The sequence below is a fragment of the Diplocloster modestus genome (assembly GCF_019042245.1).
Taxonomy (GTDB): Bacteria; Bacillota; Clostridia; order Lachnospirales; family Lachnospiraceae; genus Diplocloster; species Diplocloster modestus.
This window is the reverse complement of the sequence record NZ_JAHQCX010000018.1, coordinates 1-115,343: the sequence shown is the minus strand read 5'-3', so window position 1 is coordinate 115,343 and position 115,343 is coordinate 1. Positions and strand designations below refer to the sequence as shown.

The following is a 115,343-nucleotide window of genomic DNA, read 5'->3' as shown; positions in this document are numbered from 1 at the left end:
CGATCAGTATCATCGGTATGCGCCCGCTCCTGGAATTAATGAATACGCCGGAAGATATCATTCAGGATGCCTATGATTATATCGTGGTTATCTGCGCCGGTACAGGAGCGGTTGTGCTATATAATCTGCTGGCCAGCATTATGCGTGCAGTGGGTGACAGTAAGACGCCCCTATACTTTCTCATTATTTCGGCGGTACTGAATATTTTTCTGGATCTGCTGTTTATTATTGTTTTTTACATGGGAGTTAAGGGAGCGGCTTACGCCACCATTTTGTCACAGGGAATCGCCGGTGTGCTTTGTCTCATCTATATGTTTAAAAAGTTTCCGAATCTTCGGATACATAGGGAACACTGGCGTCTGGAGAAGAACTGTGTGAAATATCAGATTTCCCTGGGCCTTCCGATGGCGCTGCAGTTTTCGATAACAGCCGTAGGCGCAATCATTCTGCAGAGCGCGCTAAATGTGTTCGGTTCAACCGTGGTAGCTGCCTATACTGCAGCCAATAAGATGGAACAGCTGGTAGTGCAGGCGCTCCCCTCACTCGGTGTGACCGTATCCACCTTCTGTGCCCAGAACCTGGGCGCGGGCCATATTCCCAGAATCAGGGAAGGGATAAAGAAAAGTGTGATGCTGTCCTTTGTGTTCGGTTTCTTCGCTATGGCGATTATGCTGTTGGCCGGTAATTGGCTGGTCCGCCTGTTCATAACGGATCCGACCGATGAAATCCTGCACTACGCCGGAATTTATCTGGTGGCAAATGGCGTATTTGAATGGCTGCTGGGACTGTTGTTTGTATATCGGAACGCACTGCAGGGGATGGGACGCGGCGTAGTTCCCCTGATCGCCGGCGGCTGTGAGCTTTTCGCCCGTGTAGTCGTGGCATTCGTGGGGAAAGGGATTGGCAGCTATATGGTGATCTGCCTGGCCAGCCCGTTTGCGTGGCTCTGTGCATCGGTACCTCTTATCATCGCCTATTATTCCTTAATAAAAGATTTTATGGGGCGCTGGAAGGAAAGGCAGTTGGAAAATGAGCAGGAACAGGTGCTGGCTGCTGCGGAAAATTAAACAGTCCGGTTGATCCGGAAAATGAATCAGTCCGGTTGATCTGTAGGATTAGAAGTGAAGAGAAAGGCCGCTGCAAAAAGGAGGGGGAAATATCCTTTTTGCAGCGGTCTGTTTTAGTTAAAATTTGTTTTTAATCAGAAATAATAATTATACGGAACAGTATCCCATTCATGCATGCCCTTCGGGCGGGTTTGCAGCATTCGCTGCTCGATAATGTATACTTTACAGCATCCCTTAATGCATGCCCTTCGGGCGGGTTCGCAGCATTCGCTGCTCAATAATGTATAGTTTAGTAAGTAAATAACTGAGTCCAGTAATTCGTACCGGAACCGTTCTGATAGTAACCAACACCGATGGAGGTGTAGTTTTTATTTAAAATATTCGCGCGGTGTCCATCGGAGTTCATCCATCCGGTTACCACTTCCTGTGGACTTCTCTGACCCCACGCAATATTTTCACCTGCGCCGCGGAAGCTGATTCCGGCTTCGCTCAGAACAGAGCTGAAGGAAGAACCATTGGGTCTGGTATGTGAGAAGGAAGTCTCGATTTCTCTGGCCCGGGTCTGCGCTGCGGAGGAGATATTCAGATCAAAGGTAAGCGGCGCCAGTCCCACCTTGGCTCTTTCTTCATTTACCAGATCTGCGACCTGTTTTGCATAGCTGTTTTCAGAAGGAGTCTCATCGGGGGATTCGGTACCGGGCTGATCGGTCTGCGGAGGAGTGATCTCGGGTTTATCCGTCTCAGGTTTATCTGTCTCGGGCTTGTCCGGATTGGGCATGTCAACACCGGGGAAATTGAAGTCCGGACAGTTATTCCAGTCAATCTGGATACCCATATCTTTTAATTGTTGTTTTAAATCTTCCAGGCTCGTTCCCGTAACCTGCTGGACGATGGGACAATCTTTTGTTCCGGGCTGGTTGCAGATTTTATTTAAATCAGCGGTGGGCATTCCACCGGTTGCAGAAGAGCCTGCGATTGTAGTTGCCAGAAGCATAGCTGCCATTTGATACATATGTAGTACCTCTCTTTCTTATAAATATTACATAATTGTTACATATTTGTTACAAAAAGATAATAACATAAAATAGAAAGGGAGCCAATGGTAGTTTCTGGGAGGTAAATCACGGCTTACAATTCTGACAGGGTTCGTATCCTTCATCCAGCGCTTCATCCCGACTGTTAAAATATAACCGGTTCTTTTCAGCAGGAAGGGAAGGACATGCGTCGGTGTGAAACTTTTTTGAATTTACATTACCAATATAGGAAGATTCGGGGAGATCATAAAGACCATTGGTATCATCGACGTGGTCCCTGTCGCTCTTGATACCCTGCTGGTCAAAGGTGATGTCGGTTCCGTTACTGGATGCGATGATGGTTCCCATGGTGTCGGTGCGGTATATGGTGGCGCCTACGTCCCGGAATCGGCTGAGAGCGGCTTCGTGCGGATGACCGTAGGAATTATCCCTGCCGCAGGAAATTACGGCGTTGGGGGGATTCACGGCTCTCAGGAACACATAGGAGTTGGAATATTCGCTGCCGTGATGGCCGGCCTGAAATACATCTGCTTGAAGGGACAGCCCACCCTCCACAAGATCTTTTTCCGGCGCCTGACCTGCGTCTCCGGTAAATAAGAAGCGGTTATCTGCGTGGGTTACTGTTAAGATCAGGGAATTGTCATTCGTATCTTCATAGTCGGTTCCTGTCTGCAGAAATTCCAGCCGGCAGTCTCCGAAGGTAAAGGTATCGTGCTGGGAGGGATGAATGGGGGTAAGCCCCTTTTGGTTTGCGGTGTTGACCAAATCCTTGTATACTTTTGAATCAGGGGTATCCGTATTCATATAGACGGTATCTGTAGGTATATTTTCCAGGATATCGGCTCCCGATCCAATGTGATCTTCATGGGGATGGGTAAATATTACGGCATCCAGAGAGTCAATGGAAAGGGATTCCAGGTATTGAAGGATGGTTTGGGCATCGTCTCTGTTGCCGGCGTCTATCATGACGGCGGCGTCCTGTGTGATAAGAAGAGTGCAGTCTGCCTGCCCTACGTCCAGATAGTGGACTTCCAATGTTCCGGAGGGGACCGTTGAGGCGGCGGATGAACCGGTTGGTGAGGCGGCGGTGCCGCTGCAGCCTGTCAGGAGCAGAAATGCGGTGAAAAGGGCGGATATACAGGAAAGGACCTGGGAGTGTTTCCGCCGGTTTTGATTTTGTAAATGGGTTTGATGATTCATGATATCCTCCTTGTGTGCGTTTTCTGCACATATAGGTAAGGTGAACATTTTGTTCAACCTTCGATGTCTCTTCGTTTTTGTAGTAGTTTTTTACGGTTTGGCAGTTGATGGTGGATCATTATTTTTCAGGAAGATCTGAATGTGGAAAACCTGATTTTTTGGTATGATTTCCATAACCCCGTCGTATTTGCTTACTCTTTCCTGAATAGTATTTAATCCATATCCGTGGTTGGAGGCGTTGGGTTTGGTAGTGCGATAGAGATTTCCTTTTGGCAGCAGCTTTCCGATGTAATGATTTCGGCAGGAGATTATGGTTATTTCTGCCGTCGCTTTGATTTCGAAGAGAATGAAGCGGTCGTCTGTGCTATCCTTTTTCAGGGCTTCCAGGGCATTGGTCAGAATATTACCGATGATAACGGAAATGTCGTCGTCTTCCATCGGAATGTAATTGACATATACTTCCGGCTCAAATTTGTAATTTAATAGTTTGCATTTGGCCTGGATGTCGGATAGGATCGCGGATACTACCGGAAGGCCTTCTATGTATATGATGTTTCGGTAACTGAGATGGCCGATGTTGGTCTGCAGATAGTCTCGGGCTTTCATGGTCTGACCTTGTGTAAGATAGGTGTCGATGACTTGGGCATGGTATCGCATGTCGTGGCGGAATTTCCGGATTTCTTCAGTGTTGCCGGCCAGGTTTCTGTAGTATTCGGACATACGCTCGGAGTTTAGGGCGTTTATTTCGGTTTCGTGCATTTTTAGTAGTTGGGCCTGGAGGCGGTTGAAGAGTAATAAAGTAATCATTATGACTAAGAAATTAGCGATAATAATTATTAATATTAAAGTTTCGAAAGATTCTTTTGAATAATCAGCCTTAGCATAGAAATCAAAAGTTGAAAGTAATACTGTAATATTTAAAAACATTAATATAAGAACGGTGAATATGTAATTTTTGTTGTTTAAACACCTATTTTTTAATCTTGATAATATCAAATTCAATACAACTATTACTACTATATAGTCTATAAACTTTTGTAAATATATGTATATAATGTTATTTGATAAAACTATATAGGACCATTTCATAAAAAATTCTAAAGAAAAATTTACAATAGACATAATAACATTGATTGCTAATATCGTTAATATTAGTAGTTTTATTTTATATAAAATACTACCTTTAAAATAATAAAATAGATAAATAGTGAAGATGAATACTGTCAAAATATCAACTAAATAAGATGCATTCAAGAAGATATTTATTATAACCAATAATACAATGGTTAAACCGAACAATATGTATGATTTGAGTTTCGTAAATTTAGGTAACATAAAAGTATCGGCTACAATAAACAAAAGCAGGAAGTCTAAAATAGCACTTAATATAAGAGTTAAATATTCAATCCAATACACATCATTTTCCCCTTTAATTTTTTAAATATTATAACATAGAAATTGTCAATATATATAAAAAGGTTATTTAAACCTTTAATAATTCGAATAAATACTTAATTTATAGAATTCCTTAAAAGTGCATGATATATTAGCAAAAAAGGAGGCGTAAAAGATGATAAACAAAAAGGATTTTAAAGAATTAGAAAACAAAAAGTTTACTGTTTTAAGTGAAAATGAAACTATTGAAATTTCAGGTGGTGGAGCATTCGATATTTTGATTGATATCATAAATCACTTCAGGAAATAATTCTAAATTTTAGTCCCAAAAGTAGAGTATATTTACTTTAGGGACTAAAAATTTATAAAGAATATATATAACTCCGACAATTATTACTCATTTATGAACAATAGTTTTTACCTAAAAAAGTAACGTTAAGAATTATAGAGACTGTTTATGTGAAATAAATTATTCATTTTAATTAAAATATATTTGGATTACTACTGAATATAACAAAGCCAACTTCTAAATTTTGCTCCCATGTCTCGAAAGTATCCGCTGCAAACAATACTTTCGGGACATTTTTTTGCAGAAAAACAAAGATATCCGAAAAAGGAGCAAAGTGGACGGCGAGAAGCCGGCATCCTGGGACAGGCACCTTGCGCCTTTTGTATCTGCCGTTAGGGTCATCTGACGCAAGGAGCCAGTCCCCTCCCTAATTTTCCGCTTGCACCGGGGGGTTCCCGTGTTATAATGATGCATAGAATTAGAAAATATTGGGGGAGCGGCAGGGATGGTATACAGAATAGCTGTTTGCGATGATTCTGAGATTCATAATATGGAAATTTTGAAGCTGATTAAGGAATTTTCACTGGGGAAGGATATTAAGACGCAGATCGATATTTTCCATGACGGTTTAGAATTTATCTCGGCGGCGATGCAGGTGAAGTATGACGTGGCTTTGCTGGATGTCGATATGCCCAGAATGAATGGAATCGGTGCGGCCAAGATTGTCCGGAAGAAGGATCCGAATCTGGTGATTATATTTGTTACAAATTACGAAGGTTTTACATACGATGCCTGTGAGGTAGAAGCGATCGGCTATATCCTGAAACCGGTGCAAAAGGATAAACTGTTCAGAATTATGGGGAGGGCTTATTCTATTGTGCACGATATCAGGACCAGCCATAAGGAGAATCTGATTACGATTACAACACAGTATGAAAACGTTCAAATAGATATGAATAAGATCGTCCGCCTTTCCAAATTCCGCAATACGATTCAGATCCTGATGGTATCCGGTAAGGAATATATCTGGTATCAGACGATGAAATACGCACAGCAGATTTTGGATGAGAGGTATTTTGTGGAGGTCTATAGAGGAATTATCGTGAATACCCGGTTTATTAAGAATATAGCGGACGAATGGATTGAGTTGGAGTTTAATAAACAAAGGGAGAATGTACCTGTTAGTAAAAGAAAATCAGCGGAAGTAAAGAAACTGTATTATAAGAGAAAGGCTTACATCTAAGATATCATGAACCTGTAAATATAATAGGAAATGATTTCAGAATTAAAATAGCCATAATACATATTGTAATAAGAAAGTCAGAATTTGTATAAAATGTACAAAATTTGAGGTTGTTGTTAAAAAAATAGCTTTTAGCCACTCTTTTTCGACATTATATCCCCGGTTAGTTAGCAGCGCTTGTCGAAACATGTAAAATGACACAAAAGGATAATGTAGAAGAGGTTTGGGGTATGAGATATAATTTTGTCAAACAACTGGACAGCACGGATTGTGCTGCCGCTTGTCTCGCCATGATATGCCTGTATTACAAAAAAGAAACCACAGTGACGAAGCTGCGGGATCTCATGGGTACGGATATCAAGGGAACGAACCTGATCGGTTTGAGTAAAGCGGCAAAGGAGCTGGGCTTCGCAAGCCAGGCGGTAAGAGTGGAAGAAGGGGGATTCTTCGTGCCGTTTACTCTGCCCTGTATTGCCCATGTGATGACGAAGGAAGGCATTTATCACTTTGTAGTCGTATTTAAAAAATCTAAAACGGAAGTAGTGATCGGGGACCCGGCAAAAGATCTGATGCGTATGCCGGTAGCTGAGTTTCTGGAGATGTTTACGGGGAACATGCTGCTGATCAAGCCGGCGGAAGGTTTCTCGGGCGGGAAGGAGAAGGGAAGCAGTCTGTGGTCTCGTTTCCTGAAGCTTTTACTGCCTCAGAAAAAATTATTTCTCTATTCTATATTGGCCTCTTTTGTAATTACTGTCTTAGGTATTATATCTTCACTATTTAATAAAATATTGCTGGATGAGATCCTTCCCTATGAACTGGATCAGTCCCTGGTGATCCTGGTTCTGATCTTTATCACGCTGCAGTTCACGCAGGTGGCTGTCAGTTTTATCAGGGAATGGATGATGATCTATCTGTCGCAGAAAATTGATATCCCATTGATTCTGGGATATTTTCAGCATGTCTATAAACTGCCGATGAAGTTCTTCGCGGCACGCCGGACCGGTGATATCATTACCAGGTTCAATGATGCCTTTACCATTAAAAATATGTTTACCAATGTGGCGCTGACGCTGATCATGGATATTTCGCTGGCAGTGATTACCGGTATCATCCTTTATTTTATGAACCCGGAACTGTTTTTCCTGATTGCGCTTCTTGTGTTGATTGAACTTATGCTGGTGGTCTTATTTAAGGAACCGTACCGCAGGATCAATGAGGAGCAGATGCAGCAGGTTTCCGTATTGAATTCCCAGATTATCGAGGGACTGCAGGCCGTCGAGACCATTAAGGGGAACGCTACGGAGGATCTGGAGCTTCAACAGGTGGAACGGGAATATATAAAGACACTTAGAATGAATAAGAAGGAAAATATGCTTTCCAATGTACAGGAGCATGTGTCTTTGCTGATTATTTCCGTTGGGAATCTCTTACTTATGTATTTCGGTGGAAAAATGGTAATTCAGGGAGGGCTGACGCTGGGATCTTTAATGGCATTTGGAACATTAGCGGTGTATTTTATGGATCCCATTAACCGGTTGGCTAAACTTCAGCTGCAGATTCAGGAAGCTTCGATTTCTATGCGGCGTGTGGCTGAAATTATGGACTGCGACAGGGAACAGGAAGACGGTTACTTTCAGGATTTGAAAACCGTGGAAGGGGATATTTGTGTGAATCATCTCACATTTCGGTATGGAAACCGAAAACCTGTGCTCAAGGATGTGTCCTTCCATATAGGAAAAGGTCAAAAGGTGGCTGTAGTTGGCAGCAGCGGAAGCGGTAAGTCCACCATTGCCAAGCTTCTGCTCAAATATTACGAGCCAGAGGAAGGAGATATCCGAATTGATGGAATGGATTTGCGTGAGATACGTGTCGAAACATTACGAAAGCTTGTGTCTTATGTACCCCAACAGTTATCCCTCTTCTCCAGGAGTGTATTTGATAATATTCGTGTGACGAAGATGGACGCGACCAGGGAAGAGGTGAAGGCCGCGGCAAAAAAGGCGGATGCAGATGGATTCATCAGCAAGCTGCCGTTACAGTATGATACTTATCTGGAAGAGGCCGGAAATGGTCTGAGCGGCGGGGAAAAACAGAGGCTTGCTCTGGCCAGGGCTTTTTTAAAGGACAGCAATTTTTATATTATGGATGAAGCTACCAGCAATCTGGATTTTGGCGCGGAAAGCCTGATCTTTGATATGATTTACAACAAGTTTAAAGAAAAATCCATGCTGATCATCGCACATCGGCTGGCTACGATTAAAGATTGTGACCAGATTCTGGTGATGGACGAAGGCAGTATCATAGAGCGGGGGACCCACGATGAACTGCTTGAGAGAAGAGGGCGGTATTACGAACTCTGGAATATGCAGCAGGGAATCTTTAAAGGAGCTGGTGCGGATGAGTAGACAAGTACGGACAATGAAGGATTTAACAGACAGCGCCATGTTATATCAGGCAAAATTCCCCCGGTTCGGATATATGCTGATTGTGGTGGTGATGGCTGCTCTGGCGGTTACGGGGATCTGGATGGCCGTATTCCCCCGGATGCTGGTAATCAACGGGGAAGGTATCGTCCAGGGGGCAAATAAGACATACATACTGGCCCAGGAATATGGGGAAATGGCAAATCTTCTGGTAAAAGAGGGGAGTTATGTAGACCGGGGAGATGCGTTGTTTTACCTGAAAGATAAAACGGAACCACAGCGGGCGCTGGAATCGGGTATTATCCATCTGAATAAGGATTATCAGACGGGGTCTCAGATTCTCAAAGGGGAAGAGCTGGGCAGCATTAATAATGAAAGAGACAGTTATGTGATCGTGAGCCGGATCGGGGCCAAGGACAGACCCAGGATTCAAAAAGGGGACGAGGTACAGATCATTGTGAAGGGGCTGTCTCAGAGCACTTACGGTTGTCTTTATGGAGCGGTCGAGTCCATAGACAGCGATGCTACGATCGACTACCAGACGGCCAGCGCTTTTTTTAGAATCCATATCATACCCGATCGCTACTATCTTCTAAGTAATGCGGGTGAAAAAGTAAACCTGATGAATGGGATGCTGGTGGAAACCAGAATAAAATATGCGCAGATGAGTTATCTGGATTATCTGAAAAGCCAGCTGGGAATTCTATTTTAAATTCGTAATCAAAGAAGGTGAATCGATTGGATCATGTCATTTACAGAGAACTGAAGGATCTGAATTACCTGGACAAATATCTGCTGAAGGCTCTGAATAACAGCGGTGACACCCTGATTATCCGGGGGAAGGAATATCAGGTACGGATTGACGGATCCGAAATCCTGAATCCCAACCATGAGGTGGACTTGAATTATCAGATTGTTGAAAATGAGAATGGATATCTGTTGGCTGTAAATGACGGCAGAGAACTGCCCGGACCAATCCATCTGCGTTTCAATAATGATCAGGAAATCCAATTGACGGATTATAATGGTTATATCTATTTGGAAGAAAAAGACCGGTATGAATTTATGAGAATGGTGGATCGGGAGAACGGAGAGATAACCATCGATGAAGGCGGAAGCTATCTGTTTTCGCAGCTGGACATGACAGAGAGTACGGTTCCCGATGTGGTGTTCGCGGGTTTGGGCGGAGCCGCGGCTGTTTTACTGCTGGTATACCTTCTGATTAAAAAGAGGTATTGGTTCTGGTAGAGTATGAAAGGGGACATGTCCAAATCGGTTTGGGACATGTCCAAACTGAAATGGACATGTCCCAAACCGATTTGGACATGTCCCCTTTTGGTCTTTTGGCGTTTTTAGTGGTTGACGGCCGCTTTCCTGACGGAGGAGTTACGGGTATGTGCGGTTTGCCTGCAGGCAGAAACCTTTATTTAATAAATAGGGGTTCAGGATTCCCTGGGTTTCATATAGCGGTAGAACTTCTTCTTTCAGAGTAATCCCCAACACATTTTTCATAAAAACTTTGCGCTTTTGAATACGGGTCCACATATCAGGATATGTCTCTTTCAGTATAAGCCGCAGGGATTCGTCGGCCAGCAGGATGCCGTCCTCGATATTGCTGGTGTAGTAGGGGATCTTCGGAGAGGGAATGATGTCCAGCTGTACAAACTGTCCGCTTTTAAATTCATGTTCGGAGCCTCTATAGATCGGGGAGTTTATCCATTCTTCCGATGACAGGCAGTGCCCTGGATTTAACACCCATCCATATATTTCTTTCGGAAAGAGTTCCTGAATCATTTCGTATATTTCTCTGCCCTTTATACCGAGGCCGATATTTTCATACCATGAAACCGCGGCGGCAAAATAGGGTTTTACGATTACTTCCATATAATCTTTGGCATTTTCCGGAAGATCTGCCGCGCTATTGGCTACATATCCGGCCCGGCAGGAGAGGGCGCCCCGCATACCCCAGCAGAATGTCATGGGATCTCCGGTTTTCAGGAGGTTGGAACTAGGGCTTACCAGGCCGGTTTTTGTGCGGGATCCTGCGGATACGTTCGTGTGACAGCTCAGTGGAAGACCGCTGGGATTCAAATAACTGCCAATTTCCAGCTCGGATCTGCCCGCAGCGATGGCTTCCATCGCATCCAGCATACCCGCGGATACTGTGGTAGACGCATATTCGAAAGCGGCTATCTGCTCCGGCTCGGCGAAGTTACGGATGCCTGTACCGGGTGCGATGAACATAGAGCTGCATCCCAGAATGGTACCGTTTGGACCCAGTACGGTCTGCAGTTGTGTCACCATGTAGTGGGGAAGATCATAATATTGTTCTGCGGCAAGCTGCTCCGGAAACAATTTCCACCCTATCACACCCACACGGTTACCGGATGCCAGCCCGCTGGCGCGAAAGCTGTCCGCCAGATCGCAGGCCTCGGACATGGGCTGTCCGGGCATGGACATTAGCTGGCATAGTATAGGGATTACTTTTATTTTCGCAATTTCCGTGAGGGGGAGGCACTCATTTCCCAGGATGGCATAGCAGGTACCGTCCCGGTGAATAACCGCGATTCCCTCTTCAAAACGTGGTTCAAACCCATACAGGTATTCAAAATTCTGGAAATGTTCCCGATCGGCGTAGATCAGCAGAGCATCCAGTCCTTTCGCATTCATGATAGGCAGCAGGGTATCCAGCCGCTTTTGATAGACGGACGCCGGTATTTCCGGCAGATCGGCCAGCCGGATCGAGTCCGGCATGGTGACCGGGCCGTAATGAATTTGATCCGGGGTGGTGATTTTCAGTTTCTGATTCATGATAATCTCCATTCCGCCGCCTTTGCCGGCAGCACAAATAGTATTGATACAGTTAGCTTGGGTATATCAATGAAGCGATGCGTCAGAAGTTGTCCTGCACCAGTCCAGAATAGTGAGCGCAATGGTTTTAGTGGCCTGAATCAGGTCTTCAACCGGACATTTTTCGTCGCTGCTGTGAGCGTCCCTGGGGTCCCCGGGACCGAAGTTTACGATGGGGATGCCGGCCTTCTCCACCCATCCCATGTCGGTGTGAAAATAGCAGCCTTCCAGTACGGGGGGAATCTTTAGTTCTTCCAGGCTGTTCTGCATGGTTTTGATAAACGGGTGCTGTGCGTCGGTTTCACCGCAGTCCGCATTAATCTGCCATTCCAGCACAGGAGGATGTTCCTTTAGCCACGGATCGGATTCACATACGCCGTGAATGAGATCCTCGATTTCTTTCATGACCAGGTGGCCGCCTCCGAATTCGTCCCGCTCCCGGGGAAGATAGGTGGCGTCGAAGTAGATCTCTGCTTTGTTGGCGTAGGTGGAGATGAATTCACCCATTACGACTTTTCCCACATAGATCTGGCAGGGCACCTTAAGTAACGGATGCGTTTTGGTGATCGTCCATTCTTCATTCAGATGATCAAAGTGATCCAGGAATATCCGTGCCTTTTTGATGGCGTCCACGGCGCCGCCGTCCCGCCAGTTCTGCCGGGGCAGTTCGATGTGGCCGCTGCGGCCCTCGACGGTTAATTTTCCCCAGATGACTCCGCGGCACAGGGGGGCGACCTTCAGTTCGGTGGCCTCGGTCATAATACAGGCGTCGGGCCGGTAGCCGCGCTCCACATATGCAAGTGTCCCGATTCCCGGGGTTTCTTCGGCCACGACAGTGGCCACCGATACATCACCGGCCAATGTGATTCCGGATCGGACGATGGCGTCTACAGCCATAGTCATGGCGGCGATACCGCCTTTCATGTCGACTGCGCCTCTTCCGTAGATATTTCCATTCTCCAGTTCACCGCTGAAGGGATCGTGTGTCCATTCGGTTCCCTTGGCAACGGTGTCGATATGCCCCATGAGGACCAGATTTTTGCCGTTTCCGGAACCCTTAACGGTAGCTACCATGTTGGGTCTGTCGGTCTCATCGAAGTCACTGGAATAGCCGGGATAGCCCTCATATTTTGCCAGGCCCTTGGTATCCGGTTCCCACATGTCGATATCGGCGCCGAGCTTTTCCATATGAGCTTTCATGACCTGCTGCACCCGGCCTTCCCTGGCCTCACCCGGGTTATCCTCAAAGTACGGATTAACGGATGGGGTTCGAATCAGCTCCTGTAAGAAACAAGTGATTTCCTCCTGGTGATCGTCGATCCATTGCATTACCTTTTGCTTATTGTCCATTGCTGTGTTCCTTTCTGATTTTTATGTTTTATGCTGATACTTTTTATCGCTGGGATACCTCTTCTGAACAGAAGCGGGAAAGCGATTCGATTTTTGCAGGAACCGGTTATGCTTCCCGTTCCTGCGCAGAACCGAAGGCGATCGCCAATATGATGATAATTCCCTGCACAATTTCCTGCTGGGCGACATTCAACCCCATAATCACCAGGCCGTTGGAGATCATGCCGATCAGAATGGATCCGACCAGAGTTCCGATGATAGAACCTTTTCCGCCGTTCATGATCGTGCCGCCCAGAACGACTCCGGCAATTACCTGAGTCTCCGCGCCCTCCCCAAAGGTACATCTGCCGGTATGCATCCGGCCTGCGTAGAGGCATCCCGCCAAACCGGCCATGGTCCCGCAGACCAGCATGACCTGGAATTTGATCTTTGCGGTGTTGATTCCGCTGTATTTTGCTGAGATCTCATTACCACCCACCGCCAATACCTGCCGGCCGTATTTCATATGGCGCAGCATGATGTGGCCCAGAATAACAGCGGTGATCATCCAGATCATCAAAATAGGGATCGGGCCGATATCGCCGGAACCAAAGATCTCATTGAACAGGTCGTTGGCGATCGGAACCGGAGAGGACTCCGTCGGAAGCAGCGCGATACCGTAGATAATACCGGACATGGCCAGTGTGGAGATAAAAGAGGGCATTTTTAACTTGGAGTATAAAAAGCCGTTGACCGCGCCAACCAAGGCTCCTGTCGCGATTCCCACCAGAAAGGCCAGAAAGACGTTGGCGCCCTGACGCATGGCAAGAGCGGTTAGCAGGCTGGACAGCCCTACGATGGAACCGATGCTCAAGTCAATGCCTCCGGTACAGATGACGAAGGTAAGGCCTACGCCCATAATGGCCAGGGCTGAGGTCTGACGGATAATGTTTAATGCGTTGCCGGGGGTAAAGAATCCTTTCCCCCTTAAAGTTATGGCAAAAAATAGGATGACTACGGCCAGTGCGACATAGATGGTGTATTCCCGGAGGAAGCGAATGACACTTGCCTTATTGATACCCTTGGATTGCATGCTGCAGCACCTCCTCACTTGTTATTTCTTTTCTCATCATTTCATTGATAACCAGGCCATCCTTGAAGATGAGGATGCGGTCGGCGATCGCCAGGAGTTCGTTCAGCTCACTGGATACGATCAGTATGGAATGTCCTTCGTCCGCCAGCTGGCGGATGATATGTATGATCTCTGTCTTGGCGCCGATATCCACACCGACGGTGGGTTCATCAAGCATCAGGATGCGGGACTGATTGGCCAGCCATTTGGAGATGACCACTTTTTGCTGGTTTCCGCCGGACAGAAGGCGGACTTTTTTATGGATGCCGTCTGTTTTGATGTTCAGAAGGGAGATTTGGTCTTTGACCCGGCGGTTTGCTTCTTTTTCACTTAGAAGAATACCTTTTTTTATACGATCCAGGATCGTAATGATGACGTTTTCTTTTACGCTGTGTTCCACGACCAGACCCTGGACTCGTCTTGACTCCGGAACCAGGGCGATTCCTTTGGCGATGGCGTCGGAGGGGGTCCGGATCACGCAGGGCTTTCCATCCACCAGAATCTCTCCGGCGTCCGGTTTCAGCAGACCAAAGATGGACAGTAGCGTCTCGGAGCGTCCGCTTCCCATCAATCCTGCGATACCCAGGATCTCGGACGGATGCAGCGCGAAGCTTATATCTTTGACCCGGTTTTTATATTTTAGATTTGCTACTTCCAGCACGGGCGGTTGGTCGATGGGATAGGTCCGGGGGATCCATTCGAATTTTTTATTCATATCGGAGCCGACAATATACTGGATCACTTGATTCATCTCTATATTTGTGCAGGCGTCATCCAGAACGATCTTCCCATCCCGGAGTACGGTGATCCGGTCACAGAGCTGATAGATCTCTTTGAGCCTGTGACTGATGAAGATAACGGATATGCCGGTCTTTACCAGACGCCGTATGATTCCGAATAAAATATCCGTTTCATGTTCGGTCAGGGCGGAGGTAGGCTCATCCATAACCAAAATCCGGACATTGGTGGAGAGGGCTTTGGCGATCTCCACGATTTGCCGGCAGCCTACGCTTAAGTCCTCTACCTTGGCTTTGGGGTTGATGTCGATTCCCAGAGTGTTCAGAATTTCCTGGGATTTTTGAATACAGAGTTCGTTATCCACAAGACCCAGTTTATTTCGTGGCTCTCTGGTGAGAAATATATTCTGGGCGACAGTCAGTGTGGATATCAGGCTGAATTCCTGGTATATCATAGCGATCCCGTGACTTCGGGCGTCCAGGACCCCATCAATGGCAATGGTTTCTCCGTCCAGACAGATTTCCCCGGAATCAGACCGGTAGACACCGTTCAGGATTTTCATCAGGGTGGATTTCCCTGCCCCGTTACCGCCCATGAGTGCGACGATTTCATTTTCGTATACTTCAAAGTTCACTTGCTCCAGTACCTGGATTCCGCTAAAGGATTTGCAGATATTTTTCATTTCCAGAACTGTGTGTTTCTTTGCAGCCATCCTGCTCACCTCTTTCATGGAAAATGGCCTGGTGTCCCCCGGCCATTTTCCGGATTGGCATTTATTGTCCTATGGCTTTTAGAATTTCTGCAGACGGTTCTTCGCCGTAACATTCTCTCCATGCATCCGCCACATTGTCGTGGGTAACCGCCAGGCCGGGAACGGCGACGAATTCCGGAGCCTGTTTTTCCAGTAATCCATAGCAGCCGAGGATACCGAGTGCTCTGGCCTGGGCCTTGATTCTCTGTGCGGCGATGCCGGTTACGATATCATTCTGTGCCAGAGCAAGCGCTACGTCTTCGCCCAGGTCGCAGCCGGTCACGACGAAATCATTGCGGCCGTTGGAGCGGGCGGCAGCGGCGATGACGATACAGGGTTCGTCGTACCATCCAAAGGAGCCTTTCAGGTTCGGATTCTTCAGCAGCATCGCATTGGTGGCGTCTTCACAGTCGGCTGCGGTCTCACAGGGAGTGGCCTCTGCAACCTTGATATTTGGATATTTGGACTCCATGGTATCCATGAAGCCGAGCTTTCTCTGCTCGACCGGATAGAGGTTCACGTTCCGGTAACACATGCCTACGTCACCTTCTTCTCCGATGGCCTGCGCCATCAGATCCGCGGTTATCACGCCGTTGCCGTAATTATCCGATGAGACACAGCTGACATAGTCCGTACCGGCTTTCATACCGTCACCGCTGGCATCCATGAATACAAGAGAGATACCGGCTTCGCTGACTTTCTGCCAGGCCTGTCTGGTGGCCACCGCATCCACCGGTTCTCCGATGATAATATCCGGTTTCATAGCCATAACAGTTTCAATATCGGAGAGCTGCTGTTCTGTGCTGAGCCCTGCATCGGTGACGGCGATTACCTTGATTCCGACTTCCTCAAGCATCTCGGTGATAAACTGGGTGTGCTTAGTGATATAGGTATCGCCACCCTGATGCCAGCAGATCGCGGCGGTGTAGTTACCCTCCTTAATTTTGGCAGCTTCTTCGGGGGTCAGCTGAAGGAGGGAAGCGGATTCAGGGGTTTCTCCGTTGGGGCCTTCCTTTGCGGCGACATCCGCGGGAAGATTATCGTCTACCCGGATGGTACCATCGGCGGTCTGGCCGTCCGCGGCAGCCGGAGCAGCCGCGGAATCGCTGGTGCTGGCGGGGGCGGCGGCAGTATCCTGCACGGCCTGCGGCGTATCTGTGGAAGCCGGAGGGGTGGAAGAGCCTTTGTTTTCAGAAGAACATCCTGTGAAACAGACCAGACCGAGGAGAACGGCTGTCATAATGATACTGGTTAATTTTTGTTTTATCATGTAATTACCTCCCATAATAGTCGGCGTAGCGACGTTTTGTTACCAAACAATTACAATTGTAAGTTTTTGCTTGATTCTGTTGTGCTTCTGGCTTGAAGTTTTGGTTTACATTTGATTAATCAAGCCTTAAACTTTAAAAACGATTCCTAGGGTTTTAACTGCGAAATGGGAATTCCTAAAAAAGAGTATAAAAATCAGTAACTATGAGCGTCCTCCTAGTTCTGTTGGCCTATCGCGGCCTGCGAAAGATACAATTGTCGTTAACTTTGTGGCTCCCTCCCTTTTCTTTCTCTGAAGAATTATTTCACGCGCTTTATTTCTCAGACATGCCTGTCTATGTAACGTAATTTATACTTTACAACATCTCTTGAAGGATACCCTGCCGGGCAGCTTCACTGCTTCACTGTAAACGGATGCTGTCCCGATTCATAAATTCCGTACTGATCTCGCTGTGCAAAGTAGTACCCACGACACCGATATTATTTACCAGCATATTTACCGCGACTCTTCCCATCTCCTGCTTGAACACCCGGATGGTGGACAGGCACGGCGAAGAGATGGCGCTGTAGGGAAGATCATCGAACCCGATCAGTGATACGTCCCTTGGTATGTGATAACCGCTTTCTTTCAAAGCCTTGATGACACCGTGAGCGATCATATCGTCTACAACAAAGTAGGCGCTGCAAAGCTTTGGTTTCGTTTCCAGATATTTCTTCATATCCAGATAAGCTTCCTCCATGGCGGGATGCAGCTCGACCGCCGGTAGTTTGGAGTTCAGGCCGGAATCTTTCAGTGCCTGGCGGTATCCCTGTTCCCGCCGGTAGAAATTGTAAATGGGCACTTTGCTGTTGATGAAGCCGATCTCCTGATGACCATTGCCGATCAGGTACCTGACTGCGTAATATACGGACTTTTCGTTTTCCGTGGAAACGGAGTGGAATGGCATAAAATCAAACCGGTTATCGATGACCACCAGCGGAGATGCTGCCTGACTGAATTTCCGGATGCTGTCATCACACATCTCCGTGGCGACCAGCAGAATACCGGATGATATATCCCGGGTGATTTCCCTTAATTCTGTTTCAAAGTTGGGCTTGCTTTCATCTAAAACATTCATTTCTAATTTCAGGCCATTTTCCCGGCAGCCGGTCTCGACGCCTTCAAATAACAATGAAAAAAACGGAGTGTCATCTAAAATATTCCCATGCTTTTTATATAAAACAAGCCTGATTTTTTTGAATTTCTTTGACTGAAAGTATCCGGAAGATCTGGCGATTTCCATAATTTTTGCGGCGGTTTCCTCGTTGACACCGGCCTTTCCGTTTAATACGTTTGACACCGTGGCTTGCGAGAAGCCAGAAATGTTACTGATTTCTTTTATACCGACTTTCATTTTCTCCACCTCTGATTTTATTATATTTTAATATAAAGTTTTTGTCAATAATAATGTAAAAATTTATATATAAATTTTTAGGAGTTTTTATCTAAAATTTTAATTAAAAACTTTAGATACATAAATGGAATAGTTTTCCATTCGGTTCATTTTATCAAATAATTCATTCATTTAAAAGGGATATTGAAGAATCCGCAGGAATGTATTGAAATAAATCGATACCTGATGGAGCAGCGATACTGCCGCCCTGCCCGAAGGGCATGCATCACGAGATGCCGGAAATGGTATACATTATTGAGCAGCGAATGCTGCGAACCCGCCCGAAGGGCATGTATTAAGGGATGCTGTAAAGTATAAATTTTTAACCGTGAAAAAGATGGCGGCAGCTAAAATTATAGAAATAGTGCCATTTTAGTGTTGTGGAAGAAACCGTATTTGTCTATAATGTAAACAAAAGAGCGGGCTGCAATCAAAAGAGCGGAATACATCCTAAGAATAAAAAGGAGGGCGGACATGAATAGCAGCATGAAAGATATGTCTGATACGGGGATCAATCCCACAGTACTGAGCCAGATTACACAATTGGCCCAAAAATATAATATTGGAAAGGTCATTTTGTTTGGCTCAAGAGCCAGAGGGGATTATAAAAGGGTGAGTGACATCGACCTGGCAGTTACCGGCGGTGATGTGATCGGCTTTACTCTGGCGGTGGATGAGGAGACGGATACCCTTCTGGAATATGATGTAGTGAATTTGGATAAAAGTGTCCAGGAAGAACTTACAGTGGAGATTCAGAAAGAGGGGAGATTGCTATATGAAAAAATACGATAATTTTTGCAGGGCATTGCAGAACTTAAGTGATGTCTTTCTATACGAGGAACCATATGATAATGTAGTTCTGACCGGGCTGGTGGCTTTGTATGAGATTTGTTTTGAACAGGCGTGGAAGGCTATGAAAGAGATACTGGAACGGTACGGATATGAGGAAAGTGCTACAGGTTCACCGCGACAGATCTTGAAAACTGCTTTTAAAGCGGGGCTGATCAAGGATGAACAGCTATGGCTGGGGGCTCTGATGAGCCGGAATAATGTAGCTCATGCTTATAATAAGTCAGTTGCGCTTGATATTTTGAAAGCGGTCAAAGCAGACTATTTTCATATGTTCGAAAACTTTCGGGAGGAAGTGAAAAAGAATTGGCAGGAGGATTTCCAAAACCTGTAACACATACAGCAACATAACAAATAAGGCATGCTTTGACAAAAAGACTCCGTATAGAGTATCATGTATAAAAAGATAAGATAGGCAGAAAAAGTGCTTTCAGGCCGCCAATCAACGATACGAGGTGCCAATGGGGAAAATATTTTATCTGATGGGAAAGAGCTCATCCGGAAAGGATACGATATACAAGGATCTGGTATCCGATGAAAAGTTACAGTTAAAAACAATTGTCCTGTACACAACCCGACCGATCCGCGAAGGCGAGACGGACGGAATAGAATATTATTTTTCCAGTGAGGAAGAGCTGGAGCATCTGCTGGCGGACGGGAAGATCATAGAGCTGCGGGCCTACAGTACGGTACACGGGGTCTGGAAATATTTTACGGTGAATGATGAACAGATCCAGCTGGCCGCGTATAATTATGCGGTAATCGGAACGCTGGTCTCCTATGAGAAAATGAGAGATTACTTTGGAGCAGGCCGGGTGATCCCGATTTATATAGAAGTGGAAGACGGCGTGCGCCTGCAGCGGGCCCTGGATCGGGAGCGCAGACAAAAGGAACCCAAATACGCGGAAATGTGCCGCCGTTTCCTGGCGGACAGTGAGGATTTCGCCGAAGATAAACTGGAAAAACTGGGAATCGGCTATCGTTTTGAGAACCAGGAACTTCCGGAGTGCATCAACCACATAAAAACTTTTATTTCAAAAGAGATTATGATATAATTAATTGCACTGGGCGCGGCCTGATCTGGATCGGGACCGCGTAATCTGAATAACCGGGAGCAATTCATTCAAAAAAGGAAAAAAGCTTATGGCAGGATTTCAGGATGTAGTTGGACATGAACAGATCATCGATCATCTCCAGCGTGCAATAGAACTAAATAAAATATCCCACGCCTATCTGTTCTGCGCGGAGGAGGGGGCGGGGAAGAAGCTGCTGGCCGGGATCTTTGCCCAGACACTGCAATGCGAGAAGGGTGGAATGAATCCGTGCATGGAATGCCATTCCTGCATCCAGGCCGCGGGAAAGAACCAGCCGGATATCATATGGGTTACCCACGAGAAGCCGAATTCCATCGGCGTGGAGGATATCCGTACCCAGGTAAACGGGGATATTCAGGTGAAACCTTACAGCAGCCCTTATAAAATATACATTATCGATGAGGCGGAGAAGATGACCGTACAGGCCCAGAACGCCTTATTGAAAACCATCGAGGAACCGCCGGGCTATGGGATTCTGATCCTGTTGGCGGAGAGCGCGGACAGGCTTTTGCCCACGATTCTGTCCAGATGCGTGACGCTGAATTTAAAACCGGTGGCGGATGAGAAGATCCGGAAGTATCTGATGGAACAATTGCAGGTGCCGGATTATAAAGCGGATCTGAGCCTTTCGTTCGCCCAGGGGAATGTGGGGCGTGCGGTAAAGCTGGCCACGTCGGAGAATTTTAATGAGATCAAGGATGCGGCACTGCATCTGCTGCAGCATATCCACGAGATGGAGCTGTACGAGATCATCAGCGCGTTAAAGCAGATCACGGATTACCGGATGGATATCAATGATTATCTGGATATTCTGATGGTATGGTACCGGGATGTGCTGCTGTTCAAGGCAACAAAAGATATGAATCCGCTGATTTTTAAGGAACATATCAACTATATACGGCAGCAGGCGGATAAGAGCTCTTATGAAGGAATCGAGACGATTCTGGAGCAGCTGGACAAGACGAAGGCCCGTCTGAAAGCCAATGTGAATTTTGAGCTGGCAATGGAATTATTGCTGCTGACGATAAAGGAGAACTGACATGAGAAATGTGATAGGCGTGAGATTTCGCAAGGCGGGCAAAGTATATTTCTTCGATCCGCTGAAGATGACCATCAAAATGGGAGATCACGTGATCGTAGAGACAGCCCGGGGTGTAGAATACGGGACAGTGGTTCTGGGGCCGAAGGAAGTGGAAGAGGAAAAAGTGGTGCAGCCGCTAAAACCTGTGATCCGGCTGGCGTCCGCCAAGGATGACGCCGCGGAGGAGCGTAACCGCAAAAAAGAAAAAGAAGCCTTCGGCATCTGCATGGAAAAAATCCGGAAGCATGGCCTGGAGATGAAACTGATCGACGTGGAATACACGTTTGATAACAATAAAGTGCTGTTTTACTTTACAGCGGATGGAAGGATCGACTTCCGGGAGCTGGTCAAGGATCTGGCCGGTGTGTTCAAGACCAGAATCGAACTGCGTCAGATCGGCGTGCGGGATGAGACCAAGATCCTGGGCGGTGTCGGTATCTGCGGAAGGGCGCTGTGCTGCAACAGCTACCTCTCAGAGTTCGTGCCGGTGTCCATCAAGATGGCCAAAGAACAGAACCTGTCGCTGAATCCCACGAAGATATCGGGCGTCTGCGGAAGGCTGATGTGCTGTCTGAAGAATGAAGAAGAGACCTACGAGGAGCTGAACAGCCGCCTGCCCAATCCCGGCGACCATGTCACTACCAATGACGGCCTGCGCGGTGAAGTGCAAAGCGTCAGTGTCCTGCGCCAGCAGGTGAAGGTGATCGTGGAGGTCAACGATGAAAAAGAAATCCGCGAGTACAAAGTAAACGAACTGAAAACGAAACCCAAGAGGAAAAAAGAGAAGATAAACATAGCAGATAAAGAACTAAAAGCCCTGGAAGCTTTGGAAAAAAAGGAAGGAAAGTCCAAACTGGATGATGATAATTGAGTTCGATGAAGATTGAATTAAAAGAGCAGGAACGTCTGGATGAACTCCACCGGAACGGTTACCGGATCATCCAGAATTCATCCCGCTTCTGTTTTGGCATGGACGCGGTACTGCTGTCGGGATATGCCACGGTGAAAGAGGGGGAGACCGCGCTGGATCTGGGAACTGGAAACGGGATTATCCCGATCCTTCTGGAGGCCAAGACAAAAGGAAAGCACTTTACCGGCCTGGAGATCCAGGAGGAAAGCGCGGATATGGCCAGGCGCAGCGTTGCCTTAAACGGGCTGGATGAGAAAATCAAGATTATTACCGGTGATATCAAAGAGGCAGGTGAGATGTTCGAGGCTGCTTCTTTTGATGTAATTACATCCAATCCACCCTACATGATCGGACAGCATGGACTGGTCAATCCGGATTCCCCCAAGGCCATAGCGAGACATGAACTGCTGTGTACACTGGAGGATATTATACGGGCCAGCGCCCGGTTACTGTGTACCGGCGGCCGGTTCTATCTGGTACACCGGCCGTTCCGTCTGGCTGAGATCATGACTATGCTGGTATCTTACCGGCTGGAGCCCAAGCGGATGCGTCTGGTTTACCCGTTTGTGGATAAGGAGCCGAATATGGTATTGATCGAAGCGCTGCGTGGAGGAAATTCAAGAATCCGGGTGGAAAAACCTCTGATCGTATATAAGGAGCCGGGGGTTTACACGGACGAGATCTATGATATCTACGGGTACTAGAATGAGAGGCAATATAATATTCTATGGAACAGGAAGGGGGAAACGTGATGGAGCAGACCACACGGGGCAAATTATATCTCTGCGCAACCCCGATCGGCAATCTGGAGGATATCACTTTCCGGGTGCTGCGGACCTTAAAAGAAGTGGATCTGATCGCCGCCGAGGACACGAGGAACAGCCGGAAGCTGCTGAACCATTTCGAGATTCATACCCCCATGACCAGCTATCATGAATACAATAAGATCGAGAAAGGCCGGCTTCTGATAGAAAAATTAAGTGCCGGCAGCCATATTGCCCTGATTACGGACGCGGGTACGCCAGGGATCTCCGATCCCGGGGAAGAACTGGTCCGGATGTGCTATGAGGCGGACATCGAAGTGACCTCCTTGCCCGGTCCTGCGGCCTGCGTCACAGCGCTCACCTTGTCGGGGCTTTCGACGAGACGGTTTGCGTTCGAAGCGTTCCTTCCGATGGATAAAAAAGAGCGGCAGCGGATTCTGGGTGAACTGACGGATGAGACCAGGACCGTGGTGCTGTATGAAGCCCCCCACCGCCTGGTACGCACGCTGAACGAACTGCTGGAGGCGCTGGGGGACCGGAATGTGACTGTGCTGCGGGAGCTGACAAAGAAGCATGAGACCGCTTTTCGGACCACTTTGGCCGGTGCCGCAGCTTACTATGAAAGCACGGAGCCAAAAGGGGAATGTGTGATCGTGGTGGAAGGAAGAAGCCCTCAGGAACTGGTGGAAGAAAGCCGCCGCCAGTGGGAGGAGATGCCGCTGGAAGAGCATATGGCACGCTACGAAAGCCAGGGAATGCCACGTAAGGAAGCGATGAAGCAGGTGGCAAAAGACCGCGGCGTTTCCAAGCGGGACATCTATCAGGCACTGCTGGAGGCAGAGCGCTAATGGAAGCAGGGCGTTATCGTAAGTAGAACACGAGGTATCCGACTTCAGGACTGAGGAGGTGTCCAGTAGGTTTCAGGAATGATGGAACGCCGTTCGTCGATGATAGCTCCGACTTGTTTTTCCGCAGACAAAGAGGCACTACAGGAATCGGACAACAATTAGGTTTTCCTGCGGGCCCCTTTCTTATAAGCCGGCTCATCCAGCAGCCCGAGCCGTTTGTCCACCATCAGCGCGTTGGTAAGCGAACCGGAGACATTCAGAAGGGTACGTGGCATATCGATAATCGGATCGATAGCCAGGATGGGGCTGATGGTGGAAAATGCTGAAGCCAGGCCCACACCGGAGAGGCTGACACTGGACGCCATAGACGCGGTGCCCGGGATCCCGGCGATGCCCAGGGAACCGATGGTGACCACGATCACCGCCATGACCAGCATGGAAAGGTCGATGGGAGTACCGGTGATATTACACACATAGACAATCAGGAGCGCGGGAAATAACCCCGCGCATCCCTGCATCCCGGCCGTGGTCCCGAATCCGGCGACAAAGTTAGCGGTGGCCTCGGACACCCCCAGATCTTTCGTCAATGTCTCCACAGTCAGCGGCAGACACCCCACACTGGAGCGTGAAGTAAACGCCAGCAGCAGAGGTGCCGCTGACTTTTTCATATAAGGAACCGGGTTCAGGCCGTGCAGCAGCAGCGCGGCCAGCTGGATAAAAAACTGGATGACAGTTCCCAGATACAGGGCAAAGATAAATTTACCGGCATCGAAGATCCCGGACAATCCACGCTGGGCGATGGTATTCGCCAACAGGGCCAGCACGGCGAAGGGCATATAATCCAGGATCAGCAGGGCCATATTGATCATCGTCCGGTGCAGTCCCCGGACTCCCTTATAGAGAGGCGCTGCTTCAGCCGGATGCTCCTTATTTACCCACCACAGGGCCAGTCCCAGGATCGAGGAGAAGATAACCAGTCCGATGATATTATTATTTACCATAGCGGATACGATATTATCCGGAATCAGGTTTTTCAGCGTGGAGGGAACATCGGTAATCTCAGAGACTGACACAGCGTCTGAGAATCCGCCGCCCGCAGCCCCGGAAGGGACAGAATCCCGTCCGAGGCCGAACAGCAGACCGAGAGCCAGACCTGTGACCGCGGATACAGCGGCCATAATCATGGTGACGGAGAGGGTCTTGCGGATCAGGTTCCCCATCTGATGTCCTTGTTCCAGCTGAATAATGACCTGTAGGATAGAAATGATCACCAAAGGCACCACAATTACCTTGATCAGGTTCATATAGCCGGTACCAAACAGCTGATACCAGGCGGTAGTCTCCCGTATAAACCGGATATCCGCCGGATTGTCGGGAAAGCCGGATGCAGCCTGGACCGCAAGTCCCAGAAGCAGCCCAAGCCCCGTTCCGACCAGGACGACCACCGAAAAATCCAGATGTTTCTTATGATAAAGGACATGGATCAGGTAGAAACCAGCGGCCAGTAAAACTAAAAACAGTATTGTTCTTATATCGCTAATAAGCAGAAACTGCTGCAAAAATGGAAGGTCCATGATGATCTCCTAAAGGTTAGAATGAATAACAGAAAATAAATAATGGCGGTAAATGGAAACAATATCAGTATTTCCTGTTCGGTAATTCTCATACCTTTTTGAAGATTCAATTAATTTATAACCATAGCTTAACTGCAGCCTTCCCTGCTGATTTTATGAAGCGCTGTAACGGATATGGCACCGGTAATATCTATATTTCGAACAGCAGCAGAATAAGTCAGGTTAAAGGAAAGCGCAGCATTGGATCCGGTAACCGGTATGGTGAAACTCCCGGAGGCTGAGGCGTTGCGGGATGCAGATCCGGTAGGTGCGAAAAATGAATATAACAGCTGGAGCGAGTTATTGATTTTGGGAGTGATCTGCATAAAACTGTCTGCTTCCGGAGTTGCCAAGAAGATGAAATCGACCAGATATAAATATCCCGATGCAAGCAGTATTTCCGTGTTGTCTAAGGAAATCTCATCACCTTCCTGAAACAGGACCCGCATTGGCAGGTCTGTGTTAGACGGTGGGTTGGACTGGACACCATATTGGGCATACGAATAGGATTCACGTCGTTTATTTGAACTGCAACGGCAGTCATTGAATAACATATTGGTTTATTCCTTTTTATTTACATTGTATGAATTCAGGTAAATAAGTGTTCCATGGTCGAAATAAACGGCAAATGCTACAGGCGTTTCAGATACTCCGTAGGTGTACAGCCCATTTTCTTTTTGAAGCATTTCAGAAAGTAAATATAATCGTTAAAACCGCTTTTGGCCGCTACCTCCCGGATCGGAAGATTTTCACTGCGCAGAAGGTGGGCGGCGTGGTTTAAGCGCACCTGCATCAGATAATCAGGGAAGCTTACGTTAAGCTCCTGCCGGAACAGCTTGCTCAGATAGACGCTGCTGATATGGATCCGGGAGGCCGCCCCGGACTGGGACAGCGGTTCCGCAAAATGTTCGTGGATATAGTTCAGCGCCTGCCGCATATAGAGGGATAACTCCGGTACCTCCCTTTTCTGCAATCGGTCAATCAGCCGGTCGAAGAGGGAGGCGATCCATTCCTGAACCGTGGACAGGGATTGGAAGTCATACAAATATTGGCCGGACAGCGTATCATCGTCATAGATTTCCTTAAAATTAACGGCCTGCTTCTTGCAGATCTGATTCAGCAGCCCCAGCAGATCTGTAAAAGCCATCTGCGTGACTGGCAGAGGAGGTTTTTGCCGGCGGATATCAGAGAAGATCTCATCTAGGAGATGATGGGCCTTGTGGGGTTCCCGTTGGAGAACGGCTTCTGTCAGCGCGTTTTCCCGGCTGATGCTCAGAAAATCGAAATCAGAGGAGGCGCTGGTTCCATTTTCCCGGGTGAAAATAGAGCCGGGTTCGTAATAGAATTTCTGACATAGATTTTCCTCCGCCTGACGATAGGAAGCAGGCAGATCCGCGGGCTGGATACTCAGGGCGCCCAGGCTGAAGCTTACCGACAGGTTCAGGAATTTTTTCATGCAGAAGGTAATGCGTCCGATCGTATTCTGAATGGTATCGTGGATGGCACGCTCACTGCGCGTCGAACCAAAGCTTAAGACCATCGCATATTTTTCATTGGAAATATGGCACATGGCGCCGTTTTTCTGATCGGTGAGTATTTCAGTAACGATATTCACGATAGAAAAGGTAATCAGGTTATTATTGGCCAGATCCCTGGTCTGATAGTCATCGATACACATTAACAAAGGCAGCATGCGAATGGGCTCCAGGGGGAGGGCCAGTACATTGAAATGTGCCCGGATTTCTGCCGGATCGGAATAAAAACCAGTCAGCAGGTGGATTAGAAAATCCTGGCGCAGGGCCACCAGATTATTATCCGTCAGCCGGGAATGAACCGGGCGGTCCTGAAGGCCGGCTGCCGCTTTTTCCAGGGCGGACAGAAGGCTTTGCGGTGTCAGGGCATGTTTTAGCAGATAATCCACCGCGCCGCCTTTCAGGGCGCCGCGGACATACTGGTAATCATCATAATTGCTGAGCGCGATAAATGGGACCTGGGGCATCAGCCTGTTTGCCTGTTCACAAAGCAAGAGCCCGTCCATTTCCGGCATCTTCATATCGGACAGAAGGATATCCGGACGGACCGTTGTCAGTTTATCCAGCGCTTCCTTTCCGTTGGAGGCCTCCGCGCACAGTACAAATTTCCGCTCTCCGGTTAAAGCGGGGATTTCTGCATTTAACATATATTTCAATGTGGTGCGCATCAGGACTTCATCGTCTACGATCATCACATTCATCGAAAATCACCTGCACTCTCTGCTGTGAATAGGGGGAACGACAGCTCCACTATGGTATACAAATCAGGCTTGCTGATTATGGTAAAAGACTGGCGGCTGCCGAACATCAGCTCCAGCCGGCTTCGGATATTGGCGATCCCGATGTGGGATGTGTCGCTGTCCGGTGCATGGGCCAGGGAGTTCTGTTCCTCCTGGGTCATCCCTTTTCCGTTATCTTTGATCCTTATGTATAGCTGGTCTTTATCCTGGAATATGCGGATCTGCAGATAACCCGGCCGGGTGACCGGTGCGATACCGTGGAGCAGGGCATTTTCCACCAGGGGCTGAAGCAGTAATTTGGGAATCAGGTAACCGTTCAGCGCACCGTCTACGGAAAAGTAACTGGTAAATTTTCCGTTGAACCGGTATTCCTGGATTTCCAGATAGTGCCTCAGGTAATCGGTCTCCTCCGCCACCGAGACATATTTTTGGGGGCTTAGATTCACATGGAGCATATCGGAGAGTGCCTGCGTTACGCTCTGGATATTTTGCGCCCCCTGGACAGCGGCCAGAAACTTTATGGTATTCAGGGTATTGTACAGAAAGTGAGGATTGATCTGAGCCTGAAGGGCTTTAATCTCCAGATTCCGTTTCTCATTTTCCCGGTTGCGGATGTCTTCGATCAGCTCCCGTATTCTTCGGATCATATAGGTGATCTGGCGGTAAAGCTGGCCCACCTCATCTTTGGTCTGTATCGTGATGTTAAGCTCCAGCTGACCGGAATCAATCTTGCTGACGGCGGTGGACAGACGGGTCAGCTTCCGGGTGATAATGGAGATGAACAGGGTGACGGTGAGAATGAAGATCACCGCACATACCAGCGCGATGCGAAAGACCACGGCGCGGGTGGTCATAAAGTCCTCCAGGATATTTTCATAAGGTACGAAGCCGATCACGGTCCAGTCGGTGATGGATGCGTTCTGTTCAATGACCAGACAGTCCCGTCCGCCCAGCTCCGTGGTAAAATAACCGTCCTCCCGATGAGGGGATGTGGTCAGAAGCTTCAGCTCCTGATCGGTCAGCACCCGCTGTTCTTCCTCCGGCGGGAAAATCACGCTTTCCGTATCCGGATCCAGGATCAGCATAGAATAGCCGTTCACATTCTGCACATTAAACATGTCCTCCAGAAGGGAACACTTGATGTCGGCGACCACGACTCCGATCACCTGCCCCTGATGCCGTATCTTTCTCGCGATGGAAAATACCAGATCGCCGGGATAACCGCCTGCGGGATCATAATAATGAGGCGGGACAAAGAGCAGATCCTGGTCGGATTGAACAAGCTTCTGAAACCAGGGCTGCGCGGTCAGGTCCCTTCCGTTCATGAAGATCCCATAGGACAGGGTATTCCCGCTCAGGTCGCTGACAGCCAGTCCGTTTAAATAAGATTTAAAATTACAAAGGCTGAAGATATAATCTTCTGCGTCACGCCGGTATTGAAGCAGCAGCTGATCATCTTCATTTTCATTCATCAGATAATTAAAGATCCGGGAGTTCAGCCCGAATCCCATATTGCTGGAGATCAGGGCGGTAACGCTGTTGATATCCTTTAAGGCGGTGCCGAAATTATTGTTGGACACCTGCATGATGGAATAAAGATCCCGGGAAGCGGTCTCGGAGGCCTGGCTGGTCATCCGCTGTGTCCAGACCCGGGTCACGATTCCGGCGAAAAGGAAAAACAGGCAGACGGTGACGCAGAGCAGCTTCCATGTGAGACTGTGGAAAAATAATAGAATCTGTTGTTTGACATCTGATTTCACTTTCATTTACTCCGCCCTCATGTGCTGTCGTAAAGCGCACTTTTATACTATAATAGAGTGAAGGGGGACATGTCCATTCCGGTTTGGACATGTCCCAAACCGGAATGGACATGTCCCCCTTCACTCATTATACATTAGTAAGAGTCAGGCGTGCAATGTCGGGACCGATACTTTATAAAATCGGACAGTCCAGTTTAAAAAATGACAATTCGGTTAACCGCCCGGGAACTTATAATAAGTGCAACGAAGCAATATCAACGTTAAATTTTTAAGGAGGATTTGAGAATGAAGTTAAAACGAGTGATGAGTCTGTTTATTGCAGCGGTGATGACCTGCTCCCTGTCGGCCTGCGGAGGCAGTGGGAATGAGGCGCCCCAGACGGCAAAGGAGGAAGCCGCAGCCGGTACACCGGCCGCAGCCCCGGCGCAGGATAAGGAGGAAAGCGGCGGAGAAGTAAAGACGCTGTCGATGCTGACCTTTACCGAGTGGTATACCGACGGATGGGCGGCCCTGGACAAATATATCAATGAAAATGCGGATGAACTGGGCTTTAAACTGGATATTCAGAAGATCGCAGGAGGTTCCCAGGGGGAAGAAGTGGTGAAAGCACGGTTTGCCACCGGTGACCTCCCGGACATCATACAGAGCTACGGTGCCAAATGGATCGATACACAGGTCAATGCGCTGGATAAAATGGTGGATATGGAATCTCTGCCCAGCGAGTCGGAGTATGACTCTGCGACCATGGAAGAGGGCGGATACCGCTATGACGGTAAACTGTATGGAATGCCCATCGGAACAACGAGCCTGCTGGGTGTGTTCTATAATAAGGATGTGTTTGAGGCGGCCGGCGTAACCGAGGTACCGAAAGACTGGCAGGGATTTCTGGATGCCTGTGAAAAGATCAAAGCAGCCGGGAAGATTCCCGTATATTATTCTGGAAAAGATGCGTGGACACTGCAATGCTTCAGTCATTTCGGATTTAATAAAGAAGTGTTGGACAGCGGATTAAGCTATACCGAATTCTGGAATGAAATGAATACCAACAAACAGCACTATGCGGATTGCGCGCAGTTTAAAGATGCCATCGAGAAATCTAAGGAAATGCTGGATAAAGGCTATGTACAGGAAACCTACCTGTCCGATACCTATGATATGGCGCAGACGGCACTGGCAAATGGGGACACGGCTATGTATATCAATCCTTCCAATGTGCTGGATGAGATCGCCAACAAATATCCCGACGCAATGGACCATATCGGCGGATTTGCCCTGCCCCTCTATGAGGACAGCCAGAATTACACCTGCCTGTCACTTCCGGGAGCCCTCGGTGTCACCACCAGCTGCAAGGATGTGGAGGCGGCTAAGAAGGCCATTGATTTCATCAGCTCCTCGAAAGCGCAGCAGATCTATGCTGACGGCGTTGCCGGTGTATATCTGAACAAAAATGTGACCTGTACGCTGACGCCTGCCCTGCAGGATCTGGTAGACTTGATGCAGAACGGCAAATCCATTGCGCTGTGGCAGGGGGCCGGTAATAATTATGGCTACGGTGATTTCGGAGCCATGGTACAAGATTATTATGTAGGCTCTAAGACGGTGGATGATCTGCTGAAAGCCATGGACGACGAAACCGCGAAAAATGCCATTGCGGCCGGTGACGCAAACTGGAATAAGTAGGGTGCGGATCAGATTATGAATACCCGGAACGGGATGAGTTAACAGAGAAGGTCCTTCTGACCGGCAGGAAAGAGGGACCTTCCGTGCTGAAACAGCCAATCCGCCGGGGCTGGAAAGGGGCTCTTGCTATTGAAACAAAAAAGTATCTATTCCTATTGGATGCTGTTACCGTGTCTGGCTATTTTCGGCATATTCTTTCTGCTGCCTGCTGTGATGGGCGTGGGATTTTCCTTTCTGAATATCCGCAACGTGGACTTCCAAGCCGCCACTTTTGCCGGTATTGGAAATTATAAAAATGTGCTGACCGACAGCGGTATGAACATCGCGATCAAAAATTCTTTTATCTTTGCATTTGTCACCACAATTCTGAAGGTGACACTGGGCCTTTTGCTGGCTGTACTTTTGAACAATAAACTGAAAACAACGAATTTTATGAGAACCGTATTTTTTTTACCGGCGGTCTTAAGCAGTGTGGCAGTCGGACTGATCTTTACCGCCATGATGCACCCGGCCAACGGCATCATCAATGTGGCGCTGCGGGCAATGGGACTGCCGATGCTGGCCCAAAACTGGCTGACGGACCCAAAGCTGGCGATATTTTCCGTAGCCTTTGTGGAAGTGTGGAAATGGACCGGATTTACCATGGTGATCCTGCTGGCAGGCCTGCAGTCCATCCCGGAACATTACTACGAGGCTGCCAGAATCGATGGGGCTACCGGCTGGCAGAAATTCCGGTATGTGACATTCCCGCTGATCATGCCTGCATTCACCAATGCGCTGGTAGTCAATCTGATCGGCGGGCTGAAGGCCTTCGACGTGGTGCAGACCGTGACGGGCGGAGGCCCGGGAACAGCCACGGAAGTGTTCGGCACGCTGGTATACAAATCATTCGGCAGCGGCCGTTATGGGGAGGGCTGTGCCGCCAGTATCATACTGTGCGTGGTGATCCTGCTGGTGGTCCTTCCCGTATACCGGTTCCTCACCGGTAAGGAGGTAGAGATGTAATGGCAAAGAAAGTATCCGGAATGTTGGCGGAGATCTTCGCATTGATCTGCAGCGTGTTTATGCTGGTGCCGTTTTATATGATCCTGATCAATTCCTTTAAGAGCAAGGAAGAGGCCGCGCTGGTGAATCTGTCCCTGCCGGATCAGTGGCATATCGTGGAAAATTATACGGAAATGTTCAGGGAGGGGGGGCTTGGACTCGCGTTTCGGAACAGTGTGCTGCTGACCGTTCCCAGCGTCCTGGTTATTATCCTTGTGAGCTCACTGGCAGCATTTGTACTGCAGCGCAGGGTGACGAAAGCGTCGAAAAGGCTGCTGATGCTGATACTGATGGGATTATTTATTCCGGGACAGATCATTCCTACCTATTTTATCTGTTATTATATTCATGTGCGGACGTTTCTGGCCGCGGGACTTGTGCTGATTGCATCCAATCTTTCCATGGGAGTTTTCCTGTATACCGGGTATTTTAAGAGTATACCAAGAGAGCTGGATGAGTCGGCGATGCTGGACGGGTGCAACGGGCTTCAGCTGTTTTTCCACATTATATTCCCGCTGCTCAAACCGATTACAGTCACGCTCTTTATTATTACTTTTATGGGGATATGGAATGATTTTGGCACGACCATTTATTTTCTGAACAGTTCCAGGAACTTTACCTTAACGCTGACGATCTATAATTTCTTCGGGGTACACAGTTCGGACTGGAACCTGGTATTCGCGAATGTCATCGCGGTATCCCTGCCGGTGATTATCGTATACTTTATGGCACAGAAACAGATTATGTCCGGGATGACTTCCGGAGCAGTAAAGGGGTAAGCAATGATGATAGCTGAGGAATTGACGCCGCCGGTTTCGGAAAGACTCCGAAAACCTGGCGAGCCGCTGGAATATATGAGACACGGGGCGGATCCCACCGGCGCCTATCCGGATAACCTGGCGCTGTCCGGGGAATGGCGAATGTACGCCGGGAAAATGGAGATTCCGGTCTGCTCGGTGCCGGTGACGCATGGGGGGCCGCACAGTTTCTGCCAGATCCTGCTGGAGCAGGGGACCGCAGCCCTGAATATAAAAGTATGCAGCCTAAGAGAGGTCTTTCGTGCCAGGATTCACACGCTGAATGGGGATTTCCCATTTCAGCTGCAGGGAAATGAGATACGGGGGACGGTTACCGGGCCCGGATATCTGACCGTGGAGATCAACGATAGGATCTATGCGCCGCTGACCATTATCATACGATCGCCGGTGGATTGTGAAAAGTATGGTATCGGAAAGCGGTGCGGCGATGGTGAATCTGCTGCAAAGGAGCAGCGCATACGGATTTATAAAGCGGGAATCCATGAAGTGGAGTCTGTGGAATTGAAGGACAATGAAACCCTGTATCTGGAACCCGGGGCTGTGCTGCGTGCTGTTCAGCCCGCGGAAGATGAAATGCCAAAGACCGAGAAGGACTGGGCCGGAATACCCAATTACGCCGACTTTATCCGCGCAGATAACAGATCGAATATAAAGATAATCGGTTACGGGATCATAGATTTGTCCGGCCTTAGCTGGCACGCCCGCAGGACGATCCGGCTCACGGGTTGTGAAAATGTGGTCCTGGACGGACCGGTCCTGATTGGCGCCGCACACTGGACCACAGCCCTGTTCCGATGCGAAAATGTCAAAGTGCGAAATCTGGTAATGCTCGGATACCGTCAGAACAGCGACGGCATCGACCTCGTGAATTGCCGGAACGTCCATGTGGACGGCTGTTATATAAGAACCGGGGACGATGCCATATGCATCAAATCCATGGAGGCCCCTCCGGTATGCGGCGGCGAGAAAATTCTGGTGGAGAACTGCACTGTCTGGGACGATAAAGTGCGGGGGATCGGAATCGCCGGGGAGTCCAAAAGCGACATCTGCGATGTGATCTTCCGGGACTGCCTGGTGCTGCACGGGCTGGCAGACTGGGCATATGAGATGGGCGCGTTGTGCATCACCCTGTGTGACAGCGGTACAGTGTCGGATATCCTCTTTGAAAACATCCGTATCCTGCAGGAAAGCGCCTGCGCGATCAATTGTATGCTGTACCGTGACCGGTGGTCGACGGACACCCGGGCGGGCCATATCCGTGACATCCGTTTCCGGAATATCCGGATACCGGAGAATACGCCCATCCGTATATGGGGATATGATGAAGGGCATGAGGTGGAAAATATCTATCTGGAACAGATCGATAACGGTGGGGAACCATTGTGGATCGACCAGAATCCCTATGTGAAGAATGTTATTGTATCTGGAAATGAGGCGTCAGGCAAAGAAGTTTGAGACAAAGCGGTATCAGATGAATAGGTACCGGACATATTGGAATTTTGTGGCGGAAAGGATAGAAGATATGCTGTCTATAAATGACATACAGATTCGGGATCCATTTGTCCTGACAGTCCCGGAGGAAGGATGCTATTACCTCTACGGAACAACGGACAAAGATCCCTGGGGCGTGCATGCACAGGGATTTCAGGCTTACAAAAGCTCTGATCTGAAAATATGGGAAGGCCCTTATCCGGTTTTCAGCCCGCCCGCAGACTTTTGGGCGGACCGGAATTTTTGGGCGCCGGAGGTCCACCGATACCGTGGAGCCTATTATATGCCGGCCAGTTTTAAATCGGCAGAGCACAGAAGGGCAGTGCATATTCTGTGGAGCCAGAGCCCCTTAGGGCCTTTTCTCCCGCTTTCCCGGGAACCCGTCACGCCCGCCGGGTGGGAGTGCCTGGACGGAACGCTGTATCTGGATGATACGGATTCTCCCTGGCTGATATTTTCTCATGAGTGGACTCAGATCCATGACGGGGCCATGTGCTGTATGAGACTGACGGAGGATCTGAAGTCGGGCTGTTCCCTGCCTGCTGTGATGTTCCGGGCCTCCCGGTCCGGGTGGAGTATGAATGACACAGGGGATGTAATACAAGGCGGGGGAGAGAATTATGTGACGGACGGGCCTTATATTATGCGCCAGAAAGACGGGGGGCTGCTGCTGCTGTGGTCCAGTTATTCCGTAACGGGTTATTCAATAGGGACGGCATATAGCAGCAGTGGTAAAATCACAGGGCCATGGCGCCATGCCCCTAAGCCGTTTTTTGCCGCGGACGGAGGCCATGGAATGGTATTCTACACGCTGGATGGCAGGATGATGCTGGCGGTCCATCAGCCAAACAAGACGCCCTTTGAACGAGCCCGTTTCATTCCGGTCCAGGTGTTGGAACAGGATCTCAAATTAGGATAGGTCAGATAGAGCCGGGAAGGATGCAGGGTTACCGTAAACCTTATTTCTGAAGTATTTACGGCGCATGGGGTGCGCCGTTGGAGGTAAAAATGAAAAATGTGAAAAAAACAGTGCTGGCTGCTGTTGTCTGCAGTATTTTAAGTCTGACGACTGCCGGTACAGCTTGGGGGAATGAGACTGCAGTATGTACACAGCAGGTTAATGGATCAAATACCGCAAATGGGCAGATGCTTAATATATTTGAAAAACCGGCTGCCATGCCGGAGAAATACAGTTCTGCTGATTTCCAGGTACAGGCGGGCAAGCAGAGCGTCCCGGTCTGCGTATCGGGGGACAACGCATGGGGGAATCCCGTATCCTACGGGACATTTGAGAGTTCCGGCCCTGTTGAAATACAGATAAACATTAATTTTTCATTTGCGGATTATGCGTTACTGCCGGGTTCACTGGGATTGAGCGGGCAGCGGGTGGGAAATAAAGTAACATTTACCGCACAGCCCGGAACGGATATCACTTTTTTGCCCGACGGAAACTATAACGGCAGAGTCCTGCATCTGTTTATCCGTGAACCGCTGACGGATATACCAGATATTCAGAGCAGCAGTGTGATTCACTACAGTCCGGGATATTATGATCTGTCCGGCCAGCCGCCGTTAATGCTTACATCCGGCCAGACACTCTATCTCGAAGGCGGTGCCGTATTGCGGGGGCGGGTTCTGGTTCAGAACGCGGACCACGTCACCATCTGCGGCCCCGGAATCCTGCTGAACGATTACGCAGCCCAGGACAGCTATGACGGGGTAGCGATTGCGCTGAAAAATTCAACTGACGTGACGGTCAGGGATATTACCGTCATCCGTGATATGAATTCCTGGATTTCCTTTATGTGGAAATGCAGGAACGTAACCGTAAAAAACTACAAAGCCATCAATGCCAGATATGCATCCTCCGACGGATTTAATGTGGCCAACTGCCAGGATGTGCTGTTTGACGGCAGCTTTATTCACTCCTGTGACGACAGCGTAGCGATCAAAGGGACAGGTAACAGCGGCTATAATCCTGCAGAAGATCCGTCCCTGGCTCTTCCTACCAGTAATATTACCTATCAGAATTCCCAACTGTGGAGTGACGCCAACAATGCGATCGGCATCGGAGCCGAAACCCAGGCCAGCTGTTTTGATCAAATTCGGTTTCAGAATATCGACATCCTCAGGAATTATGACGACCTGAATTATCCGGATCAGCTCACAGAGCGCTCGGCCATCAATATCTGCGCGCTGAATGCCACACAGATCCGGAATGTAACATTTGAGGATATCCGGGTGGAAAAGGCAAAAAGACTGATCAATATCACAATGGAGGACAGCTTCTGGTTCGGAAGCCTGGCGGGGAACTGGCAGTGGCCCGGTTCCATACAGAACATCACGTACCGCAATATTACATCCAATTCTGACGGTTCCAATCAGATCCGGATATCCGGCCGCGATTCAGAGCATCAGATATCGGATATCCGGTTTGAGAATATCAGGATCAACGATACGCAATTATCGGATTTTAATACAGATATTTTTTCCGTGAATTCCTTTGGGAAAAATATCCGCCTGATATCAGATCTGAATCCGGAGGGTATCACCGCAAACGGCCCTATTACAGCCCCTTCAAACCGCTATCAGGCGGCGGAGCAGCTATCCGGGATACAGGGAGAAAACGGCTGGTATTACCGGACCTGGCAGGCCGGTATCGGCACACAGGATATGGCCTGGAATCCGGATGGTTCCAATCATTGGCGGGGACCGAAACAATGGGATGCCATCTGGGTGGAACAGGATCAGCTGCTGCTGCATCCCGATGAGACACAGATCCTGCTGGACTGGAAGGCGCCCAGAAGCGGCACCATATCGGTCAGCGGAACGGTCAGGAAATATGCTTCGGAGGGGGGAGACGGCGTGAACGTCAGCATCTGGAAAAACAACCAGATGATCTGGCCTGTCAACGGGGTATGGCGGACGATCGCATATAACGATACGGTGGGCGCGGCCGCAGAGATTTCTACCAGCGTAGCCCAGGATGACGTGATATCGTTCCGGGTGGATAAACGAGATAACACCGCCTATGATTCAACATCCTGGACGCCGACGATTATCTACGAGTAACCGATATCCCGTATGCCCCGATCGGGTACGTCCGTACAGAACGGACACCTGGAAGGCTGCGCCCTGGTTTTCGGACAGTCTCATGGGGGGAACTCGGACGGAATAAGATAAAAAAACGGGGCTTTAAAAAAACCCCTCTCAGAACAAAAACATCCCGCCATAGCCACGGTAAATCCAGGTTTTAGCGGGATTGTTTTACTTAAAATATAACGAGTTTTTTATAGCCCCGTATTACAAATTCCAATTAATCCTGGCACCTGCCTCTTCCTGCGACAGAAGGGGAAGCCAGGAATCTGCGGATCCCTGCAATCAGGACCGCATGATCCTGAAGATGGGGCAAACCGGACACACAGATCGAGCCGATGACACTGCTATCCTGTATCCGAATCGGAAATCCGCCGCCGCAGGCGGCGTACTCTGCCGGATCCAACAGCCAGTCCTTTTGCAGATCTTCCTTTAACACGGCAAGTTCCGCGAAAGCCCGCAGTGTACTCATTTCTCTTACATCCACCAGATTGCTTTTCCTGCGAAGCCACATATCGTGATAGGCGCCGGTTCCATCCGGCAGATATTTAAAGACCGTCACATGGTTTATGCGGATCTCAATACCCAGGATACCCGGATATTCTTCGCTGGCTTTAAGCAGATCCAACCCCAGTTTCAGCGCGTCGTTATGAGAAAAAGAATGGAACTGCAGCTCTGTCTCTTCCCTCTTACACTGCTCCAATAATTGTTCCTCCATATGAACCTCCTCCTATTTTAAGCCTTTGTTCTCTATATCAGTATTTAAGTCTTTAGTCAGCTTTCGAACTATTTATAATCGCGGACAAATACTTCATAGGAAGTCCGGATACTTTCCCCTTCCTTTAAGCTCGGCGCAGTACCTGCCGCCACCGCGTTTTCCAGGCCGCCGGGAAGTGAATTCCACATTTCCAGAGCCAGGGTGTAGGCCCGGCCATAAAAAGGATAACCGGCCCCTCCGCCATACATCTGCCAGACCCAGATATACGGAAATACCTCCTTATCCCACTTCATGCCAAACCCCAGCTGCCGCCGGTGATTTAGGACCTCAAATGCCCCCTCTTTCAATTCAGACAGGCCAAACTCCCGGTATTCCCGGCTGTCCATGCTGTGTACTGCGCTCAGATCCACGTCCTTTTTGTCCCTGCCTGTCGCGGCGGGCCAGATTCCCCGCTGACCCGGGGCCAGACAGCAGGCCGGCCCCAGATCTGCCTGAACCGCCTGGAATGCCGGATACCCATCCACACAGATTTCACAGGAGTCATCCAGAAAACTGCCGCCCAGCGCAGGGTGCTGGCCCCACTGATACGAAATCTCCTGTCTGCCCTCGTTCACAACCTGTTCTTCAATATACAGAGTGCAATCATTTTCCCGCAGTTTGAGAGTTCTCGAAAGCCGGAAAGGGAACCGCATTGTCCGGACTTCCAAACGCACCGATATTTCAGCAGCTTCATCCCTTACCACCTCCATATCCCAGGCGAGCAGGGCTGCCTCCCCGTGCATACCCAGCGCCGCGCCGCACACACATCCGCCGGTACTGATCCCCGGGAACATAACCTGCCACCCGCCCTCATAAAAATCCATAAAATTTCCCGCCGGATTAGCGGTCGTAGGGATCGCGCCCTTCGCAAAGGGCAGCGGAGAACGGAACATAAAATCCACATCCTGCGGCTTGTATATGTATTCAAAGATATCCGCGCCCTTATCCAGCAAGATCCCCACACGGATCAGATTATTCTCCAGGCTGACACACCGCATCCCATCCGCCGAATACTCCCGTATCCGGCAGCCATAATTTCTCACTCCAAAAAATTTACTTCCCACCGCTATCCCATCCTTTCAGCCGTAACCTGACCGTCTCCAATGATGCCGCTTTGATTCAATCCAAATATACCGTACGTTCCTCCAGTGATGAGCGATAGATCGCGTCCACCACCTTCATGGTCTGACAGGCGTCCGCAAGGGTAGTCCGTGCGGGCCGCTTCTCTAAGATACACGCAGAGAATTCCTCCAGCTGCCGGGCATATATATTAACCTGCTCATACGGCAGTTTCCTTCCGCCATCTGTACCGCTGCGTACCTGGCTGCTGGCGTACCCTTTCTCCGAATCAGACACGGTGAGAAAAATATCCCCTTCCCCATCCTGCCCAATCGTATCATAAGCCAGAACACTCCCCTTCGTGCCATAGATCTCCAGCGGGCAATGGGCGGCTTCATCCGGGATATTAAAATTCGCATTGATAAAACAATCCGCCCCTTTGCGCATCCTCAAAACAGCGGAGACGCTGTCCTCCACCTCATAATCAAACGTCTTATGATCTACCATACCGCAGACCTTCTCCACCTCATCCCCCAGCAGATATCTCATCAGATCGATGCAATGAATCCCCATATCCGTCAAGGCTCCCCCGCCGGCAATGGCTTTCACCTGCCGCCAGTTCCCATCCATCTTCGGAAACCAGCAGGTCAGCTGGGCCCGGCAGGAAACAATATCCCCAAGCAGGCCATCCCGGACGATCTTTCGAATGCTCTCATGCCCGCCATGAAAGCGCATCACCATACCGACGCCTGTACAAAGCTCCTTTCCGCTGGCATAGCGCAAAAGTTCTTCCGCTTCCCCGGCATCCAAAGCTACCGGCTTCTCAATCAGCAGATGTTTTCCCGCGTCCAGAACCCGGCGGGCCTGTTCCAGATGAAACTTAACCGGCGACGCGATATACACCGCATCCACTTCCGGGTCCCCTAGCAGGGCCTCTTCCTCCTGGTAACAATTCTCTATTCCATACTCCTCCCGCAGCTGTGACAGTGTCACCCCATTCTTATCCATCACTGCTGCCACCCGGGCGTTTGAGATCAAATTCAGCGCCGGAATGGTCCTGCGCCTGGCAATCCCGCCCGCTCCGATAATCCCCCATCTGACTATTCCACTCATTTCTGTCTCCTTTCTGATAATAAAAGATGTGGCAGGAAGTGATCCTCCTGCCACATCTCAATCTTCCCGCCGGACCTTAAGCTAAAATCTCAGTTGCACTCCGCCACCAACGGCCCGGCCAGCTCATCCAGATAAAGCAGCGTCCCGGGAACCGTAGGGACATAAGACGAAGTGACATAGCGGTCAGGACCATACCGCAGCGTCATCCACAGAGACATTCCCTGCCACTGCATCCCTCTGGAAAGAGCTCCGTCCGCCCCGCCGATCATCCGGTCAGACTGAAGGAACAATCCCGGCCCCACCGTGTTGGCGGTACAGGACACCAGAGTGGTTCTGCTCTTAAAGCTGGTAATCGCGTTCTGCTCCACGGTAAGCGGATGCAGCCTGGCGCCTGTCCGGTAGCATTGCTGCCTCCACTCTTCATCGGAAGAGAATTCGTCCGCAAAATGGGGCTCCCAGAAAGCGATATGACACATTCTTCCGATTCCATATACGGTAATCAGACGGGCGCCCTGCTCCTTTAAGGCTTTGATCTTATCCGGATAAGTGGGAAGGTTCTCCCTGGTTGCAAAGTTACGCTGCGGGACGGGAACCGTCAGTTCGCCCAGCGGGTTGTAGAAAGCGTGTTCCATGGCATACTGGAAAGAAGCAGGATTTGTGCTTTCCAGGGTATTACCGTCCCCATCTGCCCATTCATCCATGTTAAAGCAATAGAGATGGTCACAGGATACGTTCCACTGTTTCAGAAAATAGACGACCCATTCATACATACCCATAGGCCCCACTGGAAGAATCATAGCCAGAATCTGCCCTTTGTCTTTGGCGGTTTTGATTTCCAGTGCGATCTCATGTCCCAGTTTTACATTAAACTCTTCAATTGTTTTACAGGAAGCGATCTGAAAGCCTTCATTCCAGAACGGCTGGCGCTCGCTGATTTCCTCGGGAGCGTGGCTTACGCAGGCGTCGATTTTGGCCATATCCCAGCCGCGGGGATAGAAATTTTCCAATAAGCTTCCCTTTACAGTAGAATTAAAGTCGATTTTCATAGTTATTCATCCTTCCTTATATGTAATCTATTTGCGAACATCTCTTACGGTAACAGATGCTTCGTAGTCATTCTCGGATAAACGGTGCATGGACGGTAACCCTCCGCATAAGGGACGCCGCACTGATATCCGCGGTATTTGGAACAGGTTCTCACCATATCGATAAAATCAATGTGATCATGTTCCAGCATCCATCGGATCTGGGAATCATGGCAGGAGAGGGCCTTTAACTTTGTCTCAATCTGATCCGTGATATCCACATAATGGGTGGGAGAAAAATCAACACCGCCAACGGTATCCATGTAATAGATTGGAATAAAATCAGTTATAGCCGCATATTTTACGGACTTGTGTGCCAGGGTGGCGATAAAGCTTCCATTAAAGGCCAGCCGGTTGGTTTCAATATGATCCTGCATGTAATCTGTGTCGTTATGGGTGATGATCACGTCCGGCTTCACATAACGAACCACATCAGCCATGGCATCCACCACGTCATTATCATATCGGGTGACCAGGACATCGCCTACATCCAGATTAAATACTTCTTTGGCGCCGATGATCCGCCCTGCCTCCTCAGCCTCCTTTGTTCTGATCTCTCGTAATGGTTCCGGTAAAATCTGAACATGTCCCATGTTCCCGTTAGCCACATGGCACATATACACATCCGCGCCCTGTTCCACATATTTGACCAGCGTGCCGGAACAGGCTATTTCCAGATCGTCCGGATGGCATCCCACTGCTAATACATTCATTCATGTCCCTTCCTTTCTGTTTTTTTCGGTCTTTCCTGATGAATATTTTAAAAATGTTTTATTTAATGCTTACTACGGCGTTTTTATAAGCTAATCATATATCAGCATCCGATATATGTCAACGAATTTTATAAAATAAATTTATTATTTAAAAGTAAAAAAATATTGATTTTATCAGTTATTTTGATAAATGATCTATAAAACAAGCGAAAATCTATGGTTTATATATAAAATTTTGTATATAAAATGTTATTGGAGCAAAAAACCATGTATTATAAAAATAATTTATTAAAATGATAATAGAAAGAACTACTTTTCCTGCTGTTTCAGTTTATCAAGCACCTGTTTTTGCGCATCACAGCATACCATAAAGCTCTCAAATACTTCCTCGATGGTTGGATTCGCCTCACACCCCTCCTCGATCATCCGGATCAGATGGTCAAACTGGGCACCGGTGGGTTTGCGGTCGCTTTGGAGGTTGATCATCTCATACTCCTTCTCCGGATATTTGTAATATTCGATCAAATCGCCTTCCTCCTGATGCGTCTGCCGGTCTTTCCGGTAGATGATCCGGATACTTCCCTCTGGGCCGACGAATTCTTTTAGATTATCCGAGGAAAAAGTATTGCTCCAACCGGCCTCATAGTACCCGACGGAACCGTCGTCCAGTTCCAGAGTCATAAAACCATAATTAAAGGAATCCTCCGGAACGCTTTCCTCTGTTCTGGAACCGGATGCCGTCACACGATGCACCCGGGCGCCCGTGAACCACTGCGTCACATCTACGTAGTGGACTCCGCAGTCCAGAAGAGGCGAAGTTTCTTTCAATATTGCCAGGTATTTTCCCCAGTCCATGGTGTGATGATTCTGCACCATCCGAAAGACGATGGGTCTGCCGATGGCGCCGGACCGGATCATGCCGGCCACCTTTTGGTAGGTGGCATTGTGCCGCAATATGTGGCCCACCAGGACCTTGCACTCAGGATGTTCCCTGACCAGCTGGACGAAGCGGCGGCCTTCTTCCGGATTCGGCGCGATAGGTTTCTCGCAGATCACATGCTTTTGATGAAGGATGCACTGCTGCACCAGCTCGAGGTGGGTGCTGGGATACGTAGCGATGATCACGATATCGACCTGGGCAGAAGAGATACAGTCCCGGCTGTCCGTGCAGAAATGGTTGGCTCTGTATCGTTTCTGGAAGCTGAGGGCCTTCGGCTCGTCCAGATCACACACATACTCAAGCCTCACATTTTCTTTATAATAAATTTGAGAAAGATGAGCCTCCCCCATATGCCCGCAGCCAATCAGCGCCACGCCATAGGTTTTTCTCATGGCCGTCTCATACCCCCCGCCAGTTCGATCTCCTGGAGCACAAGCCGGACGGAACGGACTGCCTCCTCCAGCGTGGCTGCGGTCAGAGGGGTATGGTTTTTAACACCCTGCGTAAAATACCGGAGCTCGTTATAGTAACCCCCCAGAGAAGAAATATTTCCACCGATATCATTTTCACTCTCAAACTCTTTGTCAAGCTCAGGGATGATCCGCCCGCCGGTCTTAGGATAGACGGCCAGGGAGGGAGTGGCGGAGGAATCGAATACAACGGTGGCCTCGTCGAATTTAACCCGGTATTCCATGGTAAATGGGAACGCATCCGGGTAATCCCAGCAGGCCTCCACAGTGACGGCAGCGTTTTCATATCCGTAAGTGGCGAAGATCTGCTGGATGACACCTTGCGAATCCCTGGCCGCACGGGCGGTTACTTCCAGGGGATCACCCAGCAGATACCGCACATAATCCACGTCATGCACATGCATATCCAGGGCTACGGTGCCGGAGCACTCGGGGCGGTGAAGCCAGTTCTCCCATGCCCATCCGGGAAGCGGGCTGATCCGTTTGAAGACACCGGATCGGAACGCTCCATAGGTCTGGTTTTCCATGGCCTCTTTCAGCCAGGCATACTCGCTCCACAGCCGGATACACTGTCCTACCATGACAGGGACGGCGGTTTCCTGCTGAGTGGCCAGCAGAAGATCCATCTCATCCGGGCGCAGACAAACCGGTTTTTCTATAAATACGGCCCGGCCCTTTTTCATGGCCGCAACGGCATATTTCGTATGAAGGTAGGTGGGCAGGCAGATATCGATCACATCCACATCCGCCTGTTCGATCAGGTCCATTCCCTCCCCATAGGTCTGCGCGGAAAATTTCTCAGCGGCAGCTTTGGCATACTCCGGCCGCAGGTCCGCCACCGCGGTAACTTTTACATCCTCTTCCATCAGGGCCTGATAGCAGGCAGTGTGCATCCCGCCCATATATCCGGCGCCGATTAATCCGATTTTCAGCATAAGAATTTACTCCTTTCCAAAGATGCGGTCCATAGAGGCCGCCGTGTTATAGAGAATCTGTTCGGGCCAGCAGGCGTAGGGCGGCAGTATTTCCGCGGTACAATAGCCTTCATATCCGATATCCCGGAAGGCCTGCATCACTTCCGGCCAGTCCACATCACCGGCCAGCAGATCCACGAACCCGTGCAGTCCTCCCGCCGCTCTTCTGTAATCTTTAAAATGAACCTTCTTGATGCGTTTGCCCAGAATCCGGATCCACTGCTCCGGATATCCGTTATATACCACATTTCCCACATCGAAGTAGGAGCCTATGTACGGGCAGTCCACTTGATCGATAAAGTCACGCATTTCCAACGGGGACACCAGGAACTTATTCCACACATTCTCGATACCGACCTGGATCTGTGCCTCCACCGCTGCGGGCGCCAGCCTCCGCAACGCCAGAAGCGCTCTTTCATAGGCAATGTCATAAGGCACCACGGCCCGGCCGGGTAAAAAATCAACACCTACGGCGCCCGGCACGATCAATACCGAATCCGCTTCCAGCGTTTTGGCAATCCGGATTTGCCGCAGGGCCAGTTCCACGGCCCGTTCCCTCTGGGTTTCCTCATCCGACGTGAAGGAATAATCCCAGTACAGACCGCTGGCGATGCTGTGAATCCGGATGCCTGTCTCCCGGGAATCTTTTAAAATCCGTTTCAATGCCGCGTCTGTGATATCCGGTGTCAATTCCCCCGTGCCATCCATAGCCAGCTCGATTCCGTCAAATCCTGCGTCTTTGGCCAGCTCCATACATTTCCTCAGAGGCTGGCCGGTAAATGACCAGATGCTGATTGCTTTTTTCAAAATAATCCACCTTCTTTTCTTTTTGTATTCCGTCTGAATACAGGTTTACATGATTGACTGTGTGAACACTATTTACATGATTGGCCGAAAAGTATATACTTTTGATAACTCTAATTATAAACGCTTTTTAAGAATTACACTTTACAATAAACGTCCGCAAATTTATATAATCGGAGCATCTTTTGAAAAAGTGAGGATAAATATGCAACAATACTATAAATTAAAATTAGAGACCGTTGTATTTATCACGGACATTGTCAATATATCGTATTACGTCCTGCCTAAAAATTATATATTCGAAGGGGAGAGCCATGATTTCTGGGAATTTGTCTATGTGGACAAGGGGGAACTCATTATTACGGCCGACAGACGGCGTTATCTGTTAAAAACGGGAGAGATGGCGTTTCATTGTCCGGGGGAATACCATGACCTGCAGACAATACGGAACTCCACGGCCAACATTATTGTCGTGTCCTTCTGCTGCGACAGTCCGTGTATGGAATATTTCCGCAATAAAATTCTTTTGCTGAATCAGTTCGAAAAGGAGTGCCTTCTCCGGGTCGTTACGGAATCGGAATCCGCTTATGAATTTTTTGAAAAGTCAGCGCCGGGGATCAATATGCAGAAAAATCCCAACGCGCCCTTTGGAAGCGATCAGCTTCTGAAAACCAGTCTGGAACAGCTCTTCATCCTGATATACCGCCGGCAGGATGGAATCGGCATCCGGGAAAGACGGATCGGCTCCAATGCCCTGCAGAACCACGCGATCATCGTGCAGCGGGTGCAGTCCTACATAAGAGACCACTATGCCGGGAAACTCACATTGGAAATCCTGGCGGCCCAGGTGAACATCAGCGTCTCCCAGCTGAAACGCACCTATAAGGATCAGACAGGCTCCTCTGTTATGGCCTACCTGACGAAGACCCGGATCAATGAGGCGAAACGGCTGATCCGGGAGAGTAATTACAATTTTACACAGATCGCGGAGTTAACAGGGTATGATAATATCTATTATTTCTCCAGGCGCTTCAAGGAAGAGACCCAGATGACCCCTACGGAATACGCGCTTTCCCTGCGGCGCTAAAAAGACAGCACTTAAAATCCGCCTTGCGCTGGCGGCATACAAAGAAGGAGAATGTTATGAATCAAATAGGAGTTATGCTGGAAGCCTTCCAAACCGATCCGTTCGCCGCCCTGTCCCTGGCGCGCGGCACCGGTGCCGATGCCGTCCAATTCTATGGCGGCACCGGCCCTCTGGACTGTGACCGCCTCATTCCATCCCGGCGCCGGGAGTTTGAAAAAGCCCTGCAAAAAACCGGCCTCGATATCAGTGCCGTCTGCGCTGACCTGGGCGGCCACGGCTTCGCCATCCCCCGGGATAACCCGGAGCGGATCGCCAAAACCGGTCGCATTATAAAATGGGCCGGTGAGCTGGGCTGCCGCACGATAACCACGCATCTGGGGGTGATCCCATCAGATCCCGCCGATCCAGTCCGCCGTGTCCTGGCGGATGCCTGCCGAAGAATGAACGAACTTTGCGAGTCCTATGGGGTCTGCCTGGCTATCGAAACGGGCCCGGAGACCATCTGTGTGCTGAACAGCTTTCTGACCGGGCTGGACTGTCCCTATATCGGAGTCAACTACGATCCGGCGAACTTGGTCATGGTGACTGGTGATGACCCCATAGAGGGCGTCCGTATTTTAAAAGACCGTATCGTACACACCCATGTCAAAGACGGGAAAATGTTAAAACAAACCGATCCGGCCGTCATCTACCGTTACTTTGCTGAGGGCGGCATCGGGGATATGCGTCTCAGTGATTATTTTCTCGAGACACCATTGGGAGAAGGCGGCGTCAACCTTCCCCGATGGCTCCAGGCCCTGCGCGATATCTCCTACAGCGGTTATCTGACGATCGAACGGGAAACCCTGAACAACTGCTTTGAAGAGATCCGGGGCTGCGTCCTGCTGGTTAAAGAACTGCTTAAATCAATAAATCAAAACGTTTAGAAAATGGAGGTGCGGTATGGCTACTTTAAAGGATGTGGCAAAGAGGGCAGGGGTATCGATTGCCACAGTTAGCTGCTGTCTGAGCGGTGCGAAGAATGTCCGGGTGGAAACGAAGCTTCGGGTGATGGAAGCGATTGAGGAATTGGGATATATTCCGAATTCAGCTGCAAGGAATTTGAAGCTGAGATCCTCTAAGGAAATCGGGGTTGTGCTGCCGGATATTAACGATGCATTTTATGCGGAGATATTAAAGGGTATTTCGTCCCAGAGCCAGCAGGAAGGCTATATTATTAACGTGGCGTTTTCTTACGGATCTAAGAAAAGTGAGTCGGAGAAGATCGAGGAATTTATTAATAAGAACGTGGCGGGTCTGCTGATTTTGTCGTGCCAGCCGGAAAACACTGTTTTTTTTAAGGGGCGTATAGAGAAATTAAATATTCCTACCGTGTTCATGGACCGGATGCCGGAGGGTATCCATGTGAATTTTGCGAGCTTTGATAACTATGGGACGGTATATTATTTTACCAGAAATTTACTGCAGAAGGATTACAAGGATATTGCGCTGATCACGGGAGCACATCATCTGTCCTCCCAGAAGGCGTGCCTGAGGGGATATATGGATGCGCTGAACGAAGCTGGACGACCATATCATAAAGAATGGGTGCGGGTCACCAATATGACGAAAGAGGATGCTTTTAAGGCGGCGATGCTGGTGTGCCAGAAGAAGATACCACATGCGATTATCAGCTCTTCCGTTACGATGACGAGAGGGATTTGGGAGGCACTGGATATCCAGGGAATTACTCCAGGAAAGGATATTCAGGTGTTGACGCTGGGGGAGGAGAGCTGGAGTAAATCAGACCGGCTTCCCGGGGTAACACATTCTTCCAGGACCGCATTTACGATGGGAACATCGGTGGCCGGTCTGCTGATTGGAAATATTGCGAAGCCATATACCTTGGAGAAACAGAACCTGTCTTTTACGGATGATATTGTGTTTACGAAACTGAACCTGCCGGCCAGGGCCAGAAGGAAGAAACCTGGGGGGATCTCATCTTCAGGCCGGCGGTCGTTGCGGATTCTGCATTACGAGATCCCGTCTACGAATTCGATTAAGCTGGTGTCACGCTGTTTTTCCAATCTATATGATGTGGATATTATCTATGACAGTATCGGGGATATTATGGATTTGTTTCAGAGGATCGTGGAGGACGGGCCGGATCTGGATCCCCAGTATGATATTTTTGTGTTCGATGTGCCTTGGAAGGATTACCTGGCGGATAATCATTATCTGGAGGATATCACGGAGGTGGTGGAAGGCCCGGACTTCAACCGGAACCATATTCTGAAGGAAAATATGGATAACTGTTATTATAAGAACCGGTGTGTGGCGATTCCGCTTAGCGGCGGGACACAGGGAATGTATTACCGGCAGGATCTGTTTGAGAAGGCTTCGAGTATGAAGGCTTTTAAGGATAAATATAAGATTCCATTGCGGGCGCCCAGAACATGGACGGAGTTTAACGGAATCGCGGAATTTTTCACCCGGTCCTGTAATCCGTATTCCCCTACGGAGTATGGAACCAGTGTCAGCGGAAAAACTGACGGGGAATTGGCTCCGGAACTGCTGATCCGGCTCTGGGCCGAGGGTGGGAAGATGTGGAACAGTAAAAACCGGGTGTGCATGGATACCCCTCAAAATGAGAAGGCGTTCCAGGTTATTTTGGAGACATTAAACTATGTACAGAGATCTCCGTTTGATACCTCTATCGAAGAGATCATCGAGGATTTTTGCAGCGGGAAAACAGCGATGCTGGTTACCTGTACGGAATATGCGGGAGAGATACGAAGCAGCATCGACACAAACGTGATTGGGAAGGTGGGCTATACCATGCTGCCTGGTAAGGCGCCGATGACCGTGGGATGGAATATGGGACTCAGCCGATATTCCCGGAACAAGGAGCTGGCCCATGAGTATTTTAGGTGGCTGTGCCAGAAAGATACCAGCTACTATATGACGATCCTGGGAGGACAATCGACGCTGGTGTATCCTTATCACAGTAATGAGATCCTGGAACTGTATCCCTGGATGCGTGTAGTACAGGACAGCTTCCGGTATTCACACTCCCGCAGCGGCCCCGTGAAAACCGTGACGTCCAGGGTTATGTGCAGCAGCAGTCCGGAGCGGATCCTGTGTAACGTGATGCGCAATATCCTGAACCAGGGTATGTCGGTGAAAGAGGCACTCAGGGTGGGGCAGATTGAGATGGAGGAGCTGTTCCGGGAGTATGGATATCCCATGTAAACTGTTTCTAAACGTTTAGAATTATCGTATCGAAAACCTATTGATCCAAATTGGCATTGCGGATAAAATGAGTGCAAGTTGATGTTGAACACAACGGTAATACAGATCATTGCAAAAGATAGGCCTATCATGCAAATATGGACTGTGGGGATTGGAATTGGAGGATAAGTGAAGTGAAAGAGAAGAGTGTACAGGTAACCGGCGAAAAGAGATCAGGAAAATGGAAAGCGGTATTCGCGCGCAGTGAGGTGACGGTGATTCTAGCGGTTATCGTCTTGGGAATCTGTTTTGCCGCCATGTCGGACGGGTTTTTTACGGCGTACAACCTATTTAACATTTCCCGTACCGCATCGATCTATGTCTTTATCGCGCTGGCTCAGGGAATCGTGTGTGTCGTCGGCGGAATGAATGTGTCTCTGGGCAGTATGGGCGGCCTGATCGTTGTCTTTATCGGGTATGCAATGCAGGAGATGGGAGTCGGAATCTTCCCGGCCATCCTGATCGGGCTGGCTACCGGAGTAGCGGCTGGTTTCCTGAATGGAGTTATCATAACGAAGCTTAAGCTGAACGCATTTGTAGTCACGCTGGCCACTTCCTTTATCTTTGCGGGCTTGGTGAGCGGAATATCCAGAGGATATTCTTATACGGATATCGCGGATAATTTTGACTTCGTCGGCCGCTCCGGACTATTTGGAATACCCATGCTGTTGATTATCGCCCTGATTACGATCGCGTTCCTGATCTATATGTTCCGTTATACGACGCTGGGCCGGCGGCTGCTGGCGACGGGCGGCAATCAGGAAGCGGCACGGATGTCGGGAATCAATTCGGATCGCATGATCGTGACGGCCAATGTGATGTCCGGAGTGTTCACCGCGGTCGCGGCGCTTCTGTGGGTATCAAAGGCTGGCTCAGCGCAGCCTTCCACCGGCAGTGACTGGATGATCATATCTTTTGCGGTAACCGCGATCGGCGGGACTGCGCTGGCCGGAGGTATCTTCAACGGCCTGGGGATGCTGTTTGCGGCCTTTCTGCTGGTAATGGTAAAGAACGGGCTGGTGGCAATCAATGCAAATGTATATTACGAGGAAACCTATCTGGGATTGATCCTGCTATTTGCTGTCTCTTTAGAGAGTATCAAAGCGATCATCAATGCCCGGAACCGGAAAAATCGTCTGAAAAAGCAACAACAGGAGAAATAGGAGGATAAGAATATGAAAAAGAAATTATTGGCACTTGGTCTGGTAACTGTTATGACGGCAGCCTGTCTGACCGGCTGTGGAAGCCCTGTTACATCCGCACCCTCCGGGGCGTCGGCGCAAGAGCAGAAACCAGCTGCCGATCCGGATAAGGCAGCGGATGCCGGTGGGAGCAGCGAGCCGGCCAAAGGGGATGCCTCCGGTTTGAAAATGGCATGGTACGGATTCAGCGGTTTCCCTTATATGGAAGAGGTGTATACGGGAGTGGAAGCCTTTGCCAAAGACAGTGGGATTGAAGTACTCAAATATATGGGCAGCGAGGTAGCCCAATCCACCCAGAATGAGGACGTGGAAGCGCTGGTGGCCCAGGGGATCAATGCGTTAAGCATCTATCCGGCGGATGCGTCGGGAGCTAACAGTCTATATGAAGAGATTACCGCCCATGGGGTCAATGTGGTGAATTTTGGCTGTGCGACCAACCTCCCCACCCCCGCTTCCTTTACGGTCGGTACCGATGTGAAGCAGGCGGCCATGGACGCGGCGGAAAACCTGATTAAAATGATGGGTGAAAAAGGAAATATCTTAAATGTTCTGGAAGTGTTGGAAGATCCCAACACCGCCCTCAGAAAAGAGGGAGTGGAAGAGGTGGCTGCCAAATATCCGGATGTTAAGATCGTGCAGGAAGTAGGAGGCATTAATTCGCAGGAAGAAGCGGTGCAGAAGATCGAGACCGCCCTATCCTCCAACGCGGGAAATATCGACGGCATTATCTGTACCGGAAATACCACTTCCGTGGGTATGGCGCTGACGCTGCCGGATTACTACCAGCAGATGGGCACGGACAAACATATCTACTGTATCGGCATTGATACGGATGAAACGGTGATCAAAGCCATCAACGACGGCATCGTGGATGCGACGGTAGCGCAGAATCCCTATGGGCACGGTTATATCTCCTGCGCGCTGCTGCAGAAGATGGCGGAGGGAAAGAGCGTCAGTGATTATACTTTTGTGGACACCGGCGTTGTATTGGTGACAAAAGATAATTCGGCCGATTTTTCCGCGGATCTGGATGCCAAGACGAAAGAAATCATGAGCGATCTGGATTCCTATTTTAACTAATTATGAAAATTGGTCCGTGGGAGGCGCGCTTTCCGCGGACCAGCAGAAAGGGTTGGAGGAATCGCTATGCTGGAATTAACAGGAATAGGAAAGAGTTTCCCCGGTGTAAGGGCGCTGGATCAGATCTCCCTGACCTTCCGGCCGGGAGTGGTCCATGCGCTGATGGGAGAGAACGGGGCGGGTAAATCCACCCTGATGAAGATCATTACCGGAATCTACCAGCCGGACGAAGGCCAGGTGTGCCTGAATGGGGCAGAAGTTCATTTTAAAAATTACAGGGATGCGGTAGATCACGAAATCAGCATGGTCAGCCAGGAGATCCAGGTGATCCCCGAGGCCACGGTCGCGGAAAATATCGTACTGGACCGGCTGGATAAGTTCGGCCGGTACGGAGTCGTGAACTGGAAGAAGGTAAATGAGACGGCGGCGCAGTACCTTAACATGGTGGGGCTTAACCTGGACCCGGCCCAGAAGATCGGCGGGCTTACCGCGGCACAGAAGCAGCTGATCCAGATCGCGAAAGCATTATCCTGCAACGCGCGCTATATTCTTCTGGATGAACCTACCTCTTCCCTGACCGGATATGAGGCACAGACGCTGCTGGATATCGTCCGGAAACTGAAGCAGGATCAGGTTGGGGTCATCTTTATATCCCACAAGATCGAGGAGGTACTTAAGTCCTGCGATAAAGTATCGGTGCTGCGGGACGGAAAGTTTGTCGGTACGAAAGACTGTGACAGCGTCAGCCGTTCTGATATCGTCCGGATGATGATCGGAAGGAATGAAGATATCGCCCATAAGGGATTTCTGGACGTGAGAGACGAAAAGGTACTGGAAGCGAAGGATGTTACGGTGTACGGGCAGTTCGACCATCTGAACATGTATCTGAAGAAAGGGGAGATTCTGGGATTAAGCGGCCTGGTGGGGTCGGGAAGGACAGAATTCGTCCGCCTGCTGATCGGCGTCGATAAGATGGACGAGGGAGAGGTCCGCGTCAATGGTAAAAAGGCGGAAATCCATTCGCTGCAGGATGCGCTGGACAAATACCGGATCGGTTACGTCACGGAGAACCGGAAGGAAGAGGGTCTGATCCTTTACAATACCGTGGGCTTTAATCTGACCATCGGGATCTGGAAGCGGCTGGCCAACCGGTTCCGCCGGATTAATACAAAAGAAGAACAGCGTACGATCTGTGACATGATCCGTAAGATGGAGGTAAAGACGCCCGATGAAAAGACAAAAGTCAGTTCCTTGTCAGGCGGAAACCAGCAGAAGATCAGTATTGGAAAATGGCTGGCGGCCCAGTGTGATATCCTGATCATAGATGAGCCCACCGTAGGTGTGGATATCGGGGCAAAAGAATATATTCACGATCTCATCTGGGATCTGGCGGATAAAGAACACAAATCCATTATCCTGATTTCCTCGGATATGCCGGAACTGATCAGTCTGTCCAGAAGGATTCTGGTGTTCAATGAACAGAAGATTGTGGGAGAAATAAATAATCTGAATGAAAGAGAATGGAGCTACGCCGATGTGAGTGAAAAGATTGGAGAATTCCTGGCGTGACAGCTTAAAACAGAGGAACAGATACCATGGATTGTAAAAAACTTTTGGAAAAAATTGAAGAGATGCCCGTGGTGGACACCCACGAACATTTTGACCGGTATTCGGATACGTTCGGTTATAATATGCCCCGCTTCTTGTATTTTAGTTGTTACGCGAATACCTTTTCCGGATATTTACCCAAAGAATGGATCGATATACTGGAAGATCCCGAGGAGGACGAATACAGGCAGTTCCAGGCATTGCTTGAGATCCGGGCCCCATTAAAATTCACTCAGTGCGGTTTCCTGATGGAGGAAATGGCGAGACGGGCCGGGATTCCGCTTGAAGAAGAAAATTTTAAAGCATTTCAAAGCTGGTATGCACATCGCAATGCGGAGTCGGTCGCGGCGATGAATCCACAGATACGGGCTTACATCTGTAATTCCATCGGACATCCGATGTTCGGGGGGCTGGCGGGTCTGAAGGGTTATATGAAGCCGGGAATGGAACCGGATCCGAAGATTTACCGTGTTTTAAATATTACAGATTTTCATTGTGTGACAGGTAAAGAACAGTTGAATCTGATCGGACGGCTGGCAGATATGGAGATCCTGTCCTTACAGGACTGGGAGCGGGCGGTGGAAAAAGTGATTCGTACTTTCGCCGGACTGGGCATTGTGGGATTTAAAGAATTGTATCTGTATTTCAGACCCTTTCAGCTGGAGCTTCCGAATGAGGCGAGAGCCGGACAGGATCTGGAGCGTATCTTAAGAGGGGAAAACCTCAGTGGGAAAGATACAGGTACCGGCCTGATGGACTACATGATGTTTAAAGTCTATGAAATCCTTTCTGAATACCGCATGCCGGTGGCTGTACATACAGGCTGCACCATAACCTCGGCGGAGAGCGCACTGCATTTTCAGGACTATATGAAGATTATGAACAGCGTGCCGGAGGTGAATTTTGATCTGCTTCATCTGAACTATCCGGTGCTGGAAAGCTACATGACGATTCTGAAAAGCTGCCCCAATGCGTACGGAAACTGCACCTGGATCACTTCCGTGGACCGGGAATACACGAAGCAATACATGAATAAGGTTCTGGATAATGTGCCGATCGGGCACACATCATTCTTCGGCGGGGACCGGCACTGCGCGGGAGAACCGGTTGGCGCGGTACTATGCCAGACCCGTCAGATCCTGGCGGAAGGTCTGTCGGAGATGATAGAGAAGCACTATATTAATGAGACAAACGCCCTGGAGATCGCGGAAATGTGGCTGTATGAGAACCCGAAACATTTGTATCGCCTCACGCTCTAAATATAAAGTAAAGGCTGAAAACCAACCATGTTTTCAGCCCGTTTTGTTTAGGCAGCGGGTATTTTACGTTTATTTTACGTATGTTTGATCTGTACTTGAAATTAATATGCTATTTCTATTGAGACTTGAAAATTCAGGAATAACCAGGAGAAAAGAAAGGGCATATTATGAAAAGAAGTATGAGGAGTACATGGATTCGCGCGCTCGGCATAATGGAAATGATCTTTTTCTTGTCATCACCAATGCAATATGCGCAGGTGGTAAACGCAGCGGAAACAGAAAATACCGTTTTTATCAATGAGATTGAATCAGACGACGCGAATGGTGGAAATGACTGGGTCGAGATCATCAATACGGGTGAAAAAGAGGTAAATATCAGCGGTTGGTTTATATCAGACGATAAGGAGCTGGAACGCCTGACAGATGGCAGCGCATGGCGTATAGCCGAGGGCACTGTGCTGGAAGCGGGGGCGCTTCTGATTCTGGAGGACGGCCTGAATTTTGATTTCGGTTTAGGCAAGAATGATAAAGTTGTACTGTATGATGCGGACAGCCAGGTTCTGGATTCCTATGAGTGGACCGGGCACGCGGCCGGGACCTGTTCCCGCGTTCCGGACGGCACAGGCGGATTCCTGGATCAGGATGCGACAAAAGGGGAGTTAAACATTACCGGCGGCAATGATCAGGAGCCAGATCCCCAGTACGGTAAGATGGTGATCAACGAGATCAATTCCGCGCCGGATGACTGGGTTGAATTTACAAATATCGGTACAGGCGCAATCGACATTTCGGGTTATGAAATCCGGGATAATTCGGATGATCACCGTTGGAGATTTCCGGACGGGACGAGCCTGAATCCGGGTGAATTACTGCTGGTGAATGCAAATACGGCCGGGCAGGTATATCAGGACCAGACAGATACATATGAGAATGGGGAATTTCAGGAGGCGATCGGGATAGGGTCCGGGGACTCTATCCGGCTGTATGACACGGATGGGGCACTTCTGGATGAATACGCATGGACGGAGCATGCAAGTTATGAGGGAGATCAGTCGGCAGCTTCTTTTGGGCGGTATCCGGATGGGGCAGGGTCCTTTGCCCTAATGCCGGAAACGCCGGGGGAGAGCAATGGCTTTTATACGCCGCTGATCGTGATCAATGAAGTGGAGTCAAACGGGGATGCCACAGACTGGGCAGAAATTTACAATGCAGGATCGACGCCTGTTGATTTGAGCGGCTGGTATCTGCTGGACAACGATCCGGTGGGACATGCGGCGGACGTGACCCCTGTGGCAGAAGGGACGGTTCTCAATCCGGGAGAGTTTTATGTATTCGATCAAATGGAACATTTTACGTTCGGCCTGGGAAAAGCGGACCAGGTGACGATTTATAACAAAGACCGTGTTATGATAGCGGAATTTGCCTGGGAGGATCACGCAAACGGAGTTTTCGCGCGTATCCCTGACGGAACCGGAGAATTTGTGGATTTTCCGGTGTCTACAAAAGGGGAGGCAAATATCATAAAAAATCCGGTAGTTTTGAATGAGGTACAGTCCAAGGACCCGCAAGGCGGGCCGGATTGGATAGAACTTGCCAACAATACGGGAACCGAGCTGGATATATCAGGAATCGTGATCAAGGATGACGATGATACGCACGAATATGCCATACCTGCAGGCACAAAGATTCCAGCCTATGGATTTATCGTATTTACGGAGCATGATTTTGGGTTTGGCCTTGGGAAAAATGATAAGGTGCGCCTGTATGAAAATGATCTGCTCATCGCAAGTACAACCTGGGTTGATCAGACGAACCCCACCTGGGGCTTATATCCGGATGTGTACGGCAAGGAGTATAGAAATACGAAAGAAGCAACACCGGGCGCAGCCAATATATTCGACGGGATTCCTGAAGTCATGGCATGGCCGGGCAGGGAAGAGGTGGCTGTCTTTGATACGGAACCAACTTTTTTGGAGGATTCTTCGGGATTAGATTTTTATAACGGCCAGTTATATGCGGTGGACAACGGGACAGGAAAATTCTGGATATTGGATGCAGCACAGGATGGAACATTCACTTTTGCCAAAGGCTTTGAGAACGGGAAACGGGTCCGTTTCCAGAAAGACGCAGATCATGCTTCTGCTGCCGGGCCGGACGCGGAAGGAATCAGCGTGGATGCGGAAGGATTTGTATATATTGCTTCAGAACGTGACAATTCCGCGAAAGGTGTGAACTACAATGTAATTCTGAAAGTGAATCCGAAGGAAGAAGGAACAGATGTAGTTGCGTTACAGGAGTGGGATTTGACAGCGTCCCTGCCCCAGGTGGCGGCTAATACCGGAATCGAAGCGGTAGAGTGGGTTTCTAAGGAAGACGTCGCAGGCAAGCTCTATGATCAGAACACGAATGCCGGATACGATGCAGATAACTATCCGGACGCTGCTGCAGACGGTGTATTCTTCGTAGCCTTAGAGGATAATGGCCATGTATATGCGTATGTGTTAAATGAGGATGGAAGTTTTGTGCAGATCGCGGATATCGACAGTAAGCTGGGCGGCGCGATGGCACTGGATTATGATACTTATGAAAAGGTATTGTGGGTGGCAGCGGATAATGGATTCGGCAACCGCGCGGCTGTAGTAACATTCACAGGTGAGGCGGACCCGGATGTCGTTCATGTAATGCCTGCCGGCGGTGTAGATGTAACAAGTAATAACGAGGGATTTGCAATTGCGGAAGCAAGATTTACCAGAGACGGCCAAAGACCGGTGTATCGGTTCCATGATGGGGTGAAGTCTGGAGCGTTAACCATCGGTTCTATCGCATGTGATTACAAGGACACGGAGGTACCGGTGGCATACCCGATTCTTGAGGGCGCGGATCAGACAATAGTTCAGAATGCGGGCGGGGCCGTATCCATTAGAGTAAACGCAGATATACACAAGTTTGTAAGCGTAGCCGTAGACGGCAATACGGTGGATGGTACAAATTATAAAGTTACCGAAGGCTCAACAATTGTTACATTCACATCAGGGTATTTGTCCGCCCTGTCCGTAGGGACCCATACGGTTGTAATTAATTTTATTGACGGGGCAGCGGCCACATCATTGACCTTATCAAAGGCTTCTGACGGCAGTAAGCCGGATGGCGATAATAATACCGGAACAACTCCCGATGCGGACGATAACACCGGCGCAGATAGCAATACGGATACGGACAAGAATACCGGCACAGACAGTAATACGAATAATGACAATCATACGGATACAAAGAACAATTCCACGGAAAAAGCGTCAGCGCCTGACACTGGAGATCATACGCCTATCGTATGGCTTTTCCTATTGGCAATAGGAGCGGGCAGTATAACATTAGCATTTTTGAGGTTTTCAGGAAAAAAGAGGAAGGAATAGGATAGCAGGATAGAAAAAACGGAATACCAGTTCCTTATGAGCCGCATGTAGGTGCCAAGGAATAAGATGTAATAAATACAGGACAGCCGGAGATTCCAATCTTCGGCTGTTCTTAAGTATAATATATTTCGTTGTGAGCAGAGGTTAGAGCATTACGGATTTGGTACGCTCATCCCTCTTCAATTTTCAAGCCTGCCAGTTGTGCCAATTTACGGATAGAATTTTTTGATACTTTCTTTCCTTTGTAGTCAACCAAATCTTCCGACTCACCTGTAAAAATATCGCAGGGTTCATAGCGCTGCAGGATAATTTTATCCTCCTGCACGAAGATTTGTAAAGCATCACGTTCCTGTAGATGCAGTGTTTTGCGCAGCTCCATAGGTAAGGTTATACGGCCTAGCTCATCCAGGCGACGGACAACACCAGTATCTTTCATAAACGCACCTCCCTATATTTAGTGTTAGATCCCTATATTTTTATTATAAATTTATTTGTTTTATATGGCAACCACATATTTGACATGTAATTTTCATATAGTGTAAAAAAATAGCAGCGGGAGTCTCTATGCTGAATTATTTATGGGGATTTATGATTGTGATCGGTGTCGTTTACGGCGCGATTAACGGCAAGATGCCGGAGGTTTCCAACGCGGCGCTGGATTCTGCCCAGGAGGCCGTCACGTTATGTATTACCATGGTAGGAATTATGTCGATGTGGGTGGGACTAATGGAGATCGCCAAAGATTCGGGCCTGATCCAGGCCGCGACGAAAAAAATCCAGCCGCTGATCGGATTTCTGTTTCCGGACGTTCCCAAAGACCATGAAGCCAGGGAGCATATTACTACGAATATTATAGCGAATTTCCTGGGACTGGGCTGGGCGGCCACGCCGGCCGGCCTTAAAGCCATGAAGTCTCTAAAGGAGTTAAACGGGGACAGCAAGGTGGCAAGCGTTGATATGTGTACCTTTTTGATTGTTAACATCTCATCCCTGCAATTGATCCCGGTAAATATCATCGCGTACCGGAGTCAGTATGGATCGGTGAATCCCACGTCCATTGTGGCGCCGGCCATTGTGGCTACCCTGATTTCTACCATCGTTGGGGTAGCCTTCGCTAAGATCATGGGGAGAAAAAAAGGGAAACCGGGCCATATCTGACGCGAAGAAGAACCAGGGATGGTACATAGCTGGAATGGGCATGTCAGGTTCCCGGGAAACTGACATGCCCATTTGATTGAAAATCAGATTCTTCTGGCCGCATGGAATCCTTCATGTACGGCCTGCATAATTTTTCTGGGTTTGTTAACATCCCCTACCGGTATAATTTCCACACCGTTACATTTGGCGCGCAGATCGTCCACCAGTGATTTTCTGGATTTCAAACCCAACGCACATACGACAGAATCGGCTTCATAAGACACTTCTTTTCCGCCGGTCTGGCAGACCACTTTGGCACCGGTCATCTCTACGATTCTATGGTTCATCTTCAACTGAACTCCCAGCTCGGCAAGCTTCGCGTCCAATACCCATTTCGTATATACCGCCAGTTCCGGTGCTGCGGCAGGCAGCAAATCGATCATCGTCACCTTTTTGCCCTCTTCGGCCAACACCATGGCCACTTCGCAGCCGACCAGCCCGGCGCCGCAGACGATCACGGAATTACCGGTACTTTCCTTCTGATCCAGGACTTTCAGCGGGTCCAGAATGGTGCTGTCCTGTGCTCCGGGGATCCCGGGCCTGAAAGTATCTGCGCCGTTGGCGGCGATCACTACGTCGTAGCCGCCTTCCAGGATCATTTCCGGTGTCACTTCCACATTCAACCGGATATCCGCACCACAGGACAGGACGGCCTGAGTCAGATACCTGGTATAATCCCGGTAATCGATCTTGAAGTCCGGAATAGAAACATAATAGAGCTGTCCGCCCAGTTCACGGTTCCTTTCGAACAGGGTTACCTTGTGGCCCCGTTCCACAGCGGTAAGGGCAGCCTGCATACCGGCAGGGCCGCCGCCGATAACCGCTACGTTTTTCTCGTTTATAGCGGGTATAACCTGCGTAAAACCTTCGAATTCTTTTCCGGCCTCGGCGTTTACCGCACAGGAAATTCCGCAGTTGCGCATGACTTCGCCCAGACATTCGTTGCAGCGCAGACAGCGCCGTATGGTATCGGCTTTTCCCTCTTTGATCTTATTGGCATAATCAGGATCAGCTATGGTCTGCCGTCCGAAAGCAATAAAATCCGCGCCACTGTTTTCCAGTATTTCCTCGCCCTTTTCAGGTGTGATGCTGCACACTGCAATGACCGGGACAGATACCTGCTTCTTCACTTCGGCGGCCAGATCTGCGAGACTGGCTCTGGGGGTATAGTTGGGCGGAACCCACATGGAGGTGGCAACACCGCGGCTTAAATTCAGGCCCTCCGGGGATTTTTTCCCAGCCATCACATCGTTATAGTTGTGAAGCCTGGAATCCCAGGTCCCGGCAGATACGTGAATGGCGTCGGCACCGGCTTCTTGTGCCATTCTGGCAAATGAACAGGCTTCCTGCAAGGAAATCCCGTTCGGCACATCCTCATCTGCCGACAGACGGTAGATCAATGGAAAGTCAGAACCGGTGTATTCTTTGATCTTATGTATGGTTTCCAGTGCAAAACGGGCGCGGTTTTCCAGGGATCCGCCATATTCATCAGTTCTATGATTGGTATAGGCCGACAGGAACTGTAACGGCATGTAACCATGTGCTCCGTGCAGTTCGACGGCGTCGAATCCGCAATCTTTGGCCCTTCCGGCTGCCTGGCCGTATTTTTCGATCAGTTCGTGGATTTCATCGATGGTCATCTCCTTGGGGTTCTCCCCGGGAAGCTGCATGGTCCCTACGCCGGAGGGAGTGAGGGGCCGCTGGCCGGTAACACCCTCACCGGCAAAGCAACCACCGTGAGCCAGCTGCAGACAGACCTTGGCCCCGCCGGAGTGTACAGCGTGAGGAATCCGGCTTAATCCGGGCATGAAGCTGTTCTTCGTGGCTTCAATTTCTCCGGGAATCACTCGGCCCGAGGGATCAGGACAGCATACCTCCGTGATAATTAAGCCCATGCCGCCATTGGCCCGTCTGGCATAGTAGTTGACGATGACGTCGGACACTGTTCCATCCGCAGCGGCCAGATTCGTACCCATACCAGGCATGACCATGCGGTTTTTCAACTCCATTGTGCCTATCTTACCGGGTTCTAACAGTTTGTTGTAGTTCATGAGAATCCTCCTTATAAATAGGTTTGATTTTTACTGATTTGATAATAGTTTAACAAACAACCGGGGGATTTTCATTGATGAGAGAGAAAAATAAACAGCCTCAAATTGTGCGTTTGAACAATTCGAGGTCGCTAAAGCTTCATATCATAGGATATTATGGATAATTGCAGATTCAGACGAACTTGGGAATCATCAAAATCCTCTTCAAGAAGCTCCCGTATCTTATTCAGACGGTAATTAATGGTGTTACGGTGGACATACAGAGAGTTAGCGGTTTCACCCACATTCTGATTGTGCCGGAAATAACAGCGGAGCGTATCGATATAAGAACTTTTTTCATGAAGGTCCGTTTCCAGGAGTATTTCGAATGATTGGCAGCGGTATAACTGGCGGTCATCCCTGTTATAAGCATGCTCCAGCAGCAGATTCGGCATATATCTTTCATAAGGATACAGGTGACGCGGGGTGATTCGGCGCAGATGGGGAAAAAGGCCGCATAAACGGCGGGCTTCCTGAAAGGCCAGGGCCAGAGCCGACAATCCTTCCACGGGATGGCTCAACGCGCACAACATTTGATGGGTTTCCATATAATGATCCATTGCATCACTTAAAAGGTTCTGATAAGCTTTCTGACTGCGGAAACTTAAGATGAAGTAACCGGTGGTTCCGTCAAAGGTGTAGATACACAGATCCGCGGTACGCAGGAAGAACTGGCGCAGATCATCCAGATAGCGGCCGATATAAATTCGGTTATCTTCGCCGCATACACCTGCCACGGCGTTCTGCTGCCGGAACTGTAAATGCATGGACTCAGCCCGGTTGTGTATCATAGCTTCCGACTGCATATTACCCAGAAGCAGATCTTTGGTAAATTCACTTTTCATCTGACCGACTGCGGCAGAGATGGTATTGCTCTCGCTGATTTTAACTGCGCACACCTCCGCTAACATCTGCAGAACGTACAGGTCCAGGGAGGTGATTTTTTTTTCTATTTCCAGAAGAGCAATATAGCCCTTCGTCTTTGAACCGATCTTAATACGGGCCACAACCCGCTTATTGCAGCCTCTGAATGCCTCATCATCAACGAATAGAGGAATGGAGGAGTTCTCCAAACGGTCCCAGAATGCATTGACATCTGTCTGGTTCACTAATTTCATGGGGCTGTAGCTGGTATTTACGATTTCATTCCAGATGGGATCGTCCACTTCCTGGTTTTGGGTGTAGGCTAAAAGCATAAAGGACTCGTCCGTGATCATCAGTGGATTCTGTAACAGTCGGCGCCCGAACTGCTCCAGTTCATGTAAAGAAGCGCCTCTGGAAACCATGGAAACCAGATCGATATATTCAGAACGAAGAAGCTCTTCCTGGCGGACGGATAGCCTGTGGAACTCCTGAAGCAGCAGGGTTTCCAGGATTTGTACCGTGTAAGAAGAATCCAGAAGCTGGATCTGGCAGCAGGTCCATTCTGGGTTATGGCTGCTGTCCAAAGAAGGGCAGGCCTCTGCCGGATAGATAATTACACCAGACTGTACCGGTAGAGAACCGGACAATGGGGATTCTCCGGGGGCGGCCAGGTATACATAATTTTCTCCCAGCGCCGGTGACAGGGGAGAGGCGGCGGACATTACCCCTGTAATGTCCGAAAATGAGGCTGGATCGCCGGTAATCAACCGATAAGGGATCTGTTTTTCTTCCATAAATAAAAAGATGTTCAGCATTCGTTAGCTCCCTGGGCCATAAGATAGAATTTTTTCTTTGTTTTTGTGTTATTCCTATTTTATCCGTTCCTGACGGATATTTCAATGTCCTTCTTATGTTTGTGCCGTAGGCAACCGTTAAAGCCCGCAGATTCCCGGAGCTGCCGCAACCAAAGGGAGGCCCGGTGCCAATTTCAGACTTCAATTCCGTGGGTATGTACCGATGTTTAAGCTCATATAATATATCAATGGAAACAAGGGACTTAATCAAATGAAATTTCTGGTCTTTATCTCTGATTTTATAATACCGCTTATGATATTTTACATAGTCGGGCATGGGATTTTGATGAAAAAAAACGTCTATGATGATTTCGTCAAAGGAGCAAAAGACGGATTCAAGACAGTGATACGGATCATGCCTACGCTGATCGGGCTGATGGTAGCGGTAGGTATTCTAAGGGCATCGGGGTTCCTGGATATGATTGCCGATGTTTTGGGGAGATTCACAAATGTAATCCATCTGCCGTCGCAGCTGGTGCCGTTAATTATTGTCCGGATGTTTTCCTCCTCTGCGGCTACTTCTCTGGTACTGGATATCTTCAAGCAGTACGGGCCGGATTCTGTCCTGGGGACGATCACTTCGATTATGATGAGCTGTACCGAGACGATCTTCTATACCATGAGTGTATACTTTATGACGGCTAAAGTGACCAAGACAAGATATACGCTGGCCGGAGCGCTGGTGGCGACCTTTGCCGGGGTGGCGGCGAGCCTTATACTGGCCGGGATGCTTTAGGAAGGGTTAAGTATGATTGGAATAATTGGAAAAGATAATAAGGAAAGTCTTTCGCCCTATATTGTTATCTGGTACAATTAAAAAAGCGGGGTTTACGAAGCAGCGTTGGCTGTTTTGGGCGGCGCGTGTAAGCTGCAGAATGGATTTTTGGACAAAGGAGTATGTATTATATGCGGATAGAGGAGATGTTTCAGCCGGGGAAGCCGGTGCTTTCTTTTGAGATCTTTCCGCCTAAGCGGAACCGGGAACTGGAAGAGATCGACGATACATTAAAAGTGTTATGTGAGCTGGAGCCGGATTTTATCAGCGTGACATTCGGGGCCGGCGGCAGCGGGATCAGCAGCCGGACGGTGGAACTGGCGAAGAAGATCCGTAAGGATTATCATGTGGAGCCGCTGGTTCATCTGACCTGCCTGAATTATACGAAGCGGGAGATCTGTGAGATTCTGGATGAGCTTAAGGAGGCGGGACTTGAGAATATTCTCGCGCTGCGGGGTGACCGGAACCCCGATGCAGAACCAAAACAGGATTTCCGGTATGCAAGCGATCTGGTAACATTTATCCGTGAATACGGCGGATTCCATATCAGCGGCGCCTGTTATCCGGAAGGGCATATGGAGGCGGAGAACCAGATCCAGGATATACGGAATTTAAAACATAAGGTCGACGAGGGAGTCAGTCATCTGGTTTCCCAATTGTTCTTCGACAATGAATTTTTCTATGGATTCCAGGAGAAGGCCCGGATCGCGGGGATCGATGTCCCCATCGAGGCCGGTATTATGCCGGTTATCAATAAAGCCCAGATCGAGCGGATGGTGTCCCTGTGCGGCGCGTCTCTGCCCCCGAAGTTCAGACGGATCATGAGCAAGTATGAAAACAGGAGGGATGCCCTCTTTGACGCGGGGATGGCCTATGCAGTGAGTCAGATCGTGGAGCTGTTATCTAATGATGTGGATGGGATACATATATTTACCATGAATAATCCGAAAGTGGCAAAGAGGATATGTTCAGAGATCAGGAATTTGATATAGTCGAAAGGGGACATGTCCATTTCGGTTTGGGACATGTCCTCTTTTTACTTTTTATGTCCTCTTATTAGTCTGCGCGAGTCAACTTCCGGGGACAGGCCCCTTCCGCCATTTGTTACCTGGTAAGCCTATTTTTCTGACGGAATGTGCCAGTCCCCTCTCTATTTTGGACATGTCCCCTTTTGTTGTCTTTACATCCATCCAAGAGCTTCCACCCCTAGATAGATCATTTCCTCGTCCGCGGCTTCCGGATGCAGCTGATTGCCGATCACACGCTTCAGTTCATGGTAAGGTATCATACAGGACTTGATTCCGGTGGTGGTCATAGGGCATACATCAAAATAATGATGTTTGACTATTTCAAAGTTTCCTTCATTTAACTTCTTCAGTTCTTCCAGAAGAGCGGTCCGTTTTTGGGGATCTTTTTCAATCAGCAGTTTCAGGTCCGCCAGCGCCATCCGGTAAATCACAGCGTTTCTGCGGTTTGCGCACAGCAGCTTCTGAATGTGGTTGACATTGGACCTGCGGGCGCCGCCCTTTTTAAGCTGATCCAGCAGATCTGACAGATCACGGATGATGTCTTCCGTAACCGCCATGGCTTCCCGGATTGCCGGCTCATCCTGGGATTCCACCTTGTGGGCGGCGAAGGGCAGGTACTGGGGGAAGATATTTAACTGACTCTCGTGTATGGTCAGCATATGCTGTAAAGCAAAGAGCACCCGGTCTGCGTATTCTCCGTACAGATGCTCGCAGCAGGCCCGGTAGAATGCGCCCTCCTCCATCTGTCCGCCCCAGGGGTAATTCGCGTGTACCATCAAATGCAGGAAGAAACCGTACCACTCGAACATAAATCCATTGGAACCTCCCACCATAAGCTCGGCGGCTTCCCTGTGCTGCCGCACGTCCTCCTCGATGTACTGCTGCAGCGGCTCGCTGTCACAGCGCAGACCGTTGCTGCGGAAGGTGCGGATCAGACGGCCGAAGCAGGCGGAGATGCCGTTGGATTCTGTGTCACGGCCTACGATGCGTTCCGGTCCGAAGGCGTCGATCCATTTCAGAAATTCGCTTTTGGGAACGTAGAGGCCCGGTGACCAGAAGAAGACTACGTCCTCAGGGATAGCCGCCTTGATCCGTGCCATATCCTCCCCGGACTTGATCAGCGGATTCTGGCGGAAAGCCCGGATTCCGATCACACAGTCCGGGTTCTCTTCCCTGACCAGCGCATAGATTTCCTGAAACAGTGAAAAGCTGGCCTGGAACATGGCCTCCGACGGCGTCTGGCCATTCTTCAGGAAGTTTTTTTTGCAATCGTCACAGTCGCAGAACCAGGACGCTTCTTCGCTTTCCTCAAAATCGATCCCGTCAAATCCAAGCTGCACTACTCTGCGGATGCAGTCCTTCATATAGTGGATGTTCTCCTCCCTGGAAAAGCACATCCGGTCAAAATCATTGATATAAGAGGAGCCTTCCGGCAGAACCATCCGTTTCTCCTTATGCACGCACGGATAACCGCCGGAGTAGCTGTTCAGGCCCATATAAGCGTATACCTTTACACCCAGGTCATGGGCATCCGCGATCAGCTTCGAGAGAAATTCATCCGCCAGGTTCGGATGGGTAAAGGTGGTGGACAGGAAAGCGTCCGCCTCCGCATTGTACAGCTGCACCTGTACATCCCGGAATTCGGACTCCGGATAACCAGGCATGTGAAAGGGCCAATAGCCATAGATGCATAAGTTAAATTGGTTGATTTTCAAGTCCGCGCAGACGTTCAGATACTCCAGCCACTCCTCATAGTCAAACAGCTGCATGTCAAATCCGATCCGCCCGTATCCGGAATACCAGGTCAGGCAGTTGGACAGGCTGCGTTTTTCTATGAGCGGCCAGTCTGTGATCTCGCACAGGCTCAGGGTATAGCCATCCGGTTTCTGAATCAATAGCTGTTTTAAAGTAGACAGGCCGTGTCCCAGTCCCTCTCTCGTGCCGCACTGCAGGTACGTCTTGTCCCGGCCTACCAGCAGCCGGTAGCCCTGCAGCCGAAACAGCCGCTCCGGCGCTTCTACGGGTATGGAGGCGAAGGACGTAATCTGGATTTCATAGCCATTTCCAACGGAAAGGCCGGGAAGATCCCAAAGCTTGCGTTTTAAAAGTCCTTCTGTGTTATATTCCCTGTAGCCGGTCAGACATATGCTTTGAAAAACCTTGGATGTACCATCCAGGTTTTGTATTTGTTTTGGTTCTGGTATCAGCATAGCATCCCTCCTGTTTTTATTTCTCTGCCTTTTTATGAGAAGGTTGGCTTAAGGGACGGCATCCGCCGTCCCCGTCAAACCATTTGGGGCTGTTTCCCGGTTAATTATAGTAATCTTTCAGCGCTTCTACCTGTGCGGCCTTCTCGCTCATATAATCCGCTACGTTGTCTCTCGTCACCAGCACCACGTCCGGATTGTAGGTGTCGGATTCGAAGGTTTCCCCCCGGTACAAGGCCAGACCTGCCGTGACCGCCTGTACGCCCATAGCGATGGGATCCTGCACCACAGTACTCTGCAGTGTGGAATTGGGATCTTTGAGGGCCTCATAGATCGCGTCGGAATCGTCTACGCCGAAGAGTGCCACATCCTGCCTTTTAGCCGTGACGATGGCGGAATTGGCTCCCTCCACCTGGGTCTGGTTTGAGGCGAAGATTACATCCAGGGTATCTTTCCCGTATACCTGCAGGATATCATCGGTCAGCGTCATCATGTTCACCGCGCTGAAATCCGTGGGGAACTGCTCGTCAACAATCTCAATGCCGGGATACTCTGCTAGGACTTCCTTGAAGCCCTCGGCACGGTCTATCATGCTGGTCGTCGTCTTGGAGGACAGGATCGCGATGGTTCCCTTGGCCTCCCCGTATTTTTCCGTCAGGTATGCCACCGCATTTTCCCCGGAGGTTCTGCCGATCTGTTTATTGTCGGAGGCGATCCAATAGTCCACCCCTTCTTTGGTTCGGATGTCACAGCTGACAATGATGATCCCCTTATCCTTTAGTTCCTGGAAGGTTTTTACCATACTGGTATCGTCTGTTTCCTCCGTAATCAGGATCTTACAGCCCATGGCGATCAGATCCTCCACCTGTTCCACCATAACGGAAGCGTCCCCGCCGTGATAAAGTTCATGGAATTCACAGCCTGCCTCATCTGCCGTCTTATGCGCGGCAGCTCCCATATCCATAAAATAAGAAATAGTGGAATAATTGGCAAAGCCAATGATCGGGTTGTCGTCAGCTGCAGCCGCAGCCGGCGCTGGTGTCGCCTCCGGTTCTTCCGGTTCGCCAGACGCCTGCGCAGGTTCTGCCCCGGCAGGTTCCGCCTGCGGCGTCTTTTCCTTTGAGCCGCAGCCGGCCAGCGTGGTGAGCACCAGGATCAGCGCCAACAGGGAACATAAGGTTTTCTTCTTCATAATACAGATTCCTCCTTTCATGGTTGCGAGCATGCTCTCATTTCTGTGAACATTAGCTTCTGTTTCCGCGAGCATAGGCTCATACTTTTTTCTTTGTATAGATCAGAGCTGCGACGATCAGCGCCACCGCTTTGACTACTAACTGCCAGAATGAACTGACTCCGTTCAGATTCAGGGCGTTGCCAAGTACGGTTATGAACATGGCTCCGATCACCGCTCCCAGGATACTCCCCTGCCCTCCATAGAGATTGATTCCGCCCAGGATAACCGAAGCGATGGCGTCCATCTCCAGCCCTTCGCCCATGGCCGGGTCTCCCATATTCATCCGCGCCGCGTAGATCACCCCCGCAAGGGCGGCAAACATACTGCAGAGGGCGTAGGCCGTTATCTTGGTTTTCAGCACACCGATGCCGGCCAGACGGGCAACCTCCTCGTTTCCGCCGATGGCATACAGATATTTCCCCAGAACCGTCTTGTTCATCAGTAAAACTATAATGATAACGAGAACGATCATGAGAATGGCAGGAATGGGGATGGGACCCAGATACCCCCGCCCAATGTCTGTAAAGCTGTCGGGAAGTCCGATGATCTGTGCCCCGTCGTTGTACAGATAGGCGGCTCCTCTGGCCGCATTCATGGTAGCCAGGGTCACGATCATGGCGGAGATATTAAACTTCGCGATGATAATCCCGTTCAGCAGCCCGAATACGATTCCGAAAAGGACGGCCAGCAGCACCGCGGCAAAGGTGGGCAGGTTCCAAAAGGAAACTCCCCCGGCCGCCACCATGCCGGACAGGGCCACCAGAGCGCCCACGGACAAATCGATTCCCGCGGTAATGATCACGATGCCTTCTCCCAGAGCCAGAATAATGACAGGACTGACCTGACGAAGAACATTCAGGGCATTCTGGGTCGTCAGAAACTGTTTGCTCATCGCGGACGCTGCGGCGATCAGCAGGACCAGCAGATATAAAACACCGAATTTCAATAAATGATTGCTTATGGAAAAATGCCTTTTCATTCCGGTTCCATTCCTCATACTCTCACACTCCTAACGTAGCCAGTTTCATAACCGCTTCCTCCGAGACGGTTTCTCCCGCCTGCCTTACGATTTCCCCGGTAATGCTGCCATTTCGCATGACCAGAATCCGATCCGCCAGGGAAAAGAGCTCCGGCATCTCGGAGGATATGGCCAGGACCGCCATGCCTTCATCCCGCAGTTCCCGGATCAACCGATGGATCTCCGACTTCGATCCCACATCAATGCCCCGGGTGGGCTCATCCAGAATCAGCAGCTGCGGCCCCAGAGCGAGCCACTTTGCCAACACTACCTTTTGCTGATTTCCGCCCGATAGTGTCTCGGCCCATGCATTTTCACCTGAAGTCTTGATCGCCAGATGCTCCATATACCGCGCTACCGTCTCGTTCAGCCGTTTTCCGTTTATGACTCCCAGTTTGCTTACCTGCCCGTATATAGGCATTCCGATATTGTTTTTCACCGACATGGACAGACAGACCCCCTCATGCCTCCGGTCCTCCGTTACCCAGGCGACTCCCTCTAAGATCATGCGTTTGGGCGTCAGCTTTCCCATCCGCTTTCCGCCCACCAGTACCGTTCCCTGCTGCATGGCGCGCAGGCCGTGAAGAGTACGGATCATCTCTGTGCGTCCGGAGCCTATGAGTCCAAAGATACCTACGATCTCTCCGGCATAGATCTTCAGATTCAGGCCTTTGAGCTCAACCTCACCGTACTGCCTGCTGCAAAGGTCCCGGACTTCCAGTACCAGCCTCCTGTCGCCCTCAAACTGCGGACTGCTGTATTCGTCATGAATATCGCGGCCGACCATGAACTGAACCATATGTTCAATGGTCACGTCCTCTGTCAGCTCCCGGCGGACCAGCTGGCCGTCCCGAAGAACCGCAATGCTGTCGCAAAGCTCCTTGATCTCATCCAGTTTATGGGAAATGAAAATAATCCCGGCTCCCTGTTCCCGCAGCATGGGAAGAATCCGTTTGAGACAGATCATCTCTCGTTCCGTGAGGGATGAGGTGGGCTCATCCAGTATCAGCACTTCGATGGTTCCCGCCAGGCTTTTGCAGATCTCCACCAGCTGCTTTTGCGCGGAGGAGAGCTCCGCCACTTTTTGGTTCACGTCAATGTCAATCTCAAACTGCTTGAGAATCTTCCGGGCTTCTTCCCGGCACTCCTGCTTTCGGATAATCCCCGGCCCTTTCCGCAGCTCCTTTCCGAGAAAAATATTTTCCGCTACCGTCATTTCCGGTAAAAGAGACAGCTCCTGATGTACGATCTGGACGCCATACTGGGATGCCTGGGCCGGCGTCAGATGGGAATAGGCTCTTCCGTTTAAAAGGATAGTACCGGTATCGGGTTTAAGCGCTCCGGACATAATGTTCATCAGAGTGGATTTCCCGGCGCCGTTTTCACCGATCAGGCCCAGAATCTCCCCTTTTTTCAACGTCAGACTCACCTGCTGGAGCGCTGCGGTCCCGCCGAAGCGTTTGCTGATATCCTGCAGCTCGACCACGATCTGTCCTCTGTTTGTTTGATCCACCTTCACACCACCTTCCCTTTTTCGTTTACTTAGGTGTTATTTAAATTTTATCGGTTTCCACCCATGCAAACAACTGCGCCAATTCTCAATTATGTGTGAAAATTCAAAGACTTTCTGACATTTACTTTTGTTTGTCTGAAATTGTCGAAAAATTACGCTATTTTTCTGATATCAGGACCGTTTGCTAAAAAATTGACACACTTTTGCATCTATGTTACGATGCATTTAGAAAGGGAGGAATGAGGGGGAGTTACTGTGAACGAGATACTTCGTCTGGACCACGTCCAGTTCAGCGACACTTATGGCAATCTGCTAAGTAATTTCAATTTCAGCGTACAGGAGGGCGAGATTCACGGCATCATCGGTGATTACGGCGTCACTCATTCCACACTGTGCAGTCTGTGTACTGGAACTCTGCAGCCGGAGCGGGGACAGATCTACTACTGTGATCAGCCCGTGGGTCGGCTGTCCTTTGCGGAATCCAGGCAAAAAGGGCTGTATGCCATCGCCAGCGGAAAGAATCTGCAGGGAAATATGAACGTGCTGGAGAACATCTATCTCATCGCCCGCCGGCAGTTTGGATGGCAGTTCCGGCGCCGGCAGATTGCCAGGCAGGCGCTGCAGTACCTGGAATTTTTTGATATCCCCATACCTCTGCAGGAGTGTGCGGACAATCTCACGGATTTGCAAAGCTGCATGGTTTCCATGACAGGCGCCATCATCGCCGGGGCTAAGCTGTTCATTCTGGATGAGATTACCTCATCCTTAAATGAACAGGACGCCATTGCTTTCCAGAAGGTCTTATCCTGCCTGAAATACAAGGGCCTTTCCGTCGTCTGTATGGTGCACCGCATCGAAGAGCTGGTACGCTACACGGACAGGGCTACGCTGGTCAAGAATGGGACCACGGTCCGATGTATGGAGAAAAATGATTATTCCTATGACAAGATGCTTGCCATGCTTTTGATCTGACAGGAGGTGCTTACGATGTATAAGATACTGATTGCAGACGATGAATTCTGGGTAACAGCCCTGGTACGCAACAGCATCGACTGGACCGGTATGAACCTGGAGCTGGCGGGAGAGGCGGAAGACGGCGGCGAGGCCTATGAGAAGATTCTGCGCCTGCGGCCGGATATCGTCATCACCGACATCCGGATGCCGGGACTTAGCGGAATCGAGCTGATGGAGAAGGTCCGGCTGACCGATCTGAAGGTGGAGTTCATTATCTTGAGCGGATATGACAGTTTTGCCTATGCCCAGGCCGCTATGAAGTACAATGCTGTCAGCTTCGTACTGAAGCCTCTTGAGGAAGAAGAACTCCGCCAGGCGCTGCAAAGCGCAGTGGAGCGGATCAGCAGCCAGCAGATCATCCGGCAGACGGCGTCACAGGCACAAAGCCGGCAGGAAGAGATGCGCATGGAATTTCTTCTCAGGACGGTCCGATCCGGGGACGAGGAAAATTATGCTCTCTCGCTGGAGGGAATCAATCAAAAATATGACTGCCATTTCCGGGACGGCCACTTTTTCGTCATGATTACCCATATGGAGCGGATCCCAAAACCAGTTCTTCTGCAGCAGATCACTGACGCTTCCCTCCGCCTGCTGAGGGACTGCGCTTATGACAGCTATGCCTTGCAGGACGGCCGCCGCCTGATTCTGATGATCAATACTGCGTTCACGCCTTCGGAGGACTATACCCGTCTGGCAAAGGAGCTCTTCCGGTGCCAGGGTAGTCTGTGCAGACCTGCCGGCATCCAGCTCACGGCTGCCCTGGGACCTGTCTCCAATAGCTGGCCCCTGCTTCACCAATCTTATGAGGTGGCTTTTTGTCTTTTGCGCAATCGTTTGAATGACGGGTGGGGCCGCCTGTATATCTGGAGCAAACCGAAATCCGGCCATGACAACCCGCACAACCGTCTTTCTGTCCGCAGGGAGCTGCAGCTTACGACACTTATGGAAACCTTTGAAACTGAGGAACTGGAACAGAATCTGAACGATATCACAGACCAGATGCTGCAGATCTCCGGGAAGAGCAGTGATCTTTTTTCCATGCTGGAACAAATCAGCAAGCTGTACTGCCACACGGCAGCCCAGATGTGTATTGGCTCCCAGATCGGACTGCTGACGGCCCGGGAATATCTGGAGCGTATGGAGGAGTGTGACACGATCCAGCAGATGAAACGCTCGATGCGGGAATTGTTTGTTCTTCCTCTTCGCGCTTATTACCAGGAGCATGCCCGTGATGAGACGAATATTTCAGCTCAGATGAAGCGGTATGTGTCCCGGCATTATCAGGAAAATATTCGTCTGATAGACGTGGCGAACCAGCTCTACCGGACTCCCTCCTATATTGGTTACATATTCAAGCGGGACACGGGTACCAGTTTTTCAGAGTACGTGGCCGCATATCGGATCAACATGGCCAAGACCTACCTGACGGATACCCAGCAGACCATTGCGGGTGTGGCTGAGGCTGTGGGCTTTGGCGATATGCGCCATTTCAGTAAGACCTTCCAGAAGCTGGTGGGCATGACTCCCTCGGCCTACCGTAAGAAATCCGGCAGGTGATTCTATGAAAAAGAAAACCAGAACACAGACCTATTCCGGACAAAGACCTGTTCGTCTTCATATCAACAGTGTACTGCTGCTGGCCCTCATGCTTTTTCTGGTGGGGGGAAGTGCGGCTGTTGTGCTGTACGCTGTATTCCGGCCGGATTCCCTGCCCGTACTGCCCCTGAAGCTGCTTGCGGTATTGTTCTGCGGCCTCTGCTTACTGGTGCTGGGGTTTTATATTTTTGCCGTCTATCTGCCCACACGCCGCCTAAATGCGGCCCTCCATCAGATCACGGACGGGGATTTTGATCATCTCCTATCGGAAGAGGGGATCACGGAGCTAAGCGGCATGGCGGGTGAATTTAATTCCGTTCTCTTATCCGTCCGGCAGATCATCAACAACGAGTACAACAGTAAACTTCTGAAGAAGAGGGCGGAACTCAATGCGCTGCAGAGCCAGATCAACCCGCATTTTCTCTATAATACCATTGACTCCATCCGCGGACAGGCTCTCGTGGACGGCTCCAAACCCATTGCCGACATTGCGAAGGCCCTGGCCTCCATCTTCCGCTACTGTATAGACGCGCCTGATAATCTGGTTACGGTGCAGGAAGAGCTGCAGCATGTGGTCAACTATTTTTCTATCCAGCAGTTCCGGTTCCACAACCGGTTCCGCTTGGCTACGGATTTTGAAGAGCAGAATTCAGATCTGCGCTCCTGCTATCTCCCCAGGCTTACCCTGCAGCCTCTGGTGGAGAATGCCATCGCTCACGGGCTGGAGCCGAAAACCGGTCCTGGAATGGTACGGATAAAACTCCGCGCCTCCCGAAGCCGCCTGATCATTACGGTAGAAGACGATGGAATAGGGATAGAAGCTGCCCAGCTGGAACGGATTAACAACGCATTGCTCGTCTCGGATAAAAAATTGCTGGATGGCTCTCCAAAGAAAACGTCAGGAAACCGGTGTGCCCTCCTGAATGTGAATGAGCGTATCCGTATCACATTCGGAGAAGCATATGGCGTCCGGCTGTACAGCACTTACGGTGTGGGAACCCAATGCGAAATCGTACTTCCGATGATCAGTGTAAACCCGGAATACAATTCATAAAATGGACATGTCCCAAACCGGAATGAACATGTCCCAAACTGAAATGGACATGTCCCAAACCGATCTGGACATGTCCCAAATTACGATGTATAATGTGGATAAGTTCCGGGAAGGGAGACCGCGCTGTGGATACGTACCAGACACTGAACGATGTCCTTGTGAATCTGTTTCGAGATATTATGGATCTGGAGCAGAAAGCGATCATAACGGATGAGTTCAAAAATATCAGTAATAATGACATGCACATTATCGATGCCATCGGAGAAGATGGCTGTAAAAGCATGTCCACAGTGGCCAAATCACTGTCCGTCACGGTGGGCACGCTGACCATCGCGATCAACAGCCTTGTGAAGAAGGGATATGTGAGCCGGGAGCGCAGCGAAGAGGACCGCAGGGTCGTGCTGCTCTCACTTTCTGAAAAAGGAAAGAGGGCCTTCCTCCACCATAAGAAATTCCATGATGCCATGATACTAAGGGTATTGGAAGGCCTCAATGAACAAGAGACGGAAGTGCTGGTAAAGGCGCTTCAAAATTTAAGAGGGTTTTTTTACGGACTCTAGCCAGGGGATCATATATTTCTCCACGATATCAAACGGCGCGGGTCCGCATTTTAATAGAAATTCATGAAAATCTTTCAGCTTAAACTGATCTCCCAGGTAATCCTGGGCCTGTTTCCTAAGATCCATAAATTCCAGACATCCCACATAATACTTTAAATAGTTACCGGGAGCCTCCACGATGGCGTGATAAATCTCGCTTACCACATCAGGGTTTGAGATGCCGTAGTCATTCAGATAGGCCGCGGCGTCATCGGGCGTCCAGCCGTCATAGTGAATGCCGATATCCAGATGGGCATAGAGATTCAGGGTAACCGACTGATTCGACTGCAGCAGCTTCGCCAGCGCCCGGTCGATGTCCGCGAACCCATAGGAAATCATTTCCACATAAGTAGCCCAGCCTTCCACATATCCCGGGAAATTCAGCAGGCTGCGGACACAGTCCGGCGAGGTGGAATTCGAATAAACCGTCTGATATAAATGCCCCGGATAACCCTCATGGGCCAAAGTTGTATACAGATCCAGTTTATCCGGTTTGCTGCCCTGATTGATATAGATCACATTAGAGCTCATATCATCAATGGCCGGTGTCAGGTAAAATGCCGGGCTTAAGTGTTTCTCCAGAGAGGGATGCACATATTTCACCGTACAGGATACCGACGGCGGCGTCGGGAAAAACGGTGTCATTTTATTCTGAAGATCCACAAGGATTTCATTGGGGTCCGTCTGAATCCCGTCATAGCTGTCCAGCTGATCCAGAATATCCGGATGCTGTCCGATTACGGCCGCCATGGATTGAAAATCGGCTTTCATCTGTTCATCCAGCATTTCCTGAATCTGCGGAATCGTCCGGGCCGAGCCGGTATCCGACCGGACGATATATTCATAGTATTTCTTGCCGTTTTTAAAATGGCAGAGTCCGTATTCGTTTTTACATTTTTTCTCCAGCGTTTCCAGCCCCCCGATAATTGCCTGATAAGCGGGGATGACATCCTGTTCTACGATTGCAGCGTTCTGCTCTATGTAAGACTGCTTCATGGCATTGTCCAGATCCGGAACAGTCTCCAGTTTTTCCGGGAATATGGTCAGTAAGAAATTACCATCTTCCCCGGAAATATATTCCCTGCACTGGGAAATCACATCCTCCGCAGCATAAGAGGGCATAAAAAGTCCCGCCTTGGCCTTTTCTTTTTCGAAATCCATCAGGCTGGCGTAATATTCATCCAGCTGGGACAGCAGCATCAGATAATTATCCACATCCTGCCTGCTTCGGAACTCATACTCCGCAAACAATACAGGGAGCTGGGCCTGAGTGCCTATCGTAGGGCTTAAAGGCTCCCCATACAGATATAGATCCGCGCAGGAAAGTTCCGTGGTAAAGTAGCTGTCCAGTATATCGTACGTTAACTGATCCTCCAAAGACAGATCCTCATATGGAAAACTATGCAGAACAGCCTGATAATTCTCCATACTCATGACGGCGGCCTGCATAGATTCCTTACTGAAATCACCAAGTGTTATTTTCGGGTCCGTAATCCCATACGCAGCCGGATCGGCCAGTGTATAGTGCAGATTCAGCGTATTACTGGAAATCTCATTTACAAACACATCATGCGTATATTCCTGAAAAGACGTATAATTATTTTTAAGGGTATTTTTTGGAGAGGTAGAATTGCAGCCGCCAGCGGGAAGCAGAAGGGCTGCAGTAAGTAGGAGGGCCAGAACCCGTGTAAGATATTTTTTCATACTGTCTGCCGTTCACATATGATTTCATAATATTCTATGAGGGAAATATGAAAGTATGCCGGTTACTGGGTGGTTTGCTATGGACCGGGGAGAACCTTGGAGGATTGACTCCTTGACAACCTGGTAGCGGTGTGCTAGGCTGAACTATATTAAACATGTACGAAAACGCAGAGAGGAAGAGAGTAAGCCTGTGCGCCTGAATTACAGAGAATTCCCATGAGCTGAGAGGGATGTTCGGGACCTGGTTGAAGATGGCTTCTGAGCAGCGCACCGAGCAGGTTAATCTGTGAGGCTGCGACAGGTCCGCCTGTTATAGCGGGAAGTATGGGAATGGGTACATTTTTATACTCACAGAGGCCTGGTTTCGTGAGAAGCAGGTGAACGGAAGTGGTAACACGGGCAGACGGCCTGTCTTCTTGAAAGAGAAGGCAGGCTTTTTTATTTCAAAGGATAGTGCTCCTATGAAATAAAAAACGCTTCTATGCCGCGTTTTCTAAGTATGAAAGCAAAAACGATAGGAGGAAGTACATTGGGTAATTCAAGAGAAAAATATTATATTACCACAGCAATCACGTACACATCAGGGAAGCCGCATATCGGCAATACGTACGAGATAATCCTGGCGGACAGTATCGCCCGCTTCAAAAGACAGCAGGGCTACGACGTATTTTTCCAGACAGGGACCGATGAGCACGGTCAGAAAATAGAGCTAAAAGCTGAGGAGGCTGGCATAACGCCGAAGGAATTTGTGGACGGCGTGGCAGGGGAAATCCGACGGATCTGGGACCTGATGAATACCTCCTATGATAAATTTATCCGTACCACGGATGCGGAACATGAAAAACAGGTGCAGAAGATTTTTAAAAAATTATATGATCAGGGAGACATCTATAAGGGTCATTATGAGGGACTTTACTGCACTCCCTGCGAGGCATTTTTCACCGAGTCCCAATTGGTAGACGGCAAATGCCCCGACTGCGGCAGGCCTGTGCAGCCGGCCAAAGAAGAGGCCTATTTCTTCCGTATGAGCAAATACGCCGACCGGCTGATCCAGCACATTAATGAGCATCCCGAATTCATCCAGCCGGTATCCAGAAAAAATGAAATGATGAACAACTTCCTGCTGCCCGGACTGCAGGACCTGTGCGTATCGAGGACCTCCTTCCAATGGGGGATCCCCGTGGATTTCGATCCGAAGCATGTGATCTATGTATGGCTGGATGCGCTGACCAACTATATCACCGGAATCGGCTATGACTGCGACGGCAGCTGTACCGGGCAGTTCAAAAAAGACTGGCCTGCAGACCTGCATCTGATCGGCAAAGACATTATCCGTTTCCATACCATCTACTGGCCTATATTCCTGATGGCGTTGGACCTGCCGCTGCCGAAGCAGATATTCGGTCATCCCTGGCTGCTGCAAGGCGACGGCAAAATGAGTAAATCCAAAGGAAATGTCCTGTACGCGGACGACCTGTCGGATTTCTTCGGTGTGGACGCAGTCCGCTACTTCGTCCTCCACGAGATGCCCTTTGAAAATGACGGTGTAATCTCCTGGGAACTGATGGTAGAGCGCCTGAATTCCGATCTGGCCAACACGCTGGGCAACCTGGTCAACCGGACGATCTCCATGTCCAACAAATATTTCGAAGGAATCGTAAACAATGCCGGAGCTTCCGAGCCGGTAGATGATGAATTAAAATCCGTCATTTTGGAAGCCCCCAAGAAAGTGGCTGATAAGATGGACGGTCTGCGTGTGGCTGACGCGATCAGTGAGATCTTCGCTATATTCAAACGCTGCAATAAATACATCGATGAAACCGAGCCCTGGATACTGGCAAAGGATGAGGCCAAAAAAGACCGGCTTGCCACCGTGCTGTACAATCTGGTGGAAGGCATCTGTATCGGAGCAGCCCTGTTAGAACCCTTCATGCCCGCCACTTCCGGCAAGATCCTGTCCCAGCTGAATGCGCCGGTCAGAAACTTCGACGTCCTGGACACATTTGGAACCTACCCTTCCGGAACCAAAGTCATCGAAAAACCTGAGATTCTCTTCGCCCGCCTGGACTTAAAAGAGGTAATGGAAAAAGTAGAAGCCATGCAGGAGGCAAACGCGGCCCCTCAGGAAGAAAAGCCAGAAGAACCCGGTATCGACATTGAGCCGAAAGAGGAGATCACCTATGACGATTTTATGAAAATGCAGTTCCAGGTAGGCGAGATCATAGCCTGCGAGGAGGTGCCCAAGTCCAAAAAATTATTATGTTCCCAGGTACGCATCGGGGGCCAGGTAAAACAGATCGTATCCGGAATCAAAGCCCACTATAAACCAGAAGAAATGGTAGGCAAAAAGGTAATGGTCCTCGTAAACCTTAAACCGGCCAAGCTGGCGGGAGTACTCTCAGAAGGAATGCTCCTGTGTGCAAAAGACGCGGACGGAAATCTGGCTCTGGTAACCCCCGAAAAACCTATGCCCTCCGGAGCAGAGATCTGCTGATAATCGGTTCTCCAAAAGCAGAAAGGAAAGTATTCATGATACAACCAAAATTTGAACGTATATTAGAGGAGCTGAAGATGACTCTGAGTGAAGTCAGCGAAGAGCAGGTGGCCCGGATGGTAGAGTACATTGTGAAGGCGCCCCATATCTATTTCGCTGGTGTCGGACGTTCCGGCAATCTGATCCGTACCTTTGCCATGAGAATGATGCATGCAGGGCTGAATGCCTACGTGGTAGGCGATACCGCAACGCCGGGGGCCCAGACGGGAGATCTTCTGATCGTCGGAAGCGGTTCCGGTGAGACGGAGAGTCTGAAGGCCTATGTGGCCAAAGCGAAACGGCTGGGGCTTAGTGTAATTACGATTACCAGCTTCGCGGACTCCAGTCTGGCCCAGGCGGCGGACCATGTGCTTCAGATACCCGCACCCACACCGAAGTCAGATAAGGCCAGCAGATTTACATCATTCCAACCCATGGCCAACCTGTATGAGCAGTCATTTTTGATTTGTCTGGACGCCATCAGCATGGAGGTGATGGAAGCACTGGGCCTTGATTCGGACACCATGTTTAAGCGGCATGCCAATCTGGAGTGACATATGGAGATGACGAAGATATTTGAGAGCCACGCCCATTATGATGACGAGGCGTTTGACGAAGACCGGGAGGAACTGCTGGGGAAAATGCAGCAGCAGGGAATCGAATACATTATCAATATAGGAGCGAATATAGATTCTTCCAAAAAGACGGTGGAATTGACGGAAAAATACCCGTTTCTGTACGGCGCAGTCGGGGTTCATCCCAGTGATACTGCGGAATTGGACGAACAGAAGATCGGCTGGCTGAAATTGCAGTGCGAAAGACCGAAAATCGTAGCGGTAGGAGAGATCGGCCTGGACTACTACTGGGATGAGCCTGAGCGCCCAGTGCAGCGGAAGTGGTTCTGCCGCCAGCTGGATCTGGCCCGGGAGGTGAAGCTTCCGGTGGTCATTCACAGCAGGGATGCAGCAAAGGACACGCTGACGATCATGAAGGAAATGCATGCGGAAGAGATCGGCGGAGTGGTTCACTGCTTCTCCTACTCCAAAGAGATGGCGGAAGAATACCTGAAGTTAGGATTCTATATCGGGGTTGGCGGAGTGGTTACGTTTAACAACGCTAAAAAATTAAAAGAGGCTGTGGAATTCCTGCCTATGGACAAGATCCTGCTGGAGACTGACAGCCCGTACCTTACCCCGGTGCCAAACCGGGGGAAGAGGAATTCCTCCCTGAATCTGCCGTACATAGCCCGGCAGATCGCAGAGCTGAAAGGAATCTCTTACGAACAGGTCGTAGAGATCACAAACCGGAATGCCCGAAAATTATTCTTCCGGAATTAAAAGTACCAAAGGGGACATGTCCAAATCAGTTTGGGACATGTCCAGACTGAAATGGACATGTCCCAAACCGATTTGGACATGTCCCCTTTGGCCTTTGGTATAGAAGTGAAGGAGGCTTTATGGCCACATTAGGAAATCCCAGGAATACCATTGAAATTCTGAATAAATATAAGTTTGTGTTCCAAAAGAAGTTCGGTCAGAACTTTCTGATCGATACCCATGTACTGGAGAAGATCATCCGGGCTGCGGATATCACGAAGGAGGACTTCGTGCTGGAGATCGGTCCGGGTATCGGAACCATGACCCAGTACCTGGCGGAGAATGCCCGGGAGGTTATGGCTGTGGAGATCGACCGGAATCTGATTCCGATTCTCGAGGACACGCTCGCCGGTTATGATAATGTGACAGTGGTAAATGAAGACGTCCTGAAGCTGGATCTGCCGGAGGTGGTCCAAAAGGAGAATGCGGGGAAGCCCATCAAGGTGGTGGCGAATCTGCCCTATTACATTACGACCCCGATTATCATGGGTATTTTCGAGAGCCACGTTCCGCTGTACAGCCTGACGATTATGGTGCAAAAAGAGGTGGCGGATCGAATGCAGGCAGGGCCGGGATCAAAGGACTACGGTGCCCTGTCGCTGGCCGTACAGTATTATGCGAAGCCCTATATCGCGGCCAATGTTCCTCCGAACTGCTTTATGCCCAGACCTAATGTGGGTTCCGCGGTAATCCGGCTGACGAAGCATGAGAAGTCTCCGGTGGAAGCGACGGATGAGAAGCTTTTGTTCCGCATGATCCGGGCTTCGTTTAACCAGAGGAGGAAAACCCTGGCAAATGGGCTGAAAAATTCACAGGAGCTTAGTTACTCTAAGGAACAGATCGAATCGGCAATCGAAAAAGCGGGCTTCCCGCCCGCGGTACGGGGAGAAGCCCTGACGCTGCAGCAATTTGCGCAGTTATCAAATATTCTGGCAGAAATGACTATCGATTAAAATCGATGGTCATTTTACCGTTTTCAAAGGTAAGAAACCGATGGTTCATGGATGCCTGGTGCAGCCGGCCGGCGGGCAGTATCGTACGGGTCCGGTGAACCGACAGCATCAGCCCTACGATACACAAGTTTAAAACCATCCATCGTCCGCCATAGGAGAAAAATGGCAGCGCAAGCGGGGCCATATGGAAAATGCCCAGATTGACGGTTAAATACAGCAGGATTTCAAAGGTTAAAGTACAGCTGCATGCCATCGACACCAGATAGCCCAATGCATTCGTCTGGCGTGCGCTCAGACGGAACAGATAGATCAGGAAAGCGGCCAGCAAGGCGATCAGAACAACCGCAGGTACCCACCCAAAGTGGATGATCACATAGGAAAGCAAATAGTCGGTACTGATTTCCGGGAGGTTTTTCGTTATTTCGCTGTTGCGCAGACCGCCGATCATGCTAGCCTGGCCGATCAGGCCACGGAGCTTCATAATCATGTAACCCTCATTGTCAGCGTATGCCGATGGGTGCAGCAATACTTGAAGACGTCTGAAACGATAGCCTCCGTTGTTATACAACAGCAGAATCAGTGGCGGGATCACACTGATACCCCAGGTACACAGGAGGGCCCAGCCACGCTTTACGCGAAACCAGTTTTTACAGATGGCGATGCTCATCAGAATCAGGCAGCCGCCGAGGACCAGCATAAAAGCAGAGGCACTTGGTATGAGGAGGAAGAGGATGCCTGGAAGCAGTAAAAACAGTAAATTCTTCAGCAGTCCTCCATAGCCGCTGCCCCGTGTACTGTATACAAGCCCTGCGAACAGAGGTATGAACAGCAGCATATAAGGCAAGAGTGTGATAGAACGTCCGTTATACTTAGGCGCAAAATCCGAATAGATAAATAAGCCTATCCAATAAACGGTCCAGATAATATAGGGGTGCTTGGACAGCAGAGTAAAATCCAGGCGGCAGATCAGTGTCATGGCCGCTATTCCGATCAATATTCCGATGAAATGACGGGAAAGGGGTGAAAACTGTGAACCGGTACCATCCGAGCGGATGATGAACTGGATCAGGAAACCGACCAGGCAGAGCGCGACCACGCCAAAATATAAAAACCAGTCCATACGCGGGCGGTGAATACGGTCTAATTTTACTCCGATGTCTACCGGATCTCCCATCTCTTTGATGGCGGTATCCGTGGCTTCCGGATCGGAAATGCCGGCTTCCAGCAGAAAACTGCGCTCTTCCTCCAGATGAACCCGGATTTCTTCGGTAACATAGGAACGGATCTTGCGGCAGCGGATCTGATCCTGGACCGTGGCTACATACGCATCGATTTTATGAAAGGATTCCATAGCTGACACCTCCCAGGATCTGATTGACCGCCGAAGTATAAAGTTTCCACTCCGCTTTCTTGTCTGAAAGATAGCGGAGTCCTTTCTTAGTAATAGTATAATATTTTCGTTTTTTGGGAGCCTGAGTGTTTTCATAGGAGGACAACAGACATTTGTCTTCCAGGGAATGTAACAATGGATAAAGAGTTCCAGCCTTGAAATCAAAGGTATGGTCCGAGCGCCTGCGCAGTTCCTCAATCATTTCATAGCCATACATGTCTTTTTCTTCCAGCAGTTTCAGAATCAGCATACCGGTACTACCGGCCAGCAGGGATTTGTCGATGTTCATCAGAGGCACCTCCATTTTAAGCGTTATAGATGAATTATGTATCGATGATCTACATAAAATATATATCGATGATCTATATATGTCAAGCAATTTTATTCCATAAATCCAAAATTTTGCATTTGATGGTTACTATTCACAGCCAATGTCAGTTAGTTAAGCTCATAGGGTATTCAATCTATGAGCTTAACTAACTGACATTGGCCGTGAATAGTAACATTTTATGTGCTGCAAAAAGGAATTAATTGTCATGAATTTCCGCATTCCTGAATAGAATAGTTATAGAAACTAAGTACAAAAAGGAGAGACCGATTTGTCTGATTATAAGCGGCTGGTTGCATACATATATGCCTATGAAAAAGAGCAGAAGGGAAATAATGTGGGTTTTGCCAAGATAGAGGCCCGGAACGGAGAATGCAGAATCGGAATACATCTGAGAGGAATTTATACCGGTACGCAATCCCCGTTAAAAGCGTTTGCGTTTGTCAGAGGAAGCAGTGGAATCTACGGAATTTTATTAGGAGAATTCAGGATTGTAAACGGTGTTGGAGACTTTAAGTCGATAACGGATGCAGAAAATTTGATGAATACCGGAATCAGCCTGGATGATATCGGAGGGCTATACATCTGGTCGGACGGCGCGAAAAATTACGCGACGGAATGGGATGATCAGGCGATCCAGCCGGCGCAGTTCTATTTATATAGTGAGTGGAAAAGCAGGGAAGCGGCTGATCAACGGGAAGATTCCAATATTTTGTTAAAGGCCGCCCAGGCGGACCTGCCTCCGGACGATGAGATGGACATATTGGCGACGGCGGAGTTTGAGCATAACGGAGAATTATTCTCGGAGGAAGCGCTGCTGATGGAAGAGCAAACCCAAGGCCTGACTGGTGCCAAACATTCTCCGGAAGCGGTTCAAAGCGATGTAAAAACAGAGGATCCGGATGCTTATGAGATGGAAGAATATGAAGAAAATATCTATGCGGAAGAGGAGCAAAAATATGAAACAGATCTGGCGGGGGATTATGCAGAGTACGGAATGAATTTTGATCAAAGCTCTGCAGCTGGCCAGGAAGCCGTTTCTGCCAATACAGAGATAGATGTAGCGGGACAATGGTATCCACCCACGGATGACCGTGATGAAGAGATGGGACCGACAGCGCCCTGGGATCAGGAGGATGAACAGCAACCGTGGAAAGCCCCGGAACACCGTGTAAATGGGGGTCAGATGCGGAACAATCCGGTCCCTGCGCTGCCTATAGAGATTATACCGGATGAACCGAGGGTAAATGGGACAATACCGGAAGAGCCGGAGGCTAATAGGCCAATGCCGGAAGAGCCAGAGGCTAATGAGCCAATGCCGGATCAGACGCTGAACAATATCCCTGTGCCTGAGACGGACCTATCGAATTGGAACGCAGACGATACGATCTCCGGAAGGGAAGAACCATATATTCCGATTGAACAAAGAGAAGTGCTCAGAGAATTGCCGAATGAGGCGGCCGCCGCATATCCTGATGGCGGTCCAACTGCAGCGATCGACGAGAGGCCTAATGTAAATATGGGAACTTCTCAAAGCTCCACAGCCGCGGCAGAGCCCTTCCCATCGGCCGGCGAGACTCCGGCGGCCGATACGGGTACTGCCGGCCCTGGCTGTGATATATCCGGCCGCTATGTTCAACCCTCGCAGAAATGGGAAAACCTGAAGAATACTTTCCCCGGAATTGTGCCTTTTGAAGACAAAGAAACGATAGAGTGCATTCGTATAGAGCCAAAAGATCTGGTACAGCTTCCCAAAGAGGAGTGGATTCTGGGTAACAACAGTTTTCTGCTGCACGGATATTACTATTACCGATACCTTTTACTGGGCAAAATGAAGAAAGGCGGGGAGACTTTCTATGTGCTGGGGATTCCGGGAATCTACGATAACAGAGAGAAAATGATGGCGGTGATGTTTGGCTTCCCGAATTTTAAACCTGCTAAAAAAATAGAATCCAAAATAGGGCAATTTGGATTCTGGTACAAACGGGTGAGACTGACCGATTAGTCCAGCCCCCGGATTTGTACAGTACCGATCTTTTCGGCACAGATATCACGCCATCTTTGCAGTGTTTCCCGTGAAGGTGCGTGAAATCCTTCCTGAATCACGGAGTCAGAATCCTTATAAGGCTGCAGATAATAAGCGGGGGAACCTTCTAACCAGTCGCGGATGGAATACATATCCCCGTCGCTATGCAGTTCATCCACTACCGTGGTACGGAATTCATAAGAAATCGGAGAATCTTTCAATAACTGAACAGATTCTTCGATTTTTTTCATATTAAGACCCGATATCCCGGAAACCATTGCATAATTTTCACGGGAGGACTTAATATCCATAGCGACACAATCCAGCAGATGTTCATCCAGCAGATTTCGCAGAACCTCTGGCCTGGAGCCGTTTGTATCCAGCTTAATCTTGTATCCCAGATCCCGAATGGTATGGATCAGATCGGGAAGTTCTTCCTGGAGAGTCGGCTCGCCCCCAGTGATACAGACTCCATCCAGAATACCCCGGCGTTTCTTCAGAAAACGGAAGACATCGATCAGCGGTATAACCGGTTCCGAAGCCGGATTCAGTACCAGACCGGCGTTATGGCAGAAGGGACAACGGAAATTACAGCTTCCCAGGAAAAGAGTAGCGGCCACGTGGCCGGGATAATCCAGTAAAGTAGTCTTATTGAGTCCATGTATTTGCATACCAGCACCTGCCTGTGTTAAGATTAAAATAAATAATATTCTAATACATACAATATAAAAATAAAGCTATTTACCATCATAACACAGAATAAAGAAAATAGGAAACGGGAACAAGAAAATGCTAACGATGGATGAGAAATATATGAAAGAGGCGCTGCGCCAGGCAAAAAAAGCCTATGCCCTGGGTGAAGTCCCTATTGGCTGCGTGATTGTCTGCGGCGGGAAAATAATCGGAAGAGGCTATAACCGGAGAAACACCGATAAAAATACGCTGAATCATGCCGAAATAACCGCAATCAGGAAGGCCAGCAAAAAAACAGGAGACTGGCGGCTGGAAGGCTGTACCATATATATTACACTGGAACCGTGCCAGATGTGTTCCGGAGCCATAGTACAATCCCGTATGGATCGGGCTGTGATCGGCTGTATGAATCCCAAAGCCGGATGTGCGGGATCGATCCTGAATATTTTACAGATGAAAGAATTTAATCATCAGGTAGAAATCACCTACGGGGTACTGGAAGAAGAGTGCAGCGAATTATTAAAAAATTTTTTCAAGGAACTGAGGAAACGGGTAAAGCTGGAAAAGAAGCAGAGAAAAGAGAAAACAGAAAAGGAACAAGACAAACAGGACGAATCAAATCTATCGAACTGTTATTAATTTAAAAGTTAATATTGATATCTTTCACATTTACGATCTTTCTGCATACCATAAAAAAAACAAAGTGACATTAACTATGAATTGTTCAAACCTTCTCTTTCTCTCCACTATCGCATGTCAGCTTTCAGAATGCTTATCAGAAGATGAAATTACCATACTTATATAATGGTGAAAATTGACCTTTACCCGGCCTGCAAATACATTCTATAGCCTCAGTGCAATCGAATGTGATTATGATTTATGGTGTGCCCTATTATGGATGTACAATTAAAAACATATAATTAGAAAGTATGAAGAAATTTAATAAGAATAAATATTAAGCTATATAGAAATTAGTTTATTAATATCGAGTATATAGTGATACAGTATACACTACATATATTAACGTCCTTTAAACTATGTAAATAGATGTATAGTAAAATGCAGACAAAAGTATTTAAAAACTAGTATCCTTTAAATAACCAGATACTTCGAAATATTCCTAGAAAAACAAATGCGGATTACGTTATATAATAACGAATCCGCAAAAATACTAACTTTTCGATAATCGAAGCGACAGGATTTGAACCTGCGACCTCTGCGTCCCGAACGCATTTGTCACTACCTGCCTCATTGCCACGTTCTATATTCTACAATACTTTTACGGATATTTCAAGACCTAATTTAAAAGAATTCTATCCCATATTAACACCTAAAAACAAAGAAAACTTAGAAAAAAACTTAGAAAAAATTATTGCCACGACCATATGATCAAAAAAGACATTGCCTAAACAATGTCTTTTTTTGAGTTACCGGTACGGGTTTTGCTAATTAGAGGTACGGGGTTAGGAGTCCAATCGACAAGCTCATCCAGGGAGCAGCCTAATGCCTCACAGATCAAATCTAATTGTTCTAAGCTTACTCGGTCTGTCATTTCATGATACAATTCATTGATCGTGTTTGCACGAATACCTGTTTTTCGAGAAAGATCAGCTTGTGTCAAACGTAATTCACCTAACTTCCTTGAGAGCATTATTCGGATCATCTAAAACCACCCCTAAACCGATAATATCATGCGTTGTTAATATGTATCGGATTCTGATAGAAAATATCAAATATCGATATAAAAAATCAATTGCCGGATATAAATTATGAATTAAGATACCATTGTTTCAAAAGGGGAGGGACATATGGAAGAAAGATTAGTAATTGAAATTTTACAATCGGCAACCGAATACCTGTCATTAGAACAACTTGAAAAATTACAGAATACGCTATACATAAAATTACATGACTACGAAATAAAAGAGATTTGCACTGATCTTACAATATCAACAGACGGGAATTATCAATTATTGGATATGTTCCTGGCTACAAAACGAGTAGAAGGCCGAGCCGATAGCACGCTGAAATATTATAATTATATTTTGACCAGAATGATTGACAACGTAAATAAATTGTTAAAGGAAATTACAACAAACGATCTTCGTTATTATTTGGCAATCTATAAAAAAGATCATGATGTGAACAATATAACTATAGATAATATGCGAAGGATATTCACATCTTTTTTTGGATGGCTTACAGAAGAAGAATATATCCGTAATAACCCGGCAAAGCGTTTAAAAAAAACGAAAATAGATAAGTTGATTAAAGAACCTTTGAGTGATGAACAGCTGGAAAAAATAAGATGTAATTGCGAAAAAGAAAGAGATTTAGCGATAGTAGATTTTATGTATAGTACAGGAGTAAGAGTGTCAGAGCTTGTAGCACTCAATCGGACAGATATCAATTTTGTATCTAAGGATTGCATAGTAATGGGTAAAGGATCAAAGCAGAGGAAGGTATACTTGAATGCGAAAGCAAGTCTGCACTTGAAGTCTTATTTATTGAGTAGGACAGATGGAAATCCGGCTCTTTTTGTGACATGCAAAAGTCCTTATACAAGACTTACTAAAGGTGGAATCGAAAGTATTATAAGGAATTTGGGAAGAAAGGCAGGAATAGAAAAAGTTCATCCGCACCGTTTCCGGAGGACCATGGCAACCGATGCCATGAATCGGGGGATGCCGGTGCAAGAAGTATCTATACTCTTAGGCCATCAAAGTATAGAAACGACCATGATTTATTGTGTTGTAAACCAAAATTCTGTTAAAGCATCACACGAAAGATGTATTTAAAGTACATTTGATAAATTTAGAATAAGCATGTTATTTGTTAAGTGTTTTTAAAATTGAACATATAACATCAATATCTTCGTCGGAGAGATCATTTACATTATCGAGGCGTTGTTTGATATTGGCTATCAGTTCGTCTTTTACGCTTTGTGTTTGATTATTTCTTGTAAAAAAATAACTTGTAATTGTACTTGTAAGAGAACCGATTAATCCAATACCTACCAGCATTAAAACCATAGCTATCAAGCGCCCCAATGGAGTAGATGGAGATATATCACCATAGCCTACGGTTGTGGTAGTAACAAAAGACCACCAAATACCATCAAAAAAATCCATGTCTTCAACATAATGTATCGCTATGCCTCCGATTGTTATTAATACGGAAGTTAAAATTAACATGTATTTAAAACCATTTGTATTTAAGAAATTTTTTATTTTATTTATAAACCGTAAACTATATGTAAACAATCTGACAAGTTTAGTAAGTTTAGTTATTTTTACAATTTTAATAAGTTTAGTGAATTTAAATATTCTGAATATTCTAAAAGCGGAATTAAAAGGAATTATTGCTATAAGGTCTAATATATTATTTTTAATAAAATCTTTTTTATTACTGGCAGTTATGAGACGAATTAAATAATCACTTATGAAAATTATTAAGATGATATAGTCAATAATTATCTGCCATTTGGAAAGTCCTTTAGTTATATCTAATAATGCAAATATAACAGATATAATAGCTAATATACCAATGCAAATTTCATATATTACTTTTTTATGCATATTTAGTGCCTCTCATCAACAAATATATTTTAATTCAATATTATCATTTGAGAAGACAAAAGGATATAAAATAATATAAAAAAGAGTGGGAATACCACTCTTTTCTAGTGTTCTTATTTCTTTGGAATTGTATGTTTGTGCTTATTCTTTTGCTTCTTTAAGCAATTCTATAATATTATCTGTAAACTGATCTATCACCTTGCGGTTTTTCGAATTTAAACGACCATAAGATAATAAAACACTTTTAATTAATTTGTTGCCATTGTCTCCGCATAATTCAGCAGCATATTGGGCAATTTCAATTTCCGGTAATGGATTAATATATGGTTCACCCTCACCATTTCGTAACCATTCTTCGTTGACATTGAATTCTCTACAAACGGAGATAATAGTCTGTTCAGATAGAAGGCGGGAACCACTTTCATAATTGCAGATAGCAGACCTTGTTAGCCCTATTCTTTTCCCAAACTGTTCTTGATTCAATCCATAATACATTCTAATTTCTTTTAATCTATTTTCCATTAAGTATACCTCCTATAAATTGATAATATTACAACAAGTTCACAATGTCAACAGAAAAACATTGACAAGAAACACAATGTGTATTAATATATACACATAGAAAACAAAATTATACACAAGGAGGCTCAAAATGGAAAGTGATTTAAAGAAAACAATTAATGAATATTACAAAAAGATTGAAAGTCTCAATGAAGATAACTTAAAAACAATTCTGACGGGAATTGACGTATTGTTAATCAGTCAGAAAGTAACAGAGAATGAAGATCTTAGATCGGCATAGGAGTTTGGTATCTCTTTTAAAATCAAAAGTCAATTAAGAAGGTGAAGTTAATGTACCTAGAACAAAGAGTAGAGCATCTCGAAAAGAAAATAAGTACACTCATGGAAGAGAATAGAAAGTTAATATCAGCTATGACGGACGTAGGGGCTAACATAAATCGTTATGAAAGTCCTGAAAGGGTTGCAGAAATCTTAGGAGTACATACGAACACGGTATACAAAAAATGCAGATCGGGGGAAATGGAGTTTACAAAAGTAGGAAGAGATATAAAAATTCCTATGGTTCAATTTTATTCTGAATCACTATTGGATAACCTGGGATACCTTCGACCGGTGCCGAAAGAAATAAAAAAGTCAAAAGCACGATCAATATCCATGAAAGAAAAGGTATTTGGATCGTAAATATTCATGGTTAGCAGGAAAGGAGAAACGATGAGAACAGGGGATAAAGTTCAATATATTGCTGATCTTCACGCTGATTATACAGGACAGTTAGCCAGAACAGAAGCATTTGATCTTAAAAACCGGATGGTGACGATCTGCTTTGAAGACGGAATGACACTTACATGTTTTTACGATGAGATCCAGGAGGTAAGAGATAAATGCTGAAAATATATGTATGCTCTCCATGTCGAGGAGATTTGCAAACAAATTTAAATCGTGCCCGCAAGTATACAAAACAGATTATTAAAGAGGGACATGTACCGATCACACCGCACCTGTTTTTTTCAACAATTCTTCATGATGAAATACCCAAACAAAGAGAAAAAGCCTTGAAAATCGGATTAGAACTGTTGAAAGGGTGTCACGAAGTCAGAGTATACGGCAGCAGGATAACAGAGGGAATGCAGCAGGAGATAGAAGAGGCGGAAAAATTGGATATTCCAGTAATATACAAAAAAGCTTAAGGAAAGGTTTAGGAGGGAGAGCATGAAGTACGAAATATGCAAGGGTAAAGAAGATGATGGAAGAAGTGTAAGAACCAATTAACCTATAAACCAATATTTAGCGAAGGAAGGAGAACATGAAATTAAAATGGTTGGATGAGTATTGCAATGCCTGTGGACAGCAGTTAAATAGTTGGGATAAGCGGTTATCGAAAACGCTGGCCTATAAAAATCCCGTATGCGAGAAATGTATTGCAAAAGAGTATGACATGGAGGTAGATGATCTGCGTAGCCGCATGGAAGACTTCTTCGGGATTCGCCCGTGTCAAGGGATATGAGGTAGGATGATGGAGGACGAATACAATCTTTTGACACGAAAACTGCTGGCGGAAGGTTATACGTCGGATAATTATCCGGATTATGTGCGGCTTCCGAGTGGATGCTGGGGGAAACAGCCATTGCAGAATTTGCATGGAGGCTTTGAATATACAAAAAATAAGCTTTGGTCAATGGTATTTAAAACAGGATGCGGATTGCTTATAAAAGGTTCGCAGTTGGGTTCCGGAAGCATGTCGTACATGGGAATTCTCTGGGTGCCAGAGAATAATAACCCAGTCATTAGATGCCCATATTGTAAGGAGTTGTGTGATTTACGTAATCAAATACTCGGTGGTCCGGCAGGAGGAGGAATATGCAAATTATTGCAATGTGATTGCCACCAAACAGAAGAATCGTACGACTACGATAAAAGTGTGGATAAGGTTCGTGACATAATGAGCCAGGAAATACGCAGGAAATATGATGAGTTTTCGGAGAAGGCGCACGGGCATATATGTTACTGGCATATGACATACAACGAATGGGACGGAATGTGGAACCAAAACTATGATCCGATGACATGCGCAAGAATGTGCATGAATATCGGGAAGACATGTGATCTGACACATAAGCCAGTCAGTAAAAAGAAGGGAAATGTGTTTTATGATGTGAAAGTATCATACGTCCGAAAAGACGATACATTATTTGATGGCGAAGAGGTAGTGACGATCACGAAGGGAAAAAGGCTGTTTAAAACGGCAAAATCCATAACCATATGCGAGCAGGTGGCAAAGAGGTCGGTAAGGGAGATTGAAAGGAAAGAAAAAGACAGATATTATGCAGAAGTATTGCTAAAGGGTTACAAGGTTGAGGTTCTGAATGTCCGTGCGGAACAGCGGGAAAGCCGTGATCTGATGCAGGATCTACAGGATATCCAAGACGGAATTAGGATTACCCATGCATCCGACCTGGAAAAGAAGGATAAAATGCAGAAAAAAGAGAACCGGAAGCTGGCACAGGAGAAGCGCATTGCGCATCTGGAAAAGAAATTAATCGAGGTTGGATATTATAATTTAGATGACTACAGCCTTGACCGGGTGCATGCTGATAAATGGCTGGGAAAAGACAGGATTACAGAGCTGGAAGAGATCCGGAAACAGAAGATTAAGGAAGAACAAGAAAAGCCGGTTCAGCTTAGTTTGTTCGACATGATATAAAATTAAATCATAGAAAGGGGCCGGAACCTTCCCGGGAAAAGGCGCGCCGGGTTCCTTTCGAAAAAATGAAGATATTAAGTTGCGGGGCAGGTATGCAGAGCACCGCGTTGGCATTGATGGCTTGCGAAAATGTTCGCGAGCCGTGGAAATATCCTCTCGTGCCGGTGTATGATCTGATCGCTTTTTGTGATCTGGGCATGGAACCGCCGTGGGTGATGGATCAGGTAGAGTTTATACGGGTGGCCTGCCAGGAGGCCGGGATCAGATTTGAGATCCTGCGGTCGCCGCTGTACGAGGATTACATGCGGGATTTCGGGAGGCGCCGTGTTGTCTCCATACCTTTTTGGACGGTGGATGAAGCCGGGAAAAAGGGAAAAATGATGCGAAACTGCACGATGGATTACAAGATCGGTCTGATACAGAAATATGTCCGCTGGGAGTTGCTGGGATACAGCAAGGGACAGCGGACAAGGCCGGAGGATATCAAAGCCCACGAAATGCATATAGGATTTTCGACAGAGGAAAAAAGGCGGTGCAGCGAAAACCCGCACAGAATGTTTATCAATCGATTTCCCTTGGTGGAAATGGGCCTCGAACGCAAGGACAACTATGCGTACATCAAAGACGTGTGGGGGCTGGAAACAAAGGCTAGTGCATGTACATTCTGCCCATTTCACCGAAATTATTTTTTCGCTGATCTTAAGCAAAATCACACGGGCCAGTACCAGGATCTGGTGGAGTTTGATGAAATGCTCGAGCGAGAGCAGCCAAATACGAAGATCCGGAGTAAGCTCTATATTTCAAGATCGAGAAAAAGGATCGCAGATCTGACCCAGGAAGAATGCCTGGACCCGGAATGTTTTGATTACAAGGGAACACAGATCTGGAACGGATTTTAATCAACAAAATCGGAATTTGGGTAAGAAAGAAGGTGTTTTATGTATGTACGGAAATGAAGGCGAAAAGTGGGTAATGACAAATGAATTATCCATTAACGGATTGATGATTAATGAAGTTGGTACGGAATTTGAAATTGCACCATATTATTCTGTGCCACATGGGTATACGTCCATCAAGTATGAGGGTATCTTGATTTTCATTCCAGATAAGGTTTTTGAGGAACATTTTGTGAGACTGGATACCTATAAACAATACTATCATCTTGGAGATATTATCAAAATAAACGCTAATGGTAATCTTGGAGATTACAGTATTGAGGGGATAGATGGTGGTAGACATTATGTCACTTTACGGTTGAAACGTGATTAACTTAGGTTTTTGGAGGTAAAATCATGGATACACAAAAAATCGAAAAGTTATACGAACTGCTTGAAAGAGCGGAAGAGGAACATGATATAGAAGTGGCGGCGGCACTCCGCTGGGCAATTTTTAGCTTAGAAAATTAACATTTGGAGGTGCAATAGTGATAAATAAGTTGTTTGGGGTTGGAGTAAAAACAGAAAATAAATTGTCGTTATCACATAATTTTAGTGTATCGCTGGATTTTTGCGATCCGATCCGTGAGCGCGACGCTCGCGACTGGTTACAGCGAGTTATAGCTGATGCGGCGCATGTAGAATTTGAAGTTGATGATAATTAAGATTTCCGGGAGAACCGGAGAAAGGAATTAAGATGAAAAAGACATTAGAATTACCGGTTGAGATAGGAACAGTTGTGTATGAAGCGGAATTTCCAAAGTATCCGCAGCGAGTGATTGGATACCGCATAGGGCGGATGATGGGAGAAGACGAAGAAGAATTTGAGGATGAACGTGAGACAGACGAACTGTATATGGAGTATGAAGGCTGTGGAATGTCTGGTTCATCTAGTGCTTTTATGTTTGGAAAAAGTGTTTTTCTGACACGAGGGGAAGCGGAGCAGGCTTTTTTGAAAACTGACAATTAAAATTTTCAGGAGAACTGGAGGAGATATATGAAAAAATGGGATATTGAAATGGCATATGGAATTAATTTTTCAGTGCAAGTGGAGGCCAGTTGTCGAGAAGAAGCGATCGAAGCAGCTAAGACGCTGGTTGAAAAAGGAACCACAATACTTCCTTTTGATAACTCTGTTGATGATAGTGGATTGATGTTTGAAGGTGTAACATTTGCTAAGCAAAATTAAAATTTAAGAAAGGATAGATACAAGATGAAATTTTTAAACGACAGGTATGCAAAAGTTTTTAATCATAAGGGCTTTGATATTTGCACACTTAAAAGTGCGTGCCCGGGACAAGGGGATATGCTTGGATATGTGATAGATGACGCACGATTTGTGGATCAGACTTTTGATCTGATCGATGATGCCGTTAAAGCGATAAATACACATTAATATTTGGTTTTTAAATTGAGGTACAAGAGAAGGTGAAGGGGTGGTTAATGAATTACAAATTGCCTGGGAAAGAGCTATTAGTATTGAAAGTATTGGAAATTACGGAGGAGATAAGTACGGATTAGAGTACATTGGCGGAATCAACCGTAATGAAAAAATTTATAAATTTTTTAAAGATGATGAAGGACGGTACTGGTATAGTAGCGAAAATAGCAGGAAGGAAAAAAATGAAAGAGACTCAAAAAGACATTGACAAAAGGGAGAATCCACCTGAAGCACTATTGATAAAGCAGGTTGGAATGTGCCGCTTTTGTGGACAAACTCATATGATACAAACGGAAGATAAATGGACAGATCCACAACTGGAAGAAGAAGCAACACGGATATGTGAATGTGATGAAGCAAAAGCATATCAGGATTCCGTGACAAAAAAAGAACGTACAAAAAAGAGAATTGATGAACTATGTGGAGAGGGAGCAGGGTCTAATTTTATTCATGCTGATATTGCGGATGGATTAAAGAAGTTTGCTGATTATATATGTGACAAAAGAGTGAAAGAGATTAGCGTAACAGTTACAAGTGGAGAAAAAGTAAAGATTAAAATGCTTGCTAAAGATAAAGTAAAAATTGAGAGATCAAAAACAAATATAAAAATGTTTGAAGAATAAAAAACCGCCCGGTTTTTGCAGAAACCGGGCGGATGTGCCATGTAACATATGTATTTATCTATGTTTAAATTTTAGCATGTACATGGCATAAAGTCAAGAAATTAAGGGGTTAAGCCTCTTTTATGACTCGATAAGCATATTATTTTACCGACACTATAGGAGGATTTTATGCCATATATAAAGCAAACCTGCATAGCAGGTAAAACGAAGGAATTTATGTTTTATTATACGTCCAAATATAACAAAAAAGGAGGAACCCGGGAAAAAAATACTAATAAAACACCTGAAGCGCAAAAAAAGATAAATAGTAGAAACTCTGCAAGAAAATTGACAAGAATATTGAATGCAAATTTTGATGGTAGTTCATGGTATATAACATTAAGCTATAAAAAAAATCTTAGGCCAACAGATAAGAAAGCATTTAAATGTGATGTTGATAAATTTCTTCGTAATCTTCGTGCGTTATATAAAAGGGAGGGTAAGGTATTAAAGTATGTATGGGTTCCAGAAATGGGAGAACGTGGTGCGGTACATATACATATAGTTATCAACAATATTGAGGCATTGAAAGTGAAAAACCTATGGAATAAGGGATGGATCACATTAAAACCATTGGATAATGATGGGCAATACAGGAGATTGGCAAACTATTTTATAAAGTATTCAGATAAGGCTATGAAGACAGAGGAAAGCATATCAAGTAGACGGTATAACGCAAGTAAAAATCTGATTATACCAGAACCTGAAAAAAAAGTAGTGATGGGGAGAAACGCGTACAATCATACGATATGTGTACCAGAAGGATGGTGCATTGATAAAGACAGCATAGTAGAAGCGTGGCACGAAGTAACAGGATATATGTTCTTTACATATACACTAATCTATATTGGAAAAACAAATATAGTATTTGACAGGATATTTTCAATGGGAATGGAAACAGGAGAAATAGAAATAAAAGAGCGGCATATAAAACAAAAAGGGAGAAATAAGCATGCGAAATTACAAAATAAGTCAAATGAGAACACCGACAGGAAAGGTGATGTGGTGCGGAGCGGAAGACGATGAGCAGGAACAAATAATTTTGTGGTCAGAAAATATGAAATCAATGTACCCGGAATTGGATTTACTCTATCATGTGCCGAATGGAGGAAAGCGTACGAAATCAGAAGCGGCAAGGTTTAAACGTATGGGTGTTAAATCAGGAGTACCGGATTTAGTGCTGCCAGTTGCCAGGGGTGGATATGCAGGAGCGTATGTAGAACTAAAAGTCGGGCCAAACAAAGCAACTAAAAATCAAGAGCATTGGATAAGCAAACTGGAAGAGCAGGGATATTATACAGCGGTTTGCTATGGAAGTATTGAGGCAGAAGAAACTATTGAATGGTATTTGCAGCAGGGTAAAACAGTGCTTATGACAATGGAACAATGTGGACGTAAAGATGCGGAAAGGGGATTGTGAACATGAAGGTATTATCTATTGTAAATTTAAAGGGTGGCGTAGGAAAAAGTACAACGGCTATAGCAATGGCACACCTTTTATATGTTAAAAAGTTAAGGAAAGTATTGCTGATTGATAACGATCCGCAGGGAAACACCTCGAGAACATTTGAATGCTATGATCCTACAATTGAGGCCGGAACAATGAACATGCTTCTAACCAGAAAGTCGAAAGAGAATATATGGAATACGTTGTATGAAGGTATAGACATAATGCCATGTAATTTGATAATGGAAGCAGCGGAAAAGCAGGTACTGTTGGACACAGAGTCAGCACAACATAATAGATACATAGAAGCATTGCGAGAGATAGAAAATGAATACGATTATTGCATCATTGATAATCCACCAGATATTGGAATGCATGTGATAAATGCTTTGGTCGCGTCTGATCAAGTTATAATTCCAGTTAACCTAGATAATTGGTCATTAGATGGACTGGAAGAATTAGTGCAGCAGGTTAAGCAAATCAAAGTTCTGAATAGCAAAACGGAATTAGCCGGGGTATTGATTACAAATTATGAAAAGTCTGTAACAAGTGAAGCGGCTGAACGTTGGCTTAGAGAAAGAAGTGGGCAACCGATATATCATCAGAAAATAAGACATTCAAAACAGACAAAGGACTGTACGGTGTACCATAAGCCGGTTACAGAATACAGTATAAGATGTGGCGCATCACAGGATTACAAAAAATTTATAGAAGAGTATTTGAAACAGGAGGGAATATAAATGACAGGATTTAATGTTCTGGATATGCTAAATAGAACAACAATTATGGCAGCAGAAAAGACAGAAGAGTATAAAGAGATAACGCTGGATATCGAAAATATTATAGTGACAAATCATAATAAGTATAGTATGGATGAAATTCAGGAGTTGGCAACAGGGATTTTGTTGGCAGGAGGATTACAGCAGCCTATTGCGATTGGTAGAGTCGAGGGGGAATACCGGTTGATCTCTGGACATCGCAGACGCGAGGCTTTACTTCTGTTAATCGCAGAAGGTAATTCTTCTTATCGTAACGTACCATGCCGATATAAAGATATGACAGAGCTTAACTTCAGAATTGAACTTCTTTGCGGAAACACGTTCAATCGGAAGCTGTCGGATCACGATCTAATGATACAGGCGCAGGAATGGAAAGAGGTATTACAACAGGCGAGAAAAGAAGGATCACTTGTACTGGAAAAAGGTAAGAGGGTCAGGGATTACGTTGCAGCAATATTGGGTGAGAGCACGGGAAAAATCGGACAATTAGAAGCAATCAACAATAATGCAGTAGCAGAATTAAAAGAACAGATGCAGGAAGGGAACATAGGGGTAACGTCTGCTTACATGGCGAGCCAGTTACCAGAAGAACAGCAGAAAGACATTGCAGAAAGGGTGGAGGACGGAGAGGATATAAAAAGCAGGGAAATCCAGGATATGATAGAAGAGAAAAAGCAGGTTGTAAATGCGTTGAATCCACCTGAAGAGGAAGAAGAAAATAAAATAGAGCAGGAACAGAAAAGACAATCGGTGTCAGATACTGACACAACGGAAGATGAAAGGGAAAACGCCAGGAGGCTACATGCTTTGAAAATGATAGAAAAATATTATATCTACTTGAACGATGAAGAAGTAAATATACTGGAAGCTATGCTTAAAGACTGCAAGCGAAGAAAGCGTGAATATGCGTTAGAGGAAGAGTGATGCTATGTATGATCTTGTTTAAATCGGCAGAATCAATATTAAAAAGGAGGCGAAGTAAAAGTGGTAGATAATTCAATTATTATAACAGGAATAATCTGCTTAACGATTGTTTTATTAAGCATTATTAATATGATCGGGAAAAAGATCGGAATAGAAAAAGAAGACAAGGAGATCCGCAAGCGGGGATTCAAACCAGTGGGTACGTCGCCAAAACATAAAGAATAAACAGAGGTGATTAAGTGGAAAGCATAATTGTTTTGAATGATGCTGAATTAGAAGTAATTATAAAAAAAGCTATAGGAGAATATAAGAGGCAGGAAGAAGCAAAAAAGAAAAAAGATAAATACCATGATACGTATGAACTTATGAAAATATATCGAGATGTGGCTATACATATCGAAAGAAGCATAAGCGAAGCAGAGCAATTAAAAATTGAAGGTATGAGTGATAAACAGAAAAAAGTATTCCTTAATTCTGTAAGGGAAAGTAAAGTAAGAAGTATGCTCATGACTACCCATATAGATGTAATGGTAAAAGAGATAGAGGAACGAAGAAAGAGGGAGGGAAGAGAGAAGGAGTATCAGGCATTTGAATTATATTTTTTTAACGGAATGACATATGATGAAATCGCCGAGAAATTAGAATGTGGAAACAATACACCGAGAAGATGGGTATCTGGAGTATTAAGGGAACTGTCACCACTCATATGGGGATATGATGCTTTACCAGCATAAGATCGTGATAAAAGGGTGGAAAAAAGATGGTATTTTAATAGTGGATTACAGATGATACTATGATAGTATAAACAAATTGTAAGAAGCGGCAGGTGAAAGCTTGCCGCTTCTTTGCGCTATTTTGGAACTGGAAGGATTAGCAGATGGCAGCAGGACAGAGGGGATATGTTTGACACAGGAGGACTTAGAAAAGTATATCAACCACTTGTTAGCTTCAGGAAAACTATGGAAATTTTATAAGCATCCAGAGTGGATGGAACTACGTCAGGAAGTATTAAATGATTTTCATAATGAATGCCAGGATTGTAAGAAACGAGGGATACATACGCGGGCCGGGAGTGTGCACCATGCACAATACGTGAGAAGTCATCCGAGACTTGCACTTAGTAAGACATATATGTATGACGGAAAGGAATATCAAAACCTTATACCGTTATGTAAGGCATGCCATAATGCAAGACATCCAGAAAAAGGGAATAGAAAAAGAAAAGATAGATTTATGAATGAAGAACGGTGGTGACTCCCCCCTTAAAAAGAATTGGATTTTATTGAAAATCTCTCAACGGGGCATGGGGTAGACAGTTCGGATATGCTACGCGCGCATATGAGGGGGGTGGTGTATATGGTAAATGAAAGCAGCGAAAATGTAAAAAAAATTGAGAGATCAAAGCTATTTAAGTTGATAAAAAAAGATCTTCTGGATCAGCTGGAAGCAAACGGAACTTGTGGTAAATATTTCGAAGATCTTGTGGATGATTACATGACAATGTACATCACCAAAACATTACTTGCGACGGATATTAAAAAACGAGGAAACCCAGTTGTTTACGATAACGGAGGTGGACAAAAGGGATTCAAAAAAAATGAAAGTATTGAACTTTTTCATAAAACAAATGCACAAATGTTGAAGCTGATATCTGAATTGGGATTAAGAGCTATACAACAAATCGGGGCTGGTGATCCTGATGATCCTTTATGATGAAGTACCAGAGATTTCAGAGTATATTGAACAGGTAAAAAATGGAGAATATCCCGTTTGTTTATGGCAAAAAAGACTTGTTTTTTTCATAGAAAAAGTGTTTTCGAATGAGATTTTGACTATAAAAACGGACGTTTTAAAAAACTATATGGGATTACAAAAATATTTTCCATTCGATCTTCTACCATGGGAAAAATTTTGTTTTACATTGCATAATTGCGTATTTCGAGAAGATGGATTACCAAGATTTCCAGATCTTTTAATTTTTGTCGGACGGGGAGCGGGGAAGAATGGATATTTAGCATTTGAAGATTTCTGCCTTATCAGTCCGTATCATGAAGTGAGAGAGTATGACATTGATATATGTGCAACAGGTGAAGACCAGGCAAGAATGAGTTTTGATGATGTGTATAATGTGCTTGAAAATCCAAAGAACAGGAAAAAGTTACGGAAACATTTTTATTGGAACAAAGAAGTTATAAAAGGAATTAAAAATAATTCGAAGTTAAAATATAGGACGAACAATGCAAAGACGAAAGATGGATTGCGATCAGGAAAAGTAGATTTTGATGAAGTACACGCATATGAGACATATGACAGCATAAAAGTTTTCACAACTGCTCTGGGCAAGAAACCACATCCTCGAAGAACCTATGCTACAACGAACGGTGATATATCAGATGGAGTCCTGGATGATCTAATCGAAAAGGCAGATAAGATCCTACCAAAGATTGATAATAATGGGGTGCCGAATTGGGAAGATACGATCGAGGACAACGGAATGTTGTGCTTTATATGCATGCTGGATAGAAAAGAAGAGTATGCAGACGAAAAAATGTGGCATAAGGCGAACCCGTCGTTACGTTATTTTCCAAACTTATATGAGGAAACTAAAAAAGAATATATTGATTATTGCGATAATCCAGACGCGAACAGCGATTTTATGACAAAGCGAATGAATATCCGGGAGGGGATTAATAAAGAAATACAGTTGACAGATTGGGAAAATATAAAAGCCACGAACCAGCCTATACCATGGGAGGATCTCGAAGGTCAATCGGCAATTGCTGGAATCGATTATACAAAGATTAACGATTTTGCAAGTTGTGGATTGCTATTTCGAAAAAACGGAAAATTCATATGGTTTCAGCAAACATGGGTGTGCAAAAATTCTAAAGATTTGCCACGGATCAAATATGATATGAAAGGGGCGCTAAGGAAGGGAGAAATCATTATGGTAGATGGATTAGAAATAGATCCGGATCTGATTTCGGAATGGATAGCACAACAAATGACAAAATATAATATTCAACGTGTGGCCCTAGATAACTATCGTTTATCATTGATAAAAAAATCTCTCGAAAAGGTTGGAATCATATATGATCCCGACAAAAAAATGAAAGATCAAGTTATACAACTTGTGCGTCCGTCAAACATCGAGTTAGTAGAACCGATTATAGACAGTGCTTTCACAAATCACAATATTATATGGGGAGATTGTCAAACCATGCGCTGGTATGCGAACAATACTAAAAAGGTGCAAACGAAAAAGAACGGAAATTATCAGTATAAGAAAATTGAAGCGAAGAGTCGAAAAACAGACGGATTCTTTGCATTTGCGGCTGCGATGACGCAGTGGGAAGATCTTCCAGAGATTTTACCGCCGCCACCACAATTGCAAGCATTTGTTTTCTGAAAGGGGGTGAAAAGGGGTGAATTTAACCGAGTGGATTAAAGCTGTGTTCGGACGGGAGACAAAGATTAACCTGAACACTGCCACAATGAATACGACAACAGATATTTTTATAAAAGAGTTGGCAATTGCAGTGGGGATTAATATGATTGCATCAACCGTTAGCAAGTGCGAATTCAGAACTTACCAGCTCGGGCAGCCAGTACGGGGAGAGGAATACTACTTATGGAATATAGAGCCTAACCAAAATCAAAATTCAAGTGATTTCATTCAGCAATTTATAACACAGTTATGCTATGAGAATGAAGCACTAATTGTTGAACTGAATGGAAGATTGTATGTGGCTGACCATTTTACCAGACAGCAGTTTGCACTTAAAGAAGACACATTTAGCAATATAACGATTAAAACGCTGTCATTAAATAAAGTATTTAGTGCACATGAAGTCATATACATGCAGTTGAATGACAAGAACATAAAATACTACCTTGACGGATCATACACACAGTATGGAAAAACAATTGCCCATGCAATGAGATCCTACATGCGATCAAATATGCAAAAAGGTGTACTAGAAATAGATGCAGCATTACAGCAGAGGCCAGAGTTCCAGAAAGAATTGCAGGAATTAATTGACAATAGGTTTAGGCCGTACTTCGATGCGGAAAGTGCGGTGCTTCCTCTGACGAAAGGGTATAAATATACGGATACTTCGAGCCAAATGAGTGCGAGTAATAGTACACCTGCTGACATATCGGAACGTATAAACTATGAGTTTGAAATATCAGGAAGAGCATTTAAGATACCAAAGGCATTGATGATGGGTGATATTTCGGATGTACAGCAGATTACTAAAAATTTTCTGACATTCTGTATTGATCCGATGACAGATAAGGCGGGAGAAGAGATTACACGAAAGAGATATGGAGCAGAACAGTTCGCAAAAGGAAATTACATGGAGATCAACACAAATGCGATCCAGCATGTGGATGTATTCGACATGGCAACTAATGCGGACAAACTATTATCATCTGGGATCTATTGTATTGATGAATTGAGGACAAAGTTAGGGGATGTGCCACTTGATACCGAATGGTCTAAAAAACACTACATTACGAAGAATTATGCCGAAGCGTCACAACTTAAACATTTGGAAGGGGGTGAATAAGAAGTGAAAAAAGAGACAGATTTTTATTTTTGCTTTCAGCAGGATAATGGAAGTAATATTCATAAGCTATATATTTATGACAATGTTTCGGAATATGGAGCGCTTAATTGGTCAACATGGGAATACGAAGAAAGTCAGACCAGCGCAAAGTATTTCAGAGATCAGCTTGAAGCTATACCGGAGGAACATACGATTGAACTTCATATCAATTCGAACGGCGGTAGTGTGAAAGAAGGCGTTGCAATCTATAATCTTTTAAAACGTCATAGAGCACAAAAGATAGGGTACGTTGATGGCGTTGCATATAGTATTGCGTTTGTAATACTACAAGCATGTAACGAAAGAATTATGGGTGTAGGTACAAGTGCCTTAATACATAATATGTGGATCGAGACATGGGGAAATGCAGATCAATTGAGAAAAGAAGCGGATGATCTGGACGTGCTTATGGAGAGTAATCGCAAGATCTTTATGGAACGCGCTAAGGGAATTAGCGAAGAGGAATTGAAGAAGAAAATGGAAGCGGAAACGTATTTAACACCAGACCAGTGCGTTGAATATGGATTTTGTGACAAAGTGGAAAGTATGGAAGGAGAAGAGAAAGGACAACAGACACAACAGGCATTGCAACAGGCTATACAAGAAATGAAAGTAAAGTTGATGCAGCAGCAGACATTTAGGAATGAGCTTAATAATATGTATAAAGAATTAAGAGAAGAAAAAACGGTTAATGAAGTTAAGGAAGAGATAAAGCCAGAAAAGAGTAAGATGCAGGAAATATTCGAGCGGATAGCAAAAAATAATGAGCAGTGAAAGAGAGGAAAAGAAAATGATTAGTAAAGACATTATGGTACAGGATAGACAGGAACTTGCGCAGCAATTTTCAGAAGCTTTGGCTTCGGGGGACGAAAAAAAGGTAGCACAGGCGATGGCAGACATGGCCGGAAACATACAACAACAAGTGCTACAGGAGGCGCAGTTGATTAATGTGGAACAGGCAGACGCCACAACACTTGCACAGCGCGGAATCAGGCAATTGACATCGATAGAAAAGAAATACTATGAGTCTGTTATTGATGCTATGAAGTCTAATGATCCGAAACAAGCGCTAACAAACCTTGACGTAACCATGCCTGAAACAATTTTCGAAGACGTATTCACGGAGTTGGTAGCGGAACACCCTCTTCTTGATGCGATTGATTTCGTCAATACGACCTACATAACTGAATGGATTTTAAATAAGAATGACAAGCAGATCGCAACATGGGGAAAAATAGACGCAGAAGTGGAAAAGGAGATTAGCAGCGGATTTGAAAAAATCAGTATGATTCTTCACTCGTTAACTGCTTTTATGCCAGTTGCTAAGTCTATGCTGGATTTAGGGGCACAATGGCTTGATAAATATGTGCGTGAGGTCTTAAAAGATGCATTATATGTAGGGCTTGAAGAAGGGATTGTAAACGGCACTGGTTTAGAGCAGCCAATTGGAATGACAAAGGATCTGGATGCCGCGCGTGCAGACGGAGAAGCTTATAAGGACAAGACAGCCATTGTTGTGAAGGATTTTACTCCTGCAACATACGGTGCCATCTTATCTAAACTGGCGAAAACAAAAAACGGCAGGGCGCGAACAATTACAGAGGTGATCATGATTGTGAATCCGGTGGATTATTTTACAAAAGTAATGCCGGCAACGACAATAATAACGCCGCAGGGAACATATGTGAATAATATACTTCCGTTCCCGACTCGGGTAATACAATGCGAACAGATGGAAGAAGGAAAAGCTGTAATTGGAATTGTTAATAAGTATTTTATGGGAATGGGTACGGGTAAGGATGGTGTGATTGAAGCGTCGGATGAATACCGGTTTTTACAGCGAGAGAGGGTATATCTTGCATATATCTACGGAAACGGTAAGCCGAAAGACAATAAGGCATTTGAAGTTTTAGACATTTCAGGGATCGAACCAGCCGCATATGTAATTAAAAAAGCAGGGGATACACAGACGGTAGAAGTAGAAAAAACTGCATGGACGCAAGAAGAACTTGAGGGAATGACTATTGATCAGATTAAAGGGCTGGCAGCATATAAAGGATACGATATTACTAAAACTGTAAAAGCAGAGATAATAACAGAGTTTTTAGAAGCGCAGGAAGTGGTTTAATGATACGGCAGCAGGCAATTGCTTGCTGCCATTTTTAAAGAGGTGACATATGAATGATGAGCAACTTATTCAAGACATTTTAAATGAGCTTGATATTACCCATACCGATCAAAAATTAAATAAAAAGATGCAGGATATTATAAATCGTGGGGAAGGTTATTTGCAAAGGAAATATGGGGGTAAGCTGGATTATAAAACAGATATGCAGGCCAGGGAGCTTTTATTTTCATATTGTAGATATGCTAGATCAAATGCAATTGAAGAATTTGAGAAGGATTTTCTAAGTGATATCACAGAACTATCTATCCGTGGGGCAATTGAGGCAAATAAAGAAGGTGAAAGTAATGCCGAATAGAAAAGGAAAATTTGAGGAATTTAATGATGGTGTAATGTCTGTGTATAGAGTGAATGAAGAGGACAACATAATACCAAAGCTGGATTATGAAATCAGGTACGGGGAAGAAGTAGTAAGCATTAAAAGGCATTATGGTGCGAAAGCGGTTGGAGAAGAAATTGTGAAGTCTATTCATGTACAATTGATGTCCGAGATAGATACACACGATATTGTGATCATAGATGGACGGCAGTATGAAATCGAACAGATCCAACCGGATAAAAGTACGTTACCGCCTATTTTAAGAATTTCTCTCACGAAATTAGAGACGCACAGAGAGAAGAAGATGGATTATGAGTAGTAATAGTGTCAAACCTGACGATTTGGCTAAAGCAATAGCGGAAGGGTTAGGTGAGTGGTGCGAAGAGGTTGCAACAAGCGTATTTGAAGCAGTGGATATGGCAGCAGATCGTTGCAATGAAGAGATTAAGACGCATTTATCAACCGGGTATGGAGTAAGAACTGGAAAGTATATCAAAGCATTCCGAATTGAAACAACAGAACAAACGAAATTTAACAAAAAGAAAACCTGGTATGTCGCATCACAAGAATACAGAAAAACACATCTGCTTGAAAATGGTCATGCTTTACGGCAGGGGGGGAGATCGCCGCAAATAAAACATATAGAATTTGGAGAGCAAATAGCTCAAGAAACAATGGTGGAATTGTGTGAAAAGGCGGTGAGTGCAGAATGAAGGACATATTAGCATGGCTTAAACAAACAGGTATAAAAACAGAGGATACCGCATTTAAAAAAGCGGTCACGACTCCTTTTATGGTGTTTATCGACACTCAAAATGTGTCAGGACATGACACAAAAAATTGCATTATTGATCATGATTTAACGGTGGAATACTATGATTCCTCGATCAATCGTAAAAATGAAGAAAAAATAGAGGTACTATTTAATGATGCAGGTTTGGAGTATAAAAAAGATCGGCAATGGATGGATAGTGAAAAAGTGTTTATGACGGTATATTATACTGGGTTTGCAGAAAGGATGGAGAATAATGGATAAAGGAACAAACAAGAAAGTAGCAATGGGCAGTGGACATCTGTATTTTAGAGAATTTGAAGATGCAGTAAAAGCAATGACGGTGGCAGAAATGATAACAGCCGTATGCATTGAAGAAAATCGTATGGGATACATAAAAAACGGTGCAAAAGTTGAGTATAAGCCGACGTTTACAACGGAAAAAGACGATCTGGGATATCGAGTAAAAGAGGTATTAACAGAAGAAGAGGCTAAATTTACAACGGGACTTTTTACATGGAACGGAAATACTCTAAAGACTTTAACACCAACAGCACGGGTAAGCGAAGAAGGGAAGTACAGGATTGTAAAGATTGGTGGTGTGAATAATGATGATCAAAAAAATTATGTAATTATTTTTCACCATGAAGACAAAGAAGAAGGGGACTGTTGGTTAATTATTGTTGGGAGGAATACGGCAGGTTTTACGCTGACGTATGCAAAAGACAGCGCAACAGTTATTGATGCTGAATTTTCATGCAAACCACAGGACGAAGAAGGGACACTGATCAAGTTTGTTGAAGAGATAGATATCAGCGTAACACCGGAAGTATAAGCAATGGAAGAGAGGAAACATAATGGAGAATTGTATAAGTTTTAAAAACAAGAAAGTGACACATATAGACTTTGAACTATATGATGGAAAAGTGATTAAAGTAGGAACACCGAGTAAATATACATACGATATTATGGAAAATATGGATAAGAAATTAAAAACTTGTACAGTATCAAATCGTGATACAATTGATGATCTTTATGAACTTGCGGCTTTAATTTTATCCAATAACCTTGCCCGGGAAGAAATAACAGTCGATTATGTATCAAAGCAATTAGATTTCGACGATCTAATTATTCTGTATAACGCATACAGGGATTTTGTTATCCAGGTAAAAACGAACCCAAACTAATTTTACCCTTCTATCCTATTGAGGAAGAAGGGTTTTTTGATATCAAAACATATTGGGAACATTTAGTTCATGAATATACAGGATTAAATATGATTGAGATTGATAACCTGAATGTCGTGGATTATTGGCAGTATAGAAGAGATGCGTTTATACATGAGTGTAATCAAACAGAGGCCGGACAAGAATATTTAGAAAATGCGTATATGTTACAACAGACAGAACCTGATCGGGAACAGTTAAGATCGTTGTTCGGTTCAGAAAGGGGGTAAACGATGGGAAAAGGTATAAAAGGGATTACGGTAGAAATTGACGGAAATGTAACTCCTTTAAATAAGGCATTGACTGGCGTTAACAAGAATACAAAGGAGTTGCAAAGTGAATTGAAAGGGATCAATTCACTTTTGAAATTAGATCCATCGAATACTGACCTTTTGAGGCAGAAGCAAGTGGTTCTAAAATCAGCAATTTCCGAAACAGAATCAAAACTGAAAACTTTGACGGAAGCACAAAAGCAAATGGTTGCGGCAGGAAAAGATGTAAATGATCCAGCATATAGAGACTTACAGAGAGAAATAGTATTAACAACGTCAAAATTAAATGATCTAAAATCACAGGTTACTACATTTGAAAAATTAAAAGTAGCTACGGGTACGTTTGGTGATAAAATTGCAGCAATAGCGCAGAAAATACCTGTAGTAAACAAGCTGGGAACAGCGTTTACAGAAGTTAAGAATAAAGTTAAGGAAGCCGCGGATGGATCAGAGAAGATACAAAAAGTGAAGACGGCAGTTGAAGGGGTAAAAGAAAAAGTATCTTCTACAGCTGATAAGATCCCAATAATAGGTAAATTAGGTTCTGCTTTTGAATCTGTCAAAAATAAAGTTGGAGAAGTGTCAGGAAAATTACCAACATTAACACAGATGTTGAAAAAAGTGGGGGAAGAAGGAACTAAACTTGCACAGGGAGGTTTTCAAGTTGTAACAACTGCCGTTGGTGGAACAGCTAAAGCGTTTGCCGCTTTTTCAACAGCTGCGATCGGTAGTGCAACAGCTATTGCAGGATTGGCAGTCCAGCAAGCATCAAGCCTGGATACAATTGATAAGATGTCACAAAGCCTGGGAATGTCTAGAGAAGGATATCAAAAGTGGTCATATGTATTGGGACAAAATGGTGCAGACATTGACAGCTTCGGTACCGGGATGAAAAAAATGGTATCAACTATGCAAACGGCTTCTGAAGGAAATAAAAGCGCCCAATCAACCTTCAAAAAATTAGGGGTGAGCATTAATAACACAGATGGAAGCCTACGAAACCAGGAAGAAACTTTAACTGATGTAGTGAAAGCGTTCCAGGGAATGGAGGAAGGAACTGAAAAATCAGCATTAGCCACGGAGGTATTTGGAAAACAAGGGCAAGCGTTGTTGCCTTTGCTGAATCAACAAAGTGGATCAGTCGAAGAGCTGATGAAGCAATGTGAAGATTTGGGAATGGTTATGAGTGATGAGACAGTCGACGCTGCGGTAGTATTTGGGGATACTCTGGATGCTTTAAAACAATCAGCACAAGGCCTATTTAATACTTTTGTCTCAACAGGAATACTGACAACATTTACGGGAGCCATGAATACGGCAATGGGAGCTATCAAGGATCTACTGCAAGCGTATAAAAATGATGGAATATCAGGTCTAATAGACCAAATGAACATAACGATATCTGATTTGCTTGGAACCGCAATAGAAAAAATATCGGCTGCGGCCCCAGATCTAATCGCTACTGCAAGCAGCTTGCTTACAGCTATAATAACAACGATAGCAACAAATTTACCAGTGCTGATAAATGGTTTGCTTCCGACATTGTTAACGGCTTTCTTTGGGTTGATTTCTGCTATTATAAATACGTTCCCGACTTTATTACCGCAGTTACTATTAGCTGCGGTAACTTTTTTTGGCGGAATAATGGATGGACTAAACCAGATTATTCCTCAATTAATGGAAATGCTCCCTGTGATAATTACAAATTTGTGTACGGTAATAACAGAGAATCTGCCTTTTATAGTAGCAAGTGGAGTCGAAATATTAGTAAATTTGATAAACGGTATAGCAAATGCTATTCCGCAACTTATGACGCAGATAATTGCATTAATACCGGTTATTGTACAATGTGTAGTTGATAACCTTCCAGCGATTATAGACGCTGGAATGAATATCTTATCAGCTATAATTTCAGGCATTATACAGGCGATACCACAACTAATAGCTGCATTGCCACAAATGATATCAGCTATTCTTAACACAATAACACAAAATTTACCGAAGATATTGGATCAGGGTATAGTTATTCTACAGAATATTATTAACGGCATTATTCAGGCGATTCCTGCATTAGTTGAGGCTTTGCCTAAAGTAATAACATCGATTATTCAGTTTATAATTGATAACTTACCCCAAATAATAGAATCAGGTATCAAATTAATTGGAGCACTAATAGAAGGACTAATTAAAGCGATACCAGAAATAATAAAGGCTTTACCGCAGATAATTTCATCTATTATTGAAACTTTTAAAAACACAGACTGGTTGGAGGTAGGGAAAAATATAATAAAGGGAATTGCAAGCGGTATTGTAAGTGCAGCGGGTAGTATTGTAGAGGCAGCAGTTGATGCAGCAAAAGATGCTGTTAATGCCGTTAAAGGATGGTTAGGAATAAAATCACCTTCAAGAAAAATGCGAGATGAAGTCGGAAAACAGATGGCGGCTGGTCTGGGCCTTGGATTTGTGGATGAAATGGAATCACAGGAGCAAGATATGCAGGATTCAATTCCGACTACATTTGATAGCTATATAACGGCACAGAAACGAAGTGCAGATAAGATACAATACGCAGGTTATGGAGGTTATGTACAAAATATAACAATTAATAGTCCGCAAGCTTTGTCGCCAGCAGAGACTGCGAGACAGACACGGAATGCAACACGGCAGATGGTTCTGCAACTTAAGAGGGCATAACATGAAAAAAATTGTATGTAGAAATGACAATGGTTTATCTGCTCTCTTTATGTATGATCATGAGCAGACGGAATATTTTTTGGAAAGTTGTGATGGTATCTATACCGTGAAAAATAAAGTAAACCGATCACAAAACGCAACTACAGATGGATCAACATACAACGGGGAGGGGTTGGAAGAAAGAAATATCGTAATAACCGCAAACATAATTAGAAATTATAGAGAAAATAGAGAATATCTTGCTAGGGTATTTAAAATTCATTCAGAAGGAACTTTTATACATGAAGAGAACGGGACAAAAAGAGAAATAAAATATAGGGTTGAAAGTATAGAAGTGTCGGAAATTGGGGTGATCAGGACAGCTGTAATTTCACTGATTTGTACAGATCCATACTTTACAGATGGAGAAGAAATAACAGTTGAGATGTCACAATGGTACGATGAATGGGAATTTGAATTAGAGATACCAGAATCAGGTATAGAATTTGGACACCGGGAGACAGAAACAATAAAACAGATTGATAATGAAAGCACTAGGGATGTAGGATTAACAATAACATTAGAGGCAGACGATTATGTTGTTAATCCTACCATATATAACCAGACAACAGATGAAACGTTAAAACTATTATGCACAATGGAGCCATATGACATTATTATTATCAAAACAATAGAAGGTAACATAACAATTGAATTGATACGTGGTGGAATTGTGATTGATTACAATTATACGGTTGATGAAGACAACGATGGATACATACAATTACAGATAGGTCGCAACGTAGTGAAATATGATGCGGACGAAGGTGTCGAATACTTAAATGTTAAGCTTGAATATTCAAACAAGTATATTTTTGCATAGGTGATAAATATGTCGGTCGAAAATAAAGTATTGTTATGTATTTATGATGAAAATTTAGATAGGAAAGGAATAATTGATGTATTTAGATCCCTTATATGGACCAGGAAGTATTACGAGTGTGGTAATTTTGAATTACATGTGACATTGAATGAAAAAAATTTAAAATTACTTACGGAAGGAAGTATTGTTTCTAAGAGGGACATTAGGAGATCTCAAGGAAAGATAGAAAAATTAATCTGTAAAGAAAGCGGTATTGTTGAAGGAATTACGATAGACGATACCGTTAATGAAATTACCGCAATTGGGAGATTCCTTTCATCTATTTTGGACAGAAGAGTTATTAGAGAAACTATAAATTTCAACGGAAAAACAGAAGTAGGAATGCGAACATTAGTTTCTTCCGTTACGAAAATACCGTTTTTACAACTGGGTGAATTGTATGGGTCACAAGAAATTGTAGCTTTTCAGGTGTCTTATAAAGAGCTGTATGGGTATATATGTAAATTAAGCAAGTATAGTAATTTAGGATTTCGTATAAGAGCAGATTACAAAAACAAATTACTACTTTTCGAAGTATATTGCGGGATTGACAGATCAGAGAATCAAAGGGATAGAAGTAGGGTAACATTTTCGGAAATATATAAAAATCTAAATGGTGTCTCATACGTATATAATGACCAAAACACTAAAACGTGCGCTATAGTAGCGGGGGAAGGAGAGGGAAACGATCGCGTGGTTATATCAGTTGGAGGGGGTAGCGGATGGGATTTGCGAGAAGCGATTGTAGATGCAAGGGATGTTCAAAAAAATGAACTTACTGATGTACAATATAAAGATGTGCTATCACAGAGGGGGCATGAAAAGTTGGCCGAATATGGTGTGGTTGAGTGTTTAGAAGCAGAAACAAAGCCTATGGTAAACTTTGAATATAAAAAGGATTACGAATTAGGGGACATCGTGACGGTAAGAAAAAAAGATTGGGGGATTGAAGCAGATAAAAGAATAACAGAAGTGCAGGAGGTTTATGAGAACGGAAGTTTTAATCTATTTCCGACATTTGGAGATCCATTACCGGAAAAGATTGATCTTGAAAGCTAAGATGGAGGTGAGAAACACGGCAGAGCTAAGCAGTTTTTTTAATGCGATAAATCATGATCGAAAATATAATGCATCACATTGGGCTGATTATTTTAAACCGCTTTTTTGCAATGGGGTATTTAATAATGATCTACAGGTAATTGCGAATGGAAGTATGCAGATTATGATCAAGCCAGGGTATGCGTGGATTAATGGGTACGGATATCATAATACAGATAATCTAATCCTGGATATTGAAACGGCAAGTGGAAATCTCAATAGAGTGGATAGTATCGTGTTGCGATTAGACCTAACTGAAAGAAAAATAGGAGCTATTGTAAGAAAAGGTAATAATGCGTCCCAGCCCGTTAGTCCACAGAATGAGAGGACAGGAGTTCTATACGATATAAAACTTGCTGATATAAATGTAGCGGCAGGTACTACAAATATTAGTCAGTCTATGATAACAGACAAAAGAATGGACAGTGATGTATGCGGGTGGGTAACCGGATCGGTAGAACAGATTGATTTTTCGCAAATATCTGTACAGTTTGAAACATATTTTAACGAATTTCAAACAGATAACTTAAATAATTTTAATGTTTGGTTTGAAAGGATGAAAGAGCAATTATCTGAAGAAGCTGCCGGTAATTTACAGTTACAATTAGACAATAAAGTAAATATTGTGGTATCAAACCAGGATATACCTATAAATAATAGGAAAGTAAAAACTTTCTATTATTTTATAAAGGATCGACAAAGTATTAGCATGGTTGATAGTATCAGAGTTAGTCCAAATATGGGAATAAAACTTATATAAGGAGAAGATTAAATGAGTGAACTTCAAAAAGTAAGAGTACAGTTATACGATTCGAATGATACTTTAGTTAGTGATGTTGATATATTAACATCCGCTGACTGTGTTTATTTTAGCGATGGAGAGACTTTTCAACAAAAACTGGATGCTGGGAGTTTAAAAGGACAAACAGGTAGTAGGGGGGCGATCTGGTGGTCTGGAACTGGAATAACAGGAACATCTACTACGGCAATGGTATATGCACAATCAGGCGTTACCGCTGCGCTTATTAATGACTGGTACTTAAATACTAATACCGGATTAGTATATCAATGTACAGTGGCTGGTGCAGCGTCAGTCGCAAAATGGATTTATAAGGGAAGCATCAAGGGGCCAACAGGAGCAGCTGGAACGCAAGGTATTAAAGGTGAAACCGGTGCAAGGGGAGAGGATGGAACAACATGGTTGTTTGGAAATACTGCGCCGACAGCGGCTACGGGGAAGGATGAAGATTATTATCTGAATTCTTCCAATTTTGATATTTACAGGAGATCAGCGGGGAGCTGGAACAAAATTGGAAATATCAAAGGTGAAAAAGGCACAACTGGTACTAAAGGTGAAACAGGAGCAGCAGGACAAAGAGGAAGCAAGCACTATTTTGGTACAGCTATTACGGGAACGGTAACGGAAGGAACTGTATTTTCAAGTTCTGGAATTGCATCGGCGCTGGTAGATGATGAGTATCTAAATACTAGTACATATAATGTATATAAATGTACGCTTTCCGGAGCAGCAGCAACAGCGAAATGGGCATACATTGGATGTTTAAAAGGAGAAAAAGGTGATACCGGATCAACAGGACAGACGGGAGCACAGGGGCCAAAAGGCGCGGATGGTGACTCAATCAAGGTGGGAACATCTTATGCAACCGCAACGACAAGAAAAATATTTTTCAAGGTGGTGAATTAAATGTCAGAAATTTTAAAGATAGAATGCCAAGATGAAAACGGTAATATATTCTATTCCCACACATCAGCGGATGTTGTTTTTTGTGCAGATGGTGAGACAGTAGAACAGAAACTTGCTGCACTTGAAGAAGCTGACAGAAATATAAATAATAATTTAAGCTGGCAAAAACTCTCCGAATCAGGTGTTGTTGGCAGTAGCAATCCTGTTAACAGGGACTAT

At 46.5% G+C, this 115,343-nt stretch carries 114 protein-coding genes and 1 tRNA gene (1 of these 115 running past the window's edge); 80 read left to right on the top strand and 35 right to left on the bottom strand.

Translation table 11 applies throughout. The features are described from left to right. Positions 1-1,067 carry the 3' portion of an MATE family efflux transporter gene (locus KTH90_RS20480; RefSeq protein WP_158351342.1) on the top strand. Its footprint begins 322 nt before the window's first position, so only the last 1,067 of its 1,389 coding nucleotides appear in the window; the start codon falls outside the window, past its left edge; it ends in the stop codon at positions 1,065-1,067. A gap of 289 nt (positions 1,068-1,356) precedes the next feature. Here the strand turns inward: KTH90_RS20480 and KTH90_RS20475 are convergent, their stop codons facing one another. From KTH90_RS20475 to KTH90_RS20465, 3 genes are all read right to left on the bottom strand, one after another. Further along, entirely contained in the window at positions 1,357-2,079 is a 723-nt protein-coding gene (locus tag KTH90_RS20475; RefSeq protein ID WP_158351341.1) for a CAP domain-containing protein, read from the bottom strand. A gap of 109 nt (positions 2,080-2,188) precedes the next feature. Continuing rightward, positions 2,189-3,301 (bottom strand): ComEC/Rec2 family competence protein, encoded by a 1,113-nt coding sequence (locus KTH90_RS20470; protein WP_238727396.1) that lies wholly within the window; start codon positions 3,299-3,301, stop codon positions 2,189-2,191. 90 nt (positions 3,302-3,391) lie between these two features. After that, complete coding sequence (locus KTH90_RS20465; RefSeq protein WP_238727395.1) at positions 3,392-4,021, bottom strand: sensor histidine kinase; 630 nt, start codon at positions 4,019-4,021, stop codon at positions 3,392-3,394. Positions 4,022-4,871: 850 nt separating this feature from the next. Here KTH90_RS20465 and KTH90_RS24975 point away from each other — a divergent pair. The 5 genes from KTH90_RS24975 to KTH90_RS20445 all read left to right on the top strand — a co-directional run bounded on the left by KTH90_RS24975 (position 4,872) and on the right by KTH90_RS20445 (position 9,899). Next, positions 4,872-5,006, top strand: a complete 135-nt coding sequence (locus KTH90_RS24975) for a hypothetical protein (RefSeq protein ID WP_275061456.1) — start codon at positions 4,872-4,874, stop codon at positions 5,004-5,006. Positions 5,007-5,490: 484 nt separating this feature from the next. Then, positions 5,491-6,228: a LytR/AlgR family response regulator transcription factor gene (locus tag KTH90_RS20460; RefSeq protein ID WP_158351338.1), complete on the top strand. Its 738-nt coding sequence runs from the start codon at positions 5,491-5,493 to the stop codon at positions 6,226-6,228. Positions 6,229-6,458: 230 nt separating this feature from the next. Continuing rightward, positions 6,459-8,633 carry a peptidase domain-containing ABC transporter gene (locus KTH90_RS20455; RefSeq protein ID WP_238727394.1) on the top strand — a complete coding sequence of 725 codons (2,175 nt, stop codon included), beginning with the start codon at positions 6,459-6,461 and terminating at the stop codon, positions 8,631-8,633. Then, entirely contained in the window at positions 8,626-9,363 is a 738-nt protein-coding gene (locus tag KTH90_RS20450) for an HlyD family efflux transporter periplasmic adaptor subunit (RefSeq protein ID WP_238727393.1), read from the top strand. Before KTH90_RS20455 ends, KTH90_RS20450 begins: the two co-directional genes overlap by 8 nt. 26 nt (positions 9,364-9,389) lie before the next feature. Further along, complete coding sequence (locus KTH90_RS20445) at positions 9,390-9,899, top strand: hypothetical protein (protein ID WP_158351335.1); 510 nt, start codon at positions 9,390-9,392, stop codon at positions 9,897-9,899. A gap of 138 nt (positions 9,900-10,037) precedes the next feature. Here the strand turns inward: KTH90_RS20445 and KTH90_RS20440 are convergent, their stop codons facing one another. The 6 genes from KTH90_RS20440 to KTH90_RS20415 all read right to left on the bottom strand — a co-directional run bounded on the left by KTH90_RS20440 (position 10,038) and on the right by KTH90_RS20415 (position 18,114). Further along, positions 10,038-11,462, bottom strand: coding sequence for an aminopeptidase P family N-terminal domain-containing protein (locus KTH90_RS20440; protein WP_158351334.1), 1,425 nt, complete (start codon positions 11,460-11,462; stop codon positions 10,038-10,040). A gap of 66 nt (positions 11,463-11,528) precedes the next feature. Then, positions 11,529-12,851, bottom strand: a complete 1,323-nt coding sequence (locus KTH90_RS20435; protein ID WP_158351333.1) for an ArgE/DapE family deacylase — start codon at positions 12,849-12,851, stop codon at positions 11,529-11,531. 106 nt (positions 12,852-12,957) lie between these two features. Then, on the bottom strand, positions 12,958-13,923 hold the full coding sequence (locus KTH90_RS20430; protein ID WP_238727392.1) for an ABC transporter permease: 966 nt from the start codon (positions 13,921-13,923) through the stop codon (positions 12,958-12,960). Further along, positions 13,901-15,412: a sugar ABC transporter ATP-binding protein gene (locus KTH90_RS20425; protein ID WP_238727391.1), complete on the bottom strand. Its 1,512-nt coding sequence runs from the start codon at positions 15,410-15,412 to the stop codon at positions 13,901-13,903. Before KTH90_RS20425 ends, KTH90_RS20430 begins: the two co-directional genes overlap by 23 nt. A gap of 61 nt (positions 15,413-15,473) precedes the next feature. Continuing rightward, a complete protein-coding gene (locus KTH90_RS20420) occupies positions 15,474-16,721 on the bottom strand; it encodes a substrate-binding domain-containing protein (RefSeq protein WP_238727390.1) in 1,248 nt (415 codons plus the stop codon). A 400-nt stretch (positions 16,722-17,121) separates the two neighbouring features. Then, positions 17,122-18,114: a LacI family DNA-binding transcriptional regulator gene (locus tag KTH90_RS20415; protein WP_238727389.1), complete on the bottom strand. Its 993-nt coding sequence runs from the start codon at positions 18,112-18,114 to the stop codon at positions 17,122-17,124. A gap of 513 nt (positions 18,115-18,627) precedes the next feature. On the opposite strand from KTH90_RS20415, the gene KTH90_RS20410 reads away from it, so the two are divergent. The 7 genes from KTH90_RS20410 (at position 18,628) to rsmI (ending at position 23,699) form a co-directional block, all read left to right on the top strand. Continuing rightward, a complete protein-coding gene (locus KTH90_RS20410) occupies positions 18,628-18,945 on the top strand; it encodes a nucleotidyltransferase domain-containing protein (RefSeq protein ID WP_238727388.1) in 318 nt (105 codons plus the stop codon). Next, the gene (locus KTH90_RS20405) at positions 18,929-19,336 is read left to right on the top strand and encodes an HI0074 family nucleotidyltransferase substrate-binding subunit (RefSeq protein ID WP_158351328.1); all 408 of its coding nucleotides are present in this window, start codon (positions 18,929-18,931) and stop codon (positions 19,334-19,336) included. The genes KTH90_RS20410 and KTH90_RS20405 overlap by 17 nt, the downstream gene beginning before the upstream one ends. Before the next feature lie 127 nt (positions 19,337-19,463). Beyond that, positions 19,464-20,057, top strand: a complete 594-nt coding sequence (locus KTH90_RS20400) for a nucleoside/nucleotide kinase family protein (RefSeq protein WP_238727387.1) — start codon at positions 19,464-19,466, stop codon at positions 20,055-20,057. A gap of 88 nt (positions 20,058-20,145) precedes the next feature. Next, positions 20,146-21,135 (top strand): DNA polymerase III subunit delta', encoded by a 990-nt coding sequence (gene holB, locus KTH90_RS20395; RefSeq protein WP_158351326.1) that lies wholly within the window; start codon positions 20,146-20,148, stop codon positions 21,133-21,135. A 1-nt stretch (position 21,136) separates the two neighbouring features. After that, complete coding sequence (locus tag KTH90_RS20390) at positions 21,137-22,048, top strand: PSP1 domain-containing protein (protein ID WP_158351325.1); 912 nt, start codon at positions 21,137-21,139, stop codon at positions 22,046-22,048. Between the two features lie 5 nt (positions 22,049-22,053). After that, on the top strand, positions 22,054-22,791 hold the full coding sequence (locus KTH90_RS20385; protein ID WP_238727400.1) for a tRNA1(Val) (adenine(37)-N6)-methyltransferase: 738 nt from the start codon (positions 22,054-22,056) through the stop codon (positions 22,789-22,791). A gap of 47 nt (positions 22,792-22,838) precedes the next feature. Then, positions 22,839-23,699 carry a 16S rRNA (cytidine(1402)-2'-O)-methyltransferase gene (gene rsmI, locus KTH90_RS20380; protein WP_158351324.1) on the top strand — a complete coding sequence of 287 codons (861 nt, stop codon included), beginning with the start codon at positions 22,839-22,841 and terminating at the stop codon, positions 23,697-23,699. A 158-nt stretch (positions 23,700-23,857) separates the two neighbouring features. Here rsmI and KTH90_RS20375 read toward each other — a convergent pair whose 3' ends face one another. Further along, positions 23,858-25,273 carry a cation:dicarboxylate symporter family transporter gene (locus tag KTH90_RS20375; protein WP_238727386.1) on the bottom strand — a complete coding sequence of 472 codons (1,416 nt, stop codon included), beginning with the start codon at positions 25,271-25,273 and terminating at the stop codon, positions 23,858-23,860. Positions 25,274-25,513: 240 nt separating this feature from the next. Here KTH90_RS20375 and KTH90_RS20370 point away from each other — a divergent pair, with 240 nt between their 5' ends. After that, positions 25,514-25,747 (top strand): hypothetical protein, encoded by a 234-nt coding sequence (locus KTH90_RS20370; RefSeq protein ID WP_238727385.1) that lies wholly within the window; start codon positions 25,514-25,516, stop codon positions 25,745-25,747. 196 nt (positions 25,748-25,943) lie between these two features. Here KTH90_RS20370 and KTH90_RS20365 read toward each other — a convergent pair whose 3' ends face one another. Then, positions 25,944-27,545, bottom strand: coding sequence for a helix-turn-helix domain-containing protein (locus KTH90_RS20365; protein ID WP_238727384.1), 1,602 nt, complete (start codon positions 27,543-27,545; stop codon positions 25,944-25,946). Further along, positions 27,542-29,350: a cache domain-containing sensor histidine kinase gene (locus KTH90_RS20360; protein ID WP_238727383.1), complete on the bottom strand. Its 1,809-nt coding sequence runs from the start codon at positions 29,348-29,350 to the stop codon at positions 27,542-27,544. Before KTH90_RS20360 ends, KTH90_RS20365 begins: the two co-directional genes overlap by 4 nt. Positions 29,351-29,629: 279 nt before the next feature. On the opposite strand from KTH90_RS20360, the gene KTH90_RS20355 reads away from it, so the two are divergent. From KTH90_RS20355 to KTH90_RS20330, 6 genes are all read left to right on the top strand, one after another. Continuing rightward, positions 29,630-31,024, top strand: a complete 1,395-nt coding sequence (locus KTH90_RS20355) for an ABC transporter substrate-binding protein (RefSeq protein ID WP_238727382.1) — start codon at positions 29,630-29,632, stop codon at positions 31,022-31,024. Positions 31,025-31,153: 129 nt separating this feature from the next. Beyond that, positions 31,154-32,029, top strand: a complete 876-nt coding sequence (locus KTH90_RS20350; protein ID WP_238727381.1) for a carbohydrate ABC transporter permease — start codon at positions 31,154-31,156, stop codon at positions 32,027-32,029. Further along, positions 32,029-32,847 carry a carbohydrate ABC transporter permease gene (locus KTH90_RS20345; protein WP_158351316.1) on the top strand — a complete coding sequence of 273 codons (819 nt, stop codon included), beginning with the start codon at positions 32,029-32,031 and terminating at the stop codon, positions 32,845-32,847. The genes KTH90_RS20350 and KTH90_RS20345 overlap by 1 nt, the downstream gene beginning before the upstream one ends. A gap of 3 nt (positions 32,848-32,850) precedes the next feature. Further along, positions 32,851-34,341, top strand: coding sequence for a glycoside hydrolase family 28 protein (locus tag KTH90_RS20340; protein ID WP_238727380.1), 1,491 nt, complete (start codon positions 32,851-32,853; stop codon positions 34,339-34,341). Between the two features lie 67 nt (positions 34,342-34,408). Continuing rightward, positions 34,409-35,296, top strand: coding sequence for a glycoside hydrolase family 43 protein (locus KTH90_RS20335; protein WP_158351314.1), 888 nt, complete (start codon positions 34,409-34,411; stop codon positions 35,294-35,296). Between the two features lie 89 nt (positions 35,297-35,385). Beyond that, positions 35,386-37,449: a glycosyl hydrolase family 28 protein gene (locus KTH90_RS20330; protein WP_238727379.1), complete on the top strand. Its 2,064-nt coding sequence runs from the start codon at positions 35,386-35,388 to the stop codon at positions 37,447-37,449. A 244-nt stretch (positions 37,450-37,693) separates the two neighbouring features. Here the strand turns inward: KTH90_RS20330 and KTH90_RS20325 are convergent, their stop codons facing one another. From KTH90_RS20325 to KTH90_RS20290, 8 genes are all read right to left on the bottom strand, one after another. After that, entirely contained in the window at positions 37,694-38,191 is a 498-nt protein-coding gene (locus KTH90_RS20325; protein ID WP_158351312.1) for a heme-binding protein, read from the bottom strand. A 68-nt stretch (positions 38,192-38,259) separates the two neighbouring features. Next, positions 38,260-39,294 (bottom strand): aldose 1-epimerase, encoded by a 1,035-nt coding sequence (locus KTH90_RS20320; RefSeq protein WP_238727378.1) that lies wholly within the window; start codon positions 39,292-39,294, stop codon positions 38,260-38,262. A 55-nt stretch (positions 39,295-39,349) separates the two neighbouring features. Continuing rightward, a complete protein-coding gene (locus KTH90_RS20315; RefSeq protein ID WP_158351310.1) occupies positions 39,350-40,402 on the bottom strand; it encodes a Gfo/Idh/MocA family protein in 1,053 nt (350 codons plus the stop codon). Between the two features lie 89 nt (positions 40,403-40,491). After that, positions 40,492-41,448, bottom strand: a complete 957-nt coding sequence (locus tag KTH90_RS20310; RefSeq protein WP_238727377.1) for a 6-phosphogluconolactonase — start codon at positions 41,446-41,448, stop codon at positions 40,492-40,494. A gap of 44 nt (positions 41,449-41,492) precedes the next feature. After that, positions 41,493-42,200, bottom strand: a complete 708-nt coding sequence (locus KTH90_RS20305; RefSeq protein WP_158351309.1) for a PIG-L deacetylase family protein — start codon at positions 42,198-42,200, stop codon at positions 41,493-41,495. Between the two features lie 309 nt (positions 42,201-42,509). Further along, complete coding sequence (locus KTH90_RS20300) at positions 42,510-43,532, bottom strand: Gfo/Idh/MocA family protein (RefSeq protein WP_238727376.1); 1,023 nt, start codon at positions 43,530-43,532, stop codon at positions 42,510-42,512. After that, on the bottom strand, positions 43,529-44,545 hold the full coding sequence (locus KTH90_RS20295) for a Gfo/Idh/MocA family protein (RefSeq protein WP_158351307.1): 1,017 nt from the start codon (positions 44,543-44,545) through the stop codon (positions 43,529-43,531). Before KTH90_RS20295 ends, KTH90_RS20300 begins: the two co-directional genes overlap by 4 nt. A gap of 6 nt (positions 44,546-44,551) precedes the next feature. Further along, positions 44,552-45,391, bottom strand: coding sequence for a sugar phosphate isomerase/epimerase family protein (locus KTH90_RS20290; RefSeq protein WP_238727375.1), 840 nt, complete (start codon positions 45,389-45,391; stop codon positions 44,552-44,554). Between the two features lie 202 nt (positions 45,392-45,593). Here KTH90_RS20290 and KTH90_RS20285 point away from each other — a divergent pair, with 202 nt between their 5' ends. From KTH90_RS20285 to KTH90_RS20250, 8 genes are all read left to right on the top strand, one after another. Continuing rightward, on the top strand, positions 45,594-46,475 hold the full coding sequence (locus KTH90_RS20285) for an AraC family transcriptional regulator (RefSeq protein WP_238727374.1): 882 nt from the start codon (positions 45,594-45,596) through the stop codon (positions 46,473-46,475). Between the two features lie 56 nt (positions 46,476-46,531). Beyond that, on the top strand, positions 46,532-47,401 hold the full coding sequence (locus KTH90_RS20280; protein ID WP_158351304.1) for a sugar phosphate isomerase/epimerase family protein: 870 nt from the start codon (positions 46,532-46,534) through the stop codon (positions 47,399-47,401). 16 nt (positions 47,402-47,417) lie between these two features. Beyond that, positions 47,418-49,706, top strand: a complete 2,289-nt coding sequence (locus KTH90_RS20275; RefSeq protein WP_158351303.1) for an extracellular solute-binding protein — start codon at positions 47,418-47,420, stop codon at positions 49,704-49,706. 173 nt (positions 49,707-49,879) lie between these two features. After that, a complete protein-coding gene (locus KTH90_RS20270) occupies positions 49,880-50,908 on the top strand; it encodes an ABC transporter permease (RefSeq protein ID WP_238727373.1) in 1,029 nt (342 codons plus the stop codon). A 12-nt stretch (positions 50,909-50,920) separates the two neighbouring features. Beyond that, on the top strand, positions 50,921-52,027 hold the full coding sequence (locus KTH90_RS20265) for a sugar ABC transporter substrate-binding protein (protein WP_158351301.1): 1,107 nt from the start codon (positions 50,921-50,923) through the stop codon (positions 52,025-52,027). 66 nt (positions 52,028-52,093) lie between these two features. Next, positions 52,094-53,596, top strand: coding sequence for a sugar ABC transporter ATP-binding protein (locus KTH90_RS20260; protein WP_158351300.1), 1,503 nt, complete (start codon positions 52,094-52,096; stop codon positions 53,594-53,596). A 26-nt stretch (positions 53,597-53,622) separates the two neighbouring features. After that, the gene (locus tag KTH90_RS20255) at positions 53,623-54,894 is read left to right on the top strand and encodes an amidohydrolase family protein (RefSeq protein WP_158351299.1); all 1,272 of its coding nucleotides are present in this window, start codon (positions 53,623-53,625) and stop codon (positions 54,892-54,894) included. 167 nt (positions 54,895-55,061) lie between these two features. After that, positions 55,062-58,304: a lamin tail domain-containing protein gene (locus tag KTH90_RS20250; protein ID WP_158351298.1), complete on the top strand. Its 3,243-nt coding sequence runs from the start codon at positions 55,062-55,064 to the stop codon at positions 58,302-58,304. A 169-nt stretch (positions 58,305-58,473) separates the two neighbouring features. On the opposite strand, the gene KTH90_RS20245 is transcribed toward KTH90_RS20250, so the two are convergent. Beyond that, entirely contained in the window at positions 58,474-58,740 is a 267-nt protein-coding gene (locus KTH90_RS20245; protein ID WP_158351297.1) for an AbrB/MazE/SpoVT family DNA-binding domain-containing protein, read from the bottom strand. A gap of 128 nt (positions 58,741-58,868) precedes the next feature. Between KTH90_RS20245 and KTH90_RS20240 the strand changes: the two genes are divergently transcribed. Continuing rightward, positions 58,869-59,462, top strand: a complete 594-nt coding sequence (locus KTH90_RS20240; RefSeq protein WP_238727372.1) for a nucleoside recognition domain-containing protein — start codon at positions 58,869-58,871, stop codon at positions 59,460-59,462. Between the two features lie 83 nt (positions 59,463-59,545). On the opposite strand, the gene KTH90_RS20235 is transcribed toward KTH90_RS20240, so the two are convergent. Beyond that, entirely contained in the window at positions 59,546-61,552 is a 2,007-nt protein-coding gene (locus KTH90_RS20235; RefSeq protein ID WP_158351295.1) for an oxidoreductase, read from the bottom strand. Between the two features lie 131 nt (positions 61,553-61,683). Continuing rightward, positions 61,684-63,270: a PucR family transcriptional regulator gene (locus KTH90_RS20230; RefSeq protein WP_158351294.1), complete on the bottom strand. Its 1,587-nt coding sequence runs from the start codon at positions 63,268-63,270 to the stop codon at positions 61,684-61,686. Between the two features lie 250 nt (positions 63,271-63,520). Here KTH90_RS20230 and KTH90_RS20225 point away from each other — a divergent pair, with 250 nt between their 5' ends. Next, a complete protein-coding gene (locus tag KTH90_RS20225) occupies positions 63,521-64,045 on the top strand; it encodes a nucleoside recognition domain-containing protein (RefSeq protein WP_158351293.1) in 525 nt (174 codons plus the stop codon). 170 nt (positions 64,046-64,215) lie between these two features. Beyond that, entirely contained in the window at positions 64,216-65,076 is an 861-nt protein-coding gene (gene metF, locus KTH90_RS20220; protein ID WP_158351292.1) for a methylenetetrahydrofolate reductase [NAD(P)H], read from the top strand. A 188-nt stretch (positions 65,077-65,264) separates the two neighbouring features. Here the strand turns inward: metF and KTH90_RS20215 are convergent, their stop codons facing one another. The 4 genes from KTH90_RS20215 to KTH90_RS20200 form a co-directional block, all read right to left on the bottom strand. Continuing rightward, positions 65,265-67,322: a glycoside hydrolase family 20 zincin-like fold domain-containing protein gene (locus KTH90_RS20215; RefSeq protein WP_238727371.1), complete on the bottom strand. Its 2,058-nt coding sequence runs from the start codon at positions 67,320-67,322 to the stop codon at positions 65,265-65,267. 100 nt (positions 67,323-67,422) lie between these two features. Further along, positions 67,423-68,511, bottom strand: a complete 1,089-nt coding sequence (locus tag KTH90_RS20210) for a sugar ABC transporter substrate-binding protein (protein WP_238727370.1) — start codon at positions 68,509-68,511, stop codon at positions 67,423-67,425. Positions 68,512-68,590: 79 nt separating this feature from the next. Beyond that, the gene (locus KTH90_RS20205; RefSeq protein ID WP_158351289.1) at positions 68,591-69,550 is read right to left on the bottom strand and encodes an ABC transporter permease; all 960 of its coding nucleotides are present in this window, start codon (positions 69,548-69,550) and stop codon (positions 68,591-68,593) included. 4 nt (positions 69,551-69,554) lie between these two features. Further along, on the bottom strand, positions 69,555-71,084 hold the full coding sequence (locus tag KTH90_RS20200; protein WP_238727369.1) for a sugar ABC transporter ATP-binding protein: 1,530 nt from the start codon (positions 71,082-71,084) through the stop codon (positions 69,555-69,557). A gap of 255 nt (positions 71,085-71,339) precedes the next feature. On the opposite strand from KTH90_RS20200, the gene KTH90_RS20195 reads away from it, so the two are divergent. From KTH90_RS20195 to KTH90_RS20180, 4 genes are all read left to right on the top strand, one after another. Continuing rightward, a complete protein-coding gene (locus KTH90_RS20195) occupies positions 71,340-72,056 on the top strand; it encodes an ATP-binding cassette domain-containing protein (RefSeq protein WP_238727368.1) in 717 nt (238 codons plus the stop codon). Between the two features lie 15 nt (positions 72,057-72,071). Beyond that, positions 72,072-73,655, top strand: a complete 1,584-nt coding sequence (locus KTH90_RS20190; protein ID WP_238727367.1) for a response regulator transcription factor — start codon at positions 72,072-72,074, stop codon at positions 73,653-73,655. Positions 73,656-73,659: 4 nt separating this feature from the next. Next, a complete protein-coding gene (locus tag KTH90_RS20185) occupies positions 73,660-74,748 on the top strand; it encodes a sensor histidine kinase (protein ID WP_238727366.1) in 1,089 nt (362 codons plus the stop codon). Positions 74,749-74,873: 125 nt separating this feature from the next. Beyond that, the gene (locus KTH90_RS20180; RefSeq protein ID WP_330656124.1) at positions 74,874-75,308 is read left to right on the top strand and encodes a MarR family winged helix-turn-helix transcriptional regulator; all 435 of its coding nucleotides are present in this window, start codon (positions 74,874-74,876) and stop codon (positions 75,306-75,308) included. Here KTH90_RS20180 and KTH90_RS20175 read toward each other — a convergent pair. Then, the gene (locus tag KTH90_RS20175) at positions 75,282-77,051 is read right to left on the bottom strand and encodes a DUF885 domain-containing protein (protein ID WP_158351283.1); all 1,770 of its coding nucleotides are present in this window, start codon (positions 77,049-77,051) and stop codon (positions 75,282-75,284) included. The genes KTH90_RS20180 and KTH90_RS20175 overlap by 27 nt on opposite strands. Positions 77,052-77,580: 529 nt before the next feature. Here KTH90_RS20175 and metG point away from each other — a divergent pair. From metG to rsmA, 4 genes are all read left to right on the top strand, one after another. Beyond that, complete coding sequence (gene metG / locus KTH90_RS20170; RefSeq protein ID WP_238727364.1) at positions 77,581-79,545, top strand: methionine--tRNA ligase; 1,965 nt, start codon at positions 77,581-77,583, stop codon at positions 79,543-79,545. A gap of 35 nt (positions 79,546-79,580) precedes the next feature. After that, a complete protein-coding gene (gene hxlB, locus KTH90_RS20165; RefSeq protein WP_158351281.1) occupies positions 79,581-80,138 on the top strand; it encodes a 6-phospho-3-hexuloisomerase in 558 nt (185 codons plus the stop codon). A gap of 3 nt (positions 80,139-80,141) precedes the next feature. Beyond that, positions 80,142-80,921, top strand: coding sequence for a TatD family hydrolase (locus KTH90_RS20160; RefSeq protein ID WP_158351280.1), 780 nt, complete (start codon positions 80,142-80,144; stop codon positions 80,919-80,921). A gap of 119 nt (positions 80,922-81,040) precedes the next feature. Next, positions 81,041-81,913 (top strand): 16S rRNA (adenine(1518)-N(6)/adenine(1519)-N(6))-dimethyltransferase RsmA, encoded by an 873-nt coding sequence (gene rsmA, locus KTH90_RS20155; protein WP_158351279.1) that lies wholly within the window; start codon positions 81,041-81,043, stop codon positions 81,911-81,913. Here the strand turns inward: rsmA and KTH90_RS20150 are convergent. Beyond that, the gene (locus KTH90_RS20150) at positions 81,903-83,264 is read right to left on the bottom strand and encodes an FtsW/RodA/SpoVE family cell cycle protein (protein WP_238727363.1); all 1,362 of its coding nucleotides are present in this window, start codon (positions 83,262-83,264) and stop codon (positions 81,903-81,905) included. The genes rsmA and KTH90_RS20150 overlap by 11 nt on opposite strands. Next, positions 83,248-83,592 carry a PadR family transcriptional regulator gene (locus KTH90_RS20145; RefSeq protein ID WP_238727362.1) on the bottom strand — a complete coding sequence of 115 codons (345 nt, stop codon included), beginning with the start codon at positions 83,590-83,592 and terminating at the stop codon, positions 83,248-83,250. The genes KTH90_RS20150 and KTH90_RS20145 overlap by 17 nt, the downstream gene beginning before the upstream one ends. A gap of 310 nt (positions 83,593-83,902) precedes the next feature. On the opposite strand from KTH90_RS20145, the gene KTH90_RS20140 reads away from it, so the two are divergent. Beyond that, entirely contained in the window at positions 83,903-85,636 is a 1,734-nt protein-coding gene (locus KTH90_RS20140; protein WP_238727361.1) for a DUF6128 domain-containing protein, read from the top strand. Here KTH90_RS20140 and KTH90_RS20135 read toward each other — a convergent pair. Beyond that, a complete protein-coding gene (locus tag KTH90_RS20135) occupies positions 85,633-86,328 on the bottom strand; it encodes an anaerobic ribonucleoside-triphosphate reductase activating protein (protein ID WP_158351275.1) in 696 nt (231 codons plus the stop codon). The two genes, KTH90_RS20140 and KTH90_RS20135, sit on opposite strands and share 4 nt — an antisense overlap. Before the next feature lie 118 nt (positions 86,329-86,446). On the opposite strand from KTH90_RS20135, the gene tadA reads away from it, so the two are divergent. Then, complete coding sequence (gene tadA, locus KTH90_RS20130; RefSeq protein WP_238727360.1) at positions 86,447-86,989, top strand: tRNA adenosine(34) deaminase TadA; 543 nt, start codon at positions 86,447-86,449, stop codon at positions 86,987-86,989. A gap of 548 nt (positions 86,990-87,537) precedes the next feature. On the opposite strand, the gene KTH90_RS20125 is transcribed toward tadA, so the two are convergent. Together KTH90_RS20125 and KTH90_RS20120 are read right to left on the bottom strand one after the other, a co-directional pair. Then, positions 87,538-87,600 (bottom strand) — tRNA-Leu (locus KTH90_RS20125). Positions 87,601-87,755: 155 nt separating this feature from the next. Continuing rightward, a complete protein-coding gene (locus KTH90_RS20120) occupies positions 87,756-88,013 on the bottom strand; it encodes a helix-turn-helix domain-containing protein (RefSeq protein ID WP_238727359.1) in 258 nt (85 codons plus the stop codon). A gap of 145 nt (positions 88,014-88,158) precedes the next feature. On the opposite strand from KTH90_RS20120, the gene xerA reads away from it, so the two are divergent. Next, entirely contained in the window at positions 88,159-89,148 is a 990-nt protein-coding gene (gene xerA / locus KTH90_RS20115; RefSeq protein WP_238727358.1) for a site-specific tyrosine recombinase/integron integrase, read from the top strand. Between the two features lie 30 nt (positions 89,149-89,178). On the opposite strand, the gene KTH90_RS20110 is transcribed toward xerA, so the two are convergent. Next, complete coding sequence (locus tag KTH90_RS20110; RefSeq protein ID WP_238727357.1) at positions 89,179-89,928, bottom strand: potassium channel family protein; 750 nt, start codon at positions 89,926-89,928, stop codon at positions 89,179-89,181. A 141-nt stretch (positions 89,929-90,069) separates the two neighbouring features. Then, complete coding sequence (locus KTH90_RS20105) at positions 90,070-90,450, bottom strand: helix-turn-helix transcriptional regulator (protein ID WP_238727356.1); 381 nt, start codon at positions 90,448-90,450, stop codon at positions 90,070-90,072. 130 nt (positions 90,451-90,580) lie between these two features. Between KTH90_RS20105 and KTH90_RS20100 the strand changes: the two genes are divergently transcribed. The 38 genes from KTH90_RS20100 to KTH90_RS19920 form a co-directional block, all read left to right on the top strand. Next, a complete protein-coding gene (locus tag KTH90_RS20100; protein ID WP_238727355.1) occupies positions 90,581-90,730 on the top strand; it encodes a hypothetical protein in 150 nt (49 codons plus the stop codon). Between the two features lie 50 nt (positions 90,731-90,780). After that, positions 90,781-91,131: a helix-turn-helix domain-containing protein gene (locus KTH90_RS20095; protein ID WP_238727354.1), complete on the top strand. Its 351-nt coding sequence runs from the start codon at positions 90,781-90,783 to the stop codon at positions 91,129-91,131. Between the two features lie 30 nt (positions 91,132-91,161). Beyond that, positions 91,162-91,338, top strand: coding sequence for a hypothetical protein (locus KTH90_RS20090; RefSeq protein WP_238727353.1), 177 nt, complete (start codon positions 91,162-91,164; stop codon positions 91,336-91,338). Continuing rightward, positions 91,332-91,637, top strand: a complete 306-nt coding sequence (locus KTH90_RS20085) for a DUF7768 domain-containing protein (RefSeq protein ID WP_238727352.1) — start codon at positions 91,332-91,334, stop codon at positions 91,635-91,637. Before KTH90_RS20090 ends, KTH90_RS20085 begins: the two co-directional genes overlap by 7 nt. 116 nt (positions 91,638-91,753) lie before the next feature. Further along, positions 91,754-91,954: a hypothetical protein gene (locus tag KTH90_RS20080; protein WP_238727351.1), complete on the top strand. Its 201-nt coding sequence runs from the start codon at positions 91,754-91,756 to the stop codon at positions 91,952-91,954. 363 nt (positions 91,955-92,317) lie between these two features. After that, a complete protein-coding gene (locus KTH90_RS20075) occupies positions 92,318-93,151 on the top strand; it encodes a hypothetical protein (protein WP_238727350.1) in 834 nt (277 codons plus the stop codon). A 65-nt stretch (positions 93,152-93,216) separates the two neighbouring features. Beyond that, entirely contained in the window at positions 93,217-94,050 is an 834-nt protein-coding gene (locus KTH90_RS20070) for a hypothetical protein (RefSeq protein WP_238727349.1), read from the top strand. Positions 94,051-94,093: 43 nt separating this feature from the next. After that, complete coding sequence (locus tag KTH90_RS20065; protein ID WP_238727348.1) at positions 94,094-94,420, top strand: hypothetical protein; 327 nt, start codon at positions 94,094-94,096, stop codon at positions 94,418-94,420. A gap of 154 nt (positions 94,421-94,574) precedes the next feature. Next, positions 94,575-94,751, top strand: a complete 177-nt coding sequence (locus KTH90_RS20060; protein WP_238727347.1) for a hypothetical protein — start codon at positions 94,575-94,577, stop codon at positions 94,749-94,751. A gap of 32 nt (positions 94,752-94,783) precedes the next feature. Then, entirely contained in the window at positions 94,784-95,056 is a 273-nt protein-coding gene (locus KTH90_RS20055) for a hypothetical protein (protein WP_238727346.1), read from the top strand. A 27-nt stretch (positions 95,057-95,083) separates the two neighbouring features. Continuing rightward, positions 95,084-95,275 (top strand): hypothetical protein, encoded by a 192-nt coding sequence (locus KTH90_RS20050; RefSeq protein WP_238727345.1) that lies wholly within the window; start codon positions 95,084-95,086, stop codon positions 95,273-95,275. A 24-nt stretch (positions 95,276-95,299) separates the two neighbouring features. Continuing rightward, positions 95,300-95,482, top strand: a complete 183-nt coding sequence (locus KTH90_RS20045; protein ID WP_238727344.1) for a hypothetical protein — start codon at positions 95,300-95,302, stop codon at positions 95,480-95,482. A 40-nt stretch (positions 95,483-95,522) separates the two neighbouring features. After that, positions 95,523-95,735 carry a hypothetical protein gene (locus tag KTH90_RS20040; RefSeq protein WP_238727343.1) on the top strand — a complete coding sequence of 71 codons (213 nt, stop codon included), beginning with the start codon at positions 95,523-95,525 and terminating at the stop codon, positions 95,733-95,735. Then, positions 95,710-96,150, top strand: a complete 441-nt coding sequence (locus tag KTH90_RS20035) for a hypothetical protein (protein ID WP_238727342.1) — start codon at positions 95,710-95,712, stop codon at positions 96,148-96,150. The genes KTH90_RS20040 and KTH90_RS20035 overlap by 26 nt, the downstream gene beginning before the upstream one ends. A gap of 168 nt (positions 96,151-96,318) precedes the next feature. Continuing rightward, positions 96,319-97,215 carry a rolling circle replication-associated protein gene (locus KTH90_RS20030; protein ID WP_238727341.1) on the top strand — a complete coding sequence of 299 codons (897 nt, stop codon included), beginning with the start codon at positions 96,319-96,321 and terminating at the stop codon, positions 97,213-97,215. Beyond that, positions 97,142-97,609, top strand: coding sequence for a VRR-NUC domain-containing protein (locus KTH90_RS20025; RefSeq protein ID WP_330656123.1), 468 nt, complete (start codon positions 97,142-97,144; stop codon positions 97,607-97,609). Before KTH90_RS20030 ends, KTH90_RS20025 begins: the two co-directional genes overlap by 74 nt. Positions 97,610-97,611: 2 nt before the next feature. Next, the gene (locus tag KTH90_RS20020) at positions 97,612-98,376 is read left to right on the top strand and encodes a ParA family protein (protein WP_238727340.1); all 765 of its coding nucleotides are present in this window, start codon (positions 97,612-97,614) and stop codon (positions 98,374-98,376) included. Continuing rightward, positions 98,377-99,339: a ParB/RepB/Spo0J family partition protein gene (locus tag KTH90_RS20015; protein ID WP_238727339.1), complete on the top strand. Its 963-nt coding sequence runs from the start codon at positions 98,377-98,379 to the stop codon at positions 99,337-99,339. It abuts the gene before it with no gap. 60 nt (positions 99,340-99,399) lie between these two features. Beyond that, a complete protein-coding gene (locus tag KTH90_RS20010; RefSeq protein ID WP_238727338.1) occupies positions 99,400-99,564 on the top strand; it encodes a hypothetical protein in 165 nt (54 codons plus the stop codon). 14 nt (positions 99,565-99,578) lie between these two features. Beyond that, on the top strand, positions 99,579-100,073 hold the full coding sequence (locus tag KTH90_RS20005) for a sigma-70 region 4 domain-containing protein (RefSeq protein ID WP_238727337.1): 495 nt from the start codon (positions 99,579-99,581) through the stop codon (positions 100,071-100,073). Positions 100,074-100,326: 253 nt separating this feature from the next. Then, complete coding sequence (locus KTH90_RS25525; RefSeq protein WP_408626301.1) at positions 100,327-100,593, top strand: HNH endonuclease; 267 nt, start codon at positions 100,327-100,329, stop codon at positions 100,591-100,593. Between the two features lie 102 nt (positions 100,594-100,695). Next, entirely contained in the window at positions 100,696-101,052 is a 357-nt protein-coding gene (locus tag KTH90_RS20000; protein WP_238727336.1) for a P27 family phage terminase small subunit, read from the top strand. Next, positions 101,039-102,748: a terminase TerL endonuclease subunit gene (locus KTH90_RS19995; RefSeq protein ID WP_238727335.1), complete on the top strand. Its 1,710-nt coding sequence runs from the start codon at positions 101,039-101,041 to the stop codon at positions 102,746-102,748. The genes KTH90_RS20000 and KTH90_RS19995 overlap by 14 nt, the downstream gene beginning before the upstream one ends. A gap of 16 nt (positions 102,749-102,764) precedes the next feature. Further along, on the top strand, positions 102,765-103,913 hold the full coding sequence (locus KTH90_RS19990) for a phage portal protein (protein ID WP_238727334.1): 1,149 nt from the start codon (positions 102,765-102,767) through the stop codon (positions 103,911-103,913). A 3-nt stretch (positions 103,914-103,916) separates the two neighbouring features. Continuing rightward, a complete protein-coding gene (locus tag KTH90_RS19985; RefSeq protein WP_238727333.1) occupies positions 103,917-104,726 on the top strand; it encodes a head maturation protease, ClpP-related in 810 nt (269 codons plus the stop codon). A 16-nt stretch (positions 104,727-104,742) separates the two neighbouring features. Then, positions 104,743-106,080: a phage major capsid protein gene (locus KTH90_RS19980; RefSeq protein ID WP_238727332.1), complete on the top strand. Its 1,338-nt coding sequence runs from the start codon at positions 104,743-104,745 to the stop codon at positions 106,078-106,080. Between the two features lie 49 nt (positions 106,081-106,129). After that, positions 106,130-106,435: a hypothetical protein gene (locus KTH90_RS19975; protein WP_238727331.1), complete on the top strand. Its 306-nt coding sequence runs from the start codon at positions 106,130-106,132 to the stop codon at positions 106,433-106,435. Further along, positions 106,425-106,775 carry a phage head closure protein gene (locus KTH90_RS19970; protein WP_238727330.1) on the top strand — a complete coding sequence of 117 codons (351 nt, stop codon included), beginning with the start codon at positions 106,425-106,427 and terminating at the stop codon, positions 106,773-106,775. The genes KTH90_RS19975 and KTH90_RS19970 overlap by 11 nt, the downstream gene beginning before the upstream one ends. Next, positions 106,768-107,169, top strand: coding sequence for a hypothetical protein (locus tag KTH90_RS19965; RefSeq protein WP_238727329.1), 402 nt, complete (start codon positions 106,768-106,770; stop codon positions 107,167-107,169). The genes KTH90_RS19970 and KTH90_RS19965 overlap by 8 nt, the downstream gene beginning before the upstream one ends. Next, positions 107,166-107,492, top strand: a complete 327-nt coding sequence (locus KTH90_RS19960; RefSeq protein ID WP_238727328.1) for a hypothetical protein — start codon at positions 107,166-107,168, stop codon at positions 107,490-107,492. Before KTH90_RS19965 ends, KTH90_RS19960 begins: the two co-directional genes overlap by 4 nt. Continuing rightward, positions 107,485-108,063, top strand: coding sequence for a hypothetical protein (locus KTH90_RS19955; protein ID WP_238727327.1), 579 nt, complete (start codon positions 107,485-107,487; stop codon positions 108,061-108,063). Before KTH90_RS19960 ends, KTH90_RS19955 begins: the two co-directional genes overlap by 8 nt. A 22-nt stretch (positions 108,064-108,085) precedes the next feature. Continuing rightward, positions 108,086-108,415, top strand: a complete 330-nt coding sequence (locus KTH90_RS19950) for a hypothetical protein (protein ID WP_238727326.1) — start codon at positions 108,086-108,088, stop codon at positions 108,413-108,415. 272 nt (positions 108,416-108,687) lie between these two features. Beyond that, positions 108,688-111,420, top strand: coding sequence for a hypothetical protein (locus KTH90_RS19945; RefSeq protein ID WP_238727325.1), 2,733 nt, complete (start codon positions 108,688-108,690; stop codon positions 111,418-111,420). A 1-nt stretch (position 111,421) separates the two neighbouring features. Then, positions 111,422-112,282: a phage tail domain-containing protein gene (locus KTH90_RS19940; RefSeq protein WP_238727324.1), complete on the top strand. Its 861-nt coding sequence runs from the start codon at positions 111,422-111,424 to the stop codon at positions 112,280-112,282. Between the two features lie 9 nt (positions 112,283-112,291). After that, the gene (locus KTH90_RS19935) at positions 112,292-113,380 is read left to right on the top strand and encodes a siphovirus ReqiPepy6 Gp37-like family protein (RefSeq protein ID WP_238727323.1); all 1,089 of its coding nucleotides are present in this window, start codon (positions 112,292-112,294) and stop codon (positions 113,378-113,380) included. Then, on the top strand, positions 113,370-114,179 hold the full coding sequence (locus tag KTH90_RS19930; RefSeq protein ID WP_238727322.1) for a hypothetical protein: 810 nt from the start codon (positions 113,370-113,372) through the stop codon (positions 114,177-114,179). The genes KTH90_RS19935 and KTH90_RS19930 overlap by 11 nt, the downstream gene beginning before the upstream one ends. Before the next feature lie 12 nt (positions 114,180-114,191). Then, positions 114,192-115,124, top strand: a complete 933-nt coding sequence (locus tag KTH90_RS19925; protein WP_238727321.1) for a hypothetical protein — start codon at positions 114,192-114,194, stop codon at positions 115,122-115,124. Continuing rightward, on the top strand, positions 115,125-115,343 hold a 219-nt coding region (locus KTH90_RS19920), incomplete at its 3' end, for a hypothetical protein (protein WP_238727320.1).

Coding starts and splice junctions, on each gene's coding strand:
- KTH90_RS20475 (WP_158351341.1), bottom strand. CDS start 2,079: ATGTATCAAATGGCAGCTATGCTTCTGGCAACTACAATCGCAGGCTCT.
- KTH90_RS20470 (WP_238727396.1), bottom strand. CDS start 3,301: ATGAATCATCAAACCCATTTACAAAATCAAAACCGGCGGAAACACTCC.
- KTH90_RS20465 (WP_238727395.1), bottom strand. CDS start 4,021: ATGTCCGAATACTACAGAAACCTGGCCGGCAACACTGAAGAAATCCGG.
- KTH90_RS24975 (WP_275061456.1), top strand. CDS start 4,872: ATGATAAACAAAAAGGATTTTAAAGAATTAGAAAACAAAAAGTTTACT.
- KTH90_RS20460 (WP_158351338.1), top strand. CDS start 5,491: ATGGTATACAGAATAGCTGTTTGCGATGATTCTGAGATTCATAATATG.
- KTH90_RS20455 (WP_238727394.1), top strand. CDS start 6,459: ATGAGATATAATTTTGTCAAACAACTGGACAGCACGGATTGTGCTGCC.
- KTH90_RS20450 (WP_238727393.1), top strand. CDS start 8,626: ATGAGTAGACAAGTACGGACAATGAAGGATTTAACAGACAGCGCCATG.
- KTH90_RS20440 (WP_158351334.1), bottom strand. CDS start 11,462: ATGAATCAGAAACTGAAAATCACCACCCCGGATCAAATTCATTACGGC.
- KTH90_RS20435 (WP_158351333.1), bottom strand. CDS start 12,851: ATGGACAATAAGCAAAAGGTAATGCAATGGATCGACGATCACCAGGAG.
- KTH90_RS20430 (WP_238727392.1), bottom strand. CDS start 13,923: ATGCAATCCAAGGGTATCAATAAGGCAAGTGTCATTCGCTTCCTCCGG.
- KTH90_RS20425 (WP_238727391.1), bottom strand. CDS start 15,412: ATGGCTGCAAAGAAACACACAGTTCTGGAAATGAAAAATATCTGCAAA.
- KTH90_RS20420 (WP_238727390.1), bottom strand. CDS start 16,721: ATGATAAAACAAAAATTAACCAGTATCATTATGACAGCCGTTCTCCTC.
- KTH90_RS20415 (WP_238727389.1), bottom strand. CDS start 18,114: ATGAAAGTCGGTATAAAAGAAATCAGTAACATTTCTGGCTTCTCGCAA.
- KTH90_RS20410 (WP_238727388.1), top strand. CDS start 18,628: ATGAATAGCAGCATGAAAGATATGTCTGATACGGGGATCAATCCCACA.
- KTH90_RS20405 (WP_158351328.1), top strand. CDS start 18,929: ATGAAAAAATACGATAATTTTTGCAGGGCATTGCAGAACTTAAGTGAT.
- KTH90_RS20400 (WP_238727387.1), top strand. CDS start 19,464: ATGGGGAAAATATTTTATCTGATGGGAAAGAGCTCATCCGGAAAGGAT.
- holB (WP_158351326.1), top strand. CDS start 20,146: ATGGCAGGATTTCAGGATGTAGTTGGACATGAACAGATCATCGATCAT.
- KTH90_RS20390 (WP_158351325.1), top strand. CDS start 21,137: ATGAGAAATGTGATAGGCGTGAGATTTCGCAAGGCGGGCAAAGTATAT.
- KTH90_RS20385 (WP_238727400.1), top strand. CDS start 22,054: ATGAAGATTGAATTAAAAGAGCAGGAACGTCTGGATGAACTCCACCGG.
- rsmI (WP_158351324.1), top strand. CDS start 22,839: ATGGAGCAGACCACACGGGGCAAATTATATCTCTGCGCAACCCCGATC.
- KTH90_RS20375 (WP_238727386.1), bottom strand. CDS start 25,273: ATGGACCTTCCATTTTTGCAGCAGTTTCTGCTTATTAGCGATATAAGA.
- KTH90_RS20365 (WP_238727384.1), bottom strand. CDS start 27,545: ATGAATGTGATGATCGTAGACGATGAAGTCCTGATGCGCACCACATTG.
- KTH90_RS20360 (WP_238727383.1), bottom strand. CDS start 29,350: ATGAAAGTGAAATCAGATGTCAAACAACAGATTCTATTATTTTTCCAC.
- KTH90_RS20355 (WP_238727382.1), top strand. CDS start 29,630: ATGAAGTTAAAACGAGTGATGAGTCTGTTTATTGCAGCGGTGATGACC.
- KTH90_RS20345 (WP_158351316.1), top strand. CDS start 32,029: ATGGCAAAGAAAGTATCCGGAATGTTGGCGGAGATCTTCGCATTGATC.
- KTH90_RS20340 (WP_238727380.1), top strand. CDS start 32,851: ATGATGATAGCTGAGGAATTGACGCCGCCGGTTTCGGAAAGACTCCGA.
- KTH90_RS20335 (WP_158351314.1), top strand. CDS start 34,409: ATGCTGTCTATAAATGACATACAGATTCGGGATCCATTTGTCCTGACA.
- KTH90_RS20330 (WP_238727379.1), top strand. CDS start 35,386: ATGAAAAATGTGAAAAAAACAGTGCTGGCTGCTGTTGTCTGCAGTATT.
- KTH90_RS20325 (WP_158351312.1), bottom strand. CDS start 38,191: ATGGAGGAACAATTATTGGAGCAGTGTAAGAGGGAAGAGACAGAGCTG.
- KTH90_RS20315 (WP_158351310.1), bottom strand. CDS start 40,402: ATGAGTGGAATAGTCAGATGGGGGATTATCGGAGCGGGCGGGATTGCC.
- KTH90_RS20310 (WP_238727377.1), bottom strand. CDS start 41,448: ATGAAAATCGACTTTAATTCTACTGTAAAGGGAAGCTTATTGGAAAAT.
- KTH90_RS20305 (WP_158351309.1), bottom strand. CDS start 42,200: ATGAATGTATTAGCAGTGGGATGCCATCCGGACGATCTGGAAATAGCC.
- KTH90_RS20300 (WP_238727376.1), bottom strand. CDS start 43,532: ATGAGAAAAACCTATGGCGTGGCGCTGATTGGCTGCGGGCATATGGGG.
- KTH90_RS20295 (WP_158351307.1), bottom strand. CDS start 44,545: ATGCTGAAAATCGGATTAATCGGCGCCGGATATATGGGCGGGATGCAC.
- KTH90_RS20285 (WP_238727374.1), top strand. CDS start 45,594: ATGCAACAATACTATAAATTAAAATTAGAGACCGTTGTATTTATCACG.
- KTH90_RS20280 (WP_158351304.1), top strand. CDS start 46,532: ATGAATCAAATAGGAGTTATGCTGGAAGCCTTCCAAACCGATCCGTTC.
- KTH90_RS20275 (WP_158351303.1), top strand. CDS start 47,418: ATGGCTACTTTAAAGGATGTGGCAAAGAGGGCAGGGGTATCGATTGCC.
- KTH90_RS20265 (WP_158351301.1), top strand. CDS start 50,921: ATGAAAAAGAAATTATTGGCACTTGGTCTGGTAACTGTTATGACGGCA.
- KTH90_RS20260 (WP_158351300.1), top strand. CDS start 52,094: ATGCTGGAATTAACAGGAATAGGAAAGAGTTTCCCCGGTGTAAGGGCG.
- KTH90_RS20255 (WP_158351299.1), top strand. CDS start 53,623: ATGGATTGTAAAAAACTTTTGGAAAAAATTGAAGAGATGCCCGTGGTG.
- KTH90_RS20250 (WP_158351298.1), top strand. CDS start 55,062: ATGAAAAGAAGTATGAGGAGTACATGGATTCGCGCGCTCGGCATAATG.
- KTH90_RS20245 (WP_158351297.1), bottom strand. CDS start 58,740: ATGAAAGATACTGGTGTTGTCCGTCGCCTGGATGAGCTAGGCCGTATA.
- KTH90_RS20240 (WP_238727372.1), top strand. CDS start 58,869: ATGCTGAATTATTTATGGGGATTTATGATTGTGATCGGTGTCGTTTAC.
- KTH90_RS20235 (WP_158351295.1), bottom strand. CDS start 61,552: ATGAACTACAACAAACTGTTAGAACCCGGTAAGATAGGCACAATGGAG.
- KTH90_RS20230 (WP_158351294.1), bottom strand. CDS start 63,270: ATGCTGAACATCTTTTTATTTATGGAAGAAAAACAGATCCCTTATCGG.
- KTH90_RS20225 (WP_158351293.1), top strand. CDS start 63,521: ATGAAATTTCTGGTCTTTATCTCTGATTTTATAATACCGCTTATGATA.
- metF (WP_158351292.1), top strand. CDS start 64,216: ATGCGGATAGAGGAGATGTTTCAGCCGGGGAAGCCGGTGCTTTCTTTT.
- KTH90_RS20215 (WP_238727371.1), bottom strand. CDS start 67,322: ATGCTGATACCAGAACCAAAACAAATACAAAACCTGGATGGTACATCC.
- KTH90_RS20210 (WP_238727370.1), bottom strand. CDS start 68,511: ATGAAGAAGAAAACCTTATGTTCCCTGTTGGCGCTGATCCTGGTGCTC.
- KTH90_RS20205 (WP_158351289.1), bottom strand. CDS start 69,550: ATGAGGAATGGAACCGGAATGAAAAGGCATTTTTCCATAAGCAATCAT.
- KTH90_RS20190 (WP_238727367.1), top strand. CDS start 72,072: ATGTATAAGATACTGATTGCAGACGATGAATTCTGGGTAACAGCCCTG.
- KTH90_RS20185 (WP_238727366.1), top strand. CDS start 73,660: ATGAAAAAGAAAACCAGAACACAGACCTATTCCGGACAAAGACCTGTT.
- KTH90_RS20175 (WP_158351283.1), bottom strand. CDS start 77,051: ATGAAAAAATATCTTACACGGGTTCTGGCCCTCCTACTTACTGCAGCC.
- hxlB (WP_158351281.1), top strand. CDS start 79,581: ATGATACAACCAAAATTTGAACGTATATTAGAGGAGCTGAAGATGACT.
- KTH90_RS20160 (WP_158351280.1), top strand. CDS start 80,142: ATGGAGATGACGAAGATATTTGAGAGCCACGCCCATTATGATGACGAG.
- rsmA (WP_158351279.1), top strand. CDS start 81,041: ATGGCCACATTAGGAAATCCCAGGAATACCATTGAAATTCTGAATAAA.
- KTH90_RS20150 (WP_238727363.1), bottom strand. CDS start 83,264: ATGGAATCCTTTCATAAAATCGATGCGTATGTAGCCACGGTCCAGGAT.
- KTH90_RS20145 (WP_238727362.1), bottom strand. CDS start 83,592: ATGAACATCGACAAATCCCTGCTGGCCGGTAGTACCGGTATGCTGATT.
- KTH90_RS20135 (WP_158351275.1), bottom strand. CDS start 86,328: ATGCAAATACATGGACTCAATAAGACTACTTTACTGGATTATCCCGGC.
- tadA (WP_238727360.1), top strand. CDS start 86,447: ATGCTAACGATGGATGAGAAATATATGAAAGAGGCGCTGCGCCAGGCA.
- KTH90_RS20120 (WP_238727359.1), bottom strand. CDS start 88,013: ATGATCCGAATAATGCTCTCAAGGAAGTTAGGTGAATTACGTTTGACA.
- xerA (WP_238727358.1), top strand. CDS start 88,159: ATGGAAGAAAGATTAGTAATTGAAATTTTACAATCGGCAACCGAATAC.
- KTH90_RS20110 (WP_238727357.1), bottom strand. CDS start 89,928: ATGCATAAAAAAGTAATATATGAAATTTGCATTGGTATATTAGCTATT.
- KTH90_RS20105 (WP_238727356.1), bottom strand. CDS start 90,450: ATGGAAAATAGATTAAAAGAAATTAGAATGTATTATGGATTGAATCAA.
- KTH90_RS20100 (WP_238727355.1), top strand. CDS start 90,581: ATGGAAAGTGATTTAAAGAAAACAATTAATGAATATTACAAAAAGATT.
- KTH90_RS20095 (WP_238727354.1), top strand. CDS start 90,781: ATGTACCTAGAACAAAGAGTAGAGCATCTCGAAAAGAAAATAAGTACA.
- KTH90_RS20090 (WP_238727353.1), top strand. CDS start 91,162: ATGAGAACAGGGGATAAAGTTCAATATATTGCTGATCTTCACGCTGAT.
- KTH90_RS20085 (WP_238727352.1), top strand. CDS start 91,332: ATGCTGAAAATATATGTATGCTCTCCATGTCGAGGAGATTTGCAAACA.
- KTH90_RS20080 (WP_238727351.1), top strand. CDS start 91,754: ATGAAATTAAAATGGTTGGATGAGTATTGCAATGCCTGTGGACAGCAG.
- KTH90_RS20070 (WP_238727349.1), top strand. CDS start 93,217: ATGAAGATATTAAGTTGCGGGGCAGGTATGCAGAGCACCGCGTTGGCA.
- KTH90_RS20065 (WP_238727348.1), top strand. CDS start 94,094: ATGTACGGAAATGAAGGCGAAAAGTGGGTAATGACAAATGAATTATCC.
- KTH90_RS20055 (WP_238727346.1), top strand. CDS start 94,784: ATGAAAAAGACATTAGAATTACCGGTTGAGATAGGAACAGTTGTGTAT.
- KTH90_RS20050 (WP_238727345.1), top strand. CDS start 95,084: ATGAAAAAATGGGATATTGAAATGGCATATGGAATTAATTTTTCAGTG.
- KTH90_RS20045 (WP_238727344.1), top strand. CDS start 95,300: ATGAAATTTTTAAACGACAGGTATGCAAAAGTTTTTAATCATAAGGGC.
- KTH90_RS20035 (WP_238727342.1), top strand. CDS start 95,710: ATGAAAGAGACTCAAAAAGACATTGACAAAAGGGAGAATCCACCTGAA.
- KTH90_RS20030 (WP_238727341.1), top strand. CDS start 96,319: ATGCCATATATAAAGCAAACCTGCATAGCAGGTAAAACGAAGGAATTT.
- KTH90_RS20025 (WP_330656123.1), top strand. CDS start 97,142: ATGCGAAATTACAAAATAAGTCAAATGAGAACACCGACAGGAAAGGTG.
- KTH90_RS20020 (WP_238727340.1), top strand. CDS start 97,612: ATGAAGGTATTATCTATTGTAAATTTAAAGGGTGGCGTAGGAAAAAGT.
- KTH90_RS20015 (WP_238727339.1), top strand. CDS start 98,377: ATGACAGGATTTAATGTTCTGGATATGCTAAATAGAACAACAATTATG.
- KTH90_RS25525 (WP_408626301.1), top strand. CDS start 100,327: ATGGAACTACGTCAGGAAGTATTAAATGATTTTCATAATGAATGCCAG.
- KTH90_RS20000 (WP_238727336.1), top strand. CDS start 100,696: ATGGTAAATGAAAGCAGCGAAAATGTAAAAAAAATTGAGAGATCAAAG.
- KTH90_RS19995 (WP_238727335.1), top strand. CDS start 101,039: ATGATCCTTTATGATGAAGTACCAGAGATTTCAGAGTATATTGAACAG.
- KTH90_RS19980 (WP_238727332.1), top strand. CDS start 104,743: ATGATTAGTAAAGACATTATGGTACAGGATAGACAGGAACTTGCGCAG.
- KTH90_RS19975 (WP_238727331.1), top strand. CDS start 106,130: ATGAATGATGAGCAACTTATTCAAGACATTTTAAATGAGCTTGATATT.
- KTH90_RS19970 (WP_238727330.1), top strand. CDS start 106,425: ATGCCGAATAGAAAAGGAAAATTTGAGGAATTTAATGATGGTGTAATG.
- KTH90_RS19965 (WP_238727329.1), top strand. CDS start 106,768: ATGAGTAGTAATAGTGTCAAACCTGACGATTTGGCTAAAGCAATAGCG.
- KTH90_RS19960 (WP_238727328.1), top strand. CDS start 107,166: ATGAAGGACATATTAGCATGGCTTAAACAAACAGGTATAAAAACAGAG.
- KTH90_RS19955 (WP_238727327.1), top strand. CDS start 107,485: ATGGATAAAGGAACAAACAAGAAAGTAGCAATGGGCAGTGGACATCTG.
- KTH90_RS19950 (WP_238727326.1), top strand. CDS start 108,086: ATGGAGAATTGTATAAGTTTTAAAAACAAGAAAGTGACACATATAGAC.
- KTH90_RS19945 (WP_238727325.1), top strand. CDS start 108,688: ATGGGAAAAGGTATAAAAGGGATTACGGTAGAAATTGACGGAAATGTA.
- KTH90_RS19940 (WP_238727324.1), top strand. CDS start 111,422: ATGAAAAAAATTGTATGTAGAAATGACAATGGTTTATCTGCTCTCTTT.
- KTH90_RS19935 (WP_238727323.1), top strand. CDS start 112,292: ATGTCGGTCGAAAATAAAGTATTGTTATGTATTTATGATGAAAATTTA.
- KTH90_RS19925 (WP_238727321.1), top strand. CDS start 114,192: ATGAGTGAACTTCAAAAAGTAAGAGTACAGTTATACGATTCGAATGAT.